Raw genomic sequence first — 115343 nt, forward strand, 5'->3', positions numbered from 1 at the left:
TAGAATTAGATGTTAATCCTAGTGCATATGTTTATCTAGCACCTAATGTAGCAAGTTATGTAGGTGGAGATATTACGGCAGGTGTATTATCTGCAGGAATATGGGCTAGTGAAGAGAATGTATTGTTTATAGATTTAGGTACAAATGGAGAAATTGTATTTGGTAATCAAGATTTTATGATGAGTTGTGCTTGCTCTGCAGGTCCAGCATTTGAGGGCGGTGGAATTAGATGTGGAATGAGGGCTTCTTGTGGAGCTATTGAAAACATTAAGATAAATCCAGTAACTTTTGAACCTAAACTAGGTATTATAGGAGAATGTGATCCTATAGGGATATGTGGATCTGGGATAATAGATTTAATATGCCAAATGATTTTAACTGGTGTTATTGATAGAAGAGGTAAGATACAAAAAGAGTTAAATACACCAAGAATAAGGTTTGATGAGCATGGAATTGGAGAATATGTCTTAGCTTTTAAAGATGAATATGGGTTAGAAAATGATATAACAGTTAATGAAGTAGATATAGATAATTTTATAAGAGCAAAGGGAGCAATATATTCGGGGGCTTCTGTTCTTTTAGAAAGTTTAGGTATGGATTTTTCTGTAATAGATAAAGTATATATAGCAGGAGGTATTGGGAATAGCTTAAATATTGAAAATGCAATAACTATAGGGTTACTTCCTGATGTAGAAAGAGAAAAGTTCCAATACATAGGGAATAGTTCATTAGTAGGTTCTTATTTAGCATTAATAAGTAGAGATGCTAAGAATAAATTAGAAGAAATAGCAAGCCAGATGACTTATGTTGAGTTGAGTGTTTATCCAGGTTATATGGATGAATTTGTATCTGCATGCTTTTTACCACATACCAATATAGAGAATTTTCCTACAGTAAAGGACTTATTAAATGTGTAAAGAATCAAAGTTAGAGGAAAAAATTAAGTATGCTTATAATAAAAAGATTGAGAACTTTGGAAGAGAAATAATATTTTCTTATCCAAATGAGACCTTAGCTATAAGTACTACTGAAAATAAATGTAGTTTAAAATGTGCTCATTGTAATGGTCACTATTTAAATAATATGGTATCGATAGAAGAGTATGAAGATAAGATTAAAAGTAGAAATATAAATAGCTTTCTATTAAGTGGAGGATGCAGTTTTGAAGGAGATGTACCTATAAATAAACATATAAATACATTAAAGACACTAAAAGAAAAGGGATTTAAATTAAATGCACACCTTGGACTCATGGAAGCTAAGGATATAGAATCAGTATGTAAATACATAGATATAGTTTCATTTGATTTAGTTTTTGATAAAAGCACAATAGAAGAAGTATACAAAATCAATAAAAGCAGAGAAGACTATATAAAGGCTTATGAAACTATAAAGAATAGTACAAAAGTTGCTCCACACATATGTATAGGTTTAAAAGGTGGAAAAATAAAAGGAGAGTATGAAATTATAAATTACTTAGCTAAAGACTCTCCTGAAATACTTACTTTTATAGTACTTATACCTACTAAAAATACTGAGTATGAAAATGTAAAACCTCCAAATTTAGAAAGGGTAGCGGATTTACTTTGTGAAGCAAGAATAAAGTTACCTAAAACAATTATAAACCTAGGATGTATGAGACCAAGAGGTAAATATAGACAAGAACTCGATCAAATTGCTTTAGACTGTGGAGTAAACAAAATAGTTTTACCATCTAGATCAGCGAAAAATAAGGCTATTGAAATGAACTTAAAAGTAAAAGAAAGCAAGGAGTGTTGTGTATTATGATTAGGCTATCTATGGGTACAGCTATTGAATTAGGTATACTAAATAAAAAGTGTGATATACCTCCTACTACTGCATATGTGATGATTGGAGATAAATGTAATAATAATTGTGACTTTTGTTCACAGTCTATAGAAAGCAGCACGAGAAGAGATAGGTTATCAAGAATCGTATGGCCTAAATACACAAAAGAGGAAATACTAAATGCTTTAAAAACTTATAAAGGTAGCAACATAAAAAGAATATGTATACAGTCTATGGATAATAAAGATGCACACGATGAAGTAGAAGAATTTATAGACTATATAAAAGATGAAATAAATATACCTATGTCTTTGTCTGCTAAAGTTGAAAATAGTGAAGATGTGGATAAATTTTTTTCTTTAGGAGTAGATAAGATAGGGATAGCTATTGATGCTGCGAATAAAAAGTTGTATGAACAAATTAAAGGTAATAATTATGAAGATAAGATTAAATTTATAGTTGATATGGTTAAAAAATATCCTAAAAAGATAAGTACACATATAATAGTTGGTCTAGGAGAAAGTCATAAGGATATATATGATTTATATAAATATTTGAGAGCAAAAAATGTAACAGTAAGCTTATTTGCTTTCACTCCTATAAAAGGAACAAGAATGGAAAGTATGAGTCAGCCAAGTATAGAGAGTTATAGAAGAGTTCAACTTATGACATATATGATAGATAAAGGATATTTTGATGAATATTTTACTTTTAAAGATGGATATTTAAATAACATTAAATTAGACTATGATATAATAAAAGATATAGAATCTGGATATCCATTTGAAATAAGAGGATGTAAAGATTGTAATAGACCCTATTATAATGAAAGGCCTGGGAGTACAATTTATAATTACTCGAAACCATTAAATATTGAAGAAATTAATTTAGCAAAAATAGAAATTAATTTAAAGTGAATATACCAAAATAATCCAATTTAAATTGACTTTACAATATTTTCAGTGCTATACTTAAATAAAGAATAGTATTTTGAAAATGAAATCATGAAGGTTTCTTTGGTGTATTGTAATGCCCAAAGAAACCTTTTTTTATTAAAAGATATTATATGGAGGGGTTTAATATGTGTGAATCATCAGCATTTGTATTGAAAAATAATGAATTATATAAAGTAATGGAGAATGTAGTTAGTGTAGATCCTCATGAAGGGAAAGTATATCTAACAGATCTGCTTGGAGATCAAAAGATTGTTGATGGGGTAATAAAAGAAATAAGACTTATGGATCATAAGATAATTTTAACAGAAGAGTAAAATAAGTTATAACCAGAAAACAAATAGAACATTATTAAATAGGGGAAAATTTCATTATGATAATAGCAGTTATAGACGGAATGGGTGGCGGAATTGGAGCCCAAATAGTATCTTCACTAAGAGAAGATTTGCCAACATATATAGATATATATGCTTTAGGTACTAACTCAATAGCAACTAGTGCAATGATGAAAGCTCATGCAAATAAAGGGGCAACAGGAGAAAATGCAATAGTAGTTTCATCTAAACGTGCTAATATAATAGTAGCGCCGATATCAGTAACAATTCCTAATTCTATGATGGGAGAAGTTACATTTAAAATTAGTGAAGCTGTAGCAGATAGCGAAGCTCTAAAGATATTGCTACCTATTATGCCTGAAAATATAGAGTTAGTTGGATTAGAAAATAAGCCACTTGCCTTGTTAATAAAGGATACAATAAAAGTTATAAAAAGAGAGTTTAATATAAAATAATTAGGGGGAAATAATATGTTTACTAAAGATAGAGTAAGATTTCATCATGCAGATGACCATGATCATGGTGATTTAGGAGGACATGACCATCATCACCCACATACTCATAGTCATAGCCATGAAGAGGAAAATAAAGATGAAAAAACTTTAAATATTTTATTAGTTCATTGGGTAAACCACAATGAATCTCATGAAGAAGGATTTAGGGAGTGGGTAGAAAAAGCTAGAGCTATTGGTAAAAATGAAACAGCTGATAGTATTGAAAAAGCTATAGAATATTTACAAAAAGCTAATGAAATGTTAATAGAAGCGAAAAAAAGTATGTAAATGATAATTATTGCTTTTTATAAGAGGTGTAAAATCCTCTTATTTTTGTGTTTATATATGTCGAAAAATAAAAAAATATAGAATAAAATAAAAAAATATTGAATAATATATGTTAATATGTATAAACTTAATTTTCTGAAAATATAAAAAGTATATTTACAAATAATGTAATAATTTGTATCATGAAGAGGAAAGGGAATACTGAGATATTTTTAATGTTAACGGGGGAAATTAACATGTTCGGAAAATAGAGTGGTATTAAATTACAATCCGAATATCAATGGATATTGTGGATGTGGGGGAAATTTGTTTTAAAGTTCATGAATATATTCATGAATAATAAAAATTTTAATTATATAATTAATGAAGCCATGAAGGTTTATATAAAAGAGTGTATCTTGCACCCTTTATTAACTTCGTGGTTTTTTATTTAAAAATATATAAATATATAGAGAGGGAGAATGTAAAAATGGTGAGAAGTAAAAGTTTAAGAAGAGCTTTAGTAGTTCTAAGTATAGTAAGTATGTCCTTAATTGCAGTAGGTTGTTCAAATAATTCTAAAGAAAGTGGGAATGGAACACCTGAGTCATCAATAGAAGCAAGTAACTTTGAAGCTGTAGAGTTTGTTTATTCAGATGGAGGAAAAGATTATGATGTAAAAGTTGAATCTCCGAGACAAAAAGCAGTAACATTATCTCAATTTATGACAGAGATGTTGCTAGCATTAGATTTAGGGGATAAAATGGTTGGAACAGCTCTTTTAGATAATCCTATACTTCCTGAATTTGAAGAAGCATATAAGAAAATACCAGAACTTGAAATAGGAGAAGGACATAATATATCTAAGGAAGCTTTTATTGCTACAGATGCTGATTTTGTAAGTGGATGGGATATGTCTATAAATGAACAAACTACAGGATCTGCAGATGAACTTATAGAAAAAGGTATAACTCCATTCTTAGCTAAATCTTATTCTCCAGATGCAACAGTAGAAACAGTATATGAAGATTTTGAATTATTAGGTAAAATATTTGGTGTAGAAGATAAAGCTAAAGATGTTATTGAAAATATGAAGAATGATATAAAATCTATAACTGATAAAGTTGGAGATGTTAAAGATGAAAATAGAGTAAAGGTAATGGTATATGATTCAGGAGAAGATAAAGCTATGGCTGTTGGATCAGGTCTAGCAAACAACTTAATAGAGTTAACAGGCGGAGATAATATATTCAGTGAAGAAGAGCAACCGTATATAAATGCTACATGGGAAAGCGTTGTAGCTGAAAATCCAGAAGTAATAGTAGTGACTGATTACCTTGCAGGTTCTCCAGTACAAGATAAAATAGACTTTCTAAAGAGTCATCCAGCTCTTAAAGATGTAGATGCCATAAAGAATGATAGAATATATGTTGTAGGATTAGCTGACTTATCTCCAGGGGTTAGAAACTCTAAAGTAATAGAAAAAATGTATGGTTACTTCTATGGAGAAAATAAATAATGGATATAAGTTTAGAAAATAAAACAAATCTCTCTAAAAAGAGAGGTTTCTTATTTTGGTCTATAGGACTTAGCATCCTTCTAGTTTTAACTATTATAGCTGCAATAGCAGTTGGTAGTACTTATATAGAACCTGGAGTAGTATATAAGGTACTACTTAATAAATTGTCAAATGGAGCAATATTTGATGTGACTTGGAATACAATGTTTGAAAATATAATATGGGAAATAAGATTACCAAGGGTTATATTAGGAGCTCTTTGTGGAGCTGGTCTTGCCCTTTGTGGTGTGCTTATGCAGTGTGTGACAAAAAATCCAATAGCAGAACCATACATATTAGGAATTTCATCGGGAGCATCATGTGGAGCAGTTGCAGTTATAGTTTTAGGAGGGATTTCAACACTTGGGATAACTAGTATAACAGGTGGAGCATTTTTGGGATCTATATTATCAGGTGTTTTAGTTTTTGCTATAGGAACTCAAATGGGAAGAACAAGTTCAACAACAAGGTTAGTTCTTTCTGGTATGGCAATATCAACAATATTTGGAGCACTTACAAATTTATTAATATATTCAGCTAAAAATTCAAATCAAGCAAAGAATGCATTATTTTGGACAATAGGGAGCTTAGGTGGTGCAAAATGGGATGTGCTATTATTTCCATTTATAGCATTAGTAATAGTTATAGCAGTATCTTTTGCAATGTCTAAATCATTGGATGTATTACTTTTAGGAGATGATAGTGCCGTTATATTAGGCATAAATGTAAAACTAGTAAAATCAATAATAATATTATTAGCAACATTACTTACATCAACTTTAGTTGCAATAACTGGAGCTATAGGATTCATTGGACTTGTAGTACCTCATATATGTAGAACAATAGCTGGAAGTGATCATAAAAAGCTTATTATTCTATCGAGTTTAGTAGGAGCAATATTTTTAATTTTATCTGATGTTGCAGCAAGAGGGTTATTCCCTCCAATAGAAATACCTATAGGAATAATAACATCATTGGTTGGTGGACCATTCTTTTTATATCTTATTTCTGCAAAAAATTATTCTTTTGGAGGAAATGATTAATGCTTAAAGTACAAGTTAAAAATTTAAAATTTAGCATAGATAAAAAAGAAATATTAAATGATATTTCTTTTGATATCCCAAAGGGAGCCTTTATAGGGATTATAGGCCCTAATGGTTCGGGTAAGTCTACATTACTTAAAAATATATACAGACTGTATAAGCCATCAAGCGGAAATATACTTTTAGATAACAAAGAATTATCGAAGATGAAGGATAAAGATTGTGCAAGAGAAATAGCAGTTTTAGCACAGGAAAGTAATTCGCAATTTGATTTTACTGTAGAACAAATAGTAAAAATGGGACGATATCCATATAAGAGTATGTTTGAAGATTATTCTAAAAAAGATTTGCAGATGGTTAGAGATATGTTAAAAAAAGTAGGATTAGATGGTTATAGTGATAGAAGCTTTTCAAACTTATCGGGTGGGGAAAAGCAGAGAACATTAATAGCTAGAGCCTTAGTTCAAGATACAGATTTTTTAATATTAGATGAACCTACTAATCATTTAGATATAGGTTATCAAATACAACTTATGGATTTAGTTAAAAGTCTTAATATAACGACATTATCAGCTATACATGATATGAATATAGCATCGATGTACTGTGATTATTTGATAGTTATGAAAGAAGGGAAAATAATAAACTTTGGAACTGTTGAAGAAGTTATAACATCAGAAATGCTTAAAAGTGTATTTGGGGTAAATGCATATGTAGGTATTAATCCAGTAAATAAAAAATTGCAGATATCATTTATGCATACTCACGAGCATGTTAATGGTATAGGAGTAGATCATATTCATGAAGATGGATTCAGTGGAGTACATAGTCATCATATACATGCTTAAAAGGATAGAACTTACAAAATTATTGAAATCAACCTAGTTATTAGGATATTTTCAATATTATTTTGATAAGTTCTATTATTTTTTAGTATAAGGACATGATATGTAATCATATAGTATACTTTAGATAAGAAATTTTATAGAGGGGGGATATTTTATGAAAGACGGTCATATACATTCACCTTATTGTCCACATGGTAGTAAGGATGCTTTAGAGGGTTATGTAAAAAGGGCTATAGAAATAGGTTTGGATGAAATAACATTTACAGAACATTTACCATTACCAGAAAATTTTAAAGACCCATCTCCAGAAAGTGATAGTGCCATGAGTATAAATCAACTACATAAATATATGAAAGAAGTAAGTAACCTTAAATGTAAGTATAAGGATAAAATAAAAATAAATTTGGGAGTAGAGGTAGATTACTTAGAAGGATATGAAGAAGAAACAAGAGAACTATTAAACAATTATGGAATGTATTTTGATGATTCTATACTATCTGTTCATATATTAAATTTTAATGAAGAATACTATGTTATAGATTATAGCAAAGAAGAGTTTGAAAATATATCAAACCTAATGGGCGGAGTAAGTGATGTATATTATAAATACTATAAAACACTTAAAAAAGCTGTGAGAGCAGATCTAGGAAAATATAAGCCGAAGAGAATAGGTCATTTGAATTTAGTTAGAAAATTTAATAAGGTTTTTCCATATAACTATGATAATAATATTGTTCTAGAAGAATTATTGATGCTTATAAAAGAGAAAGGATATGAACTGGACTATAATGTTTCAGGATTGTTAAAAGAATATTGTAAAGAACCGTATATAAGTGGACACTTATTAGAGTTAGTAAAAAAGTATAAAATTCCAATGGTGTTTGGATCAGATGCACATAGCATAGAGAATATGACTAATTATGATATCGATGAGTATAAATAATAATTATAAAACTTGGAATTAAATTGTAAATTTAATATTGACTTGATTTAAATTATAATATATAATAATAATATATTAAGGAGAAGTACTCAAGTGGCTCAAGAGGATCCCCTGCTAAGGGATTAGGCTGGGTAAACCGGTGCGAGGGTTCGAATCCCTCCTTCTCCGCCAGTAAAGACTATCGATTTCGATAGTCTTTTTTTTATAAATATCTATTGACTCTTGTGTTACACAAGACTTTATAATGTGTAATAGAAAAAATAGGAGAGGAGATAGTTATGATAAATGAATTTTTAAAATACGCTATTCCATCGGCATTTTCTATGTTTATATCAGCATTATATACAATTATAGATGGAATATTTGTAGGTCAAGGCGTTGGAGATGCGGCATTAGCTGCAGTTAATATAGTTTTACCTTTTACAGTAATATTAGTAGGAATGGCTAATATGATGGCAGTAGGAGGAGGATCACTAGTATCAAAAAATATTGGAGCTAAGGAAATAGATAAAGCTGTAAATATATTTAGACAGGTATGTAAATTTCTTTTAATATTAAGTATAGTTATAAGTATTATATGTGTTATTTTTACGAGTCAAATAGTAAAATTATTAGGAGCGACGGAAAATTTACAAGGGTTAGCTGTAGATTATCTTAGATTTTATGCGTTGTTCTCTATACCTAACTTAATAGGTATAGTTCTGAATAGTTTTGTAAGAAATGATCAAAAGCCTAAATTAGCGATGGTTTCTATAATATCAGGAGCGATAACTAATATAATATTAGATTATGTATTTATATTCAAACTTGGATTTGGAATAAAAGGAGCAGCAATAGCTACTGGTCTTGGTCAGATAGTAACAGTGAGTATATTATTACCTCACTTTATAAAAAAATCTGGTTATTTAAGTTTTGGGAAAGTAAAACTACAAATAGAAAGTATAAAAGAATTTTTAAAAATAGGATTCCCATCATTCTTTGCTCAAGCTAGTTTTTCAGTAATTGTTTTGCTTCATAATGTAATAATAACTAAAAATATAGGTGAAATAGGAGTTTCAGCATATAGTATAATAAATTATATTGGTACAAATATATATATGGTATTATTCGGATTAACTCTAGGAGCACAGCCTCTAATAAGCTATAATTATGGAAAAAGAGATGATAAAAAGATGCTAAGTTTTTACAAGATAACTTGCATATCATCTATATTATTTACTTGTATAGCAGTTTCAATTTGTTATATATTTGGAAAAAATTTAATTCAAATATTTACATCAGATAAGGAAATACTAGAATTAGCATATACTGGTTTAAAGTTAGCTAGTTTAAGTTATTTCTTTGTAGGTTTAAACTTAAATACAATAACTTATTATCAAGCAATAGAGATGCCTAAGTATTCAAATTTAATTTGTTTATTTAGATCAATAATATTCTTGCCAGTAGGACTTATATTATTATCGAAGTTATTTGGAGTAAATGGTGTATGGGGAGGAACATTATTTGCAGAGACTATAACATTTACTGCTATAAACTTAATTACTAATATAAAGTTAAATACATTAAAATCTACAAAGAATTCTTATGGAAAAGAAGAATTAAAATCAGCATAAATAAAAATAGGGGTAGTGAAGCTAAAAGTTTCATGCCCCTTTTAAAATTGATAGAATATTATAATATTCAAAGGAGAGGTCTTGTACTATGAAGAAATATTTTACAATTGGAGAAATGTCAAAACTACATAATATTTCAATAGAAACACTTAGACATTACGATAGATTTGGTATACTTAAACCAGAATATATAAATGAAAAAACAGGATATAGATATTATTCAACTAAGAGTTTTATAACCATTTATTTAATTAAACAATGCAAGGCAATAGGGCTGTCTTTAGAAGAGATAAAAGAAATTATAAATGATTATACATCATTAGATTCTGTTTTAAATATAATAAAAAATCAAAAAGAAATTATAGATAAGAAGATAATTGAGCTTAATAGTATAAAAAATAGCATTGAGAATCTTGAGAATAGTATTGAAGAAGCATTGGAAGTTGGTATTAATAAACCATTTATAAAGTTTTACGAAAAAAGGAAGTTAAGAAAATATAATTATACAAGTAGGTATACAGAAGAGTTTGAGATGAAGTTGAGAAAATCTCTAATAGATATAGAAAAAGAATACAATAGTTTTAACTCTAAGATTGCATTTGAAACATCTTATAAAGATTTAATTGATAATAATGAAGTAGTTCATACAAAAACTATGATAGAACTAGATGAAGGTGTATTAGGGGATGATGATACAGTAGTAACTTTGCCAGAGGGAGAGTATATAACTTTTTATTATGATGATAACTTCTATGATATTAAAAAGTATTATAGTGAATTTAAGGAGTATATTAGAAAAAATAACATAGATGTAATTGGCAATTTCTATGAAACTCATGAAATGACAAGGGTAAGTAAAGATGGAGTAGCAAAATCTCTAGCAAAGATTGAAATATTACTCAAATAAAATTGTCAATGTGATGTATATTGTATAAAATTATTTTGAGGGGATGAAAAAATGATAAGTAGTAAGAATAGAGTATTTAACATGTTAAAAAGGGTCCAAACTCTAAAATATCGCTTGGTAGTGGACTCCTTAATAGTAGGTGGAATGGTGGGATTAATTATTGTAATTCATAGATTAATTTTAGCCAAGATATCACCTCTATTTGTAAAATTCTATGAAAAAGGTAGTACTAACCTTGTTTTAATGCCATTAATTTTTATTATGCTTATATCTACGGGATATTTAGTTGGCAAGTGTGTAAAAAAAGAGCCAATGATAAGTGGTAGTGGCATACCTCAAGTAGAAGGTATATTAACTAGAAAATTAAAAATTAGTTGGTTTAGAGTGTTATTTTATAAGTTTGTGGGAGGACTAATTTGTTTATGTGCAGGGTTATCAGTAGGTAGAGAAGGTCCTTCTGTTCAAATGGGAGCCTGTGTAGGTGAAGGTATATCAAAAAAGTTAAAAAATTTAGATAATGAAGAAAAGTATTTAATAACAAGTGGAGCCAGTGCAGGGCTATCTGCAGCTTTTAATGCACCTATATCGGGTGTGATGTTTGCATTAGAAGAAGCTCATAAAAATTTCTCACCATTAGTATTATTATCAGCAATGATAGCGTCTCTTAGTTCAGATTTTGTATCAAAACAATTCTTTGGAATAACACCTTCTTTATATTTTGAAAAAATTCAAGCACTACCATTAAAATATTATTGGTCTCTTATTATTCTAGGTTTAATTATAGGAATAAGTGGTGTTATTTTTAATACAGGAATACTAAAAACTCAAGAAATATTTAAGAAATCAAAACTTAGTACTGAAATAAAATGTATAATTCCTTTTATTATTACAGGTATAGTAGGATTAGCATATCCGATTTTACTAGGCGGGGGACATGATCTTATAATGGCTTTAAAAGGTCAAAATTTTGCATCTACAACGCTATTAACTTTTATAGTGATTAAATTTCTATTTACTTTTATTTGTTTTGGCTCAGGTATTCCAGGAGGTATATTCTTTCCATTGCTTGTATTAGGAGCATTAGTTGGTAACTTAGTAGGTATTATATTAACGACCTATTTAGGAATAAGTGAAGCTTATATTATAAATTTTATCATACTAGCTATGGGAGGACATTTTGCATCTATAGTTAAAGCACCAATAACTTCTCTAATATTAATATCTGAAATGACAGGTTCTTTAGAACATCTATTATCATTAGCTGTAGTGGTGGTAGTTTCACAGTTAACCTCAGATATTTTAAATTCTAGTCCGATTTATGAAAGTTTATTAGATAGACTTTTAGAAAAAAATTCTTATAAGTATGAAGTAAATGAAAGTAAAAAATTATTGTTAGAAGTAGCAGTACATATGGATAGCGAAATTGATGGTAAATATATAAAAGACATATTATGGCCAGAAAAATGTTTAGTAGTTTCAATTTTAAGAGGTAATAAGGAGATAATACCTAGAGGAGATACAGAAATAATTGGAGGAGATTATTTGACAATAATGACAGATGAAAAAATCTATTCCAATATACTAGAGAGTATTGAAATAATTTCAACGAGTAGCTAATATAAGCTTAAAAATATTCATATAATAAAGAATATTTTATTAGTAAATTTGTTGACAAACCGAGTAAGTAAAACTACAATTAAGTTAAGAATTACATATTGAAATAGAAATTAAGATATTTGAAAATATCTATATATAAGTCAGGAGACTTTTGTCCCCTGGCTTTTTCTTATTCTATAATCAATAGTCGACATAAAATTTTAGCTTAATATTTATTCAATATTCTACTTTCCCCAAAAGTAAGAATTAAATCAAATTTTAAGGGTTGTAGTAAGATATTTTAAATTCTTGATACAACCCATTTTTCTTTTTTTGTTTATTCTATTATTCTTATAAGGAGCTTAGCTCTTTTTTCATTAAGAAGTTACATAGATTAAAAATATTATCATCTAAGAAATTAGAATTAAATTTCAAAGGAATTATAGTAGATAAATTGTAAAATAGCACTTCATTTTTATTAGAATCTATACCTTTTTTTATATCGATATTTATAGTCAGAGAGATTTCATCATAAGTTATAGAGTAATTATCTTTATAGATATTTATATGGTTAAGTGTCCCTGAAAAAATATTGTATTTCATTATTAAATTAGTTTTATTTAACTTATATGACATAGGCAATATTTTAAGTTTTATATTATCAGATTCAATGGAGAGCGGATTTAGTTTATCAGCTAACAAATCTTTTATTTTAAATATTTTGGCTAAATAATAAATATCTTCATAATTATGAAGAAGTATTTTATCTTTTAAATCATTATCTTGAGTAGATTCAAACTCTTTGTAAAGCTCTACACTTTCTTTTCCTGATATAGTGTCATTTCTATTAATTCCAATGTATTTTTCTATAGTTTTAAGTTTACAATCTAATAGAGAGAGTTTTTCTTTATATGGCTTTACTAATCTTAAGATATCAATATCATCAGCTTTATCTAAAGAAAAATCTATATTATGTTTTTGAAATCTAGAATTTAAAAAAGGAATATCGAATGTAAAACCATTAAAGGTTATATGTTTATTAAATGAAGAAATTTCATTAATAAAAGCTAGTAGAAGTTCTTTTTCTTCATCTTCATTTAAAGCAAAAAATTGCTTTATTATGGTTTTATTGCATTCATTATAAACAATTCCAATCAATATAACTTTACAGAATTTAGAACTAAGTCCGGTTGTTTCTATATCAAAGACAAAGTGGTTGTCAGGAATATCTATAAAATCATCAGATATATGTGTAATAATCTCCATAAAATTTCTCCTTTTTGGGATTCTATATTATAATAGTTTGGTAATATTATAAAATATTATATAAATATTATAAAGTAATTAAATAATACTTCAAGGTGGTAACTATGATAAATATAGATAGATTAAATGAAAATCAGAAAGATGCAGTAAATCATATAGATGGTCCATGTATGGTTCTAGCAGGACCTGGGTCAGGAAAGACAAGAGTTATAACTTATAGGATTGCAAATATGGTTGTAAATCATAATATAAAGCCAACAAGCATACTTGCAATAAGCTTTACAAAAGCATCTTCTACAGAAATGAAAAATAGGGCAATTTCATTAAGCCAAGATCCTAGAATTCATAAGGTTACATATGGAACATTTCATTCAGTATTCTTTAGAATACTAAGGCATTTTGAAAAATATAATTTAGATAGTATTTTAGATGAAAAATCTAAAAGATTAGCTATAAAGGGAATTTTAAAAAGCTTAAATGTTGAGAATGGAGAAGATGATGAAGTTGTAGGACAACTTATCAATGAAATTTCTTTTGTGAAAAATGAATTAATGGATAAAGGAGATTTTAATTCAGAGGTAGTAAGTAAAGATGAATTTATAAAAGCATACAACTTATATGAGGAGCATAAGAATCAAATTAAAAAAATTGATTTTGATGACATGTTACTTAGAACTTATTATTTACTAAAAAATAATTCTAAAGCTTTAGAAACTGTGAGAAGTGTATATAGATATATTTTAGTAGATGAGTTCCAAGATATAAATAAAGTACAGTTTGAAGTTTTGAAGTTAATTTCAAATCCTTTAAATAATATTTTTGTAGTTGGAGATGAAGACCAAAGTATATATGGATTTAGAGGCGCAAGACCAGATTTTTTATTAGAATTTGAAGAGTACTTCTCAGGTACTACAAAAGTTATGTTGGATATAAATTATAGATCTAAAGGTGAAATCATAGATGTAGCAAATAGATTAATTGAAAAGAACTCTAATAGATACGAAAAAGTGATTAAATGTAGTCAAGGTAATGGTGGAAGTATTAGTTATATAGCACCAAAAGATTCTGAAGAAGAAGCAGTACTTATAGGAAAAGAAATTCTAGAAGAAATAAAAAAAGATTTTGTAGAATACAGTGATTTTGCAGTTATATATAGAACTAATATACAATCAAGAGCATTAGTTGATGTATTTATGGATATGAGAATTCCTTTTGTAGTTAAGGACTCTATAGTAACTATATATGATCATTGGGCAGCTCAAGATATATTAGCATATTTAAGGTTAGGGCTTGATTCTAGTTTAAGTAAAGATTGGGTAAGGATTATAAATAAACCATTTAGATATATATCTAGAGATTGTATTAATAGTATTAAGGATGAAAAAGATTTCGTTAACTCTTTAATAACAAAGTGTAATCTACATCCTAAACAAGTAAAAACTATAAATGATTTAGATATAGATTTAAGTTACCTAAAAACTTTAAATCCTCAAAATGCTATTTCTTATATTAGGACAAGTTTAGAATATGATATGTATATACTAGATTATTGTTCAAATAGAAAAATTAAGTCAAATGGTCTAATTGAAATTTTAAATGAATTAGAAAGCTCGGCAACAAATTTCAAAACTATAAAAGAATATTTAGAACACATAGATAGAGTAAAATCAGAAGTAGTAGGAAATAAAAATAAAGATCAGGGTGATGGGGTAATATTTACAACCATGCACAGTGCTAAAGGATTAGAGTTTAAAAATGTATATATAATAGGTGTTAACGAAGGAACTATACCTCATGAAAAGTCTTATGATTTAGATGATGATAGTAAAAAAGATGAGCAGATTGAAGAGGAAAGAAGACTTATGTATGTAGCAATTACAAGAGCTGAAGATAAACTATGCATAAGCTCACCTCAAAATAAATATGGAAGAAAAGTCTCTGTTTCTACCTTTATAGATGATATAAAGGCCCCTACTAAAGAAGAAATGGATAGTATATCTATAGGAGATACGATTTATCATAAAAGGTTTAAAGAAGGAACTATAGTTGCTAAAGATGGTGACTCTATAAGAGTTAAATTTGCTGATGGAACTAGAATTTTAAATTATAGAGTATGTATACTAAATAATGTAATACATGTATAATGTAGAAAAAGTAATAGATTAAAGTATTTTTAATTTATAAAAAAATAAAAATACATAAAAATATTAAAATAAAATTGACTACTTCTGTATATAACACTACAATTGTATTAACAATTTTAAATTAAAAAATCCTGAGAAAAAGAGAGTAACCTAAGTGGATTTTCAGCGAGCTAGGAAATGGTGTGAGCCTAGTATTGAGATTTAGTGTGAAAAGAGCTTTGGAGGAGATTATCAGAAATAAAGTATGATAATTGGTGTGCCCGCCTTAAGGGATAGAGAGGATAAGTAATACTTATCAAAAAGAGTGGTAACGCGGATATAATTCGTCTCTTAGTCATTATGACTAAGAGACTTTTTTAATTACAGGAAATTTTAATTTTCTGTACCGTTTAACTCAAATTTTGATATGTAGAATTTATCAAAAAGAGTGGTAACGCGGTAATTCGTCTCTTGGCTATTAGCTAAGGGACTTTTTTATTACAAATATTCGCTATATCTTATAACTTGTTGATTATAAAATTAGGTATATTGGAAAAGCGGAACTTTTGAAGATTATATATTTATAAATTAATAGGGGGTTGGATTATGAAGAGAATAAAAAAATTACTAGGGTTAGCATTAACGTTGACTTTATCATTAGGAATGGTGGCTTGTAGTTCTTCTAAAGGAGATGAAAAAGAAGTCGTAGATAAATTACAACAAATAAAAGATTCAGGAAAAATAGTTTTGGCAACTAGTGCAGAGTACTCACCATATGAATTCCATACAATGGTAGATGGAAAAGATACAATAGTTGGATTTGATGTTATGATAGCTCAAGAAATAGCAGATGAAATAGGTGTAGAATTAGAGTTTATAGATATGGATTTTGATGGATTACTAGGGGCACTAAATGCAGAAAAGGCGGATGTGGTATTAGCTTGTATGACTCCGAATCCAGAAAGATTAGAAAGTGCTGATTTCTCAGAATTATACTATACAGATAAAAATGTAGTTATTGTAAAAAAAGGTGAAGAGGATAAAGTTAAATCAGATGTAGATTTAAAAAATATAAAAGTTGGAGTCCAAAGAGGAAGTACTCAAGAATCATTTGTTATTGATGAGTTAGGATGCACAAACTATAAGAGTCTAACTAAAATACCTGACTTAATGTTAGAACTTCAAAATGGAAATATAGATGCAATAGTAACAGGAAAAAATGTGGCAGCTATAAATGTTCAAAATTACATCAATGTAGCTATAGGCAATAGCAACGTAGGAGTAAATTGTGAGGAGAGTGCAGCTGTGGCATTAAAGAAATCTGATAATAATGATTCATTAATAGAGTTAATAAACAATGTTATAAAAAAATTACAAGATGAAGGAAAAACAGATCAATATATGCAAGAAGCTATAAAATTAGCTGATGAACAATAGGCATAAATAAATTAGGGGATGATAATATGGATTTTGGTTTTTTAAGTAAATATATTAGTTTATTTGTTGAAGGTACATCGGTAACAGTAGCAATATCGTTAGTGGCTTTAATATTTGGCTGTATTATAGGTATGTTTATCTGTTTAATGAAGTTATCAACTTTTAAGGCATTAAAAGTAATTGCTACAACTTATATTGAAATATTAAGAGGTACGCCGTTATTTGTACAAATATATATAATTTATTTTGGATTACCTCAAATAGGAATAGATTTCCCAAGTATATTTGGTATATCTAGCGATTTTATATCAGGTGCTTTTGCGTTATCAATTAACTCAGGGGCGTATGTAGCAGAAATTTTAAGATCAGGAATACAGTCGGTTGATAAAGGTCAAATGGAAGCTAGTAGATCTTTAGGATTGGGGTATGCATCAACTATGAGATATGTAATAATACCTCAGGCTATAAAAAATATATTGCCATCTTTAGCAAATGAATTTATAACACTTGTAAAAGAGTCAGCAATAATTTCTGTTATAGGTGTAAGAGAGATAATGTTCACAGCATCGATAGTGAAAAATAAAACTTTTAAACCATTAGAGCCTTTAATCATAGCTGCGATTATATATTTTGTATTAACATTTACACTATCTAAATTAGTAGGGAAATTTGAGAAAAAACTTGCTAAGGCTAATGCATAAAATAATTAGAAGGAAAGTGATAATATGATTACAATAAAAAATTTAAATAAATCATTTGGGGATGTACATGTATTAAAAGGAATAGACTTAGAGATAGATAAAGGTGAAATAATGGCTATAGTTGGGCCAAGTGGTTCAGGAAAAAGTACTCTATTAAGATGTATGAACTTATTAGAAGTCCCAACTGGAGGAGAAATAATATTTGAAGGTAGTAATATAGCTGATAAAAAAGTTAATATAGATGAGATTAGACAAAAAATAGGGATGGTATTTCAAAACTTCAATTTGTTTCCTCACAAAACCGTATTAGAAAATATAACATTAGCTCCAATTCTATTAAAGAAAATGAGCAAGGTAGAGGCAGACAAAAAAGCTGAATACTTATTAGATAGAGTTGGGCTTTTAGATAAAAAAGATGTATACCCAGCCCAATTATCAGGAGGTCAAAAACAAAGAATAGCTATAGCAAGAGCCCTTGCTATGGAGCCTGATATGATATTATTTGACGAACCAACTTCAGCCCTAGATCCTGAGATGGTAAAAGAGGTACTAGATGTTATAAAGGAACTGGCAAAAGAGGGAATGACTATGGCAATAGTAACCCATGAAATGGGATTTGCAAAAGAAGTAGCAGATAGAGTTATATTTGTAGATAGTGGTAAGATATTAGAAGATGACACTCCAGAAGCAGTATTTAACAATCCTACACATCCTAGAACGCAAGAATTTCTAGCTAAAATATTAGCTTAGTATATAGGCACATTAGGTATTTATTAAAAAATTTTAGGGTAGCAGATTAAAAATATATGATTGATTAAATTAATATTACTTTATGGCAATGATAATATAAAATCAATGTTAGGAATGAGTAATTTTATTAATAGATATAAACCAGAATAAATAAACATCCACTTTTCCATAAGATAAATACATTCTATAGGAAATAAGAATATAGTGAAAAAGTGGATGTTTATAATATATAGAAACTAAGTAACTACAGTAAGTATAGTCTCTTACTACATCTAATTTAGTTTTAATATTTTTTAGTAGTAAATTCCTTCCTCGAAATAATCTTTTATTTCATTTAGATTATTTGTTTTTCCAAGAGCAAGTATTAACTTTAGTCTTGCTTTGTGACCTGGTAGGTCTCCTCCAAAGATGCATCCTAGATTTCTTAAGTCTCTTCCCGAACCTAAGTATCCGTAACTGTCGAAAACTCTACCTGAGTGACATCTTGAAACTATTACTACAGGTATATTATTTTCTCTAGCATATTTTACACCGTCATACATTTTAGGAGGGATATTACCTCTACCCATTGCTTCTATTACAATTCCTTTATATCCATTATCTACAGCTAGCTTTATGAATGTTTCGTCCATACCTACAGCTGCTTTAAATAATGCTACATTAGGCTCTACAGTATCTGTATCAATGATTGTTCTTTTAGCTATGTGTTTATATAAAAGAAGTTCATTACAATCTATTACACCTAAAGGTCCTCCAGTAACAGATTGGAAAGTATTTAAAGCTAATGTATCTGTTTTTGTAGCTTCAGACGCAGCTATAACTTCGTTATTTAATACAATTAGAACTCCCTTTCCACGAGCGCTATCTGATATAGCTGTACAAACTGCACCAGATAAGTTGCTTGGTCCATCATATCCAAGCTCAGAGCTACTTCTCATAGCACCTGTAACTATTACAGGTTTATCATTATCTATAGTTAAATCTAAGAAATAGGCAGTTTCTTCTAAACTATCAGTCCCATGTGTAATTACAACACCACAAATATCTTCTCTTTCTAATAAGTTATTTACATAATGTTTTAATTCCATCATTCTTTCAGGTGTCATATGAGGTCCTGGAATTTCATCGAAATTTAAAACTTCAACATCAGCAACTTTATCAATATTAGTTACCATAGACATTATTTGTTCCCCAGATAAAGTAGGTATTGCAGCTCCAACTTTTTCGTCAACAGTCATAGATATAGTTCCACCAGTGAAAACTATAGCAACTTTCTTCTTATTAGTCATAATATTCCACCTCTTTATTTACTAAATTAATATTCTTACTACTAAATATAAATTATAGCAAAAACAATAAAACTAATCTATCATCTTACAAAATAAAAAAGTTCCTTTAATTGTAAAAATAAGCAAAAAAAAAGAGCTGGGGAAGCTCTTTTTTTCTGTTTAAGTTGATTTCCGTTATCACCTTAAACTAATGGATATAAAGTATATCCGTTCAAAAGGGGTATTGGGAATAGAGATTTTAATTAAGGTTATCAGGGGGATAACCATGTATTAATAATAACAATATTCGACAAGAAAATCAATAGTTTTTCAAAAAAAAATATACTTTTTTTGTTAAATCTATGTTAAATATATAATAAATATTTGTAAAAATGCAAAAAAATACCTACTTCATTTTCCGATCAGAAGTAGGTGTTAAATGAATATAAAAGTATTCATTTAAAAGGGGTATTGGGAATAGAGATTTTACTAAGGTTATCAGGGGGATAACCATGTATTAATAATAGCAATCTTCGACAACAAAAGCAATAGTTTTACAAAAAAAGTTAAAAAAAGTTTTCGACAAAGTAGTAAGAGTAGAAAAATATTAAAAAACTTAGGTTTTAGTGGTATAATAAAAAGATGTGAATAAATATAGTAATTGCAAAGATTAGGATAAATTTTATTTAGAGAGTATTTTTGTAATTAATTTATAAATTTGTCAAAACTAAAAGAGGAAGAATATAAAACTTATTAATGAAAGAAAGTTGGTGTAGTATATGGAAATATATTTAGATAACAGTGCTACAACTAAACCGTATCAAGAAGTTGTAGATAAAATGGTTTATGCCCTTACTACTGATTATGCAAATCCTTCTTCATTACATAGAAAAGGTATAGAAGTAGAAAAAAATATAAAAGCAATAAGACAAGATATCGCTAGAACTATAGGTGTGAAAGATAAAGAAATATATTTCACATCAGGTGGAACGGAATCTAATAACGCTATAATAAGAGGCGTTGCTAATTTATATAAAAAAAGAAAGAATCACATAATATCAACTGTAATAGAACATCCATCAGTTTTAAATACTTTAAAGGACTTGGAGGAAGATGGATTTGAAGTTACATATTTAAATGTTGATAAAGAAGGTAAAATTAACATAGAAGAATTAAAAAATTCTATCAAACCAAGTACGAGTTTAATAACCATAATGCATGTAAATAATGAAATAGGGACTATACAACCTATAGAAGAAATAGGAAAGTATTTGAAGACGTTAAAAGAAAAAGTATATTTCCATGTAGATGCAGTTCAATCATATGCTAAGGTAAACTTTAAGCCTTCAAGGTACAATATAGACTTTATGAGTGTTAGTGGACACAAATTACATGGTCCAAAAGGAATAGGATTTATGTATATAAAGGAAAACAACAGATTAAAGCCTATACTTACAGGTGGGGGTCAAGAAATAGGAATAAGATCTGGTACAGAAAATGTTCCTGGTATCTATGGATTAGGTGAAGCAGTAAAAATACTAAATAAAGATCTAAACAAAACTATAGAAAAAGTTGCGAAATTAAAGAATCTATTAAAAGAAGAAATAGTAAAAAATATAGATGATATAAAAATAAATTCACCAGAAGGTGGTGTTTGCCATATATTAAATATTTCATTTAAAGATGTAAGAGGAGAAGTATTACTTCATTACTTAGAGCAAAAAGGAATATATGTATCAACTGGTTCTGCATGTTCATCTAAGAAAAAAGGTAGCCATGTATTAAATGCAATAGGACTTACGTCAAATGAAATAGAAGGTGCAATAAGATTTAGTTTATCAGACTTAAATACAGAAGAAGAAATCATAGAGGTTGTAAAAATTCTAAAAGAATCAGTAAGTGATTTAAGAATGATAATAAGAAGGAGATAATTATTAATAAATTTGAATTATTAATTATAAATTATGAAAACCTATGAAAATAGGCAGAGACATTAAAAATATAACTAAGAGGTGACCAATTTGTATAATATACTAATAGTTAAGTACGGAGAAATAGGTGTAAAAGGAAAGAACAGATACCTATTTGAAAATAAGCTAGTAAAAAACGTTAAGAATATGCTAAAACCTATAGGAAAGTTTGATGTATATAAAGAATACGGAAGAATATACGTTAACCTAGAAGACCATGACTACGAAGAAGTGGCAGAAGAAGTAAGAAAGGTATTTGGTATAGTAGGCGTTTGTCCAGCAATAAGAGCTGAAAAAGACTACGATAAGTTAAAGGAACTAGCACTTCAAGTACTAGAAGAAAAAATAGCATCAGGTGCTAAGACTTTCAAAGTAGAATCGAAAAGAGGAGATAAAGATTTTAAATTTACTTCTCAAGAAATGAGTATAGATATAGCTGGATTCTTAGTATCTAAAGTTCATGATAGAATAGGTGTAGATATAAGAAAGCCAGAAACTAAGATAGTATGTGAGTACAGACAAAATCACGTAATGGTATACAGTGATACAATACCAGGATATGGTGGATTACCACTTGGAACTAATGGTAGAGCAATGTCTCTTTTATCTGGAGGTATAGATTCTCCAGTTGCATCGTGGATGGTTGCTAAAAGAGGTATGGAGATAGAAGCAATACATTTCCATACATATCCATTCACTAGTGAAAAATCACAAGAGAAGGTAAGAGACTTAGCTAGAATATTATCTAAATACTGTGGAAGACTTAGACTTCATAAAGTAAACATATTAGAAATACAAAAAGCTATAGGAATGAATTGTAATGACGAAGAAATGACTATAATATCAAGAAGATTCATGATGAGAATAGCTCAAGCAGTAGCAGAAAGCAGAAGATGTGACGCTTTAGTTACAGGAGAGAGTATAGGACAAGTTGCATCTCAAACTATACAAGGATTAACTTGCACAAATGCATCTGTAACTATGCCAGTGTTTAGACCATTAATAGCTATGGATAAGACGGAAATAATAGATATAGCTCAAAAAATAGGAACTTTTGAAACTTCTATATTACCAGAAGAAGATTGTTGTACAGTTTTCGCACCTAAGAAACCTGTAACTAAACCAAGATTAGAGAGAATAGAGAAATCAGAAGAAAAATTAGATGTAGAAAAGTTAATACAAGATGCTATAGATAACATAGAAGTAGAAGATATAGAATTTTAATAAAAAAAAGAGCTTTTAATTTTAGGCTATGTTATCTTACTTTGTGATAAATAATATAATTTAGTTCACAATTGTTATATAATACGAAATAAGGATAATTTTGATAATATATAGATATATTGAAACTTAATAAGATAAATGTAAATTTGATTGGAAAATTAAAAATGTACAACTACTTGTGCAAAATACACTGCAGTTTAGTCTGCAGTGTATTTTTGTGCCCATTCATTAATTGAAGTTAATATAGGAATAAAGTCTTTTCCCATTTCAGTAAGAGAATACTCTACTTTTGGAGGTACTACAGGGTAAACTTCTCTGTGTATTATGCCATAACTTTCAAGCAAACGAAGATCCTTAGTCAGGTTGGCTTCTGTAACATTTGGAAGTTTTCGCCTAATTTCGCTAAAACGTAATGTACCCTCGGATAATATGTATATGATTATCATTGTCCATTTTCCCTGAATTGCTTTTGATATTCTTGCTAGAGGACAATTATCAGTATCAAACCATAATTTATTCATTGGAATCCTCCTATGCTATCAAAAATGATAGTACCTATTAAATAATATTGTACTTTTTATAAATAAGTATACTATGTATACTTAAGAAAGTAAAAACAAATTTTAAAATATTAGATTGGAGGATAGCTGTATGAGTAATTGTGTAGAATGGATTGAAGATATGCTAGGAGCAATAAAAGAATCACAAAATCCTCAGGTAAGTAGTATGATTGAATTTTGCGGAAAGGCATGTGCTTCACGAAAAAATGCGGAAGAAGGAATGCGCCAGTTGAAAGTTTCAGCTACAAATTGCAATACACGAGCAGACTATGTAGCTCTTCTAAACGAAAATATACCAGTAACAATAAGGGAAGTAGAGGATGGTATTATAATGCATCTTGGAAAAGAAAAGTGTTCGTGTCCAATAGCATCTGAGATTTCAAAAAATGAAGATATGTTGTGTGAATGTACTCGTGGACATGAAAAAGCTGTCTGGAGTAATTTTTTTGGTAAGCCTGTAGACGTAGAGATTGTAGAGAGTTTTCTACGTGGAGGAAATGATTGTGTAATAAAAATACTTGTTTAGATAATAAGTATGCAAAATTAGTTAGACAAAATAGTATGTAGTTGAAAAGGAGAATAATACAATATGGAAACATTAAAAGCAATTTCACTTAGAAAGTCAGTTAGATCATATAAACCAGAACAAATTTCAGATGAAGTATTAGAAATCATTATAAATTCAGCTTTCAAAGCTCCAATAGCGTCTGCTAAATATGACTCATTGCATATTACAGTGATACAAAATACTGAAATAATAAAGAAAATGGTTGTTGAAGCTGCAGAGATGGTATCCAAAATGATAAATAAAAAGCTAGATTGGGATTTTGGGGCTCCAACATTAATTATTGTTTCTTCAACACCTGCAATGATGCCAGGAATTGAATTTGCAAATGCTGCATGTGTACTTGAAAATATGGTTCTTGCAGCTACGGATCAAAAAGTGGATAGTCTTATTTGGGGAGGTCCTACAGGTATAATTAAGCAGGATGCATTGTTAAAAAAATCACTGGGAATTCCAGATGAATTTAGTCCTGTATTATGTGCTTCATTTGGATATGCAACAGATTATGAAGAACCAAAAGAACATACCATCTCTGTAAATAGGGTATAAATGAATAATCAAGAAGTTATATTTTATAGATTTTAAAATACATTAGGATTTAAAACATCTTGTATGTAATAAAATAGTAAATTTTTTGCTAATTAATTAAATGGCAACTAAATTAGGTTATAATTTTATCTAATGTAGTTGCTATTTTTAATATAAGAGCAGATATACTATTATTTAGAATAGTATCTATAAAATAATTATTTAGGAGGAAAGAAATGTTAAATCTTACAAAAGAAATAGTTAAACAGGATTTTGATACACTACCTGAAAATTATAAAACTAAAGATATTGACCGTCTTATATCACATTATGTTAGGTAACATGCTGATGTAAGTAATTTAAGACCCTATATTCTTACAGAGCCTCAGACTCTGCATCGAATTTATTACTATGTTTCATTGAAACAAATTAAAGATGTATATGAGAGAATGGAATTTATTCATCAGAATCTGTACTTTTCAGATTGGTGGCATACAGATCAATTGATCAAGTTTGTCTCAGATATGGATTTTGACACAGCATATGGATATGTAAAAGAATATGTGACTTATGATGATCCATTTGTCAGACGATGGGCATATGTGATGTTTATATCTAAGCTTGGAAGAGGGCATGCACAACAGTTATTTCCGCTGATTTATGACGATGATCAATATTATGTACAGATGACAGAGGCTTGGCTTATTGCAGAACTGGCAGTTTATGAGCCACAGGATGTATTATATTGGATGAAAATTAATGGACTTCGATATGATATTAATGGGAAAGCAATCCAAAAAATATGTGATTCATACAGGATTACTGATAACTGGAAGAGCAGATTTAAAGATTTAAGAGCAGAACTAAAAAATAATATACTCTAGATAGATAAAATCCTTCCGAAGTTTGTACAACGGAAGGATCTTCTTATTAGACTTATTAGATATTAAGATTGTTCAGTAAATTCTCTAATCCAGGATAGGCATATCCAGATTTGATTTCAGTAATCGAATAACTTACATAACTAGCCATGTAAAGAGGTTCTTTTTTCATAAGATCTTCTGCCTCTTCTTTAGAAGTAACCATTACATGAATACCCTTAAATCCATTAAAATCACCAGTGCCTGCAATAAGAAATTTTAAGACCTTATAATAATTTTAATGCTGCTATAGTAAGGTATCACTGTTTTCAGGTAAATCCTTTTTCAATCTGGTAATCACTAATTGATAGTTCATATGGTTACTCCTTATATTTATAATATTTAAGTTTAATTTTTTAACTTATGTGTTTATTATATTTGATACGTTGTCACTTTAAAAGTATGTTATTTTTTAATAGATACTATCAAAAAAGATAGTACCTATTTTTTATAGTACTTTTGTTTTTCTGCAATACTAGTTATATTATATATAAAAAATAAGTTATATTTATAGATTTTAAAGAATAGGAGAATCTAACATATGTCAAATTACAACTTAGTAAACTTAGGTAAATTTACAGACTTAAAAGATAAAGAATCAGTATTTGGGAAAGGAAGACTTTTTACTGGAAAAGGTTTAGGACTTACATCATGTGAAGTTTCTGTAAATGTTATGCCTGATGGTAAAGCCTCTCCTTTTGTATATTCACACAAAAATAACGAAGAGCTTTACGTTATTATTCAAGGTAAAGGAACTTTCTACATTGATGGATAAGAATTACCTGTCCAAGAAGGAAGTATGATTAGAGTTGCTCCAGCTGGTGAACGTGCAATAAAAGCAGATGAGGAATTAGTTTATATTTGTATGAAAGCTGAAGAAAATAGCTTAACTGAAGGTCCAATGTAAGATGGAATTATACTAGACAAAAAAACATCTTGGATGTAATAAAGTAATTAAAGTTTTGTAAAAAAATTAGTGTCTATATGAAACTAAATAGTGTAATCATAATGTATACTAAAATTAATGCACAATTTTAATATATTGCGAATAATTTATAGTAAATTAAATGAATAACCATATCTTAGGATTTAATATATTGAAAATACTAAGATATGGTTATTTTTATGTTATATTTATCACGAAGAAAGCTAACATATCCTAATTTTAAAATTAAAAGCTCTTTTTTATGCCTAAATTTAGTACTAATTACGTAACCGAAATAAATTTAAATTCATATTATATTAATGTAAAAAATATAAAGGGGGTGTATTATATGACAAGAAAAGAATTGAAAACTAAATCTAAACAACAATTAAAAGGTAACTGGTGGACAGCTATAGGAGTTATATTAATCGTTACCGTTATTACAGGATGCTTAAGTTTTTTAAGTACAAAATATGATGATGGTATATGGACTCCTACATTATTATGTATAGTTGCTTTTTTAATTACGGCACCATTAGGATTAGGCCAATCTATATTCTTTTTAAAATTAGCCAAAGATAAAGAGGGTAAATGCTCAGATGTATTTTTAGGATATAAAAATTTCTTAAAAGTTATAGGTGTATCAATTCTAATGGAAATAATTATATGTATAGGTTTTATTATATTGATTATACCAGGTATTATCTTATCTATTATGTATTCTCAAGTGTATTATATATTAGCTGAAAATCCTAGTATAGGAATTGTAGAATGCTTAAAGAAAAGTAGACTAATGATGTGTGGTCAAAAGTGGAATTATTTTGTATTAATGTTAAGCTTTATACTATGGGGAATATTAACAGCCATTACATGTGGAATAGCTGGATTGTATGTAGTACCATACTATGAAGCAACATTTACTAATTTTTACCTAGATATAAAAAATAAAACTGAATTAGTTTAATAACAAAAATAAAAGATCAGCTTATGCTGATCTTTTATTAAATATTTCTACTTCGTATTTAGACATTATATCTATAGCTCTATCTATATCGTCTTGAGTTCCGTCCTCAATATTTTTTAATTCATAATCTAAGCCCATGTTTTCCCACTTATGAACTCCCATAGTATGGTATGGTAATATTTCAAATCTTTCTACATTATTTAAAGTACTAACAAACTCAGCTAATTTCTCTAAGTTTTCTTGATCATCGGTAACACCAGGTACTAATACATGTCTTATCCAAACTGGTATGTTTCTATCGCTTAAGTGTCTAGCTAACTTTAAAGTTTTTTCGATTCCAACACCAGTTAATTCTTTTGCTTTTTCCTCAACCATGTGTTTTATATCTAATAAAACTAAGTCAGTATTTTCTAGTACTGGAGCTATTGTATCTATATTTACAAAACCTGAAGTGTCTAAGCATGTATGGATTTTGTTCTTTTTAGCTTTAGCAAATAATTCAGCTAGGAATTCTGGTTGTAGAGTTGCTTCTCCTCCAGATGCTGTTATACCACCACCAGATGCTCTCATATATGAAGAATATTTAAGTGCTTGTGCTATTATTTGATCTGTAGTATATTCAGTACCACATTTTGTATCCCATGTATCTCTGTTATGACAGTATTTACATCTTAATGGACATCCTTGCATAAATAGTATAAATCTTATTCCTGGTCCGTCTACTGTACCAAATGTTTCTATTGAATGAACTCTTCCTTTTATCATCTTATCCACCTCATAAGTATATTTTAAAAATCATATTAAAATGAATTTATTTTATAATAATGGTTAATATATATTATATATTGTATACAAAATTATTTACAACTAAATTATATGATATTTGTTAAGTAAAGTCTATAATTTATATTTAAATTATTTGTATTGTATTATATTACAATAATACCCATAGTTATGTAGATGAAACATTAAATGTTAAAAAATAATAATTATTAAAATTAAAAAAGAGGGAATAAGTAACAAAATAGAATGAGAACAGTATAAAAAAAAGAGTGCAGGTGGATGAGCCTGCACTCTTTTAGACGTAAGTTTAAAAGTTTAAATATTATTGGATGATTGTAATATTTATTTTGTAATTAGTATAGTTATTTATCAGTTATAAATTAAGCCATTTTTCCGTGGAATGTTCTGTTTATAACGTCTAATTGTTGTTCTCTTGTTAATTTTATGAAGTTAACAGCGTATCCTGAAACTCTTATTGTTAATTGTGGATACTCTTCTGGATGTTCCATAGCATCTTCTAAAGTAGCTCTATCAAATACGTTAACGTTTAAGTGATGAGCTCCATCTGCAAAGTATCCGTCCATCATTGCTGATAGGTTAGTTATTCTTTCGTTCATATCTTTTCCTAAAGCACCTGGTACTATAGAGAAAGTATTAGATATACCATCTTGAGAATGCTCGTATGGTAATTTAGCAACTGAAGCTAATGAAGCTAAAGCTCCGTTAGTATCTCTTCCGTGCATTGGGTTAGCTCCTGGAGCAAATGGTTCTCCAGCTCTTCTTCCATCAGGAGTATTACCAGTCTTCTTACCGTAAACAACGTTTGAAGTTATTGTTAATACAGATTGAGTATGAACAGAATCTCTGTAAGTTTTGTTCTTTCTTATTTTGTTCATCATAGATTCAACTAAGTATACAGCTATTTCATCAGCTCTATCATCGTTGTTTCCGTATTTTGGATAGTCTCCTTCTATTTCGAAGTCAACAGCTACACCTTGTTCGTTTCTTATAGTTTTAACTTTAGCATATTTTATAGCTGATAATGAGTCAGCACAAACTGAAAGTCCTGCTATACCACAAGCCATAGTTCTGAATACATCTCTATCATGTAAAGCCATTTCTAATGCTTCATAAGAGTACTTATCATGCATGTAGTGGATTACGTTTAATGTATTTACATAAAGGTTAGCTAACCAATCTGTAAATGGTTCAAATCTAGCCATAACTTCATCGTAGTCTAAGTATTCAGAAGTTATTGGTTCAAATCTTGGTCCAACTTGAGCTAATGATTTTTCATCAACCCCACCGTTTATTGCGTATAATAATGTCTTAGCTAAGTTAACTCTAGCTCCGAAGAACTGCATTTGCTTACCTATTCTCATTGCAGATACACAACAAGCTATACCGTAGTCATCTCCCCAGTATGGTCTCATTAAATCATCATTTTCGTATTGAACTGAACTTGTATCTATAGATACTTTAGAACAGAAGTCTTTAAATCCTTGAGGGAATTTAGTTGACCATAATACTGTTAAGTTTGGTTCTGGAGATGGTCCAAGAGTATAAAGAGTATTTAAAACTCTGAATGAGTTCTTAGTTACTAATGGTCTACCATCAACACCTATACCACCGATTGATTCAGTTACCCAAGTTGGGTCTCCAGAGAATAAATCATTGTAGTCAGGAGTTCTTAAGAACTTAACCATTCTTAATTTCATAACGAAGTGGTCCATTAATTCTTGAACTTCTTCTTCAGTTATAGTTCCGTTAGCTAAATCTCTTTCGAAGTATATATCTAAGAAAGTAGAAGTTCTACCTATAGACATAGCAGCTCCGTTTTGATCTTTTATAGCACCTAAGTAAGCGAAGTATAACCATTGTACAGCTTCTCTTGAGTTAGTTGCTGGCTTAGATATATCGAATCCGTAAGATTCAGCCATTCTTTTTAAAGCTTCTAAAGCTCTTATTTGCTCAGATATTTCTTCTCTTAATCTTATTACATTTTCATCCATGCAAGAAACTTCTAGAGAATCTTTTTGAGCCATTTTATCTTCTATTAATCTATCAACACCGTAAAGTGCAACTCTTCTGTAGTCTCCTATGATTCTACCTCTTCCGTATGCATCTGGAAGTCCTGTTATTATACCAGATCTTCTAGCAGCTCTCATTTCAGAAGTGTAAGCATCGAATACACCTTGGTTGTGAGTTTTTCTATATTTAGTGAATATTTCGCTTATTTCTGGATCACATTCATATCCGTAAGCTTTACAAGAAGTTTCAACCATTCTTATACCACCGTATGGCATAACAGCTCTTTTTAAAGGAGCGTCAGTTTGGAATCCAACAACTGTTTCTAATTCTTTATCTAAGTATCCTGGAGCATAAGCATCTATTCCAGAAACTGTCTTAGTATCAACATCTAATGTTCCGCCATTGTCTCTTTCTTGTTTGAAAAGAACCATAGCTTTTTCCCATAATTTTTTAGTGTTTTCAGTAGCTCCAGCTAAGAAAGAGTCATCTCCTTCATATGGAGTGTAGTTATCTTGGATGAACCCTCTAACATCTATTTCTTTAGTCCATCTACCAGTTTTAAAGCCTTCCCATGCATTCATAGTCATAGTGAAATCCTCCTTGTTTAAATCAGGTATAAGTTTTTATTATATAAATTTTTATCTAGCTAGATTTTTTTTTAACAATTAGATAATATCATAAAAATAGTATTTTGTATACAAAATTTATAAGTAATTTTGTATTTAAATTTTATAAAAAAATATAAGTTTATTTATCAATTGTATTATTTAGTTCTGTGTTCATATTAATACCCGATATATATACTTTAAAACAGAAAATTGAAAAAAAATTATAATTATTTGGAAAAATTATATCAATAAAAATAGTGTAGATAATTTGAAGATTAAATTAGCATATATGAAATAAAAATGAATAATTATTAAATAGGAGGGGAGGGGATTTTGTGATATCTACAGTAATTCTATTTATAATAGGATTTATACTAATAACTAAGGGTGCAGATATATTTATAAATTGTACAGTTGAAATAGGTAAAAAAACTCACGTTTCAGAGTTAGTATTGGGGGCTACAATAGTTAGCTTTGCTACAACTCTTCCAGAGCTAACAGTATCATTATGCGCATCAATAAATAATCAAACTACAATGAGCTTAGGAAATGCAGTAGGGTCCATAATATGTAATACAGGATTAATATTAGGTCTAGTAGCTTTTATTAGTCCATTTAAAGTAGATAGAAAGATGTTTTTATCAAAATCTACTTTATTATTAATTTCAATTTTGGGACTAGTAATAGTCGGGCTAGATGGTACTGTAAACGAAAAGGATTCTATAGTACTTCTTATTATATTAGCTATATTTATGTACACTAACTATAAAAGTGTTACATCTGAGAAGGTAAGTAAAAGAAGTGTTGTAAATCTGCAAGAAAAGAAAAATATTGATACTAAAGCAGGTGAACTATTAAAAATTATCTGTTTGTTTTTATTGGGTCTAGTAATGATGGTAGTAGGGTCCAGATTATTAGTAGATAATGGCTCAGATATTGCTAAATTTATAGGAATACCTCAGGGTATTATAAGTTTGACAATAATTGCACTGGGGACATCTTTACCTGAATTAGTATCATCATTAACGGCAATAAGAAAGAAGCATCATGCTATATCTGTGGGAAATGTATTGGGTGCAAATATATTAAATATAACATCTGTAATAGCATTATCATCAATACCTAATGATATACCTATATTATCTCAAAATGTAAACATTGATTATCCTTTTATGATAGCTTTAATTCTTATGCTTATACTACCTACGATTAAAAAGAATAAACTTTATAGATTTCAAGGTTTAATGTTATTACTACTTTATGGAGCTTACATAACAACTTTATACTTTATGTATATATCTTAAATTTATTTAAAAATAGTAAAGTATAAGAATTATAAATACATATTTGATTATAAGGTTCCTCAAATTGTGCATAATACATACTAAGAGGTAAAAATACTAATTGCATATTAGCAGAAATAAATATATAATGGATAGGTTAATATTAATTGATTACGGAAAGGATGCAATATATGAATATAACTAAATTTGAAGATTTACCAATTAGCGACAATATAAAAAAAGCAATAGCGGACATGGGGTTTGAGGAGCCATCACCAATACAAGCACAATCAATACCTGTAATATTATCAGGAAAAGATGTAATAGGGCAGGCGCAAACTGGGACGGGAAAAACAGCTGCGTTTAGTATACCTGTATTAGAAACTGTTGATCCAGAAGATAAGAGTTTACAAGCAGTAGTACTTTGTCCTACTAGAGAACTTGCAATTCAAGTTTCAAAAGAAATAAAGAAATTATCTAAGTATATGCACGGAATAAAATCATTACCAGTTTATGGTGGACAACCAATAGATAGACAAATAAAATCATTAAAGGGTGGAGTACAAATAGTAATAGGAACTCCAGGACGTGTAATTGACCATATAAACAGAAAAACATTAAAAATGGATAATGTTAAAATGCTTATATTAGATGAAGCTGATGAAATGTTAGATATGGGATTCAGAGAAGATATCGAAATGATATTAAATAAGACTCCTGAAAATAGACAAACTACATTCTTCTCAGCTACTATGCCAAAGGGAATATTAGATTTAACTAGAAAATATCAAAATGACCCAGAACATATAAAAATAGTAAGAAAAGAAATAACTGTACCAAATATATCTCAATACTATATAGAAACAAGAAATGCTAATAAATTAGAAGTATTATGCAGATTAATAGATGTATATAATCCAAAGTTATCAGTTGTGTTTACTAATACAAAAAGAGGTGCTGATGAGCTAGTAAGTGAATTACAAGCTAGAGGATACTTTGCAGATGCTTTACACGGAGACTTAAAGCAAACTCAAAGAGATATAGTAATGGATAAATTTAGACAAGGTACTATAGACATATTAGTTGCTACTGATGTTGCAGCTAGAGGTATAGATGTAGATGATGTTGAAGCTGTATTCAACTATGATTTACCTCAAGATGAAGAATATTATGTGCACAGAATCGGTAGAACAGGCCGTGCTGGTAGAACAGGAGTATCTTTCAGTTTCGTATTCGGAAAAGAAATGAGAAAGATGAGAGATATAGAAAGATATACTAAGGCTAAGTTAGTTAAGCATAGTATACCATCAGTGGCTGATGTTGAAGAAAAGAAAGTTAGTGCATTCTTTAAGCAAGTTAAAGGAATAATGGATGAAGGTAACCTAACTAAGCAATTACAATGGTTAGAAGGATTCTGTAATGAGTCTGATGTTGAAATAATAGATGTAGCAGCAGCTTTAGTTAAATTAGCTTTAGGTGATGAAGAAAAACAAGAAATAGTAGAAGAGCCATCAAGAGACAGAAATAGAGATAGAAATAGAGATCGTAAAGGTAAAGGTGGAGACACTGGAGCTAAAGAAGGAATGGTTAGACTATTCATAAATGTTGGTAGAAATCAAAGAGTTCAAGCTAAAGATATATTAGGTGCTATAGCTGGTGAAGCTGGAATATCTGGTAAATTAATAGGAACTATAGATATATACGATAAATATACTTTCGTTGAAGTGCCAAAGCAAAATGTTAAAAAGGTATTAGAAAATGTTAAGGATATAAAGATAAAAGGAAATAAAGTTAACATAGAGAAAGCGAATAGAAGAAAGAAGTAGTAAAACAGGAATGTTTTAAATTTGTTTAGTCGCGAAGCGCTCGGGCGTCAATATGAATTGTATAGCATGCAGCTGAAAAAATGCTGCAAATGCTATTGTAATTCCATATTGGCGCCCTTCGCTTTGCGCTTAAACTTAATTTGAAACATTCTATTTTTTATGGGGGAAAGATGAGATATACTTAAAGTTAGTAAAATATTTAGCTTAGGAGGGATTGTAAAGTGAAGATTGTTAGTCAAGGTTGCACCTTAGACTGCTTTGATGCATGTAGATTAAAGGTCCATGTTGAAAATAATAAGGTTATTAAGATTGAAGGTGATAAAGAGCATCCTTTTACGAAGGGATTTATTTGTAATAAAGGTAGAGCTCATTTAGATAGATTGAATCATCCGGATAGAATTTATAATCCTTTACTAAAAATAGATGGAAAATGGGAAGAAATTACTTTTGATAAGGCTATAGAAATAATGGCAGAAAAGCTTAATTTTTATAGAGATAAGTATTCTTCTCAGTCGGTTATGTATTATGAGCAATATGGAAATGGTGGGTTATTGAAATCTATAGGGGATATATTTTTCAATTTCTATGGTGGTGTAAGCAAGCAAAAGGGAGGTCCTTGCTGGAGTGCAGGAATTAAAGCTCAAACTTATGACTTTGGAGATGTTAGAGGTCACTCTTTAGAGGATATGAAAAATAGTAAAAATATATTTATATGGGGAAAAAACCCTGCATATACAACTATACATACTATGCAGATATTACAAAATGCAAAGTTGAATGGATGCAAAGTTATAGTTATAGATCCAATAAAAACTTCAACTGCAAATATAGCTGATTATTATATACAAATAAATCCTGGCACAGATGGAGCGTTAGCAATGGCTATGGCTAAGATTATTATAAAAGATAATCTTTGTGATGAAGACTATATAGATTCTTATGTGATTGGATATGAAGAGTATAAGAATTACCTAGATACTTTAGAATTAGATTATTTATCTAAAGAATGTGGTATTGAGTTAGATACGATTAAAGAATTAGTTAAACTTTATGTCCAAAAATATAGCTCTATTTGGTTAGGTTATGGAATGCAAAAGTATAGAAATGGTGGTAATACAATAAGAGCAATAGATGCTTTAGGAGCAATTACTGGACAAATAGGGTACTCTGGAGGTGGTATTAATTATGCTAATAAAGTGTATCCTTCTATATTAAACACAGATCCTTATTGTAGTTATATTTATGCACAAAATAGAGAGTTTTATGTGCATAAGTTGAGTGAATTTATAGATAATTCTACAAAGTGTACAGTGAATAATGGGGATAACGTTGCCTTAAAGATGGCTGTTATAGTAAAAAGTAATTTATTAAATCAGTTACCTAATCTAAATAAGTTAGAGTCTTCTTTTGATAAGATTGAGTTTAAAGTATGTTTTGATATGTTTATGACAGATACAGCAAGTCGATGTGATTTATTTATACCATGTTCAACAACTCTAGAAAGTGAAGATTTGCTATATAGTTCTATGTGTAATCCTTATATAACTTATAATGAAAAAGCAGTAGAACCAATGAGTAAGTTAATGGATGAATACTATTTCTTTAGAGAGTTAGCTAAAGTTATGAAAATTAATAACTATCCACAGGTATCAAAAAAAGAATATTTAAGTAAAGTTATAGAACCCTTGAAGGTTGTTGATAAATCTATAAACCTAGATAAAATAAAAAATGGATATATTACTATACACAAAAGTATTCCTTGGGAAGATAAGAAGTTTGAAACTACATCAGGTAAATTTGAATTATACTCTAGCAAAGTTAAAAGTTTGGGTATAACACCTATACCAACTTATATTGAACCTAAAAAAATAAGAAAAGGTGAATTTAGATTAATAACAACTCATCATAGAGAAACATTATTTAGTCAACATTATATGGATAAAAAAGGTATTTCTAAAGCATATATTAATGAGAATATGGCAATAATTAGAAAAATAGCCGATAACGAGATTGTAAGCCTTCAATCAGAGAATGGTAAAATAAATGTACAAATAGTAATAGACAATAATGTTAAGGATAATATAGTCCAAATGCATGTTGGATGGTGGAAAAAACATGGTAATCCAAATTTTATCACAAGCAGCAATGTATCAGATTTAGGTGGTCAAGTAACCTATAACGAAACCTTCGTAGACATAATAAAACAAAACTAGTTAAATTTCATTGAAGGATAAAATTTTGACTTAATAGAATTGATTACACGTTATAGTTTTTAATAGTAAGGATATTATAATATCCAATCAACTTAATTTAAGCAACCATGTTTAATTCATTAGTTAAGCAAATTTTATTAGGGGGGAATAATAATGGTAAGATACTCTTTGAATAATAAAAACTTACTAGTTAAGTTTGAAATGACAGAGTTAGATCATCATGTATCAAGAGCTATAAGGGAAGAAATTGATGAAATATTAATGACAAAATCAGTAAAAAATATAATATTTGATTTTAAGAATATTAATTTTATGGATTCTTCGGGAATAGGTGTAATTATAGGTAGATACAAAAAGATCTCTAGCGACAAAGGGACAGTATCAGTGATAAATATAAATCCAAGAGTAAAAAAGGTGTTTGATTTATCAGGAATGAACAAAATAATAAATGTTTGTAGTTCATATGAAGAAGCACTAAGTTCTTTGTAAGGGGGAAAAGTTGATGAGTAATATTATGGAAGTAAAGTTTTCTGCCAAATCTGAAAATGAGAGTTTAGCAAGGGTCATAGCTGCATCTTTTGCAGCAAAGTTAGATCCAACTTTGGACGAGATTGCAGATATAAAAACAGCAGTATCAGAAGCTGTAACTAATGCTATCATACATGGTTACGATGAAGATGAATCAAAATTTGTATATTTAAAATGCAAGATAGAAGGCAATAAAGTAGAAATTATAGTTGAAGATGAAGGACATGGAATAGAAGATGTAGACTTGGCTATGCAACCGTTATATACATCAAAACCAGAGCTAGAGAGATCAGGAATGGGATTTTCTGTTATGGAAAGCTTTATGGATGATGTAAAGGTAAGTTCTATACAAAATAAAGGGACAAAAGTTATTATGCTAAAAAATATAAACTTACCTAAATAAAATCCAAAGAGAATAGAGGTTTTATTATGGGGATAACTGCTAATAAAGAAGAAAAAAAGAAATTGCTAAGCCATGAAGAAACATTAGAGTTAATTGAAAAAGTTCAAAATGGCGATGAAGAAGCCAAGGAAATTTTAATAAAAAATAATTTAGGATTAGTTAGAAGTGTAATAAGTAAATTTTCAAATATAGGTTATGAGAGAGATGATTTATTTCAGTTAGGATCGATAGGACTAATTAAATCTATATATAAATTTGATCCGAAGTTTAATGTAAAATTTTCTACATATGCTGTACCAATGATTTTAGGAGAGATAAAAAGATATCTTAGAGATGATGGTATGGTTAAAGTTTCAAGATCTTTAAAGCAAATAGCTATAAAGGCAAAAACACAAACTGAAGTATTAACCAAAAAGTTAGGGAGAGAGCCATCTATTGAAGAGTTAGCACATGAGCTAGATGTAGAAAAAGAAGATTTAGTAATGGCAATGGAAGCAAATTTCTCTGTCGAGTATCTTCATGGAGTAATTCATGAAGAAGAAGGTTCTCCTATTTGTTTAATAGATAAAATTAGCTTAAAGGGAGAAAATGAAGAAGAAAGAGTAATTGATAATCTATTACTTAAACAAGTATTAGATAAATTAGAAAAAAGAGAAAGACAAATAATTGTATTAAGATATTTTGAAGATAAAACACAAAGCGAAATTGGGGATATATTAAACATATCTCAGGTACAAGTATCTAGAATAGAAAAGAAAGTTCTATCTAAACTAAAATCATATATTAGTTAAAAATATTATAAATATAAGATTGAAAATAAACCTTTAAATAGTTATTTGTATTTAGTGAAATACTAAATAAATAGCTATAGAAAAATAAGGTTTATTTTTTTTTATATAACAAATAATAGAAATAGAGGGAGGTAGCTAATTATGGATGATATTTACTTAATACCTAAGAAGGTTAAACCTTTTAATGTAAATATAAAAAATATATATCTAAAAGATATTTATGCTGTTTACCCTAAGAATAAAGAATCCTTGCTAGATAATATAATACTTCGTAATTATAAAAATAATAATTTAAGGTATGATGTAATACATCTAGGAGAAGTAATAGAGAAAATAAATGAAAAACTTCCTATGGTAAAAATAAACTTTTTAAAGGCTGATGATACAGTAATCTTTTTTGATAGTTGTAAAAAGGATAGAACTAAGTATATAAGAGTAGCCATAGTGTCAATTGTAGTCTTAATGGGGTCTGTAATGGGAATAATGAATTTTCATGCGGATGTAAATATGTATGCATCACAGTATAAAATAGTAGATGTTCTAACAAGAGATGCTAAAAAATATTTGCCATATTTCCAAATTCCATATTCTATAGGAATTGGTGTAGGAGTAGCTTTATTTTTTAATAAATTTATTCCTACATACTCAAAATATGAACCCAGCCCTATGGAATTAAAAATGATTTCTTTAAATAAAGAAATAGAAAATCAGCTAAGAGGAAAAGATCAATAAGATGAATTTATTTTTAGTAATATATGGTGTATCATCGGGAATAATAGTTGGAGCAGGGGTAGTTGCAGTATTAATATTAATAGGTTTAGTTCCTAGAATATCTCATATAACTAATACAAAAGAATTTGTAAACTTATATGAAAGTTTATTAGTTTTAGGTACGTTTTTGGGCAGTATATTATCGCTTCATAATATAGGAATTAGTGGGGGAATAATACTAACTACAATAGCTGGGTTAGCATATGGAGTATTTTTAGGTTTTTTAAGTTCTGGGCTTACAGAAGTAATATATTACATTCCTGTAGTATCAAGGAGATTGAGATTACCAAGTATTTATTTAAAATATATAGTTATATCATTAATTATAGGTAAGGTTATAGGCTCACTCATAGGGTGGGCAATAATTTAAGGAGGTATTGATATGGGAAAAAAAGATGATTATAACAAATATGTAGATCAGGTAAGTCCTAAACCTACTTATGTAAAGAACTATATTCTTGCATTTATAGTAGGTGGAATAATTTGTATGATAGGTCAAGGTATTAATGACTTTTTTATGAAAGTTATAGGATTAGATAAATTAGCAGCATCATCAGCAACATCTATTACATTAATTTTTATAGGGTCCTTTTTAACAGGATTAGGAGTTTATGATTTAATAGGAAAAAGAGCAGGAGCTGGGTCAATAATTCCTATTACAGGGTTTGCAAACTCAATAGTATCACCAGCTATGGAGTTTAAAAGAGAAGGATATGTTCTAGGTGTTGGAGCAAATATGTTTAAAATAGCAGGACCTGTTTTAGTTTACGGGATAGGTTCATCAATATTATTTGGATTTATTTATTATATAGTGAAAATTTTTATATAAGGATGTGAGATAATGAAGAATAAAAGAGTAGGAAGTAGAACTGTAGAGATGCAACATATGCCATCAATTATATCTACAGCTTCTATTGTTGGTCCTAAAGAAGGTAAAGGTCCTCTTAGAGATTGCTTTGATAAAATTTTAGATGACGATTTAGATGGAGAAAAAACTTGGGAATTATCTGAATGTAAAATGATGAAAGATACTATTGAATTAGCTGTAAAGAAATCTGATAAGGGCTTAAAAGAAGTAGACTACCTTATAGGTGGAGATTTAATAAATCAAATATGGCCATTTTCATTTGCTGCTAGAGACTTAGATGTGCCTTTTATAGGTGTATATGGAGCTTGTTCTACTATGGCTCAGAGCATGTGTTTAGGAGCAATGCTAATAGATGGAGGATTTGCTCAAAATGTATTAGCCGGAACTTGTAGTCATTATTGTACAGCTGAGAGACAATTTAGATTTCCTTTAGAGTTAGGAAATCAAAAACCAATGACAGCTCAATGGACAGTAACAGGAGCTGGATGTGTATTATTATCTCAATATGGAGATGGGCCTAAAGTTAAGTATGTGACTATAGGTAAAATTGTAGATAAAGGTATAAAAGATGGAAATAATATGGGGGCAGCAATGGCACCAGCAGCTGTGGATACAATACTAGCTTATTTTAATGACACAAATGATGATCCAAATAGCTTTGATTTAATAGCTACTGGAGATTTAGGAACTGTTGGTAAAACTATAACCTTAGATTTATTAAAGCAAAAAAATCTAGATATATCTAAAGTTTACACTGATTGTGGTTTGGAAATATTTGATTTAAAAGGACAAGATGTTCATTGTGGTGGTAGTGGTTGCGGTTGCTCAGCAGCAGTATTTTCTGGATATATATATGACAAGCTAAAGAAAAAAGAATTTAATAAAGTAATGCTAGTATCAACAGGAGCTATGTTATCGCCAAATAGTACATTGCAAAAGCAAACTATACCTTGCATAGCTAATGCAGTTGTAATAGTAAATGAATAGGAGGGGTTTCTCTTGTTAATGGATTATGTGAAGGTATTTATAGTGGGAGGAATAATCTGTTTAATAGCTCAAATAATGATGGATTATTTTAAACTACAGACACCATATGTAATGGTAACTTATGTAACAACAGGTGTTATATTAACTTTTATAGGATTATATGAACCTTTAGTTGATTTTGGAGGTTCGGGTGCGACAGTACCGATAATAGGATTTGGATACTCTTTAGCAAAAGGAGTAATAAAAGCTATAGGAGAAGATGGATTTCTCGGAATTTTTACAGGAGGTACAATTGCTACAGCAGGAGGTATAGCAGCAGCTATATTTTTTGGGTATAGTATGGCCGTAATATTTAATCCAAAGGCTAAGCCTTGATATATAATAAAAGCGATGAACTAATTAGGTTCATCGCTTTTTTTCTATTCTGTTGGTTCTTCAACCGGTGGAGTAGCTGTTCCACCTCCGCTATTATCAGGTGGAGTAGTTGTTCCGCCTCCACTATTATCAGGTGGAGTAGTTGTTTCGCCTCCACTATTATCAGGTGGAGTAACTGTGCCACCGCCATTGTTACTATTATTGTTACTATTATTGTCACTATTATTGTTGTTGTCGCTATTACTATTATCATTATCTGGTGGATCAGAAGATGTATCATTATTATCTGGAGTTTCTTCTGGAGCCTCTTCTTCTTTAGGTGGCTTAACAACCTGTTGAGAACTAACTCTTCTTGGAGCAGTACCATTTATAAAGGCTGCACTTGAACCAGTTGAAGAAATTCCACCATCTATTAAGTTAATTTTAGCAAAGTATACATTATCTGGTGCAGTAAAGTGTGCCTCAGTTAGATTTGCATGAACTCTTTTCATAACTGTAGACCATAACTTAGCTGCGCTTCCACTACTTCCAACAACTCCTTGACGAGGTATTGTTTTTTGTGTATTAGGGTCTTTTCTACCTGCATCATCACCTATATAAGTAGATGCAACATAGTATGGTGTATATCCTACAAACCATGCATCTAACTTACCATTAGTAGTACCAGTCTTACCAGCAACATCGATTTTACCACCTATAGAAGCAGTTCCACCGATACCTTCTGTTACAACAGCTTTTAGCATATCTGTTATAACGAAAGCTACTTCTGAACTTACAACTCTATTTTCTTGTGGACTAGCTTTCACTAGTAATGTACCATCATAAGTTTTTATAGTACTAAATATAGTAGGTTCTATATAAACTCCTCCGTTGGCAAGAGTACCGTATGCAGAAGCCATTTCTAATGGAGAAACACCATATGTCATACCACCAAGTGTTAAGGCAGGGAAACGTCTATCTCCTTCATTTATATCACCAGTTTTACTATCTTTTAGAGTTGAAATACCAAAGTTCTTTAAGTAATCAAGCATTACATCTACGCATTCTTCATAACTATCGCCTAACATTTCAGCTGTTTTTACTGCTATTGTGTTAGAAGAATAAGCCAATGCTTTACGTAAAGACATGTATCCACTTCCAGCAGTTGTAGTACTTGGATTCCATTTTGCATTTTGACTAAATTCATATCCTCCTCTAGCATCACTTAAAGAATCAGCTTGAGTGATTTCTAAAGTATCTATAGCAGGAGTGTATACTGATAAAGGTTTTATAGTAGAACCAGGTTGTTGTGCAGTAGTGGCTCTGTTTAGAGTCTTTCTTCCTTTTATATGTCTACCACCAACAAGTGCTTTAATCTGACCTGTTCTATAATCAAGTATAACCATTGCAGATTGAGGTTGAACTACACCAGTTCCGTTGTCTCTAGTTTGTGGGAAATTAGAGTTATCTTCATATTCTTCTTCTAATACATCTTGCATACTAGAATCTATAGTAGTTTGTATATGTAAACCACCATTACGGAATAAATTATCTGCCTCATCCCAAGTATGACCTTGATTCATTAAAGCTTTTACAACTTCAGATTCTATAAGGTCTTGAACTGAAGAAACAACAGGATCTTCAACTTTAGGTAATTTAATTTCTATTTTTGCAGCTACAGCCTTATCATGTTCTTCTTGAGTTATATACCCAAGTTCTAACATTTTACCTAAAACCACTTCTTGTCTTGCTTTGGCCTTAGGATTAAGAACAGCTTTTCTAATTATAAGTGTACCTGCTCTAATTTGGTCAGCTGTATCACTATCAATAAGTTTCCATGATACTAACTTTGGAAGCATATTTAAGTCAATATCAGTTGAGTCATCCCAATCATCATCAGCAGTATGTGTGTATAATAATATTTTGTTTTCTAAATCTTCTTTAGTTTCAGTACCATCTAACTTATCAGCATTATAAGCTTTGTAAGCTGATGGATTTTTAGTTGAACCTGCAAGTAGTGCAGCTTCTTCTAGCTCTAAATCTATAGCTTTTTTGCTAAAGTACCCTTGAGCACCAGCTTCTGCTCCAATAAGTCCTCTACCCACAGAAAAGTTATTTAAATATGCTTCTAATATTTCTTCTTTAGATAAAGTTTTACTCATTTCATAAGCATAGTAGATATCTTTTACCTTACGAGGTAAAGTTTGCTCTGAAGATGTTAGCAACATTTTAGAAACCTGCATAGGTATTGTACTACCACCTTGAGTCTTTCCTAATAAAGTTTTAACTGCAGATCTAGCAAGACCTACAATGTCAACACCATTATGCTCATAAAAACGCTCGTCTTCTATAGCTACGATAGCATTTTTTAGATGAGGAGACATGTCATCAAGAGAAACTGGTTCTTTTTTATTAACACTAGGAGCATTAGATAATAAATCTCCATTAGCATAATAAATTTTTGTAGTTTGGTAAGTTTTTTCATCTAATAGCGCTTTTGTAACAGGTTGAACATCTTTAAGAGATGAAAATACCAACCCAGTTCCTACGGCAGCAACAACTACCAATAAAGCTAAAATAAATACTCCTGTTAATCTAAAAAATCTAAATTTATCTTTTTTATTATTTTTCTTTCTAGATTTTGTTCTACTATTATTTTCAGTAGAGGAGTTGTTAGGTTTATTAGTGTTATTAGAGGAACTAACCTTTTTTCTTCTTATCTTATTTTGGTCTTCATTATTGCCATTATTCATAAGTTAAACCTCCTTACTTAATGCAATATTATAACATATAAATCCACACTTTTGTAAAATATAGATAAAAATGAATAGAGTGTCACTTTCTGGATAAATATAATACTACATTTATTATAATATAAAAAAGATTAAAATAGCCTTATACTTACTTATAAATTATATTACTATTTTTAACTAATATTATAAAATTTATGTTATTGCCAAATATTCATTAATTAAAAACAAATACATAAAATATTATGGGGGTGATATTTTGAGTGATTTAAAAAAGACTTCCATAATATTTGCTATATTATTCGTAATTTCTTTTTTTATAGGGAGCTTTTTGTACATAGATAGAACCTTAAGACCAACTATAACGGTTTTAGCCGAAACAAAAGCTTTAGAACTTGCAAATAAATCTATAAATAAATCCGTAGCAGAGGTTGTAAAAGGTCAAATAAATTATAAAGATCTGATGAATGTACAATTAGATTCTGATGGTAAAATAACAATGATACAAGCAAATACTGTAATGATGAATGAAATGGCTTCTAATGTAGCATTAGAAATACAAGATGAGTTAAAAAAAGTTAAATCTACAACTTCTTACATTCCAATAGGAACAGCTTTAGGTAGCCCGATTTTAGCAAAATATGGACCTCAATTAAGAGTATCAATAGAGCCAATAGGAACTGTTTCGGTAGATTTTAAAACTAAATTTGAATCTTCAGGAATAAACCAAACAAGACATATTATATACATAGAAGCAAAGACTAAAGTAAGAGTAGTAATACCACTAACAACATCAACTCAAGAGGTAAATGCTCAAATACCAGTATGTGAAACAATAATAGTAGGTGATGTACCACAAAGCTATGTAAATATACCAGAAACAGGAGTTCAAAGTATAATACCTAACTTAGATAATACAACAAATAAATAAAATATTAATAAATAGCACAAGTAAATACTTATAAAAATGGATGTTTCAAAATTTTATTTGAAACATCCATTTAAAATTAAAAGAAAGCAAGTATATTAAACAAGTAATTTTATTAATTATTCATCATCCAACCTATAAAAACTCCATATCCTAATGTAGGGTCATTTTCTACAGCGTGAGAAACTGCACCTATTATTTTATCTCCTTGAACAATTGGAGTTCCACTCATACCTTGTACGATACCACCTGTTCTAATTAATAAATCTTTGTCTGTTATTCTAATTTTAAATGTTTTCGGACTTGGACTTTTTTGTCTTTCTATACTAATTATTTCTATATCATATTTTTCACATGTGTTTGACTGATTTTGTAAAATTATTTTAGCTTTACCCAAGTGAACCTCATCAAGAGAAGCTACTTTATATTTTTCTAATTTAGAAACATCAAAATTATTTATGTTTCCTTTTATACCAAAGTTAGTATTTTCAGTAAAATTACCAATACTATAGTTACGTCTAGCACTAATAGCTCCAACGTTGCCTTTATAAGATTTTTGAACTTTTATATCAGTAGTAGTTGATATTAATCCATTTTTTATAGGTATTTTTCTTGAATTTCCTACATTTATAGGATGACCAACAGCACCAAATTCATTATTTTCAGGATTAATATAAGTTAAAGTTGCAAATCCTGATATTAAATTATTAAAATTAATCTTCTCTAAAACTTCTTTTTTACAGCTTAAATTTACAATGTTTCCACTTCTATTTACTTCTAACTTTACATTGCAATCGTTTGGTAATGAATACAAAATAGAAGAAAACTCACCGTAATTAGTTATTGATTGACCTTCAACTTTTAATATGGCATCTCCTACTTGAAATGGAGAATTTTCAATTTCATTTCTAACAATAATAGTTTTTAATTCTGCATCTATTTGCAGTACATTACCAATCGGTATTAGATAATCAGCATCTCCTTGTTCAATATTATTTGCATAAATTAAGTTATTTGAGAAAAAATATAAACAAAATAATAAACATGAAAAAATTATAATTTTTGACTTAATCTTTAAATATAGCAAATGTTGTTTTTTTGAATAAAAATTTTTAGATGACATAAAACACCTTCTTTCTGAAGTACTATGATGTTTTTTTACGGTGCTTTAATATTATGGTGTACAGTTATTATTTTTTAATCCTTGGAAAAGAGATTCAATAAAACCGTAGTTTTCAAAAAAAAACAAAGCATAATTTAAAAGTATAGAAATATCAATATTTATTAAAAAAAAAGAAATAATAACACTACAGAAATTTCTAATAGAGTGTTTTTATTTCTTTTTTACTTTCTTTTTAATTATTTTTTTTATTCTAGTCCTATTTTTTTTATTATGTACATTTAGATTTTTATAATCACTAGTCATTGCAACATCTGGAACAGGTGCAACAAAAGTTTCATCTGGAGTATTATTAGAACAACTATTAACTGATGTTATTAAAGCTAATTCATCAGATAGGACCGCAAAAAAAGTAGATAAAATACTTAGGTCGGTGTTATCTAATTCTTCGCCTAATGCAATTGCTAGAGTTGAAGCTAAAACTATGTAATCTACATACCCAAAACAACATAATTTTGAGCTAGTGTTACCAGAATCATTTGAAGTATTAACCGATCCATTTGAGCTATTGCTAACATTATTTGTGTTATTTGAATTTGGATTAGAATTACTATTTTCATTGCGGTACCTTGAACGATTATTATAATTTGAAGGTATTTTTTTAGGCATAGACTTAGAATCACCTCCTAAAATAAAGCTATATAAATATATATGTACATAAATCATATATATATGTATTTAGAAGTTTCGTATATGTTATTTATAAGGTAATAAATATATGTTATTAAAAATAAAAAATATAACTAATGGGGATAATAAAATTTATATTATACAAATCTTTAAATAAAAAGTGGAAGGAGTAGAACAATGAAAAAATATAGGCTAATAATAATGATTATAATTGCCATGGGCATTATTCTTATTGGAACATCTGATCCTTTGACAAGCTTTTATAAAACAACAGGATTAATAAGTAATGGAATAAATGAGGGTAGAAACATAGAAGATAATAATACAAAAAGTGAAGGAAGCCAAAAAAATAAAAATGATAAACAAAATACACAAGGAGATAAAAAAGAAAAAAATACTACAGATGAAAATAGTAAAATTCTAATTTGTATAGACCCAGGACATCAAGCAAAAGGTGATCCTAACTTAGAACCTGTAGCACCAGGTTCACCATATAAAAAAGCAAGGGTATCTTCTGGGACATCGGGTGTAGCTACTAAAAAACCAGAATATGTATTAAATTTAGAAGCATCTATAGTTTTAAAACATATACTAGAAGGTAAAGGATATAGTGTAATTATGACTAGAGAAAGTCATGATGTAAACATAAGTAATAGTGAGAGAGCTACTTTTGCAAATAATAAAAATGCAAATATGGTAGTTAGAATTCATGCTGATAGTTTAGACAATTCTTCAAAAACAGGGGCATCAATTTTAGTACCAGAAGAAGGTGGGAAATATACAGCTTCAATTTATGAAGAAAGTAATAAGTGCGCAGAATTTATAAAAGGTAAAATGAATGAATCAGGAATACAATTAAATGGAATTTTCCAAAGAGGAGATTTAACAGGATTTAACTGGTCTAAGGTTCCAGTAGTTTTAGTGGAAATGGGATTTATGAGTAATTATAGCGAAGATCAGATGATGTCAAACCCGGATTACCAAAGAAAGTTGATGCAAAGTATTGCAGATGGAGTAGAAGAATATTTTAAAACAAAATGACATTAGGTGATATTAATGAGAGATGCTTTAGAGAATGTGTATGCAACTGCCTTATCAAATACCTTTAAAATTGTGGCTCCGATAAAAAGAAATATAATAAAAACAGATTGTGAAGTTCATATATTTATACAAGAAAATGCACTGAATATATTAAAAGTAAATGGATATCAATTAGAATATGAATTTTTCGAAATGTATATGCCTCAGATAAATAAAGGGTTGGTATGGGCAGATCAAGATTTTAAGTGCTATCACCATTTTTATAATCCAAAACTACAAAAAGGTAAATTTGGATATGATGATAATGCTTTAACGGTAGCGAAGAGTTATTATGATAGAAGTATTAAATACTTAAGTATAGGAAATTATGAAAGAGCAATGTTTTACTTTGGAGCAGCATGCCATATTGTACAGGATCTTACAATACCGCAACATGCAAAAGGAAAATTATTAGATAACCATAGACAGTTTGAAGTGTATGTAAAATCAAACTATAAAAAAATGAAAAGATTTAAAACTGAGGATAAACCTATATTATTAAATAGCATAGATAGCTATATAGAATATAATGCTAACCTTGGCTTAAATTTAGACTATATGTATAGGAATATAACGGACTTAACAACAAAGTTTTATTTAACTGCAATAAAAGCGATTACGGTATCTCAAAGGACTACAGCAGGTTGTATGTTAATGTTATACGATGAATTGCATTTTAGCTAAGTATATATTAATAATTTTGTATATAACAACTTTAGGAAAAGTTATATATTAGAAACAGTGAATATCATATATAGTTGGTGACATATAAAATTCCTGATACTTTCAGTTATATAGAAGCTAGCATCAGGAATTTTATATATATTAAATATTAAGTAATAGATTATATGAAAAGGTATTTTATAAAGCTTTAAGTGCAGCTATATTTAAAAGACTCCAAGGTTTATTAAAGTGTGGTTGAAAGAAGAAGTCTGTCATAGCTAACTCTTCTATAGTCATTTCATTTTGAATAACAACTGATAGTGTATTCATAAATTGAGTTAGATCTATTTTAGAAATAATTTGACCTCCAACTACTTTTCTAGTGTCTTTGTCATATACTAATTTTACTTTAGCTTCTTCAAATGAAGGCATAAATTCCGGTCTATAGTTATCTGTAGCAGTTACAGACTCAACATTTAAGTTAGTTGTGTTTTTTGCAACTTCTTCAGTAAGGCCTGTAGAAGCAATACATAAATCATAAATTTTTATTCCAGAAGTACCTTGGGTACCCATGTATTTTAAAGTGGGATGGACTAAATTCTTAGCAACTAAAGTACCCATTCTGACTGCATTTGTAGCTAATGGAATATATCTATTTTCTTTTGCTGGATTAAATCTTACAACGCAACAATCCCCTGCAGCAAAAACATCTTTTTCACTTGTTCTCATATACTCATCTATTATAATTGCTCCATTTGGCAAAGTATCTAATTTTCCTTTTACTAAATTAGTATTAGGCGCAAACCCAATACATAAAACAACTAAATCAGCTTTAAATTCACCTTTGTCTGTTATAACCTTAGATACCTTATTATCTCCCTCAAATTTTTGAACTTTTTGGCCTAAAACTAGATTAACGCCTCTTTTAGTGAATTCAGCTTCAGCCATATCTGTAAAATCTTTATCTAGGTATTTTGCCATTATTCTATCTTCTGCATCTATAAGAGTAACATTCTTACTTTTCATTTCAAAAGCTTCTGCAAGTTCAACGCCTATATAACCGGCACCTATTACTACAACATTTTTAGCATTTTTAGATTTTTCTATAATAGTTTTGGCATGATCATAATTTTTGCAAAGAACTATATTTTCTAAATTTCCACCTTCAAATTTAGGAACTATAGGCCAAGAACCTAGTGTCAGTACTAGTTTATCATAAGTATCTTCTAAAGTTTTTCCAGTTGTTAGATTTTTTACAGAAATCTTTTTATTATTAAAATCTATATCTAAAACTTCATGTTTCATATTAGTTATTACTCCCTGTGAAGCTAGATTTTCAGGTGAATTGTAGAATAGTTTTTCTGGGTTTGTAACTACATCCCCAATACTTAAAGCTATTCCACAAGATAGGAAAGATACATTATCGTTTTTTTCATAGATAGTTATTTGACTATCAGGATAAAGCTCTTTTAAATTTACAACAGCAGCAGTTCCAGCATGAGTACAACCTATAACAACAATTTTCATAAGAATTTACCTCCATTAAAATTTAATATTTATAGTAACGTATGAATGATTTTATTGACAAAAAATTAACATTATATTTATACCAATTTTGTTAATTTTAAAACAAATCTTATAAAGTTTTATTATTTTATTTTTCTTAATACTACAATTGTTTATTCATTAATTCCTAATAATAGAATACCTAAAGTTAAGAAATATTTTTAAATAATGATAAATTTTTCTATGGATATTTCATACTCTTGATTTAAGTAAAAAAAGAATATATTATAGTATAGGATGAATTTATGAAAAATAACAATTAATGAAGAGGTGGACAATGCTAGTAGTAGAGAACGTAAGTCATGGTTTCGGAGCTAGAACTATACTAGAGAATGTTTCTTTCAGATTAAAGAAAGGTGAACATATTGCTTTAGTTGGGGCAAATGGAGAAGGAAAATCAAGCTTTTTAAATATAATAACAAAGAAATTAATGCCTGATGCAGGTAATATAAAGTGGTCTTCAAGAGCAACAGTTGGATACTTAGACCAACATTCAGTACTTGCAAAAGGAAATTCTATAAGAGATATATTAAGAGATGCTTTTAAGCCTATGTTCGATTTAGAACAAGAAATGATAGGTATGTATGATAAAATGGGAGAAGCTGATGAAGATCAAATGACTAAGCTTCTAGAAGATACTGCAGAAATACAAACAATACTTGAAAATAGTGGTTTTTATATGATAGATGCTAAAATACAAGAAGTGGCTAATGGATTAGGTCTTGGAGATATAGGATTAGATAGAGATGTAACTGATCTTAGTGGAGGTCAAAGAACAAAAGTACTTTTAACTAAGTTATTACTTGAAAATCCTACAATATTAATATTAGATGAGCCTACTAACTACTTAGATGAAGAGCATATAGTATGGTTAACTAGATACTTACAAGAATACGAAAATAGTTTCATATTAGTATCTCATGATATACCATTTATAAATGATACATGTAATGTAATTTACCACTTAGAAAATGGTGAATTAAATAGATACAAAGGTAACTATGATGAATTCGTTAGATTAAATGAAATAAAGAAACGTCAAGAAGAAAGTGCATACGAAAGACAAGTTGAAGAAAGAAAGAAACTTGAAGATTTCGTTGCTAGAAATAAAGCAAGAGTTGCTACTCGTGGAATGGCAAACAGTAGACAAAAAATACTTGATAAGATGGAAATCTTAGAAAGACCAAAGGAGAAGATAAAGCCTACATTCCAATTTAGAGAAGCTAGAGCGGCTAGTAGGTATATATTCAAAACTAAAGACTTAGTATTAGGATATAATGAGCCATTAACTAAGCCTCTTAATTTTGAATTAGAAAGAAATAAAAAAGTTGCATTAAAAGGTATGAATGGTATAGGTAAGTCTACTTTATTAAAGACTTTACTTGGAATAATAAAGCCTTTTGATGGAGAAGTTGAATTAGGAGATTATTTAGAAGTAGGATACTTTGAGCAAGAAAGCTCTAAAGATAACTACAAAACTCCAATGGATGATGTTTGGGCAGAATTCCCAGGTCTTACAAACTTTGAAGTTAGACAAGCACTTTCTAAGTGTGGATTATCAAATGAGCATATAACAAGTCAAGTTAGAGTTTTAAGTGGAGGAGAAGCTGCTAAAGTTAGATTATGTAAGATAATGTTAAAAGACATAAACTTACTAGTACTAGATGAGCCTACAAACCACTTAGATGTTGAAGCTAAAGATGAATTAAAGAAAGCTATAAAAGAGTTTAAGGGTACAGTGGTACTAGTATCACATGAACCTAAATTCTATATGGATATAGTAGACGACGTTTGGAATATTGAGGATTTTACTACTAAGATAGTTTAGGATATTGTGAAGCTTCGGTATGTGAATGAAATAAAATTTATTTGTATGAAACTTTTTTTGTTTATTGACATATAATTATATTTTAAGTTAATATATTACAGATAGATGAGGGAGTAGTTGGCACGCTTTTTAGTGTGTAGTAAGGTCAACATACTGGTGGAATTATCCATCTGGCTTTATTTTGAATAATGAGACTTATCTGCAGATATGGGAATACTATGTCTGTAGATGGGTCTTTTTTTATATATAAGAAATTATAATTTAAATATTGAAGAAGGAGATATAGTAATGAGTTTATTGGAATTATTTATTTTAGCGGTAGGCTTATCAATGGATGCTTTTGCCGTAGCTGTGTGCAAGGGTTTATCTATGAGAGAAGTTAGTATTAAGAAAGCAGGGATTGTGGGTCTTTATTTTGGAGGATTTCAGGCTGGGATGCCTTTAATAGGATATTTTTTAGGATTACAATTTAAAGATTATATAATGAGTGTTGATCATTGGATAGCATTTATACTTTTAAGCTTTTTAGGTATTAAAATGATACAAGAAGCACTTAGTAAAGAAGACGATGAAGATGAAAAACAAGATGAAAATGAAATGTTAAGTTTTAAAAATATGAGTGTATTAGCTATTGCAACTAGTATAGATGCCCTAGCAGTAGGAATTACATTGGCATTTTTACAGGTTGATATAGTTCCGGCTGTATCTTTTATAGGAATAATTACATTTGTTTTATCAATTATTGGAGTTAAAATAGGTAATGTATTTGGTATAAAATATAAATCTAAAGCAGAGTTTGTAGGTGGAATAATACTTATATTTATGGGTGTGAAAATTTTACTAGAGCATTTAGGAATTATAGGGTAATATTCTTATATTAATGTAGTTGTCATATTGTAAATATATTATAAGAGCCATAAGTTGTGATAAATATGAAACTATCACTCTTATGGCTTTTATAATGTCATACTATTAAAACACCTTTATAGTTTAGAGTAGTATTCAACAACTAAAATATCATTTATTTCAATTGGAACTTCATTTCTTTCAGGTATTTTCGTTAAAGTACCTGAGAATGAATCTACATCTTTACTTAAGTATGCAAATTGGCTAAGGGCATTACTTAAGAAACTTTCTTTAAACAGTATATTGTTACGAGATTTTTCTCTAAGTGATATAACTTGTCCTACAGAAACTCCATAAGAAGGTATATCTACTTTTTTTCCATCTACTAATATGTGACCATGAACTACCATTTGACGAGCTTGTCTTATAGAACTAGCTAGTCCTAATCTGTAAACTAAGTTATCTAATCTACACTCTAACATTTGGATTAATGCTGTACCTGTAGATTCTTTAGATTTTGTCGCCTTTTTTACGTAATTAGAAAATTGTTTTTCTAAAACACCATAGTAAGCTTTTAATCTTTGCTTTTCAAGTAACTGAGTTCCATAAGGTGATAACTTTTTGTCAGCTCTTGAAGTTCCTTTTGTAGCTCTGTCCATTGCTTTTGGATGACCACATACGTTTAATCCTAATCTCCTACATTGTTTAAATCTAGGTCCCATCATTTTTGCCATAATTATCTTCTCCTTAAAAATTAAAATTGCCGCGATAATTTTTAAGCCAATATAATTATAACATATAAGAATATTTGATGCAAATGAAATTCATTATCAAAACAAAAAAAGACCACGCGTCCATTCGTGGTCTTTTAGAAGAAGTTAGTGTAATTTACACATATAATTAGTGTAAAGAAATTCATGGCTATATGAACAATGTAAATACGCTTTAAAATATTTTAGTATTAATAAATGTGTAATCGGATACGTTACAATAAATATGACAGAGAATATTTTATAAAAAGTATTAATTACTAAGTACTTAATAAAGCAGTATTAGATTGTATATTATTAATCCCAATCCCTTGGTAATAATTTTAAGCCTAAATATAATATAGCATATATAAAAATAAAATGCAAATGAAATTCATTATCAATTTTTTATAATATAAATAATCATAAAAAAGTAAAAATATGTATAAAAATGTACTACAATTAAATTAATATTAGTAAAAGGGGAATAAAATGAAAGAGATAATAGAAATATTAATTGGGATAGGATGTGTATTTTTAGTTGGATTTTTAATTTCTTCATATAGTAATATGGTTAGATTAAAAAATTTAAAGAAAAAAATAATTGAAGGTTATGCTCAACAAATAGATATTGACGAAGTTGATATAAAAATGAATAGAGTATCTAGTTATTATGAAAATAAGTGTAATGCTAAGATTATAGATAACTCAAATATTGTAGATGACATAACTTGGAATGATCTTAATATGGACGAAGTATTTAAAAAAATTAATAATACTCAAAGTACAGTTGGACAAGAAAAACTATATGATATGTTAAGACGTAGTTTATATGATGATAATTTGAAAAATAGAGATAGGATAATATCTTATTTTAAAGAAAATGAAAGTGATAGATTTAACTTACAGTATATTTTAGGGAAATTAGGATATAGCAAAGAAGCCTATACATCTAACTGCTTATTTAATGAAGATTTTAATGGAAAAAATAAATTATTAAAATATAAAATATTATCAAAATTACCCATTATAAATTTGATATTAGTATTTTTTAACAAATTTTTTGTATTACCTATGATAGGATTTGCTTGTCTGAACATATACATAAGTTTAAATGAAAGAAGAAAAAATTATAGCACAGAAGGATTTACATATCTAATAAAAGTTATAAATATTGCGAGGAAAATAAAATCACTAAATATAAATGTAATAAACGAGAATTTAGATGATATAAGTGAGGATTTAAAGAGAGTTAAAAAAATAAGACGAAAAAGTATAGGTAGTGATCCAAATTCACTAATATCGGAGATAAATATTTTAAGTGAATATACAAATATGCTTTTCTTATCAGAATTAATTACATATGAAAAAATTAAGAAAACTATTATAGAAAATAAAGATTATTTAATTAATATATATGAATTTGTAGGCAGTATAGATGCCTTAATTGCTGTAGCATCTTTTAGAGATAGTTTAGATTATTTTACTAAGCCAGTTTTGAATGAAAGTATAAATAAAGGTGAGAAACATTTAATGTTTAAAGAGATGTATCATCCTTTAATTAAGAATCCAGTAGCTAATTCTGGGAGTTTTGATAAGAGTGCTTTAATAACAGGGTCTAATGCTTCGGGTAAGTCGACTTTTATAAAAACTATTGCTATAAATGCTATTCTAGCACAAAGTATATATACTTGTTGTGCTAAAGAATATTTATCATCTTACTTTAAGATATATACATCAATGGCTTTAAAAGATAGTGTATTAAGTAATGAAAGTTATTATATAGTAGAAATCAAATCATTAAAACGGATTTTAGATAATGTAGACGATAGAATTCCATCTTTATGTTTTGTAGATGAAATACTACGAGGAACAAATACTGTTGAACGTATAGCATCATCTAGCGAGGTTTTAAAAACTCTTAGTGAAGATAATTGTATCTGCTTTGCAGCTACACATGATATAGAATTAACCTACTTACTAGAAAATAGATTTAATAATTATCACTTTGAGGAAAATATTACAGATAATGATATTAGGTTTGATTACAAACTTTATAAAGGTAGGGCTGAGAGTAGAAATGCTATAAAGTTACTAAGCTTTATGGGGTATAGTGACAATATAGTGAAAAGAGCACAAGAAAGGGCAGAAAAATTCGTTTGTACAGGAAAATGGCAATAAAGGTAGGGAAAAAGATGAAAAAAACAATGAATTTAATTTTTTGTATTTTTTTTAGTTTATTAATAATAGGTTCAAGTACAATGATAACCGTTGGATTTAAGCAATTATACTATTTTGATATAAACTACTTAAATATATCAGAACAAAATAATTTAACAAAAGAAGAGATAAAGATTAATTACGATTATATGATAGACTATAACTTAAATAAGATTTCAGGAGAATTTGATCTACCAACGATAAAATCATCTCCAGAAGGAAAAGTACATTTTGAAGAAGTAAAAGAGATTATACAAAATGTAATCAAGCTACTGATAGTATCTTTAATAATAACTATAATAGGAATAATTGCTAATTTGAAAAATAATAATATAGAATTCTTAAATATAACATCAAAATTAGTAATAATACTACCAATTTTAGTATCAATACCAATGTTAATAAATTTTGATAAGACATTTGTTGCATTTCATGAGTTAATGTTTGATAATGACTACTGGATCTTTGATCCTTCAAAAGATCCAGTAATAAATATACTTCCTCAAGAATTCTTTTTTCATGCAGGATTATTTATAGTAATGTTAATATTACTAAGTAGTGTTATTTTACATATTATATACAAGCGTTACAATAATAAAAGATAAGTATACATACTTAATAAGAACATACTATGTTAATAAATTGAATATAATAAATCAATATAAAAATAAATTAATAATTGATTAAAAAACTTTTAAAATAATATAGATTTCTAATAATAAATATAATTTGAAAAAGATTTAATTAATCTTTTTTTGAAGCAATCTTCATAATGTCTTTATATCTGCTCATAATATAATCAAAATTTCTAGGATTATGAGGAAGAAGGCATTTACTACAATCTTTAAATCCATTTTCATTATATTTAAAGTTACCACCGCAATCTTCTCCTAAAGCATATAAAGGGCAGTAACAAAATAGGCAGTTAAACTCTTCAGGTTTATTCGTTTTATGACATGGAAAATACTCACATTTTTTATGATTAAAGAATTTATAATTTTCACTCATAGTATACCTCCAGGTTTTAAATGTCTATAATATAAGATACATAATTTATTGAAATTATCCGCAATATAATTATACTAAAGTTTTATAATAATATAGTAAAAATTTACATCAATGGTATAATAATAAGGAATTTAATTCACAATCACAGATTAAAGAGGTGTTCAGATGCAAGAAAAAAAAGAAAGAGCTTTACTTGTTGGACTTAATATAACGTCCACATCAAGAAGAATAGATGATATAGATATAAACGAATCAATGGAAGAATTAAAAGAGTTAACAAAGGCTGCAGGAGCAGAAGTTGTAGGAAGTATAACTCAAAATAGGCAATCAAGAGATGCAGCATATTATATAGGTAAAGGTAAGGTTGAGGAGCTTAAAGCTTATTGTGAATCATTAGATGCCTCTATGGTAATTTTTAATGATGAATTATCGGGAGCACATATAAGAAATATAGAGGAAATAGTAGGGATTAAAGTTATAGATAGAACTACTTTAATACTAGATATATTTGCACAAAGAGCCTTAAGTAAAGAAGGGAAACTTCAAGTTGAGCTTGCTCAGTTAAAATATAGATTACCTAGACTTTATGGTATGGGTGGAGAAATGAGTAGAACTGGTGCTGGTATAGGAACAAGAGGACCAGGAGAGCAAAAACTGGAAGTAGATAAAAGACATATTTTAAACAAAGCAGCAGATATAAGAAGAGAACTTAGAGAGGTTAAAAAGAACAGAGAAACTCAAAGAGTACAACGTTTAAAATCAAATATACCAATAGTTGCACTTGTTGGGTACACAAATGCAGGAAAATCTACGTTACTGAACGAATTAATAAAGACACATAAAGATTATGATGTAGAGAAAGAAGTTATGGCAAAAGATATGCTATTTGCAACTTTAGATGTAACTTTAAGAAAAGCATTACTACCAAATAAAAAAGAGTTTTTAGTTGTAGATACTGTTGGATTTGTCAGTAAACTTCCCCATGATTTAGTAGAAGCTTTCAAAGCTACCTTAGAAGAAGTTCAATATGCAGACTTAATTTTACATGTAATTGATGCTACTAATAGTAGTTATGAGTTACAAAAGAAAACTACTGAATCTGTACTTAAGGAATTAGGGGCTGATGATAAGCATACAATACTTGTTTATAATAAAATTGATAGATTAGAATTAGATATTTATCCTAAGAATACAGATGATGTAATTTATATATCTGCTAAAAAAGGAATAAATATGGAAAAATTATTGTATATGATAGAAGATGCATTAATGAAGAATACTTACTCTGTAACTCTTCTATTACCTTATGATAAAGGACATATTTTCAGTAAAATTAAAGACAAATATAATGTAGAAAACTTTGAATATGGGGAAATTGGAATAACACTTGATGTAAATTTAGAAGAAGAAGATTATAATATATATAAAGAGTATATATTAGAGAAGTAGGTAATAATATGAATATAAGTTGGGATAATATAGACCAATTGGAAGATTATTTCATAACCTATCTTCTTTATAAAGAATCCAAAACAGTATCTCAAATTAGTAAGATTAGAAATATTTCAACAACAGAGGTAAATGACCATCTAATAAGAGCAAAATTAGAAATAAAAGCAATGCTTAAAGATGAATTAGAATCATCTAAAGATATTTTAGATAAATTTCTAGAATTAAATAAAGAAAAAAGAATTGCTTTTATGGAAAGTTTACATGAAGAAAGGATGGTTGACTTTAAGAGAAGACTTTATAAGAGAATACTAATTGAAAGAAATGCTGAAGATTTAATGATTCTTATTTGGGCAACAGGTGAGCTTAAGGATGATAGATTTTTAAAATTATTACATCCATTAACAAGCCATAGACATTCTGATGTAAGAAGGATAACATATTCAGCACTTCGAAAAATTGAATCACCAAAAAGTAGAGAAGTTTTACAAAGAGGTTTATACGACACCAACGCACAGACTAGGCAATACTGTGCAAAGGCACTTTCAAAAATAGGAAATGAAACAAGTTTAAAGATGCTAAGACAATTAAAGAATAAAAAGCAATTTGAAAAAGACTATGTGTTGAGAGCTTATGATGAAGCTATTGATACGTTAGAAAAAGGTGATTAGCACAAAGTTATGTATCCATTAAAGTGTATCGATAGATGAGAACCAAAAAATAGTTAAAATAACTAGGAGGGTTTAATATGATAGTAAGACGCTGTGCTGGTGGAGTTGTATTTTATGCTAATAAGGTACTTTTATTAAAAAATGATAGAGATGAATGGACATTACCAAAAGGAAAAATTCATGATGGTGAATTAGCTCAAGAGAGCGCAATCCACAGAGTAAAAGAAGAAACAGGAATAAACGCTACTACATTACAGGTTGCAGGAGATACTATGTATGAATTCTTCTCAAGAAGCAGACAACAGCAAGTTTGCAATGCCATATCTTGGTATGTTATGGAGGCTCAAAATACAGAATACATAATAAAGGGTGATTTCAAAGATGGGGGATTCTATAAAGTAAAAGAAGCTCTTGAATTGTTAACTCATAATAAGGAAAAGTCATTAGTTGAAATATCATATAAAAAGTATAAAGAAATTAAGAAAAATAGTTGTGATGGAAGTAATGTTGCCGTAAACTATAAATAAATGTAACTTAAAAAAAGAAAGGGTTAATGCCCTTTCTTTTTTAAGCAATAGATGAGCATAGGCTAAGTGAAATTAAAGCAAAAGATATAGGAGGAATTAATGAGTAGTTATAAGACTTTACATGATTTTGGTAGTGACGAAATTATAATAGAAAAATCAACTTTTATTGGTTATGCTAAACCTATAAAAACTGAAGAAGAAGCTGTTGAATTCGTAAATGAAATAAAGAAAAAACATAAGGATGCAACTCATAATGTATGGGCTTATACCGTTGGTCCAACTATGAATATTCAAAGATATAGTGATGATGGAGAACCGCAAGGTACTGCTGGAATACCGACTTTAGAGGTTATAAAAAAAGAAGATTTAAGAGATGTAGTAGTTGTTGTTACTAGATATTTTGGCGGAATAAAATTAGGTGCTGGCGGATTAGTTAGAGCATATACAAAGGGTGCTAAAGTAGGACTTGAAGCTGCTAAGATAATTGAAAAGGTAATGTATAAGGAAGTAAAGATAAAGATAGATTATAATCAACTAGGTAAAGTTCAAAATGAAATTATGAATTTAGGATATTTTATAAAAGATACTATATATGAAGATAACGTTGAGATAATAGTTTATAGTAAGCTTGAAGAGGTTGAAGCTTTAACTTCTAGAATGATAGATATAACTAGCGCTACAGTAGGAATAGTATTGGGAGATGAGTTTTATTTATCGGAACAAAATGGAGAGATTATTTTATAATATTGATGAATATAAATAAGCAGTGCTCTTTATTAAAAGAGACTGCTTATTTTTTTAGTTAACTGTGAGTTAATAAAAGTAAACTAATGCTTAACTAAGGTTCCATTGTGACTATATTTAAATGAATATATAATCAATATATAAGGTCTTATAAAATAAAATGAAGTTAAATAGGAGGCAATTATGGAATTACCTATTGGTAAAGTTATATATAAATTAAGAAAAGAAAAAGGAATAACACAAGAGAGTTTAGCTAATGCGGTAGGTGTATCTGTAGCAGCAGTATCAAAATGGGAGAGTAAAAACTCATATCCGGATATTACTATATTACCTTCAATAGCTAGGTTTTTTAATACTAGTATAGATAATCTTTTAAATTATGAGATTGAAATCTCTAATGAAGAAGTTATGAAAATAAATTTAGAATGTGCAAGATTGTTTGAAACAGATAGCGTAGAAAATGCTATGAAGACTTGTGAAGAGTATATAAGACAATATCCAAATAATTTATTCTTGAAATTTAGAATAGGATCTCTTTATATGATGTCTTTAGCTAGTGCATCTAGTGAAAAGGAGGCACAGATAATACTTAATAAAGCTATAGAATTATTGGAACAGTCAATGAATAGTAAAGAGCAGGAAATAATGGAAACATCGAAATATACATTAAGCTCTTTATATACTATGAATGAAGAGTATGACAAGGCAGAAGAAATCTTACTAAGCTTGCCAAAAGTTACAGCTGATAGAGATGACATGTTAGTTGGATTATATATTAATCAAGGAAAGTATGATGAGGCAAAAAAAATCTTAAGAAACTTAACGTATAAGAGAATAAGTAATATAAAAATGTCTTTGGATAGTTATGTAAGCTTATCTATGAAGGATAATAATATTTCAAATGCTAAGGAAATATTAAACATTCAAAGTGAGTTATTAAGAATTTTTAATTTAGAAGATATATATGCAATTGGTACAAGTCTAATGTCTTCAGAAGTATACTCAAAAGAAAAAAATATAGAAAAAACGTTAGAACATATAGAAAAAATAATAGATAGCGTAAATCATAATCACAACCTTGAGGGACATTTATTATTTGATGGAATTGAATTATTTGAAGGAGTACATTCAAAGTCATATGTTGTAGCTAATTTAAAGAGAGTAATTAGTGAAGATAGATATGACTTTATAAAGAATGATAAGAGATATAAAGATATAATTCTTAAATTAGAAAGTATGATTTAGGATAAGTAAAGGTATACATGATAGAAGATGAGATTTTAAATCATGTATACCTTTATATTATTTTTTCTTCTTACAATTTCCTTTAGGTTCTTTGATACCTTTTCTAACTTCGTATGCACCAACTAGTAATAAGAATCCTCCAAAAATTTTTCTTAATAAATCAGAAGAAAGATAATTAGCCACAAAAGAGCCAAAGATTGCTCCTATAACGCCAAATAAAGCGATTGGTAGAACTAATTTAAATACAACTTTTTTATTTTTTATATGTATAAGAAGTGCAAAGATAGTCATTGGTATAGATGAAAGTAAATTAACGCTTTGTGCTATCTTAGGGTCAATAGACGCAAATAGTACTAAGGCAGGGATTAAAATTGTACCGCCCCCCATACCCATTCCACCTATTATCCCAGCAAAGAATCCTATTATTGCGATTAACATTAAAACACCATCCTTAAAGCAGCAATTATCATAATTACTCCAAATGAAATTCTAAGGAATCTACCTGTAACTTTGCATAATAATTTTGCGCCAATAATACCACCGATAATACTTCCAATGGCAGCCTGTATAGTTAATGTTATGTCATAAGTACCTTTTGAAATATAAATAACAGAACTTGCAGAAGATAAAAATATTATTATCGCAAGAGCTGTTGCATGAGATTTATGTTCTTCAACATCTAGAATATTATTTAAAATAGGTACTAAAAGAGTTCCTCCTCCTGAACCAAAAATACCATTTACAAATCCTGTGAATATACCGATTATAGTATTTTTTATATTAAAGTCAAAATGCTTATTTTTTATAATTATCACCTTCTTTAATTTGTATTTTGCACAGAATTATTGAATTATATTTATATATAAGGAAAACTTAATATAAAGTATATAAATATAATAGTTTACACTGCCACATAATACCAAAAGAATAAAAATTATATGATATAATGAATTTATATAAATTCTAGGGAGGAAAAAAATAATATGCAAGCAAGTTTAAAAACAGATATAGAAATAAAAATAGAAAAAACTGTTGAGTGGCTTAGAGAAAAAGTAAAGGAAGCTAATTGTAAAGGGCTAGTAGTTGGAGTTTCTGGAGGAATAGATTCTGCAGTAGTTTGTAACCTTATAAAAAGAGCTTTTCCAGAAAATTCAGTAGGGGTAATAATGGAGATAAATAGCAATCCAAAGGATAAGGAAGATGCTTTAAAAGTTATAAATGGGTGTGGAATAAAACATATAGAACTAGACTTAACAAAGCAACAAGAGGAAATATTAAATAAAGTATTCAATCAATTACAAAATAAAGAAATATACAATGAAAATAATAAACAAATATCGGATGCAAATTTAAGAGCAAGAGTTAGAATGAGCACACTTTATACTGTAGCAAACAATTTAAATTACTTAGTAGTAGGAACAGATAATGCAGCTGAAGTTTATACAGGATACTTCACAAAGTATGGAGATGGTGGAGTGGATTTACTTCCAATTGCAAATATAACTAAAGCAGAAGTTTATGAATGGGCTAAAGTACTTGGAGTACATGAAGATGTAATAAATAGAGCACCATCAGCAGGTTTATGGGAAGGACAGACTGATGAAAATGAAATGGGAACTACATATAATATGATAGATGCAGTAGTAGAAGGTAGATTAGAAGTAGTGCCTCAAAAAGATAGAGAAATAATAGAAAGATTACATAGAATAAGTGCTCATAAAAGAGCAGTGGCACCAGCACCACCTAAGTTCTAATTTACTAAAAGAACTATTTGTGCTAAAATTTATTAGTAAATTAAATTTTAATTTATTAAATTTATAAATATATGGGTATATGAAATACTTATACTCGTGAATTAATAAAACACTATTATACGTATTAAGGAGTGGAATTATGGGACGTATAGGAAACATAATCAACAGAAAAGGTAAGCAAGACGCTAAAAGAGCGAAAATATTTACTAAACATGCTAGAGCAATAGCTGTTGCAGCTAAAGAAGGTGGACCAGATCCAGAATACAATGCAGCATTAAAAACTGCTATAGAAAAAGCTAAGGCTGATAATATGCCAAATGATAACTTAGAAAGAGCTATAGCAAAAGGTGCAGGCGGTGGAGCTAATGAAAACTTTGAAACTATAGTTTATGAAGGATACGGACCAGGAGGAGTTGCAGTTATAGTTGAAACATTAACTGATAACAAAAATAGAACAGCTGGTAATGTAAGATATTACTTCGATAAAAATGGAGGTAACTTAGGAACTAGTGGTTGTGTATCATTCATGTTTGATAATAAAGGACAAATATTAATAGAAGCTAATGATGATGTTACTGAAGATGAGTTAATGGAAATAGCTTTAGAAGCTGGAGCAGAAGATTTTATAGCTGAAGAAGACGGATATGAAGTAGTAACTGCGCCAGAAGATTTTGCAGCAGTTAGAGATGAATTAGCAGCTAAAGGATATGAATTCATATCTGCACAAGTTAAGCTAATACCTCAAACTACTACTGAATTAACTGATGAAACTCAATTAAAGAACATGAACAAATTAGTTGATATGTTAGAAGATGATGACGATGTTCAAAATGTATATCATAACTGGGAAATAGCTGAATAGTTTTTAAAATTAAGTTATATCAATAATTTGAAGATTTTATAATTGAATATATTTATATGTTAAGATAAATAAAAACACCTCTGACTATGATGTATAGATTAAATCTATATTGATTAGTTGGAGGTGTTTTGCTGATTAAAAATACAAATCAGTATATTAAATTAATTCTATATTTTCAAACAATTTGTCGGAAAATGTTTACTTTGAAAGAAAATCGTTATATAATTAATACTAAGATAACTAACTATATAAAATTTTAGAGGAGAAGGTGACATCATGGAATTAGTAGGAATCTTAATTATAATCGTAGGATTTGCTTTAAAGCTGGATACAATAGCAGTTGTAGTGACAGCTGGTGTTGCAACAGGACTAGTAGCAGACATGAGTATTGTAGAGATACTTAATACTTTAGGAGAAGCGTTTATAACTAATAGAACAACTTGCTTATTCATGCTTACTATACCAATAATAGGTTTATGTGAAAGATATGGATTAAAGGCTAAAGCAATAATGATTATTAAGAAGGCGAACGGTTTATCAACAGGTATCCTTTTAAGTGGATACACATTTATAAGAGAAGCTACAATAGCTATGGGGGTTACTCTTGGAGGACATCCGCAATTTGTTAGACCTCTTGTAAGTCCAATGGCTGAAGGTGCAGCTGTTGCGAAATATGGAGAATTAGATGAAAAAGATTTAGATAAAATAAGAGCTCAGGCAGCAGCATCTGATAATATAGGTAACTTCTGTGCTCAAAATTTATTCTTAGCTAATGCAGGGATATTGTTGATAGTATCAACGTTAGAATCTCAAGGAATAATAGTTGATCCACTTCAGCTTAATAAGGCTGCTATACCTGTAGCTATTATATCGCTTATTATATGGGTAATACAAAATATATTATTTGATAAAAAGTTAAATAAGAAATATGCTTCTAGAAATAGCAATGTAGGAGGTGCAAAGTAATATGGATATGGCACAACTTTCAAACAGTTTATTAGAGCTATTTTACATAATATTAGGATTATACATGGGAATAACAATGGTATTCACATTAAAAGATAAAAATCACAAAACTAGAATAGGAACAGCAGTATTCTGGGGAATATTGTCGGTAACATTTATATTTGGAAAACTAATACCAAATACAATAGTAGGTATATTAGTAGTTGTTATAGCAGTATTATCAGCAACTAAGCAAATAAATGTAGGAACATTAAAACAATTAGATGAAACATTTGCGAACTTAAAAGCAGAAAAATTAGGTTTGAAAATATTTATACCTTCATTACTTATAGCTATAGTAGCTATGCTTATAGCTCAATTTACTGAACTTTCTGGAACAGTAGCAATAGGTATATCTTCAACTGTATCATTGGTAATAACTTTTGTAATAACTAAAGCTAAGCCGATAGAATTTCTTGAAGATAGTAACAGAATGTACCAAGCCATGGGATCATTCACAATACTTCCTCAATTACTAGCATCTTTAGGAGTATTATTTACTGTAGCTGGTGTAGGAGATAAAATATCATCTATAATATCAGGTGTTATACCACAAGGAAATATATTAATAGGCGTTATAGCATACTGTGTAGGTATGGCATTATTTACAGCAATTATGGGTAATGCATTTGCGGCATTTTCTGTTATAACTGTTGGTGTTGGTATACCATTTGTCTTTGCTCAAGGTGGAGATCCAGTAGTATGTTCAATGCTTGCATTAACAGCTGGATACTGTGGAACATTTTTAACGCCAATGGCTGCAAACTTTAACGTATTACCAGCAGCCTTATTAGAACTTAAAGATAAAAATGCAGTAATAAAAGCACAAGCTCCTTTAGCTTTAATTTTATTAGTAGTACATATAATTCTTATGTACACTTTAGGATTTTAATTATAAATATAGGTAATTCTTTATAGGAGGAAAGACAATGAAGATTTTATTAACAGGATTTGACCCATTTGGAGGAGAACCAGTAAATCCAGCTGAAGAGGCTGTAAAGATGGTAAGTAATAATATAAATGGAGCTGAAGTTATAAAGATAACTATACCTACAGTTCAAACTAAATCAGTTAAAGCAATTGAGGATGCTATAAAAACTCATAATCCAGATATAGTAATATCTGTAGGACAAGCTGGAGGTAGATTTGATATAACTCCAGAAAGAGTTGCTATAAATATAGATGATTTTAGAATAAAAGATAATGAAGGAAATCAACCAACAGATGAAATAATACAAGAAGATGGTCAAGCTGCATATTTTACGAATTTACCAGTAAAAGCAATGATAAAGCACATGAATGATAACAATATACCAGCAACTTTATCTAATACAGCAGGTACGTTTGTATGTAATCATGTAATGTACGGGATATTATATATGATAGATAAAAAGTATCCTAACATAAAAGGTGGTTTTATACATATACCTTATATGACTTCTCAAGTTATGGATAAGAAAAATACACCATATATGTCTTTAAATGAAATAGTTAGGGGATTAGAGCTTGCAATAGAAGCCTGTACTTTATACAACGAAGATATAAAAACTATAGGTGGAGAAATTTGCTAATGAGAAATATTAATATTTTTGTTTATGGAAGTTTAAGAGAAGGATTCTTCAACTATAATAAATATTTAGAAGGTAAAGTATCTAATAAAAAAGAAGCTAAGCTTGAAAATATGAAATTACATCATATGCCTTATAAGGGGTATCCAGCAATAACTCATGGTAATGATACAATATTAGGTGAAATAATGGTCATAAATGAAGATGATTATGAAGAAACTGTAAAAGCTATGGATGAAATGGAAGGGTTTATAAGTGAAAATAATCCTGACAATGAATACCATAAGGTAATTTTAGATGTAGAAGACATTACAACTAATAAAAAAGAAAAGTGTTTTGTGTATTTCTATAACAAAGATAAAGATAAAGAGTTTGATAGTAAATCAATATATATTTCAAATGGTGATTGGAAAAAATATATGCTTACAAAGTAAATTAAAAAGAAAGCTACTCTAGTAATTAGAGTAGCTTCTTTATTTATAAAGTACAATAAAGCAGAGTATACATATGAGTTAAATATAAAGTTTTGAAGTAAAGAGCGAATAAATTGATGTTCATAACGAAATAATATTACTAAATTATTTAAGGAGGTACATATTTTGTTTAAACATGATAAGAATTTATTTCATAAAGTAAGTGTTGAAAAGCCAAATCCTCAATATGCAGTCCTAATGCAAGAACAACTTGGAGGAGCAAATGGAGAACTTAAAGCAGCTATGCAATACTTATCACAAAGTTTTAGAGTTAAAGATCCTGAAATAAAAGATTTATTTTTAGATATAGCAGCAGAAGAATTAAGTCATATGGAAATGGTAGCTCAAACTATAAATCTTTTAAATGGACATGATGTAGATTACAAAGCAATTGATGTAGGCGAACTAGAAGCACAAGTTTTATCTGGGTTAGCACCAGATTTAAAAAACTCATCAGGTGTACCTTGGACAGCTGACTATGTAAGTGTAACAGGAGATTTAGTTGCAGACTTACTATCAAATATAGCATCAGAACAAAGAGCAAAAGTTGTTTATGAATATTTATATAGACAAATTGAAGATAAACATGTTAGAGAAACTATAGATTTCTTACTTAATAGAGAAGAGGCACACAATGCTTTATTTAGAGATGCACTAAATAAAGTAAAAGATACTGGATCAAATAAAGATTTTGGAGTTACAGAAGACTCTAAGTTATACTTTGACTTATCTTCACCTGGACCTAATAATCATGACGGAAAAATCAATATAACACCTCCATCATTTGAAGACCCTATAAAAAAATAAATCTATAAGCTATGAAAATAAAAAGTACCTCAGAGCATTATTATAATTCTAAGGTACTTTTATTTATATAATCTAAGCTAATGTTTTAAATTCATATCCATTATCTTTATAATATTTTATTATTTTAGGTAAAGCTTTGGCAGTTTCTTCTTTTCCGTAAGTATCGTGCATTAATAAAACTACCATTTCCTTACCTTCAGATGTTTTTATAGCTTCCTCAGCTAGTTGATCAGCATTTTTCTTTCTACCTTCAGCATCTTTATTTAATGCATTCCAGTCGATTGAAGCCATGTTATTTTCTTCTAAATAAGAATCTAAAGCGTCCATACCTCTCCAAGACATATGACCACCTGGACATCTAATTACCCTTGTTGAGAAATATTTACCAAGAGTATCTTTTAATAAATCATCAGTCTTTTTAAAATCAGCTAAAAATGCATCTAAGTCTAATGTTCTATTTGGGTATAACTTTTTATAGTCATGAGACCAAGAGTGATTAGCAATAGCATGTCCATTATTTAATTCTTCTTTTAATAAATCTTTTGCTTTTTCTCCGCCTCTTTCAATATTTTCTCCTGTTACGAAGAAAGTAGCTTTAACATCATTTTCTTTTAATATTCTTAAAACCTCAGGTGTTACAGTAGTAGAAGTACCATCATCGAAAGTTAAGAATACAATTTTTTCGCCGTTATTAGAGTAGTCAAATGAAGCTAATTTTTCTGCGACCTTAACAGCATCATATGAATATTTTTTTGCGTCGTTTCTTACTCCGACCATATATTTCTTCTTCTCTTCTTCTTCTTTACGTTTTTTTTCAGCTAAGGCTTTAGCCTCTTCTTCTTTACGCTTTTCTTCTAATTTTATTGCTTGCTGTTCTTTGAAAAATTGAGTAGTAGCAGAAACTACTTTTACTCCACCAAATACAATTACACAAGCCATTAGAACTGTTAAAGCTTTTTTAGATCCACTAGATTTTTTCTTTTTCGGACTAAAAATATTATTATTCTTCATAATGTTCCCCCTCGTATATTAATTTGTCGAATCCTTATACTTATATTATATACTGTGTATATCAAATGGTCTATTGTGTAAATACTTACAGTTTTGTAACTAGGAGTAAAGGGGTAGATTTAATTAGAATATATTATTTAATTATTAGCTAAATCAAAATCTGTATTAACTAACTTATTAAAAATATTTTTACTATAAGTGTGTAAAAATTGCATCATTGGTCCTATTGTAAAGATTATTATTATACTCCCAAGACCTACAGGGCCGCCAAGTAATAAAGCAATTATAAGTCCACTAGATTCAGATACAATTTTACCTGCCATTAGAGATAAATTAAGCTTAGACTTTATTGCAAGCATAAAATAGTCTAATGGAGTATTAGGTAATTCAGAAACTAGGTATATAGAAATACCTAAGCTTATAACTGGTAATGAAATCATAAATAATATAAATTGCATTATAGAAGTATTTGGGCTTATTCCATTAAAAATTATAAATCCTAAGTCTACGAAAAGTCCTAAAACTAAAGATGTTATTATAGGTGTGATTTTTGGAAACTCTTTATTTAGAATTCCACCTATAATTAAGTTTAGAACAGCTACAATATTCATACAAATTCCAACTGATAATTTAAGATGGTAACTTACACCTATATTTACAGCATCCCAAGGGCCTGCACCAAAGTTAGAAATAGCATTTAATGCTATACCAAGGCCCATAATAGAAAGGCCAACTATGTAAAATAAAATTCTTACTATGTTTTTTCTTTTATCAAAAAAAGCAGTCATTATTATACCTCCTGAAATCTAAATTTATGAAATTCATGATATCATGCCTCAATAAAATAATCAATAGTTTAAAGGTATAAGCATATGCTTAATAGATATACAAAAGAAGTGTTTCAATATGTTGTTTCTACATATTTTATGCTATACAATTATAGTGATATTAAAATAGGGGGGATAAGGAATGTATATTTGTATTGATGATGATTTACCAGGTTGGTTAAAATTCGATTTAAGAAAAGAAGATGGAATATGTAAATGTAAAAAGAATTTTAATATAATTCATGAAGAAATGGTAAAAACAAGATTAAAGAGAGATGAAGAATATGAAAATTCAAATACATTTATATTTGAAGATATAACTTATTATGTAAAATGTAGTGAATGTAATAAATTGTATAAAATACAGGTTAAATATGAAGGTAATAAGAAAGATGATTATACTGATATATTAAATATAAAAGAAATTACTCCAGAATACATAATACTTAATATTAAGAATAGAGAAGAAAAGGAAGAAGTTCTTTATAATATGGGATATAAAGATTTATTAGTGCAGGTATATAAATTTATTGATAATGAAGATAGAAGAGAAATTAAGTATAAGGTTACTAATAATACATATATGCTGTAAATAATAATTAAATATATAATTAGAAAAAGTGCTTATTTAAATAAATAAGCACTTTTTCTTTGTAAAAATTATTTATGCTATAAGTTTATTTACATTTAAAACTAGAACAGTAAGTTTCAGAATAAAGATTAGCTCTACCAACACTTGAAGTTATGCCTATATCATTTAAAGCACATATGTTTCCTGCATTATAAGTACAAGTTTTTACATTGCAACCTATTATGTTGCAAGGCCCATCATCATTTGTGTTGTTAGTTAATGTACTATATGTAGATTCATCTAAAAATGAGCTGCAACAAGTATGATTACTAGTACGAGCTTTCTTACCGTTTACTGAAATTTTATTTGCGTAGCATATTCCACTGTCATTGTGAGAACAGTTAATTACATTACATCCAATTCTTGCCATTGTATTACCTCCTAACAATATATTAATCATTAAGAAGTATTTCCAATTTAATCAAAAATTATATCATTTAAAGTAAAATAGCAATCCTATATTTTGAATTAGTCTTACTAACACAAAATAATAGGAAGCTATAAAAGTATTTATAAGGAATAAAAATTTCTAATTGTTAGATTGGAATAATAAGTTAAAGATATCATCTTTCATAAGGGCTTTTGCAACTAATGTAGAAGATGATGGATAAGATCTTATAGGAGACCAAATTTTAAATAATTCTTTTTCATAATCTAAAATAGTTAATTTTTCATGATTTAAAACCCTACTAGAAAATTCTTCTGTGAAATCTCTTATTCGTATAAAATCATCTAGTTTAAGATCATAAAAAATAGATGCTCTATGTTGAGGCTGTTTTAGAAGTAGTATATTTTGTTTAAATTCAATAAACTCCATCTTATCATATATTAATCTCATATATGGTGAATCCAAAAAAACACCTCCCTAATAAATAAACATTTAATGATACCTTATAATATGTATATTTATATTTAAATGAGACAAATATATATGTATATAATATTACTAATTTTTCCATAAATGTATAGAAACGTATGAAATGGACAAAATTATTTAGTAAGAAGGAGGTCAATAAAATGTTTGAAGAAAAAAAATCATTTCCTTGGAAAATACCAGCTTTAGTATTAGTTTGTGTATTGGTATTAAGTGGTGGAATTTATATAGGTATAAAATCAAGAAATACTGATGCAAAACCTAATAATGCGACACAAACAAACGTATCTGATGGCAAAACTAAAGCAGCTGAGGCCTTTGGCCTAAATGAAAATTGTGAAGTATGGTTACATAAGACTTATGATGATGAAAGTGATTCAAAATCGTCTCCAGTAATGATCGGAACTGTCCCAAAGGAACTATTAGATAAATCTGAAGAAGAAATAATTGCTTATTTTAAAGACAAATACCCAAATAGAGAAGTACAGAGTATAAATAAATATGAAATAGTTTTAACTGAAGTAGAGGACTCTACTGTAGATTTAAGTAAAGCTAATAAATATTCAGTTGAAAGTAATAGTGGATATGTAGGAATTTATAAATATGATAGTGAAGGTAAAAAAACATTAGTAGAAGAAACTGAAATAGAAGTTGACTCTTTACCTATAACTGTGCAAGATGAACTTCAACAAGGTATTACAGTAAGTTCACAAGATGAAGCATATTTAAAATTAGAAGATATGGATAGTTAATATAAGAGATTTCTTAAAGAAATAAAATTTATGATATCTAATTTAGAAAGTGCAAAATCTAAATTCATTAATATACAGAAAGTTAGTTTGTATGTGTATATGAGTTTAGATTTTGCACTTTCTTTTAAAGATGATAAATTAATATTAAGATAATCTCTTATTTTAATTTGTACATAAAAAGAATTAGAGTATGAATTATCTAAGTAATTAGTTATAAAATCTAAGTTATGTTATAATAAATAAGAACATCAGTTTTATAATTAATAAGATTAGGAGGAGTCTATTTTATAATTAATAAGATTAGGAGGAGTCTATTTTATAATGATAATATTAGGGATAGATCCAGGAATAGCAATAGTAGGTTATGGAATAATAGAATATAAAAATAATAAATTTAGGGTTATAGATTACGGTGCAGTAACAACACCTGCTGGAATGGAAACATTAAAGCGATTAGAGCTTGTTTATAAAGGAATTAATCTTCTTATAAAGAAGTACGATATAGATGAGGTTGGAATAGAAGAACTATTCTTCAATAAAAATGTAAAAACAGCAATAACAGTAGCTCAAGCAAGAGGAGTTACTATGCTTGCATGTGCTCATAATGGGAAACCTGTATATGAGTATACACCACTACAAGTAAAACAAGGTGTAGTTGGATATGGGAGAGCACAAAAAGCGCAGGTTCAGCAAATGGTAACTTCATTTTTAAATTTAAAAGAAGTACCTAAGCCTGATGACGTAGCGGATGCATTAGCAGTTGCAATATGTCATGCTCATGCAAATAAATTGGAAAAAACATTAAAGAACATAGGGGGACAATATGTATAGTTATATAAAAGGAACAATAGAAGAACTTTATTTAGATCACATAGTAATAGATAATAATAATATTGGATATAGAATAAATGTATCGTCAAATACATTAAAAGATTTACAATTAGGAAATATGGCTAAAATATATACTAAGCTAATTGTAAGAGAAGATGATATGAGCTTATGTGGATTTTCAACTAAAGAAGAACTAGAGATGTTTGAATTATTGACATCTGTATCTAAAATAGGTCCAAAGGTGGGCTTAGGAATCTTATCTTTTGCATCTCCAAGACAATTAGGAGCTTACATTGTAAGTGAAGATATAGCTAAGATGTCAAAAGCTCCAGGAGTAGGAAAGAAAACAGCAGAAAGAATAATACTAGAGTTAAAAGATAAAATAGATAAGCAAAACATTGAATTTGAACCAACTCTACTATCACAAACACCAGTAGCAGTATCGCAAGATGAAGCAGTAGATGCACTTATAGCACTAGGATATTCAACAGCAGAAGCAAAAGAAGCAGTAGATAAGTGTAAAAAAACAGGATTAAATACAGAAGATATAATAAAGAAGTCTTTATCATACTTAATGAGTCAAAGCTTAAGATAATAAATTAAGAAATTAAAATAGAACTATTAATATATACTTATAACAAAAAATTGAGGTCGAAACCATAGGCCTAGTGGCCAATAACAATAATCCCAAAACTAAAAACGAAAATAAATCACATAAATTATATGCTATCGTTTAAGAATTTGTAGTAGGGGGACCTCAAAATTTATTTGAGATATGCCAAGGAATGGATGGGAATATTAGTGTTTATAGCTATTCCCATAGGTGAATCCAGAGAAAGAAAGGGGAAAACAATGTTTGATTTTGAAGATGAAGACAGGATAATTACATCGACAATGCAGCATGAAGATGTTGATATAGAAAATAGTTTAAGACCAAAATCGCTATCAGATTACTTAGGTCAGGAAAAAGCAAAAGAGCAGCTTTCTATATTTATAGAAGCAGCAAAAAGTAGAAATGAACCTTTAGACCATGTTCTTTTATATGGACCACCAGGACTAGGTAAGACTACTTTATCAAGTATAATTGCCAATGAGATGGGGGTTAATTTAAGGATTACTTCTGGGCCAGCCATAGAAAGGGCTGGAGATTTAGCAGCAATACTTACAAATCTAAATGAAAATGATGTACTATTTATAGATGAAATACATCGTATTAATAGAAGTGTAGAAGAAGTTTTATATCCTGCTATGGAAGATTATTGTTTGGATATAATTATAGGTAAAGGTCCTTCTGCAAGAAGTATAAGACTTGATTTACCTAAATTTACTTTAATAGGAGCTACAACTAGAGCTGGTATGCTTACTAACCCATTAAGAGATAGATTTGGGGTTATATGTAAGCTTGACTATTACACTATAGATGAGTTGGCTCAGATTGTTATTAGATCAGCAGCTATTCTAGGCGCAGAAATACAGATTGGTGGAGCTACAGAAATTGCTAGACGCTCTAGAGGAACACCTAGAATTGCTAATAGATTACTAAAAAGAGTAAGAGACTATGCTCAAGTTAGGGCAGATGGAAATATAACTGATGAAGTAGCTCATAAGGCATTAGAACTTTTAGGTGTTGATAGCTTAGGTCTTGATTATGTTGATGAAAAACTTCTTAGAACTATAATTGAAAAGTTTAGAGGAGGGCCTGTAGGTCTTGATACTTTAGCAGCATCTATTGGAGAAGATAGAAATACTATAGAGGATGTATATGAACCTTATTTACTTCAATTAGGGTTTATAAATAGAGGTCCTAGAGGTCGAATAGCAATGCCTTTAGCTTATGAGCATCTAAATATAGAAATGCCAAAAAAGTAATTTTAATAGAAAAAAAAATGAAATTTTGATATTATTATAAATAGTATAATTTTTTTGAAAGGAAGTTTAACATTGAAGACAAGTGATTTTTACTTCGACTTACCAGAGGAGCTAATAGCTCAAGTTCCTATACTTGATAGATCTAGTTCTAAGTTAATGGTATTAGATAAAGAAACTGGAAATATTGAGCATAAAATATTTAAAAATGTAATAGAATATTTAAATCCAGGTGATTGTTTAGTTTTAAATGACACTAGAGTTATACCTGCTAGACTAATAGGTGAAAAGGTAGATACTGGAGGAAAGATAGAATTTCTATTATTAAAAAGACATGAAGATGACACATGGGAATCTTTAGTTAAGCCAGGAAAGAGAGCTAAAATTGGAACTAAGTTTTCTTTCGGAGAAGGTAAATTAATAGGTGAAGTAGTTGGTATGGGACCAGAAGGTTCTAGAATTATAAAATTCCATTATGAGGGAATTTTCGAAGAAGTTTTAGATGAGTTAGGAAATATGCCACTTCCACCATATATAACTGAAAGATTAGAAGAAAGAGAAAGATACCAAACTGTGTATTCTAAACACAATGGTTCAGCAGCAGCACCAACTGCAGGTCTTCATTTTACTGAAGAATTATTAAAACAAATTAAAGATAAGGGTGTAGATATAGCATTTGTTACTTTACACGTAGGTTTAGGAACATTTAGACCTGTAAAGGTAGATGATGTATTAGCACATGAAATGCACTCTGAGTACTATGTTGTTACAAAAGAAGCTGCCGATAAAATTAATAAGGCTAAAGAAAATGGCAATAAAGTAATTTGTGTAGGAACAACTAGTTCAAGAACAGTAGAGTCAGTTGCTACTGATGATAATAGAGTACAAGAAGGTAGTGGCTGGACAAATATATTTATATACCCAGGTTATAAGTTTAAGGTAGTTGATAAGCTAATAACTAACTTCCATTTACCAGAATCTACATTAATAATGCTAGTTAGTGCATTAGCAGGAAAAGAAAATGTATTAAATGCATATAACATTGCAGTAGAGGAAAAGTATAGATTTTTCAGTTTTGGAGATGCCATGATTATAAAATAGGGGGAAAAAATGAAAAATAATATAGATAAGAGCAACTTGTCATTAAGAATAGCATATGTATTTGAATCTATTTTGGCTATGGTTGTATTACTTGCAGTATTTTTAGGAACTATAGATGTGTTGAGAATGATATGGGATGCATATATAGTAGATTTTCAAAATCCTGTAGAGTATACACAGTTAAATAGTCTATTAGGACAGATATTACTTTTAGTTATAGGGGTTGAGCTAGTAGTAATGCTATCTCTTCATTTACCAGGTGCTTTATTAGAAGTGCTTTTATATGCAATAGCTAGAAAGTTACTTTTACTTCCAAAGACAGCTGGGATGGGAGATTTACTTTTAGGGATAATATCAATAGCGGGACTATTTGCTATTAGAAAGTACCTATTAACAAATGATAACAGTACAATGAACGTCACCAGCATACATTATGAAGATTGTGAAGAAGGAGAAGACTGTAAAGATTGTGAAGCTTGTAGAGAAAGACTTGCTAAACAAAAAAATGATGAATCTAAATTTAAAGAAGGTTTGGATTTAGAAAATATAGAAAAATTATAGGATTCTTTCTTCTTATATTTTATATAAAGACTAAATATTAAGGAGAGACAGAATGAGCGCAATAAGATACGAACTTATAAAAACTTGTAAGCAAAGTGGAGCAAGACTTGGTAGACTTCATACTCCACACGGTGTAATAGAAACACCAATATTTATGCCTGTTGGAACTCAAGCAACAGTAAAATCTATGACACCAGAAGAATTAAAAGAAATAGGATCTCAAATAATACTAAGTAATACTTACCACTTATATATGAGACCAGGTCACGAGCTAGTAAAGGAAGCTGGTGGTCTTCACAAATTTATGAACTGGGATAAGCCAATTCTTACAGATAGTGGTGGGTTCCAAGTATTCAGCTTAGGGCCACTTAGAAAAATAACTGAAGAAGGAGTTCACTTTAGATCTCATATAGATGGATCAAAGCACTTTATAAGTCCAGAGAAAGCTATGGAAATACAAAATGCTTTAGGTTCAGATATAATGATGGCATTTGATGAATGTGCACCATATCCAGCTGATAGAGATTACGTAAAGAAATCTTTAGAAAGAACTACTAGATGGTTACACAGATGTAAAGAAGCTCATAAAAATACAGAAAATCAAGCATTATTTGGAATAATACAAGGTGGTATGTATAAAGATTTAAGAGAGCAATCTGCTAAGGAAATATTAGCTATAGATTTACCAGGATATGCTATAGGTGGACTTAGTGTTGGAGAACCTAAACATTTAATGTACGAAGTATTAGAATACACTACTCCATTAATGCCAGTTGATAAGCCAAGATATTTAATGGGTGTTGGTTCACCTGATGATTTAGTTGAAGGTGTAATAAGAGGAGTAGATATGTTTGACTGTGTACTTCCTACTCGTATAGCTAGAAATGGTACAGCTATGACTAGCCAAGGTAAGGTTGTAGTAAGAAATGCTAAATATGCTAGAGACTTTACTCCACTTGATCCAGAGTGTGATTGTTACTGCTGTAAAAACTACACTAGAGCTTATATAAGACATTTAGTTAAAGCTAATGAAATATTAGCATCTAGACTTATAACTACACATAACTTACACTTCCTATTAAAATTAATGGAGCAAGTAAGACAGGCAATAAGAGAAGATAGATTGCTAGACTTCAGAGCCGAATTTTTCCAAAAATATGGCTATGAAATATAATAATTTTAATATATAATGTTTATTATATTTTAAAAATTTAATATAAAGGAGATGAAGTAACATGCAAAGTTGGATAACTGTGATATTAATGTATGCAGCAATATTCGCTGTATTCTATTTCTTATTTATAAGACCTCAAAAGAAGAAAGAAAATGCTTTAAAGGAAATGAGAAATAACCTAAATGTTGGTGATAAAGTAACTACTATAGGTGGTATAATAGCTAATGTAGCTAAAGTTGAAGAAGATTCTGTTGTATTAGAAATAGGACCAAACAGAACTAAAGTTCCATTTGAAAAATGGGCTATAGGAACTGTTGAATCAAAAACAGAACAAGCTTAATAATTAGTAATTTTTAAACCTTCCCTTGAATATATATTTTTCGAGGGGAGGTTTTTTTATGGAAAAAACTAATCATGTTTTAAAAGGGCTAGGGTACTCTTACATATTAACTTTAGCAATATTATTAATATATAATTTAGTATTAACTTTTACATCTGTATCCGGAAACACTATTGCTATGGTTACTTCTATTATAACTACTGCATCTGCTGCTTTTGGCGGATTTTATGCATCAAAGCATATAAAGGAAAAGGGCCTTATATATGGATTGATAGTTGGTCTATTGTACATAGTGTGTCTTATAGTAATAGTTTACTTAGCTCAGGAAAAATTTACTTTTGAGGCTGACATGCTATATAAAATATTCTTAACAACTTTAGCTGGAGGCATAGGTGGTGTATTAGGAGTTAACTTCAAATAAATACCACAAAAGGTATAAATTATGATATAATCAATAAAGATTTATAAAATAGGAGGTAATTTAAGATGGAAAAGAAACATGTAAAAACTTTATCTCAAGCTACTTTAAAAAACAGTGCTGCTAAAGGTGGATGTGGAGAATGTCAAACATCTTGTCAATCAGCTTGTAAAACTTCTTGTACAGTAGCTAACCAAGAGTGCGAAAGATAGTTAATGATAAGATAGGATAAGAATATGAGGAAGGGAGTTGTCTTGGGTGGTTTTTATCATCTGTGATTACTTCCTTTTTTTATAGATAGCTTAGAGTTATATGGACATAAGATTCATTTTGTTATTTTTTCTAAAATGTGGGTAATAAGGGAATGTTATTGCCTAGATTTTACATAAGATATATAATAAATATTGGTGTTTAGTACCGGTATAGGCAAAATATGTTGATTTTATAGATTAAGATAGTTTTGACAATTGAGTGTGGACAGGATTTACATATAGATTGGAGAAGCGAAAGCGAATTTTTATAGGAGGAGTTTTTGTAATGAGTATGATACATAAGTTTTCAATGAACGGATACAATATAGTTCTTGATGTCAATGGTGGAGCAGTTCATGTATTAGATGATGTTGCTTATAGAGTTTTAGATTTTTATAAAGAAAAGTCTAAGGAAGAAATAGTTGAAGCTTTAAAGGATGAATATAGCACTGATCAGGTATTAGAGGCTTGTGATGAAATAGCTAACTTAGAAGAAGAAGGTCTTTTATATACTGAAGAAGTATATAGTACTCATCCAAGTTTTGTAGATAGAAAGAAAGTTGTTAAAGCAATGTGTTTACATGTTGCTCATGATTGTAACTTAAAATGTAAATACTGCTTTGCTGCACAAGGAGATTTCGGTGGAAGTAAGGAATTAATGAGCTTTGAAGTTGGTAAAAAGGCAATAGATTATTTAATAGCAAACTCTGGAAATAGAAGAAACCTTGAAATAGACTTCTTCGGTGGAGAGCCATTAATGAACTTTGATGTAGTTAAACAATTAGTTGAGTACGGAAGAAGTGTAGAGAAGGAACATGGTAAAAATATAAGATTTACAATAACTACAAATGGTATATTACTAGATGATGAAAAAATAAAATACATAAATGAAAATATGCATAATGCAGTTTTAAGTTTAGATGGTAGAAAAAATGTAAATGATAATATGAGACCTACTTTAAATGATAAAGGAAGTCATGATATTATTTTACCTAAGTTTAAAAAGCTTGTAGATGAAAGACCAAAAGATAAGTATTATTATATAAGAGGAACATTTACAAGAGAGAATTTAGATTTTGCTGAGGATGTTATGTATTTTGCAGAACAAGGATTTAAATTAACTTCTATAGAGCCAGTTGTTGATGATGAATCTAATCCATATGCTTTAAGAGAAGAAGATTTACCAAAAGTATTTGAAGAATATGAAAAACTAGCTGTTAAATATGCTGACATGCAAGTTGAAGGTGATGATTTTAAATTCTTCCACTTTATAGTAGATTTAAATCAAGGTCCTTGTGTAATAAAAAGAATAACTGGATGTGGTGCAGGTAATGAATACTTAGCAATAACTCCAGAAGGAGATATATATCCTTGTCATCAATTCGTTGGAAATGATGAGTATAAGTTAGCTAACATAATGGATGAAGAAGTAGTTCTTCCATTAGATATAACTAATAAGTTTAGAAATGCTCACGTTTACAGTAAAGAAGAATGTAAGAAGTGTTGGAACAAATTCTACTGCTCAGGTGGCTGTCATGCAAATGCAATGAACTTTAATGGTGATGTTATGAAACCATACGAGCTTGGATGTGAAATGCAAAAGAAACGTACTGAATGTTCAATAATGATACAAGCCAAAAAAATGTTAGAAGGGAAGTAAAATCTATGATAAAAGGGTTTAAAGGAATTGAACCTAAGATAGACGAATCTGTATTTGTAGCACAAAGTGCTGATATAATAGGAGAAGTAATTATAGAGAAGAACGCTAGCATATGGTACAACGTGGTTATTAGAGGTGATGAACAACCGATAACCATTGGAGAAAATACAAATATCCAAGATGGGTCTGTTGTACACACTGGATGGGATGTTCCTACTGAAATTGGAAATAATGTAACTGTAGGACATAAAGCTTTAATACATGGATGTAAAATTGGAGATAATACTTTAATAGGTATGGGATCTATAGTTTTAGATGGTGCAGAGGTTGGAGAATTTACTTTACTTGGTGCAGGAAGCTTAGTTCCTCCAGGTAAAAAAATACCTTCAGGGGTACTTGCTATGGGATCACCTGCTAAGGTAATTAGAGAACTTTCAGATACAGAGAAAGAAAGTATTAAAAAATCTGCACTAGACTATATAGAAAGTGCGAACAATCATAAATAAATTTAAGGGGCTGTCTTAAATACAGATGAGATAAGATCGGGGCTGGAAGAATAATAATTTTCTATCCATGTAGCTAAAAGATGCTGCAAATGGCTATAAAATTACTATTTCTCCCTTGCCCCGATATATTATCTAATGTATTTAAGAACATGCCCTTTTTAAATTTATTGGATTTAGTGAATAAATAAATTGTAAAAGTGGGAATTGTATTATATAAATATTGTATAGAGGTGCATAATGTTAAAGAGTACGGGTAACTTTAGGAGTGGTAGTTGTGAAGATAAGTTATAAGAATATTAAACGATATAGAGAGATACTACATATACTTATAAAATATGGATTTAGTTTTGCAGTGGAAAAATTAAATATGGAACAAGTTGCTTATAAAATTCCTATAACTAGGCCAAATGAAGAACTAAAACATATGTCTACAGGGGAAAGAATAAGGAAGGCTTTTGAAGAGCTAGGTCCTACATATGTAAAACTAGGTCAAATATTAAGTACGAGAAGCGATATATTTGATCAGGACGTAATTGATGAGTTAAGTAACCTTAGGGATAATGTAGAAGAATTTAGTACAGATATAGCTAGAGCTATTTTTACTACTGAAACGGGGTTAGAAATAGATGAGGTTTTCAAGGAATTTAATAATAAACCTATTGCAGCTGCATCTATTGGACAAGTTTATGAAGCTAAACTTTATTCTGGGGAAGATGTAATTGTAAAAATACAAAGACCAAATATAGAACAAACTATAAAGTCAGATTTAGAGATACTTCAAAGTGGGGCAAGTATACTAAATGACATTGCTAAAGACAATGAAACAAATTTTGAAAATATATTAGAAGAATTTAAAATTCAATTATTGAGAGAGTTGGATTACAATTTTGAAGCTATAAATGCCATAAAGTTTTATGAGATATTTAGAGATAGTGAAGATGTATATATACCAAAGATTTATAGCGAATATACTACTAAGAGAGTTTTAGTAATGGAAAGAATTATAGGTGTAAAGCTAAGTGATATAAGTACGATAAAGTCATTTGGATGGGATACTGAAAAAATAAGTGAAATTGGAGTAAAATCACTATTTAAACAAGTTTTTGAATATGGATTTTTCCATGCTGATCCTCACCCGGGAAATATTTTTGTATTAAATAGTAATTGTATATCGTATATTGACTTTGGTATGGTGGGAATTGTTGATAAAAAGACATTTAGCACGTTAAATAGAATGGTATTAGCAGCTGTAGAAAAAAATGCTGATAAGATTATATATTTACTGGAAGAAATGGGAATAACAAATCAATCTATAGATAAAGAATCCCTTAGATTGGATTTATTATATTTACTTCATTATTATTATGACATTCCATTAGAAAAAATAAGCCTAACTAATATATTTAATGAAATATTTAGGTTTTTTAGAAAGTATAATATTACAATGCCAACGGAGCTTACAACATTAGCCAAAACAATAATAACCCTAGAAGGAACAGCTAGAGAGTTAAATCCAAACTTTACGGTATATTCTATAGGACAGGAGTTTATAAATTATTATTATAGTAATATATTTAATTCAAAATATATATTTGAAAGATCAAAGAATTCAGTAGAGGAGATTTATTTTGATTTAAAGAATATCCCAAAACAGTTAAGAGTTATTCTTAAAAATATAGAAAAAAATAATATTAAAATTCACATAGATGATATAAAAGCACCTAAATTAGAGGAGCAATTAAGTGATCTTACTACTAATATATCTTTAAGTTTAGTTTTAGCATCTTTGGTAGTAGGTTCATCTTTAATAATTGCATCACCTAATATAGAACAAAATATATGGATAAGGTACCTTGCAATAGCCGGTTTCTCGGTTTCATTTTTAGTAGGTCTTGTACTGGTAATAACTATATTTAAAACTAAATATAAGCGGAAGTAGAGGTGAGTAATTTGATTTTTAATAAAAAATGGACCCTAAAATATAAAGGGGAAGTAGAAAAAGATGAGTTAAGTGATAAAATAAAGATTTCTCCGGAAATTAGTCAAATTTTAAAAAATAGAGGAATAAAAGATGAAAGAGATTCAGAGATATTTATGAATCCATCTTTAGATTACTTAAGAGATCCATTTTTAATGAAAGACATGGATAAAGCTGTAGATAGAATAAAGAAAGCTATAGATAATAATGAGAGTATATTTATATACGGAGATTATGATGTAGATGGAGTTTCTTCAACTTCTATTCTTTGTTTGTACTTTGATTCAATTAATTATCCAGTAAGTTATTATATACCAAATAGGTTAGAAGAAGGATATGGAATTAATGAAGAAGCTATAAGAAAAATTAATGATCAAGGTTGTAAGTTAATTATAAGTGTAGACTGTGGTATAACTTCAGTAAAGGAAGTTGAATTAGCAAATGAATTAGGAATAGATGTAATAATAACAGATCATCATGAGTGTCAAAGTGAAATTCCAAATGCATATGCAGTAGTAAACCCAAAACAAGAAGATTGTAACTATCCATTTGATATGCTGTGTGGATGTGGAGTTGCATTTAAATTAATACAAGCATTAACCCCTGAAGATGTATTTAAAACTACTATGTATAATTATTTAGAAATAGCTACTCTAGCTACAATTTGTGATATTGTTCCCTTGGTAGATGAGAATAGAATAATAGTAAAAAATGGTTTAAAACTAATGAAAGAAGGGAAAAATTTAGGATTAAGAGAGCTTACTAAAATATGTGGAGTAGATACCGAAAAAATAGGTTCTTCACATATAGGATTTGCTATAGGTCCTAGAATCAATGCTTCTGGAAGATTAGGATATTCATATTTAGGAGTTCAGCTTTTTACAACTAAAGATGAACATGAAGCACATGAAATAGCAAGAATGCTAGAAGAAAAAAATAATGAAAGACAGATGATAGAAGCAAAAATGTACCATGAGGCTGAGGAAATAATAAAGTCTAATGAAAGATACGAAAATGATAAGGTACTAGTAATAGCAAATGAAGGTTGGCAACATGGGATTATAGGAATCGTTGCATCAAAGCTTACAGAAAAATATTATAAGCCAACAATACTTCTTACAGTAGAAGATGGTGAAGCTACGGGTTCAGCTAGATCTATAAAAGGATTTAGTATATTTGAAGCTCTTATGAAATGTAAGGATTTATTAAATAAGTTTGGTGGACATGACCAAGCAGCAGGACTTGGGCTAGATGCAGATAAAGTAGATATACTTAGAGATGAGGTTAATAAAATTGCAGATTACAACTTAACTTCAGAAGACATGATTGAGAATATCAATGTTGAATTTGAATTAGCTGAAGATAAGGTTAGCTTAGATTTAGTAGATGAATTACATAAATTAGAACCTTTTGGTCTTAGTAATCCAAGCCCGAGGTTTATTATGAGAAATTTAGTTTTAGATGATATATTTACTTTAGGTAAAAATAAACAACATTTAAAGCTTAATGTCTATAATGAAAATACTTATGAGTGTATTGGTTTTAATATGGCTCACTTAAAGGAAAACTTTAATCCTGGGGATAAGGTAGATATATTATTTCAATTAGATGAAAATAATTATATGGGAAATAGAACCGTTCAGTTTTTACTTAAGGATATGAGATTAGCTCATCCTAAAAATGCTATGAAGGATAAACTTTCTTTAAAATTATTTTCAAAAGTAGTTCCAAATAATAAAAATAACTTGTATACTATTAATTCTGGTGATGAAAACTTAATAAGCACAAATGTAAATGGGCAACATATAATAGAAGGTAGTAAAGAGATTAATATATTTGATTATCTAGTCGAAAATACATTAGTAATAGCAAATACAGTAAATGGTTTTTATAGAGCGATATCGGATATTTCTCTCTTAGAGGATGATTTTGATGTCAATTATCGAGAAAATACTGTAAATTCAGCTAAACTACAACTTATATTTTCACCAAATATTGATAAAATAGACGTAAAAAGATATAATAATATTATTCTTTATGATTATTTATATAATAGTAAAGAATATTCGTATCTGAGTGAAAATACTAATCCACATTGTAATATAATTAAATATTATAGTGAAATGGACCAGTTATATTTAAGGAACACAATTAATAACATCATTCCAGAGAGAGAAGAGTTTATAGTCGTATATAAGTTAGCTCTAGTAAATAAAGCTTTTGAATTTGATATGTTAGACATAAAAAAAATATTTAATATTATGCCGATAAAATTATTTGCAATATTAAATGTATTCAAAGAATTATCACTATTAGATTTTAATTTAGATTACAACCAAAATAGAATATCTATAAACTTATTAGAAAAGCCAAATAAAAAATTAAATCTAGATGAGAGTGTTATACTTAAAAATCTAAAAGATTTAAGAGAAGAATATGCAAAGAGCTATTAGGAGGTATTCCAAAATGGATTTAAAAAAAGTAGTAAGAGAAATTGATGATTTTCCAATCCCAGGAATAAGTTTCAAAGATATAACAACATTATTACAAGATGGTAAAGCGTTTAAGTACTCTATAGATGCTATAATAGAAGATTTAAAGGATAAAAATGTAGATGTAATAGTAGGACCAGAAGCAAGAGGATTCTTAATGGGAACACCAGTTGCTTATGGTTTAGGTATAGGATTCGTTCCAGTTAGAAAACCAGGAAAATTACCTTCAGAAGTTGAAAGTTATGACTATGGTTTAGAATATGGAAAAGACACTTTAGAAATACATAAAGATGCTATAAAACCAGGTCAAAGAGTAGCAATAGTTGATGATTTATTAGCTACAGGAGGAACTATGGGAGCTGCAGCTAAACTTATAGAAAAGTTAGGCGGAGAAGTAGTGTCAATGCAGTTTTTAATAGAATTAGAAGAATTAAATGGTAGAGATAAATTACCTCAATACCATATAAACTCTCTAATAAAATACTAAGACTTTTACAATAGTTGGTATATAACCAACTATTTTCATATATATTAAATTTCATACTTAAAATAGGTGGTATTATGCATGATAAACAGCTACAAGAATTAGTTGAACAAATAAAAAAATATGCTCCAAATGCTAATGTGGAGCTAGTGGAAAAAGCTTATTACTTTGGGAAGAAAGCTCATGAAGGGCAATTTAGAAAATCTGGGGAACCTTACTTTATACATCCAATAGCAGTAGCGCATATTTTGGCCTCAATGGAATTAGATATAGAAACAATAACGGCAGGACTTTTACATGATGTAGTAGAAGATACTGAATATACTTATGAAGATATAGAAAAAGAGTTTGGTAAAGAAGTTGCAGATTTAGTTGATGGAGTAACAAAACTAGGTCAAATAAAATACCAGTCAAAAGAAGAAACACAAGCAGAGAATTTAAGAAAAATGTTTCTTGCTATGGCAAAAGATATAAGAGTAATTCTTATAAAGTTAGCTGATAGACTTCATAATATGAGAACATTAAAATACATGTCTCCTGAAAAAGCGAAATCAAAAGCTAAAGAAACATTAGAAATTTACGGTGGTATAGCTAATAGATTAGGGATATCTAAAATTAAGTTAGAATTAGAAGATTTAGCTTTAAGATATACTGATCCAGAAGGATACTATGATTTAGTTGATAAAGTAGCTATAAAGAGAAGTCAAAGAGAAGCTTATATAGAACAAATAGTTGAATTACTAAGTAAAAAAATAGATGAAGTAAATATACATTGTGATGTATACGGTAGACCTAAGCATTTTTACAGTATTTATAGAAAAATGAAAGATAAGCATAAAAGCTTTGAAGAGATATTTGATTTAACTGCTGTAAGAATAATCGTTGATACAGTGAAAGATTGTTATGCTGTTCTTGGACTTGTTCATACATTATGGAAACCAATGCCAGGACGTTTTAAAGATTATATTGCGATGCCAAAACCTAATATGTATCAATCACTTCATACTACAGTAATAGGTCCTAATGGGGAACCTGTTGAAATTCAAATAAGAACTGTAGAGATGCATACAATAGCAGAATGTGGTATTGCTGCTCACTGGAAATACAAAGAAGGAAAAACTAACGTAAAAGAAGATACAGTACAAGAGAAACTTCAATGGTTAAGACAAATGATGGAGTGGGAAAAAGATCTAAAAGACCCACATGAATTCTTAGATGCTTTAAAAGAAGATGTATTCAATAGCCAAGTTTATGTATTTACTCCAAAAGGTGATGTAGTAGAGATGCCTGCAGGGGCTACACCTATAGATTTTGCATACAGAGTGCATACAAATGTAGGTAATAAATGTGTAGGTGCAAAAATAGATGGGAAAATAGTTCCAATAGATTATAAGCTTCAAAATGGTAATATAGTTGAAATATTGACTTCATCAAATTCTAATGGACCAAGTAGGGACTGGCTAAATATTGTTAAGACTCCAAATGCAAAAAGTAGAATAAGACAATGGTTTAAGAAAGAAAGAAGAGAAGAAAATATTGAGAGAGGTTTAGAACTTTTAGAAAAGGAATTTAAAAAATATGGATTACCTTTAAAAGACTCAGCCCTTGAAAAATACATGCTTCAAATAGCTAAAAAGCTTAATCAGCCAAGTGTGGAGGATTTAGTTGCAACTATTGGATATGGTGGAATAATGGTATCTCAAGTTGTTCCTAAACTTAGAGATTATTATATAAAAGAAATTAAGAAACAACAAAAAGATAATGCTAAATCAAAAGAAGAAGAGTTTGAAAAGCATAATCTAAGTGATGCTGAATATAAGAAAAAGAGAAAGAAAAACAACTGTCAAGGTGTTATAGTTGAAGGATTAGATAATATATTAATAAGGTTTGCTAAATGTTGTAATCCACTTCCTGGTGATGAAATTATAGGCTATATAACTAAAGGAAGAGGAGTAGCAATTCATAGAAAAGACTGTGTAAATGCTCAACAAGAAGGTGAATTATTTAAAAATAGATTAATAAATGTAGCGTGGGCTGATTCTGAAAGAGGTAAATTTGAAGGTGAAATCCAAATTAAAGCAGCAGATAGAAAAGGTATAATAAATGATATAACTCATATGGTAGCTGTAGATAAAGCTGGACTTAACGGGATAAATGCTAGAAAAGGAAAAGAAGAGGTTGTTAATATAAATTTATTAATCGAAGTTAATAACATAAATGAATTAAAAGAATTAATGAGAAAAATAAAAGCAATCCCAGGTGTTGAAGAAATATATAGAGTAAAAAATTAGGAGGAACGAAATGAGAGCAGTAGTACAAAGAGTATCTTCTTCTAAGGTAACTGTAGAAGGTCAGGTTACAGGAGAAATAAATAAAGGTTTACTTGTTTTATTAGGGGTAACTCATGAAGATACATCTAAAGATGTAGACTATATTATAGATAAAACTTTAAACTTAAGAATTTTCGAAGATGAAAATGAAAAAATGAATTTATCTCTAAAAGATATAGGAGGAGAACTTTTAGTAGTTTCTCAATTTACTTTATATGGTGATTGTAGAAAAGGTAGAAGACCTAGTTTTTCTACAGCAGCTAGACCAGAACATGCAACTCCTTTATATGAGGAATTTATAGAAAGAGTAAAAGCAGAAGGGATAAATGTTGGAACTGGACAGTTCGGAGCTCATATGATGGTTGACTTAACTAATGATGGACCAGTGACTATATTATTAGATTCAAGTAAATCGTTCTAGGGGGAAAATAAAATGATAATAGAAACAATAGAAGATAGATTTATGGGTGAAAACACATATTTATTAGGTGATGAAAAAAGTAATAAATGTGCAATAATAGACCCAGGAGCAAGTCTTATAGATATATTATCAGCAGTAAGAAATAGAAAATTTACTGTTGAGTATATAATATTAACTCATGGCCATGCAGACCATATAGCAAATGTAAATAAGTTAAAAGCTGAAACAAATGCAAAAATAGTGGCTCATGAAAATGAAGAGGAACTTTTGATAGACAGAAAGAAAAACTTAAGTGTTAGGTTCCCATGTGGCCCTCAAGAGTTTGATGCTGATGTCTATGTTAAAGATAAAGATAGATTAGAATTAGGAGAACTTAGACTTACATTTATTCATACACCAGGGCATACACCAGGTGGAATGTGTATAAAAGTAGGTGATCATATGTTTACAGGAGATACTCTATTTGCTGGAAGTATAGGAAGAACAGATTTCTATGGCGGAGATTTCAAGCAAATGACTAAATCTCTTAATAAACTAAAAAACTATAACGGAAATACAATAATCTATCCAGGTCACGGACCAAGTTCTACAATTGAGATAGAGAAGCTTACTAATCCATACATGGGGTAGTTTAGGTAATAGGGTGGTTGAATATAAGTTTTGACCATCTGTGACCTTCTTCTCTATAACACATAATATGAAATTAGAAGTTTCGTGGTAAAAAAGAGAAGGAGAAGACGTTATGTTAGGTGTAATTTTAAAGGGTCATGATTATAAGTATGAAGTGGCTGAACTGATAAAGTTATTTACTACTCAATTTAAGTTCGTTGATAATAAAGATGTAGGAATGATGTTAGAAAATAGTGTTGTTTTTTATAATGATAAGGTATTTTCTAAGACTGTTTACCTTGAAAATTATCAGGTTATTTATGATTCCCTTGATCATAGAAATATAGAAGGTTTATCAGAACAGGAGATTAAGAAGGTTACTAAGGAAACAATTAAGAGAAGCATGTATAATGTTTTAATGAAGAAGTTTAATTCTTATGTTCCTTGGGGAATACTTACAGGTATAAGGCCTGTGAAGATAGTGCACACTCTCCTTGATAAAAACTTAAGTGAAGAAGATATTAGAGAAAATCTAAAAACTAATTATTTAATTAGTGATGAAAAAATAGATTTAGCTTTAAATATTGCAAAAAGGGAAAGAAAATTTATTTACCCTATAGATGAAAATAAGATTTCTTTATATGTAAGTATTCCATTTTGTCCAACAAGATGTTATTACTGTTCATTCCCTGCAAATCCTTTAAAACAATTTGGACATTTAAAGAAAAATTATCTTGAAAAGTTAATAATAGAGATAAAAGGACTAGCAAAATTACTTCAAGAAACTAATAAAGAAATAGAAACTTTATATATTGGTGGTGGAACGCCTACTACTTTAGATGCAGATGAAATGGACATATTAATAAAGGCTTTATTTAAAGAATTAGATTTAAGTAAGATAAAAGAGTTTACAGTAGAAGCTGGAAGACCAGATACTATAAATAGAGAAATACTAGAATGTTTAAAGAAAAACAATGTTACTAGAATAAGTATAAATCCTCAAACTATGAACCAAGAAACTTTAGATAAAATAGGACGTGGTCATAGTGTTGAAGAAATAAAAGAAGCTTTTAACTTAGCTAGAGAAATAGGATTTGATAACATAAATATGGACTTAATCCTAGGTCTTGAAGGTGAAAATGTTGAGATGGTAAGAAATACTTTAGAAGAAATTAAAAAACTATCTCCAGAAAGTTTAACTGTTCACACTTTAGCAATAAAAAGAGCATCTAAGTTAAAAGAAAAGATGGACGAGTATGTACTTACTCAATATGAAGAGATGGTCAAGATGATTGATTTATCAATGGAATATGCAAAAGAAATGAATCTTAATCCATATTATATGTATCGTCAAAAGCAAATGCTTGGAAATCTTGAAAATATAGGTTATGCTAAGGAAGGATACGAATGCATCTACAATATGCAAATAATGGAAGAAAAACAAAGCAACTATGCATTAGGAGCTGGTTCTATATCTAAGTTTGTATATGTTGATGAGGATCGAATTGAAAGAGTAGAAAACGTGAAGAACGTTGAGCAATACATAGATAGAGTAGAAGAAATGATTGATAGAAAGAAAGAGGAGGTTCTAAAGAATGCTAACTAAAGCACCTAGAGGAACAAAAGACATAACTCCAAAAGAGTCATACAAATGGAATTATGTAGAAAACAAATTTAGAGAAATATGTGGATTATACGGATATGAGGAAATGAGAACTCCAATATTCGAACATACAGAATTATTTAAAAGAAGCGTTGGAGACACTACTGATATAGTTCAAAAAGAAATGTACTCATTCCAAGATAAGGGGGAAAGGGATATAACTTTAAAGCCAGAAGGAACTGCTGGTGTAATAAGAGCATTTATAGAAAATAAATTATATTCTGATGCTCAGCCAACAAAGTTATTCTATATAACACCTTGTTTTAGATATGAAAGACCACAAGCAGGTAGACAAAGACAATTCCACCAATTTGGAGTTGAAGCAATAGGTAGCGATAACCCTTCTTTAGATGCAGAGGTAATATCTTTAGCTATACAATTCTTCAATGAAGTAGGACTTAAAGATTTAGCAGTTAGTATAAACTCAGTTGGATGTCCAACTTGTAGAGCAGAGTACAATGCTAAATTAAAAGAATACTTAGATGCAAAATCAGATGTATTATGTGCTACTTGCTTAGATAGAAAAGATAAAAATCCTATGAGAGTTATAGATTGTAAAAATCCAACTTGCCAAGAGAATTTACAAGATGTACCTTTTATGATTGACCATATATGTGATGATTGTAAAGATCATTTTGAAAAATTACAAAAATACTTAACAGAAATGGATGTTAACTTTATAGTTGATAAAACAATAGTTAGAGGTCTTGACTACTACAAAAAAACTGCATTTGAAATAATATCTAATGATATAGGATCTCAAAGTACAGTTTGTGGTGGAGGAAGATACGATGGACTAGTTGAACAAATAGGTGGGCCAAAGGGAACAAGTGGTATAGGATTTGGTCTAGGTGTTGAAAGATTATTATTAACTATGGAAAACAACAATATAGAAATAGAAAACCCACAATCAACAGATATATACATAGTAACAATAGGTGATGAAGCTAAAACTAAGAGCTTCAAGCTATTAAAAGACTTAAGATACAATCACATTAGTGCTGACAGTGATCACTTAGATAGAAGTGTAAAAGCACAATTTAAATACTCAGATAAAATAAACGCTAAATTCACAATAGTAATAGGTGAAGATGAACTAGCAAATGACAGTGCAACGCTAAAAAATATGAAAACATCAGAACAAATAACTGTTAAATTAAGTGAATTAGTAGAAGAATTAAAAAATAGATTATAAATTTTTTATAACAACTAAATATAATTAATACGAAATAATGCTAATATGAATAGCGTTATATTGATTAAATTTAAAATAAACTTTATACTAAGTAAAGTAAACAAATAACAACCATAACAAAAATATAACATAACAAACAATACGCGCATCAAAAATTATAATATAGGTTTTCCTATATTAACAATTAAAGGAGGACTATAAGTGGAGACTTTAAATGGATTAAAGAGAACTCACTATTGTGGTGACTTAAGAGCTACAAACATAGATGAAGAAGTTGTACTTATGGGATGGGTACAAAAGAAAAGAAACTTAGGTGGATTAGTATTCGTAGATCTAAGAGATAGAAGTGGATTATGTCAAATAATATTTGATACTGATGTAGATGCTGAAGCATTCGCAAAAGCAGAAAAATTAGGTTCTGAATATGTAATAGCTGTAACTGGTAAAGTAAGTGAAAGATCTTCTAAGAACCCTAACTTACCGACTGGTGATATAGAAATAGTTGCAACAAGCTTAAAAGTATTAAATAAATCAGAAACTCCTCCTATCTATATAAAAGATGACGACAATGTTTCTGAAGAATTAAAATTAAAATATAGATACTTAGATTTAAGAAAGCCATCTATGCAACAAAAGTTAATGACAAGAAGTAGAATAGCTAACATAGTAAGAAACTACTTAAGTTCAAATAACTTCTTTGAAATAGAAACTCCTTTCTTAATAAAACCAACTCCAGAAGGAGCTAGAGATTACTTAGTACCAAGTAGAGTTAACCCTGGTAAATTCTATGCGTTACCACAATCTCCACAATTATTTAAACAATTATTAATGGTAAGTGGAATGGATAGATACTTCCAAATAGTTAAGTGTTTCAGAGATGAAGACTTAAGAGCTGATAGACAACCTGAGTTCACTCAAATAGACTGTGAAATGTCATTTGTTGAGCAATCAGATGTTATGGAAATAATGGAAAAGATGGTTCAAGTACTATTCAAAGAAATATTAAACGTAGATGTAGAGCTACCACTTCCAGTTATGACTTATGCAGAGGCTATGGAAAGATATGGTTCTGATAAGCCAGATACTAGATTTGGATATGAGTTAACTAATATATCTGACATAGTAAAAGATTGTGGATTTGGAGTATTTGCTAATGCTACAAAGCCTGGTTTTAGTGTTAGAGGTATAAATGTTGAAGGTAAAGCTGAAGAATTTACTAAAAAGCAAATAGGTAAATTAGAAGATCATGCTAAAACTTATAAGGCTAAAGGTCTTGCTTGGATGAAAGTTGGCGCTAATAAAGAAGTAACTTCTCCAATAGCTAAGTTCTTCTCAGAAGAAGAATTAACAAATATATTAGATAGAATGAATGCTAAAGAAGGAGACTTATTACTATTTGTAGCTGATAAAGATACAGTAGTATTTGATGCTCTAGGTCAAGTTAGACTAGAAGTTGCTAGAAGATTAGACCTATTAGATAATAGCGTTTATAAAATGTTATGGGTAACAGAGTTCCCATTATTCGAAGAAGATGAAGAAACAGGAAGATTTATAGCTAAACACCATCCATTCACATCACCAATGGATGAAGATATAGATAAACTTGACGGAGATGATAAAGCTTCTTTAAGAGCTAAAGCTTACGATATAGTAATCAATGGTTACGAAGTAGGTGGAGGAAGTGTTAGAATATTCAATTCTGATGTTCAAAAGAAAATGTTCGCTGCACTTGGAATGGATGAAGAAGAATCTCAAGAGAAGTTTGGATTCTTATTAGATGCATTCAAGTACGGAACTCCTCCTCATGCAGGTATAGCTTTCGGTCTTGATAGACTTACAATGATACTTACTGGAACTACTAACATCAAAGATGTTATAGCATTCCCTAAAAATCAAAGTGCTGTTTGTCCAATGACAAATGCTCCAGCTGTTGCTGATACAGCTCAACTAGAAGAATTAAATATAGAAGTTAATATAGAAGAGTAGTAAAAAAGTGCTTAGATAAAAGTTCTGGATATTCGAACACCTTCGCTTGGCGTATCTGGTTAACTTTTATTAAGGCACTTTTTTAGTTTTAGAAGTGAAGTTTAATGATATTAACTAATAGTTATTAAGTACTATGAATAATAAAAGAAAATACTATATATAGTATTTAGTAAGAAGATAAACAACAATATATTGCGTAATATATCATTTTTAATAAAAAAATTTAAAAGTTTTTTTATTAACAAATTAGTATTTGCAAGGGGTACAAGTCACCATAGAAATGGGGGCTTTTTTTTGTGCGTAAAATTAGATTTTTTCTTTTATTTTGGGGTAATAAATTGAAGTAATAAAAAATGATTTTAATAAGTTTTAAATGGATTTGATTATAATCAATTAAATAAAGGTGGGATACATAGACATGAATTGGATAGAACTTAATAATCAGGTTATTGTTAGAGATAATTATGGAAAATATCAATTAGATAAAGATAAAGAAGCTTTAGAAGCATACCTTGAATATTCTATTAAGAAAAGAATGAAGGCATTTAGTACGATTAAGGAAAAAATAGATTATTTAGTAAAAAATAATTATTATTCAGAAGAAGTAATAAAACAGTACAGTGATGTTTATATAGAAAAACTTTATAGATTTATAAAGAGTCAAGACTTTAAATTTCAGTCTTATATGAGTGCTAGCAAGTTCTTTGAAAATTATGCGTTAAAAAGCAATGATGGAAAAGAAATATTAGAAAGCTATGAGGATAAGATATTAATTGTATCTTTAGCACTTTCTAATGGCGATGAAGACTTTGCTATGAACCTTGCTGAAAAGTTAATAAAGCAAGAATTTCAACCAGCAACACCAACATTTTTAAATGCTGGAAGGGCTAGAGCTGGTGAGATGGTAAGTTGTTTTTTAATTTCTATTGAAGATAGTTGTGAGGGGATTTCTTATGCAGTTGCTTCAGCTAATCACTTATCTAAAATTGGTGGAGGAGTTGCATTAAATTTAAGTAGACTAAGAGCTAGTGGTGAAGCTATAAAAGACATAGAAGGAGCAGCTGGAGGTGTTGTGGGAGTTGCTAAGATGTTAGAACAATCATTTAGCTACTTTAATCAAATGGGTGCTAGACAAGGTGCAGGTGCTGTATACTTAAATGTTCTTCATCCTGATTTTGAACTTTTAATGGATACTAAGAAGATAAATGCAGATGAAAAAATAAGACTTACTAATTTATCAATAGGAGCAATTATACCTGATAAGTTTATGGAATTGGCAGAGAAAAATGAAGTAGCTTATGCATTTTATCCTAATTCGGTTTATAAAAAGTATGGTGTTCATCTTGATGATATAGATATGAACGAATGGTATGACAAATTAGCTAATGACGAAGATATAAAGAAGAAAGAAATAAATCCAAGACAATATCTAACTAGAATAGCACAAACTCAACAAGAAAGTGGTTATCCTTATGTTATGTTTATTGATACTGCAAATAAAGAACATGTTCTAAAGGACAAGGGTATTATAAAGATGTCTAATTTATGTTGCGAAATATTCCAATATCAAACTCCATCAGATATACAAGGATATGGAAACAATAATAATTGGGGACAAGATATAAGTTGTAATTTAGGGTCTTTAAATATTGCTAATGTAATGAAAAATAAAGATATAGAAAATGTAGTAGATGTTGCTATAAGAAGTTTAAGTATAGTTTCAGACAAAACAAATATTAAAGAGGTTCCAACTGTGGCTAATGGGAATAATGCATCTCATGCAGTGGGATTAGGAGCTATGAATTTACATGGATATCTTATGAAAGAAAATATTATTTATACATCAGAAGAAGCAATAGATTTTGCTAATGTTTTCTTTGCAGCAATAAGATATTATGCAATAAAATCATCTATGAATTTAAGTATAGAAAAAGGTAAAACCTTCGAAGGTTTTGAAATGTCTGAATATGCAAAAGGAAGAAATAGTGATGTTTTAGGTAAGTATTATGAAGAAGAATTTTTACCTAAGAGTGATAAGGTGAAAAAACTATTTGAGGGAATTTATATTCCTACAAAGGATGATTGGACAAACTTGTTAGATGAAGTTAAAGAAAAGGGTCTATATAATGCATACTTAATGGCTATTGCACCAACTCAAAGTATAAGTTATGTTCAGAATTCAACGTCTAGTATAATGCCAATTACAGAACCTATTGAAATTAGGACTTATGGAGATTCAACTACTATATACCCAATGCCATTCTTAACTAATGAAAATTTACTATGGTATCAATCTGCATATAGAATAGATATGTTTAAAGTTATTGATATGGTAGCAACTGTACAAAATCATGTGGACCAAGGAATATCAACTACGCTATTTGTAACAGATGATAAGACGACTAGGGATATAGCTAGATACTATATTTATGCATATAAAAAAGGACTGAAAAGTTTATACTACACAAGAACTAAGATGATAAGAGAAACAGACAATGAATGCTTATCATGTTCAGTATAAGATAAAAATAAATGTAATTAAGAGTTTAAATACGCAATTAATTATGAAGGGATGATAGTTATGACATTTGTACACAAAGCAGTAAACTGGAATGTAGAAGATGATGATTTTACACAGACTTTTTGGAATCAAAATGTTAAGCAATTTTGGTTACCTGAAGAAATATCTATATCAAAAGATTTAAAATGTTGGTCTGAATTAGATGAAAATCAAAAAAAGTTATATAAAAGAGTTTTAGCAGGATTAACTTTATTAGATACAAAGCAAGGTAATAACGGTATTCCGTCTATGATGAGTTTGACGGATAACTTACAAAGAAAAGCTGTACTATCTTTTATGGGAACTATGGAGGAAATTCATGCCAAAAGCTACTCATCAATATTTACAACATTACTTTCAAAGGTTGAAATAGAAGAGCTTTTTACGTGGATAGAGACAGAGCCAACATTACAAAGAAAAGCAGAGTTGATATTAAAACAATATGAGAATACCAATGATAAAAAAAGTCTATATTTATCAATGGTTACAAGTGTATTCCTTGAAAGCTTTTTATTTTATAGCGGATTTTTCTATCCTTTATATCTAGCAGGACAAGGTAAGATGGTAGCAAGTGGAGAGATTATATCTTTAATTTTAAGAGATGAGTCTTTACATGGAAAATATATTGGATTATTAGCACAAGAGATATTCAATGAATTTTCAAATTCAGATAAGCTATTACTTACTAAAAGATTATATGTTATTTTAAATGACCTTATGGAAAATGAGATAGATTACACAAGATTAATTTATAAAGAAAGTAAATTAGAAGAAGAAGTTATTAACTTCTTAAAATATAATGCAAATCAAGCTCTAGAAAATCTAGGTTTTGATAAATTCTATGATGTAGATCCTGTTAATCCTATAGTTTTAAATGGATTAAGTGTTGAAACTAAAACGCATGATTTCTTTTCTACTAAGGGGAATGGATATCAAAAAGGAGTCTATGAAGAACTAGAAGATAGTGACTTTATATTTAATTAGCAAAGTAGGGTATGTTTAGAATATGGTTATTTTAAGCATACCTTATTTTTAGATAATAATAGATTAAATTAACGATATAAAATAATAACTTGAATATGTTATGTGAAATGATGTAAATTATATATAAAGAAAATTATATACAGGATGATATTATAAAGGAGATTTTATGGAGTTACATATTGGGGTTTGCGATGATATTTCACTACAAAGAAGAATTCTCATAGAATTTGTGACGAAATACTTAGATGAAAGAGGAATATCATTTAAAATATATGAATTTTCATCTGGAGAAGATTTAGTTTCAAATTATCCAGAACAACTAGATATTTTATTTTTAGATGTACTAATGAATGATATGACAGGAATGGATACATCAAGGAAAATAAGAGAATTTGATAGTAAAGTGGAAATATTATTTGTTACTTCTTCTAATGGTTATGTACATGAAGGATATGAAGTAAGAGCATATCGATATTTAATGAAACCTATATCTTATGAGATTATAGAAAAGCATTTAAGTGAATGTATTGATAACTTTTTAAGTAAAAATAATAGTAACATAATTCTTAATACTAAAAATACTTTAATTAAGATTAATTTAGATTCAGTAATATATATTGAAACAGACAGAAGAGATTTAATTATTCATGAAGAAGATAAATCTTATAGAGTTAAGATGTCTATGAAAAATATGGAAATGGTTTTACAAGGAAAGGGATTTTATAGATGCCATACTAGTTATATAGTTAACTTAAGAATGGTTGAATCATTAAATAAAAATACTATTTATATAAAAGGAAAAGAAATACCTATAAGTAAATATGCTATTAAAAAGTTTAAAGTAGAGCTAATTAATTACTTAGGTGCTATTGTTTGTTAAAAAATAAAGATAAATATTAAAAAATGACTAAGTTTGCATAGTTAATGACCAGTTTTGCATAAGATATTGAATGAAATCTGAGATGATGTTAATTTAATATAAAACAGCTTTTGGGAGGATATAATGGCAAACGTATGGTCTGAAGGAATCACATCTTATTTTTTCAGTGATGAATTAACTAATTATAATAATAAATTTAATGATATAAACGTATCTAAAATAAATAAAAATAAAAAAAACTTGATTGGGATATTAATAATTTTAGTATCAGGATCGTTATTAGGTAAAATAATTCATTCTATTGTTTTTTTAAACTTCTATGTTATTTTGGGAACTTTAACTAATATAACAAGAAAGTGTAAATCTAAATTAGATTATATGAAACCAGCATTTATTTTTCTGGCAACTGTTTTATTATCAGAAGTTATAGATATAGAGTTTTATAAAAGCTTAATATTATTTTATACAGGCATTAGTATTGTTGGTATAAATATATTAGAACCTATTTATAATAAAAAAATAATAGATGATAATCTTTTAAAAAATAAAAGTAATTTAATTTTAAAGATATTTTCATTAATAGTAGTTATATTAGGAACGGCTTTTTTATACATGGCTAACTTACTTGAGTATATATTATATGTCAGTAATCCAATATTCAGTATTTATATAATAATGATTATATCTATAATAAAAGAAAATATTATATTAGACTAAGAGCAGCTACAAGCTGCTTTTTTTGCGTACTAAGAAAATACAATATATAAAAACTATGGATAAATAATTAAATTAAATAATATCAATATATTAATAATAAGTATAATATAAATTAATAAAAGTAATATATATTTGACATTTATTTAAATATATATTAATATACAGCTGAGGTGATAAAATGGCAAAGAACCTAAAAATAAAAATAGCAAGAGCAGAAAAAGATATGACACAAAAAGCTTTAGCAGAATCGGTAGGGGTAAGTAGACAAACTATGAATGCCATTGAGAAGGGAGATTATAACCCTACGATTAAACTATGTGTAGCAATATGCAAGGTACTTGGAAAAACTTTAGATGAATTATTCTGGGAAGAATAAAGGACATTTAGGAGGGTTAATATGAGGCTTAATATAATTAAAAATAAAGCAATTGATGAAATGCAAGAAAGGTTAATGGGAAGAGCAGGGATAATTTGTGTTGAAATAACAATTTTATACTTAATAATAGAATGTATATATAAATATATAACTACTAAAGACATTTTAAATTGTACTTGGGAAATTGGATTAATTTTAATAATTGCTGTTGTCTTTAGAGTAATTACTAGAAATGATAAAGAAATGAATTTACCAAAATCAATATTAGGTAAAAGATTGCCAACAGAGCAAACTAAAGGTGCAAAGATGAAAAGGGTTTTTGCTTATTTATGTGATTCGATGATATTTACAACTGTGCAAGTTATTTTTACATACATACTAGATTCAGAAAGTCTAACTTACATTCTTATTGAAGCAATTATGCTATTTACAATTTCTTTTGTTATAGATTATAAAATGGGCGAAAAAAGATGTAGAAGTTATGAAGAGTGGGAAAGTTATTTAGATGAAGAAGAATAAAAATTTTAAGATAAAATTATACATATAATATAAAAATATAAGAGATTATATTGTAAATTAATAATGTAATATGGAGAAAAGTCAATATTAGTACATTTAATAGAAGAAATAGTTAAATTGACAAACATTATTTCTGATGATACCCTCTTACTTGAAAGTAGGATTTTTAAATTAAGCCATGAAAATTTTAGTGTTAATATTACACTTAAATTTTCATGGTTTTTAGTATATAAATGGGGGTATTTATGAGAGATTACACAGAATATAGGGGAAGCATTTTTGATAATGAAAAGAAACTTTGGAATAAAGGATCAACTTCAAATTTAGATTTTAGTTACTTAGATATGGGTGTATATAAAGCTGAAATTATAAAAAATCTTATATTAAAAAATGTCACAATGAAAAATGAATTAAAGATTTTAAATATAGGGATGCAAAATGTTCTTTTTTCTAAGATTATGGCAGATGAAGGGCATGAAGTTACACTTATAAAACCAAATTCTAAGGATATTGATGAGGCTAAAGAAAAACTAAATAATTGTAAGGGTAAAGTTGATTTTAGAATAATGGATAAAAATGCATTGGACTTTGAAGATAAAACTTTTGACCTTATTATTTCTAGTAGAATAACCTGGGAACTGCAAAGTCCTGATGCTGCTTTTAGAGAATGGAAGAGAGTTTTAAAAGATGATGGTACTTTAGTGTATTTTGATTCAAGTTGGGATTTAGATTTATCTGGTGAAGGTAGACCTAGTTTAGATAGAGAAATATTAAAGCGATGCGGATTTTCATATATAGAAGTTGATAAAAATATATATAAGAAGGTGTGGAATGATAAAGAACTAATTCCATTTAAGCCTAAGTCTATATTTATGATAGTTGCAAAATAATAGGAAAAGTTAATAGTATTCATAAGAATATTCAATGAATAATTGTTACTCTAATAACAATAAAATGGAAAAATATATGATATAATTTATAAAACTATAATAAAGGAAGACTACAGAAAAAGGAGTATATCATGGAGCATTTAAAAAATATGTTATTAGAGGAAATAGATAGCTTTAGAGAGCTAGGACATAGGTTTGAAAATAAGGAAGTATCATCAGCAGACTTCAAGGCTACTTCTGGGGGAATGGGAGTATACGCACATCGTGGAGGGGAAGAGTTTATGATAAGGCTTAGAATTCCATCGGGTATACTAAATACAGAAGAATTAAAATTAGTATATAATTTAGCCAAGGATAAAAATCTTGATAGTGTTCATACAACAACTCGTCAGGCTATACAACTTCATGGATTAAGTATAGATGAGATTTGTGATGTTATGAAAGAAGCTATGAATAATGGAATATATACTAGAGGTGGAGGAGGAAACTTCCCTAGAAACGTATCAATATCACCATTATCAGGTGTAGATAAAGAAGAAGTTTTTGATGTTACGCCTTATGCACAAGCTGTAAATAATCATTTTATGAATAAAATAACTACTTATAAATTGCCTAGAAAATTAAAGGTATCCTTCTCTAGTAGTGATAAAGATACTGGAAATGCAGGTATTGCAGATTTAGGATTTATGGCTACTAAAAAAGATGGCAAAGATTATTTTAAAGTTTATTTAACTGGTGGTCTTGGAAAAAATGCAGCAAAAGCTATAGAGTTTGATGAATTAATAGAAACTAAGGATGTATTGTATCATGTTGAAGCCATAACGAATTTCTTTATGGCAGAAGGGGATTATTTAAATAAAAATAAAGCTCGTTCTAGATATATAACTGCTAGAATGGGTGAAGAATCAGCATTAGAGTGTTATAAAAAACACCTAGCTGAAGTTAAAGTGAAAAATAATTTAGATTTAGAGGTTACTCCAAAAGAGTATAATAAATCTGGAGTAAAGATAAATTTAAATAATAATAGATTAATAGAGCAAAAGCAAGAAGGGTTATATACAGTGTACTTCCATCCGATTGGAGGAATATTGAAGTTAGATACATTAAAGCTTATCTTAGATAGAATAGAAAATGTAGAAGATGTAGAAATAAGACTTTCTATGAGTGAAGGAATGTATATAAGAAATTTAAATGGAGATGAAGCTAAGGATTTATTAGAGATAACTAAAAATCTTGGTGGTGAAACTAAATTAGAGCAAAGCTCTGCTTGTATAGGAGTTCCTATATGTCAAATAGGTATTGCAAAGAGTCAATCTTTATTAGATGAGATATTATCATATTTTAATGAAAAAGGATTTAATAAGGATGTGTTACCATCACTTCGTATATCAGGGTGTAATAATTCATGTGGGACTCATCAAATAGGGTTACTTGGTTTTGCTGGAAAGAAAAAAAGAATTAATGATGTAGTTACAGAGGCATTTGAGATTCATATGAATGGTAAGCTTGGTAAAGATGATGCAAAGCTTGGTAGTGCAGTAGGTGATATAGCTAGAGATGATATTCCTAAGTTTTTATATGAATTAGCTGTGAAGGTGGATGCATTAGGAATTACTTATGATGAATTTATTGTAAATCAAACTTCCGATTTCAATGAAATTATAAATAAGTATTTAGTTTAATTAGGATAATTAATTGTTAAGGTAATATGAAGATTAATTTAATCTTCATATTACCTTTTTTACTGTGAAAAGCACTTATAGAAAATCCTAACTGAAATTTATCTTATTTAAGTAATATTATATTACAAAAAAGTGTAATAAATAATTACATATATGGAAAAAAGTGTTATAATCATAAGAGAACAGTAAAAGGAAGTGGAAAAATGTTGAACTCATCTTTGGCATACGTAATACTAAGAGTAATACCAGAAAGCACAATTTTAATGTTATCTAGTTTTATACTGCTAGATTTAAAATTAGATAAACTTAAGGTTTTAAAATATGGATTTTTTCATGGAATTATCGTTACTTTAATAAGAACTTTGCCTATAAATTTTGGTGTTCATAGTTTATTATCTATGATAGCTTTAGGATTAATTCTTTTCAAAGTATCAGGGAAAAATTTTATGGAAGTAGTGATAGCTCCTTGTAATATATGGATAGCTTTAGCACTAAGTGAGGGGATATATTACTTTATAGCTACAAAAATAATAAATATTAATCCTGAAATATTAACTAATTATCAAACTATTAGTGGAGCAGTTTCAACGTTACCATCTTTAGCTATATTAGTTATGATAATTATGATAATAAAATCTATGAAAAAAAGAATGATGAAAAGTTTTTAAAAGGAGATTAGCATGAGCTTTGTAGAAAAACTATCTTCAAGTATTGCTCAAGGTTTAGGGAATAGACTTGATAAAAATGATGAAGAAATAGCTGTTTTAAACTATGGTTTATTTTTTATAATACATACGACAACAGCATTGATAGCCACTTTATTAGTTGGAATAGTATTGAATGTACTACTTGAAATAATGATAATATCCATAGTAGCGTCATCGTTAAAAAGGTATTCAGGAGGTGTACATTCTAGTACACCAAATAGATGCACTTTATCTGGATTGATTTTATCAACATCATTGGCATTTTGCACAAAATATGTATCTGAAACTTTTGATTACAATAGATTACTATTTTTTATAGTTATTATATTAGTATTATCAATATATATTTTTTATAATAAATGCCCAGTGCCATCTAAAAATAAACCTTTAAAAAATGAAAAAACAAGGATGAAGCTTAGAAAGAAATCCTTACAATTATTAAGTTTCTATATTGTTTTAAGTGTGATTTTGTTAATAATTTATAATATTAATAAAATTTATCTAGTAAAAACAATACTAATATCTGTAACATTAGGGGTTGCACTACAAACATTTTCAATATCTAAGCTAGGAGATATAGGTATTAATATTTTTGAAAAAATATTTGATATTGTTAATTTAAAATAGTAAAAAAATATTTAAAATTTTAAATATTTTATAATAAATTTAAATGGAGGTAAAGTCATGAACTTTTTATTCGATTCAATAGCTGAAATGATTTCAAACTTAGCATCAGGAGTGTCTACATATTGTTCACTTATATTTTTTGAGCCAGAAATGCCAAAATCTTTAAGAGAAGAGTAATATGAATAAAAGCCATAAGGTGTTTATTTCCTTATGGCTTTTATTGAGTAGAATGTTATAATATATTTAGGTGATATGACATGGAAAATTCTAAGCAAGTGTACGATAAAAATAAAAGGCAAGAATATGATAATAAAAGATATGAAAATGTATTTAAATTGATAATTATCTTGAAAATAATGTATATAGTGCTAGCATTAATATCAACATTTAGCACTATAAAATCAACTTCGTTTCAAGTTAAAGATAATATATATATGATAAGTGCTATTGCATGTATAATTGCGATTATGATGAATTATTATTTATCATGGTCTTCAAATTATAGTAAAGATAGGGTATATGAAAAGTCTAAAACTAGAGATTATATTGAAAGTTTTGTACTTATGATTATATTTGTTTTAGTGATATCAGCTACTGGACTTCAGACTAGCGACTATAAAATCCTTAGTATTTTAGCAGTAATAATAGGTGCGATACAATTTGGACAAAAATATAGTGTTGGTGTATCTATTTGTTATTCTTCAATTATAATGGCAATAGATCTTTTATTTAATAAACCGTCAGCTGAGGCATCTGTTATTTATTTAGAAAAAGATATAGTATTAACTGCTGTATTATTCATAATATCAATTGTACTTGGTATGTATGTAGATACTGAAAGACAATACTTTAAAGAATTAAAGAAAGTTGCTAATATGGATGAACTAACAGGAATCCATAATCATAGGTATTTTCAAGATGCTTTAACTAGGTTAATTGAAGAATGTAATGATAACACAGAAGTATCACTATTATTTATGGATATAGATTATTTCAAGCATTATAATGACACACATGGTCATCAAGCAGGGGATTTACTATTAAGAGAAGTTGGGGATATATTAAAGGCATGTATTAGAAATGGGGATATAGTATCTAGGTATGGTGGAGAAGAATTTGCAGTAATCCTTCCGAATACAGGCCAACAACATGCTATTAGAGTAGGTGAAAGAATAAGAAAGAAAATTGAAGAATCTTATTTTAAAGGTCAAGAATCACAACCAAATAAAAATTTAACTATGTCTATAGGTGTATCGACATATCCTAAGGTAGCAAATAGTAAATACGATCTTATTAGTACTGCGGACCATGCTCTTTACAAAGCCAAAGCATTTAATAGGAATAGGGTAGAACATTATCATAGTATATTAGACGAGCTATATGAAAATAATCAGGTTAATAAAGAAGTTCTTGATAATTTAAAAAAATTAATGAGAATGATTAATCAAAAAGATAAGTATACTTATGGTCATGTAGAAAGAGTAGTTAAATATTGTAAATATTTTGGAGGATATTTGAGGTTAAGTCCAAAAGAACAGATAGACTTACAAATAGGAGCTTACTTACATGATATTGGTAAGTTTGATATATCTAAAGAAGTATTAAATAAAAGAAACAATTTGAATTCTGAAGAATTTGAAGCATTTAAAAGTCATTCTATGAATGGGGAAATTATTATTAAGGAGATAGAGTGTTTAAAGCCATTTATTCCTATGGTTAAATATCATCATGAAAGGTATGATGGTAAGGGGTATCCAGAAGGATTAAAGGCAGAAGAAATACCATATTTAGCGAGAGTTTTAGCTATAGTAGATAGTTTTGATTCCATGATATCTACTGAAACGTATATAAGTGAAAAAGTTAAAGATTCGGCAATAGCCAGTTTACTAGCTGACTCAGGTAAGGCATTTGATCCTCAATTGGTGGAATTATTCGTAGAGATGCTAAATAAAAATGGAAAAATAGTATAAAACCTTAAAGTATTATATTGCTTTGAGGTTTTTTTTGCAGTATAATTAATAATGAGAATTATTATTAATTATACTGCAAAAGGGGATGATACTGTGACTTTAGTAGTAGTAGGCGGAAATGAAAGAATGAAAAAGGATTACATATCACTAGCTAAAGAGAAAGGTTATAAAGCCAAAGTGTTTTTGAATATGTCTTCTAAAGTTAAAAAATGTGTAGGAGATCCGGACGCGATAGTTATATTTACATCAGTAGTATCACATAAGATGGTTATATCGGTAGAAGAACAAGCTAAAAAGAGGAATATTCCTATAATAAGACATAAAAATAATAGTAAAGCAGCTTTTACTCAGTGCTTAGAAATGGTAGATGAGTGTACTGGGAACTGTAGAGAATGTAATAAGAATAAATTAAATTCAAAAAACTAATATATAAAAATATAGACCTAATGTCTTGTAATAGATATTAGGTCTATATTTTTATAGAAATGAAATTATAATTTTCTTGAAAACAAATAAGATATAGTTTACAATTTAAGTCTAGAGATATGTAAAAATTTGTAAAAAAATGTATTTTATTAAAGGGGATTATATGAAACTTAGATATTTAACTCTGATAATGATTATTATAAACATGGTTTCTATTAATCCTTATGCAGAAAATATAGGACAAGATGAAATTATAAAAGTCGGCATATATGAATATAGGCCTTATAGCTATATCGGAAAAGATGGTGAAGTAAAAGGATATTATTCTGAATTATTAAATTTGCTACAAAAACAAGGAAACTTTAAATATGAGTATGTGGTATGTGATTTTAGTGATGGACTAAACCAGCTTGAAGATGGAGAAATAGATATAATGTTGGGCTTAACTATTACTCCTGATAGAAAAGAAAAAATTTTATTTAATAAAAATAGGATTGCTATAGAAAAGCATGGTATTTATACTGATAAAGATATCCAATATGGTGACTTAGAAAAGTTTAACGGATTGAGAATTGGTTTAGTAGAAGAAAGTGTTAGTAGTGAATGGTTATTGAATTATTTTGAATTTAAGAATATAGATGTAGAGCCTATATTTGATAAGAAGTTTCATAACTTAGATGATTTACTAAAAGAAGGTAAGGTAGATTTGATAATGGCTGATGCTGGAATTGACACAGGTTACAATTTAGTATATGGATTTACATCAGATCAAGTTTACATAGGTGCAAATAAAAATAAAGCTTATATAATAGATTATTTGGATGAATTAATAGGAAAAAATTTACAAAAGGATAATAATCCTATAGTAGAATTACAGAATAAATATTTTAATCCCGTAGATAAATATGAATATATAAGATATATAGCAATGTCTATTATGTTAATTATTACATTTGGAATGGTATGTATATTTATAATAATGCCTAAAATTAAATTGAAAAGTATTAAAAGTAAAGTAAGAAATAGAATGAATAATAATAATTACTTTTTACATTATCAACCTATATACAATCCAAAGAATAATAGTATTGTAGGGTTTGAAGCTTTAATAAGACTTAAAGGTAAGAATGGAGATATTATACCACCCTATAGATTTATTTCTGAAATAGAAGATAATAATATGTTAGTTGAATTATCTATATGGATATTAAATAAAATTACTAGTGATTATCAAATTATTAATAGCTATGAAAATATAAATAATAACATATATATATCTATGAATGTATCATTAAATGAAATAGAAGATGAAGAATTTGTTGATAAAGCTATAGATATATTATTAAAATCAAATATAGAAAGTAAAAGAATATGTCTTGAAATAACTGAAAGAGTCAAGATGGAAAATTTAGAGAGATTAAATAAATCTATTAAAAGACTAAAAGATGCAGGATTTAAGATAGCAATTGATGATTTTGGTGTAGAATATTCTAATTTAGATGTATTAAAGAAGTTAGATTTTGATGTTATAAAGTTGGATAAGTATTTTATAGATGATGTATGTGATTGTAATATAAAAGAAGAGATTATAATGTTTATGTCTAAAATAGCGAAGAGAAATGGTAAAGCATTAATTATAGAAGGTGTAGAAGATAAATCTCAAAATGAATTGATTAAAAGTATATACAATGAAAGATTATATGTACAAGGATATTTATATAACAAGCCAATGCCTATAGAGCAAATAAAGTTAATATAATAAAAATAAAAGCACTAATGGAAAAATGATTTAGTGCTTTTTATAATACCAACTATTAAACTTGAGCAACTGATGTAGTCATTGGCGACATGAATTTCTTTGCCTAGCAGTGGACTAAGTGAAGTGAATTTTTACTTTGAGCAAAATAGATTTACAAAAATATGATATAATAAAATATAATCACTTAATAAGGAGTGGACAATATGGAAAAAAAACTGCAACAGTCTAATGATAAAGATGCTCTTATAAAAAGACTTAAAAGGATAGAAGGACAAGTAAAAGGGATACAGAAAATGGTGGAAGAAGAAAGATATTGTGTAGATATACTAGTACAAATATCAGCCATAAGATCTGCTATAAATAAAGTAGGTTCAATTATACTTGAAAATCACATAAAGGGATGTGTTACAGAAAGTATAAAACATGATGACATGGAAGTAACAGAACAAACAATACAAGAACTTATGGATACAATAAGTAAGTTTACGAAATAGGGGGAAGAAAGATGAATCAACAGGGGTATATAATAGAGATTGTTGATGAAAAAACAGCTAAACTAAAAATGCAAAGACATTCAGCTTGTGCATCTTGTGGAAAATGCCAAACATTATCTTCTGAAACTAAGGAGATATTAGTAGAGGTTGATAATACAATTGGTGCAAATATAGGCGACCATGTAGAAGTGAATATGGATAATATGAATGTATTAAAGGCAACTGCTCTTGCATATATAGTGCCATTAGTTTTTTTAATGTTAGGAACTATGTCAAGTTACTTTGTATTAGATAAGTTAATAGAAATACAAGGTGTAGGGGTGGAAGTAATAAGCGGATTAATTGGAATTTTAATGATGTTAATTTCATATGTAATTTTAAAAAGAAATGATAATAAATTCCGTGAGAGTAGAAAATTTATACCTGTTATTACAAATATCTTAGATAAATAAATATACATAGTATCTATAATAGTGAAAATAAAAAATCTACTATTTCAGTTTTAACTGATATAGTAGATTTTTTTTGAAATTATTTATAAAATTCGAAATAGTTAAGTTTAAATTAAGTTTAAAGGGAAATCTAAGAGTAACTATTAAATGTAAATAGTTTTTACAATCATAAGGAGGTATTTTATATGTATAGTAAAAGAAAAATAGTTTTTATGTCAGTAGTTGCTCTTGTAGTTCTTACAATTGGTATATTTAAAGAAGGGGTTTATGGTAAGAATAGTTTAAATCAAGCTAATAATGATATAATCACTACTTATGTATCAGCGGAAAATGCTAGTTCAACTCAGGCTAGCATAACACAACAACCAGAACATAGACACAGAGGAAAAGAAAAATTTGAATCAACTTTAAAGGAGCTTCAAGAATCTGGAGTGTTAACAGAAGCTGATGTGAAAAAAATTGAAGCATATCAAAAATCTCAAATGGAAGCTAGAAAAGCTGAGATGAAACAAAAAAGAAATGAAGAGATAAATAATATGGTTAAAGAAAATATAATAACTGCTGAGAAGGCAGAAAAGCTAAAAGAAGCATTAGATAAAAACTTTGAGAAGTAGGGGTTTAGATAGGGAGGATGTTATATATGAATTAACATCCCCTTTGAACTCATAAAAAGGTTGAGAAACCCAATATGGTATCTCAACCTTTTTAACTGTCTTTTTTATTTATGTTAAAAGGACCGTGTATTAATTCTAATTTCTTTAATAATCTTCTTCTATTTAAAATATTATAAGTATTAGTAATAGAAGTTACTACTAAAATACCAAGGGCGATTGCTGCACTAATAGATAATGTATCGACACCTTTTGAAAAACCTAATTCAAATTCTTTTTGAACCATATAAAGCATTGTATTATAAATTCCTACCCCAGGAGCAAGAGGTAATATACCTGGTATAGTAAATACTGTAGCAGGATTTTTTAATTTTCTTGCTAAAACTTCGCCTAAAAAGGCAACAAATCCTGCAGCAAAGAATGTTGAAATGACAGCATTATCATTCCATTTAAATAGGAATATATACAGTAGCCATCCTAAACCTCCGATTATTCCAGATGGAATTAGAGAAACTTTTGGTGCACTAAAGTATACAGCAAATCCAACCGTAGCCAAAAATGCAAATGTAAAATTTAAATAAATTGGTAAATCGACCATTATAATCTACCTCCTACTCTAAACCAAAACTCAAGAACGAATCCGACCCCGGCTGCTATTGATATAAAAATAATAGTGGCATCAAAGAATCTAACAACACCAGACATTAAGTCTCCTGCAATTAGATCACGAACACCTTTAATAAATGGAACCCCTGGTAGTAAAGGCATTATAGAACCAACTATAAGCATTTTAGGAGTAGATAAGAATCCCATCTCTGTAAGTATAACTCCAGAACCAGCCATTAAAATTGATGCAACTAAACAACAAAAGCTTGGTATATAGCTGATTTTTATTAATTGATCATAAACAAATTGTGCAACCATTGATACCATAAATGTTAATATAAAATCAAATGGAGAATTTCCACCGACTAAGTAAGCGAATGATGCAGATCCTATTCCCGTAAACATATAATTAATCCATGTTGGATAAGCTTTAAAAGATGCAATTTGCTTTAATCTATCCATAGATTCTTTAACAGTCATATTTGGATTTTTTACAAAATCTCTAGAAAAATCATTTATCAATGCAATTCTCCCTAGATTTATTGCCCTACGATTAATAGTTTTCATAAAGCTATATCCATCAAATCTATCATCTGAGATAATTACCACTGTAGGAGTAGTAAAGACATTTACATGGTTAAAACCTCTAGATTTACAAATTCTTTTGATTGTATCTTCAACTCTATAAGTTTCTGCTCCATTAGATAACATAAGCTCTCCTATGAATAAAGCAAGTCTTAGAATATTTTTTTTATATTCAGGTTCTTCTACTTGAAACATTGTACACCTCCAGAACTTCTTTTATAACAAAGAAGATTATACCAAATATTTATAATAAAGATATGTTTTTACAAAAATTTAACTATAAATATATTTAATAATAAGCATAGCTTTTTTATAGTTTTAGCTTTTATGATATTTTCATAATAAAATATATAAAAAATATATAAAAAATATTTTACTTACATATTTTTGAATGTAACATGAGATAAGACAAAACCATATAATACTAATATCTTAAATGTAAAGGGGATTTTAGTATATGGTTTTGACAGGAGCTCATTATATTTACATTTTATTTATGCTAGCCATCCTGATTATAATGATTATGAAAAAGGATGTAATAGTACCATGTATATTAGGTATATTCTGCCTAGGATTATTTTACACTCAAAGTATACCTCAAGCAACGAATGCAGTATTCAATGCTCTTATAGTTTCTTTAAATGAACTTGCACCAGTAATTCTTATTATATCCGTAATGGTTGCATTATCTAAAGCCCTAGAAGACAATAATGCTATTAACTATATGATAAAACCTTTTTCTAAGATTATAAAAACTCCAACAACAGCATTCTTTGTAGTTGGGATTGTAATGTTCTTATTATCATGGTTCTTCTGGCCAACACCAGCAGTTGCATTAGTAGGAGCAATATTCTTACCAGTAGCTATGGAAGTAGGATTACCTGCAATAGGTGTTGCTATGGCCCTTAATTTATTTGGTCATGGTTTAGCTTTGTCAACAGACTTTGTTATTCAAGGTGCACCAGCAATAACAGGTGGGGCAGCAGGAATAGAAGCTGCTCAAGTTATAAGTGAAGGTATGCCACTATTTTGGGTAATGGGGATAGTTACTATAGCAGCAGCTTTTTATTATCTAAGAAGAGACCTGAAAAAAGGTATGTTTAAAGAAGAGTTAAAGCAAGTTGAACATGTAGAAATAAAATCTTTTAACAAAAAAGCTAAAATAGCTACTTTATTAGTGTTAATAGGTTTTGCATTAGATATAGCTGCTATGTACGCTTTAAATTTAAAAGGTGGAGATGCAACAGCACTATTAGGTGGAACAGCACTTCTTTTAATTGTAATTATTAATGCTATGAATCATAAAAAAGATTGTTTAGACTCAGTTTGTAAGAATGTTATAGATGGATTTGTATTTGGGATAAAAATATTTGGAGCAATAATCCCAATAGCAGCTTTCTTCTATATGGGTGAAGTAGCACCAATAACTTCTGTACTAGGAGAAGTATTACCAGCTGGATCTCAAGGATTATTATCTGATATGGGTATAGCATTATCTCAAGCAGTACCATTAAATAAACTAGCAGTAGCAAGTATACAAACTGTAGTAGGTGCAATTACAGGACTTGATGGTTCTGGATTCTCAGGAATATCATTGGTAGGTTCATTGGCATCTGTATTTGGAACAGCTGTAAATGCAAGTGTTGGAGCACTTTGTGCTTTAGGTCAAATTGCTGGAATATGGGTTGGTGGAGGATGTTTAGTTCCTTGGGGATTAATATCAGCTGCAGCGATTTGTGGAGTTAGCCCAGTAGATTTAGCAAAAAGAAACTTTAAGCCAATAATGATTGGATTTGTTGTGACGACAATAGTTGCAGTGTTCATTATTTAATTTACAAAATATAAGGAAAAATCTTAAATTTCTAATTGGCTTGATAAATTCCTCCTATTTTCCTATAATGTAGACATATTATAAAATCAATAATTATAAATATAGAAAAAATGAAAATGGGAGGAAGTATGAATAATAAGAGATTGAGAGCTTTATTAGGTGCTGGAGTATTAACAGCAGCTATGGCATTTACAAATATAGCTGATGCAGCGACTAAGTATGCAATGACAACAGCAAATTTAAACTTTAGAACTGGTCCTAGTACAAGTAATAAAATAATAACTACAATAAAGAAAAATACTAAGGTTGAAGTAGTTTCATATGATGGCAAGTGGGCAAAAATAAAATATAACAATCAATTAGGGTATTCTAGCAAAGATTATCTTTCGGAAGTTAGTTCAAGTAGTGGATCAACATCAACAACGAAGAAAACTGGAACAGTAACAACTGATGTATTAAATATAAGAAGCGGAGCAGGAACATCATATTCAAAAATAGGAACATTAAAAAAGGGTGCTACAGTAAAAATTCTTCAAACAAGTAAAGGATGGCACAAGATAGAATTATCAGGTTCAAAAACAGGATGGGTAAGTGCAGACTACATAAAAATAACTACGAGTTCTAACTCAGGAAGTACATCAGGCGGAAGTTCAAGTAGTGGATCAACATCAACAACAAAGAAAACTGGAACAGTAACAACTGATGTATTAAATATAAGAAGTGGAGCAGGAACATCATATTCAAAAATAGGAACATTAAAAAAGGGTGCTACAGTAAAAATTCTTCAAACAAGTAAAGGATGGCACAAGATAGAATTATCAGGTTCAAAAACAGGATGGGTAAGTGCAGACTACATAAAAATAACTACAAGTTCTAACTCAGGAAGTACGTCAGGCGGAAGTTCAAGTAGTGGATCAACATCAACAACGAAGAAAACTGGAACAGTAACAACTGATGTATTAAATATAAGAAGTGGAGCAGGAACATCATATTCAAAAATAGGAACATTAAAAAAAGGTGATACAGTAAAAATCCTTCAAACAAGTAATGGATGGCACAAGATAGAATTATCAAGTTCAAAAACAGGATGGGTAAGTGCAGACTACATAAAAATAACTACAAGTTCTAACTCAGGAAGTACATCAGGCGGAGATTCAAGTAGTGGGTCAAATAATAATGGAAGTGGATCAAATAACAATACAAGTGGTGGAAATACTGAGAATGATTCTAATGATAACTCTACTGAAGAATCTAATGAAATAGGAATAGTAACAACAGATGTATTAAATGTAAGAAGTGGAGCTGGTGTATCTTATTCTGTTGTAACACAAATAACTAAAAATACTAAAGTAACAATATTAAGTAGTAACGATGGTTGGTATAAGATAAAACTATCTGATGGAACTACTGGTTGGGTTAGTGCAAGCTACATAAAAATTGATAATGGATCTAGTACAACTCAACAGCCATTACCGATACCAACATCAACGCCAACCTATGTAGATGCACCAGTTAATACAGAAGTAATGAATTCTGAATATGATAAGTATCAAAATATGCTAACAATGAAAAAAGATGTAAGTGAAGGTCTAAAATCATTATCTATAAAATCTAACGAAGATTTTGATGTAGAGTACAGCATATATGGAAGTGGTAGTTGGAAAACTGCATCTAATGGAGCAGCATTATCGAGCTCAACTATAGAAGGAGTAAAAATAAATTTAAAAAATGCCCCATCTAATTATCATATATTCTATAGAGTAAAGGTAGCAAACCAAGGTTGGCAAAATTGGGTTAAAGATGGAGATATATCAGGAGAAATAAAAGTAAATAAAGCAATATCAGATATAGAAATAAGAGTTGTAGTATCAGATAGTGTAAATCATATGGTAAAAGAAACTATTGCAGTTGACTTAGGGCACAATGTAGCTAGACCAGTATTAAGAGGAGCTGTAAATGGAATATATGATGAAGACTATTTAATAAGAGAAGTTGGTAAAAAAGTTGTGTATAAGTTAAGAAGCTTAGGATACAACGTTGTTGAAACAAAACCAACAGGATCTTACTCACAATCAGATGAGTTAAAATTAAGAGCACAGGCTGCAAATGCAAATGAGGTAGATAAGTTTGTATCTATACATTTCAATAGTGGAGATAAAGGAGCAAATGGAACTGAAGTTTATTACTCAACAGTAGCAGGTTCAAAGTCATTAGCAACAAATGTAACTAACAACATAGCTAACTCATTTAGCTTCAAAAACAGAGGTGCAAAAGATGGAAGTCATTTATATGTACTTAAAAATACTCAAATGCCAGCAATATTAGTAGAAGGATGCTTCTTAGACCAAATAGATATGGATAAATTCATATCTAAAGGAAGTCAGGCATATCAAATAATGGCAGATAACATAGTAAATGGAATAATTAAATAATAGATTAATATTTCTATAATTAAAATAGGGCTATCTATATTCAGTATTATTTGATCTGAATTAAAGATAACCCTATTTTTTTATTTATAGTTTTCTGCTCTTACTTGGAAATATGATTGAGGATGGTCGCATACTGGACATACTTTTGGAGCTTTTTTACCATAATGTATATGGCCACAGTTTTGACAATGCCAAGCAACTTCCTCTGATTTTTCAAATATAACTTCATTTTCTAAGTTTTCAAGAAGTTTAAGATATCTTTCTTCATGTTCTTTTTCAATTTCGCCAACAGCTTTAAATAAGTAAGCTATTTTAGTGAAACCTTCTTCTTCTGCTTCTTTCGCGAAAGTTGCATACATATCTGTCCACTCATAGTTTTCACCAGAAGCGGCATCTTTTAAGTTTTCTGGAGTAGATGGTATACCATCATGAAGTAGTTTGAACCATATTTTAGCATGTTCTTTTTCATTATTAGCAGTTTCTTCGAAAATAGCTGCTATTTGATTGTATCCTTCTTTTTTTGCTTTTGAGGCATAGTAAGTATATTTAGTTCTTGCTTGAGACTCTCCTGCAAATGCAGCTAATAAATTCTTTTCAGTTTTACTTCCTTTTAGTTCCATAATATCCCTCCAAGATTAAGATTACCTAAGGTGATTATAATTATTAGTGTCTAATATTAATCTTATACTAAAAAAAGGAATATGTTAA

At 28.9% G+C, this 115343-nt stretch carries 115 protein-coding genes, 1 tRNA gene and 1 other annotated feature (1 of these 117 only partly in view); of the genes, 96 read left to right on the top strand and 20 right to left on the bottom strand.

Going from position 1 to position 115343, the window contains the following annotated elements:
- The 14 genes from acsV to H8923_RS12070 all read left to right on the top strand — a co-directional run.
- Window positions 1-917 carry the final stretch of a corrinoid activation/regeneration protein AcsV gene (acsV, locus tag H8923_RS12005; RefSeq protein ID WP_153971893.1) on the top strand. The gene continues 1012 nt to the left of window position 1, outside the view, so only the last 917 of its 1929 coding nucleotides appear in the window; its start codon lies off the left edge, out of view; the stop codon is at window positions 915-917.
- Entirely contained in the window at window positions 910-1788 is an 879-nt protein-coding gene (locus tag H8923_RS12010; protein WP_153971892.1) for a radical SAM protein, read from the top strand. The genes acsV and H8923_RS12010 overlap by 8 nt, the downstream gene beginning before the upstream one ends.
- Window positions 1785-2726 (top strand): radical SAM protein, encoded by a 942-nt coding sequence (locus H8923_RS12015; protein ID WP_153971891.1) that lies wholly within the window; start codon window positions 1785-1787, stop codon window positions 2724-2726. Before H8923_RS12010 ends, H8923_RS12015 begins: the two co-directional genes overlap by 4 nt.
- A 164-nt stretch (window positions 2727-2890) precedes the next feature.
- Window positions 2891-3079 (top strand): CooT family nickel-binding protein, encoded by a 189-nt coding sequence (locus tag H8923_RS12020; RefSeq protein WP_153971890.1) that lies wholly within the window; start codon window positions 2891-2893, stop codon window positions 3077-3079.
- Between the two features lie 56 nt (window positions 3080-3135).
- Entirely contained in the window at window positions 3136-3552 is a 417-nt protein-coding gene (locus H8923_RS12025; RefSeq protein ID WP_153971889.1) for a DUF3842 family protein, read from the top strand.
- A 15-nt stretch (window positions 3553-3567) separates the two neighbouring features.
- The gene (locus H8923_RS12030; protein ID WP_153971888.1) at window positions 3568-3879 is read left to right on the top strand and encodes a zinc transporter; all 312 of its coding nucleotides are present in this window, start codon (window positions 3568-3570) and stop codon (window positions 3877-3879) included.
- Between the two features lie 469 nt (window positions 3880-4348).
- Window positions 4349-5377: an ABC transporter substrate-binding protein gene (locus H8923_RS12035; RefSeq protein WP_153971887.1), complete on the top strand. Its 1029-nt coding sequence runs from the start codon at window positions 4349-4351 to the stop codon at window positions 5375-5377.
- Window positions 5377-6459, top strand: a complete 1083-nt coding sequence (locus H8923_RS12040; RefSeq protein ID WP_153971886.1) for a FecCD family ABC transporter permease — start codon at window positions 5377-5379, stop codon at window positions 6457-6459. The genes H8923_RS12035 and H8923_RS12040 overlap by 1 nt, the downstream gene beginning before the upstream one ends.
- Window positions 6459-7307 (top strand): ABC transporter ATP-binding protein, encoded by an 849-nt coding sequence (locus tag H8923_RS12045; RefSeq protein ID WP_153971885.1) that lies wholly within the window; start codon window positions 6459-6461, stop codon window positions 7305-7307. The genes H8923_RS12040 and H8923_RS12045 overlap by 1 nt, the downstream gene beginning before the upstream one ends.
- A gap of 154 nt (window positions 7308-7461) precedes the next feature.
- Entirely contained in the window at window positions 7462-8250 is a 789-nt protein-coding gene (gene hisJ, locus H8923_RS12050) for a histidinol-phosphatase HisJ (RefSeq protein WP_153971884.1), read from the top strand.
- A gap of 79 nt (window positions 8251-8329) precedes the next feature.
- Window positions 8330-8421, top strand: a tRNA-Ser gene (locus tag H8923_RS12055).
- Between the two features lie 107 nt (window positions 8422-8528).
- Entirely contained in the window at window positions 8529-9863 is a 1335-nt protein-coding gene (locus H8923_RS12060) for an MATE family efflux transporter (protein WP_153971883.1), read from the top strand.
- An 88-nt stretch (window positions 9864-9951) separates the two neighbouring features.
- Window positions 9952-10770: a MerR family transcriptional regulator gene (locus H8923_RS12065; RefSeq protein WP_153971882.1), complete on the top strand. Its 819-nt coding sequence runs from the start codon at window positions 9952-9954 to the stop codon at window positions 10768-10770.
- A gap of 51 nt (window positions 10771-10821) precedes the next feature.
- Complete coding sequence (locus H8923_RS12070) at window positions 10822-12387, top strand: ClC family H(+)/Cl(-) exchange transporter (RefSeq protein WP_153971881.1); 1566 nt, start codon at window positions 10822-10824, stop codon at window positions 12385-12387.
- A 330-nt stretch (window positions 12388-12717) separates the two neighbouring features.
- Here the strand turns inward: H8923_RS12070 and H8923_RS12075 are convergent, their stop codons facing one another.
- Window positions 12718-13632, bottom strand: coding sequence for a ribonuclease H-like domain-containing protein (locus H8923_RS12075; protein ID WP_153971880.1), 915 nt, complete (start codon window positions 13630-13632; stop codon window positions 12718-12720).
- Window positions 13633-13736: 104 nt separating this feature from the next.
- On the opposite strand from H8923_RS12075, the gene H8923_RS12080 reads away from it, so the two are divergent.
- The 4 genes from H8923_RS12080 (at window position 13737) to H8923_RS12095 (ending at window position 18643) form a co-directional block, all read left to right on the top strand.
- Complete coding sequence (locus tag H8923_RS12080; RefSeq protein WP_153971879.1) at window positions 13737-15776, top strand: ATP-dependent helicase; 2040 nt, start codon at window positions 13737-13739, stop codon at window positions 15774-15776.
- A gap of 124 nt (window positions 15777-15900) precedes the next feature.
- Window positions 15901-16110 (top strand) — a binding site (T-box leader).
- Between the two features lie 251 nt (window positions 16111-16361).
- Window positions 16362-17192, top strand: coding sequence for a transporter substrate-binding domain-containing protein (locus tag H8923_RS12085; protein WP_153971878.1), 831 nt, complete (start codon window positions 16362-16364; stop codon window positions 17190-17192).
- A gap of 26 nt (window positions 17193-17218) precedes the next feature.
- Window positions 17219-17893, top strand: coding sequence for an amino acid ABC transporter permease (locus H8923_RS12090; protein ID WP_153971877.1), 675 nt, complete (start codon window positions 17219-17221; stop codon window positions 17891-17893).
- Window positions 17894-17917: 24 nt separating this feature from the next.
- Window positions 17918-18643: an amino acid ABC transporter ATP-binding protein gene (locus H8923_RS12095; RefSeq protein WP_153971876.1), complete on the top strand. Its 726-nt coding sequence runs from the start codon at window positions 17918-17920 to the stop codon at window positions 18641-18643.
- 293 nt (window positions 18644-18936) lie between these two features.
- Here the strand turns inward: H8923_RS12095 and H8923_RS12100 are convergent, their stop codons facing one another.
- The gene (locus H8923_RS12100; protein WP_153971875.1) at window positions 18937-19932 is read right to left on the bottom strand and encodes an asparaginase; all 996 of its coding nucleotides are present in this window, start codon (window positions 19930-19932) and stop codon (window positions 18937-18939) included.
- Window positions 19933-20690: 758 nt separating this feature from the next.
- On the opposite strand from H8923_RS12100, the gene H8923_RS12105 reads away from it, so the two are divergent.
- Both H8923_RS12105 and thiI read left to right on the top strand, forming a co-directional pair.
- A complete protein-coding gene (locus H8923_RS12105; protein WP_153971874.1) occupies window positions 20691-21842 on the top strand; it encodes a cysteine desulfurase family protein in 1152 nt (383 codons plus the stop codon).
- Window positions 21843-21932: 90 nt separating this feature from the next.
- Window positions 21933-23105, top strand: a complete 1173-nt coding sequence (gene thiI, locus H8923_RS12110; protein WP_153971873.1) for a tRNA uracil 4-sulfurtransferase ThiI — start codon at window positions 21933-21935, stop codon at window positions 23103-23105.
- 197 nt (window positions 23106-23302) lie between these two features.
- Here thiI and H8923_RS12115 read toward each other — a convergent pair whose 3' ends face one another.
- Entirely contained in the window at window positions 23303-23626 is a 324-nt protein-coding gene (locus tag H8923_RS12115; protein ID WP_153971872.1) for a winged helix-turn-helix transcriptional regulator, read from the bottom strand.
- Between the two features lie 130 nt (window positions 23627-23756).
- Here H8923_RS12115 and H8923_RS12120 point away from each other — a divergent pair, with 130 nt between their 5' ends.
- The 5 genes from H8923_RS12120 (at window position 23757) to H8923_RS12140 (ending at window position 27567) form a co-directional block, all read left to right on the top strand.
- Window positions 23757-24191, top strand: coding sequence for a DUF6144 family protein (locus H8923_RS12120; RefSeq protein WP_153971871.1), 435 nt, complete (start codon window positions 23757-23759; stop codon window positions 24189-24191).
- Window positions 24192-24254: 63 nt separating this feature from the next.
- The gene (locus tag H8923_RS12125) at window positions 24255-24779 is read left to right on the top strand and encodes a nitroreductase family protein (RefSeq protein WP_153971870.1); all 525 of its coding nucleotides are present in this window, start codon (window positions 24255-24257) and stop codon (window positions 24777-24779) included.
- A gap of 503 nt (window positions 24780-25282) precedes the next feature.
- A complete protein-coding gene (locus H8923_RS12130; RefSeq protein ID WP_187127935.1) occupies window positions 25283-25642 on the top strand; it encodes a DNA alkylation repair protein in 360 nt (119 codons plus the stop codon).
- Window positions 25643-26219: 577 nt separating this feature from the next.
- Window positions 26220-26453, top strand: coding sequence for a cupin domain-containing protein (locus H8923_RS17185; protein WP_207707763.1), 234 nt, complete (start codon window positions 26220-26222; stop codon window positions 26451-26453).
- 499 nt (window positions 26454-26952) lie between these two features.
- Entirely contained in the window at window positions 26953-27567 is a 615-nt protein-coding gene (locus H8923_RS12140; protein ID WP_172976728.1) for a DUF975 family protein, read from the top strand.
- A gap of 21 nt (window positions 27568-27588) precedes the next feature.
- Here the strand turns inward: H8923_RS12140 and pflA are convergent, their stop codons facing one another.
- Both pflA and pflB read right to left on the bottom strand, forming a co-directional pair.
- Complete coding sequence (pflA, locus tag H8923_RS12145; protein WP_153971866.1) at window positions 27589-28332, bottom strand: pyruvate formate-lyase-activating protein; 744 nt, start codon at window positions 28330-28332, stop codon at window positions 27589-27591.
- A 398-nt stretch (window positions 28333-28730) separates the two neighbouring features.
- Window positions 28731-30962, bottom strand: coding sequence for a formate C-acetyltransferase (gene pflB / locus H8923_RS12150; RefSeq protein ID WP_153971988.1), 2232 nt, complete (start codon window positions 30960-30962; stop codon window positions 28731-28733).
- A gap of 362 nt (window positions 30963-31324) precedes the next feature.
- Between pflB and H8923_RS12155 the strand changes: the two genes are divergently transcribed.
- The 11 genes from H8923_RS12155 to spoVAE all read left to right on the top strand — a co-directional run bounded on the left by H8923_RS12155 (window position 31325) and on the right by spoVAE (window position 41034).
- A complete protein-coding gene (locus tag H8923_RS12155) occupies window positions 31325-32293 on the top strand; it encodes a calcium/sodium antiporter (RefSeq protein ID WP_187127936.1) in 969 nt (322 codons plus the stop codon).
- 170 nt (window positions 32294-32463) lie between these two features.
- Window positions 32464-34098, top strand: coding sequence for a DEAD/DEAH box helicase (locus H8923_RS12160; RefSeq protein WP_153971865.1), 1635 nt, complete (start codon window positions 32464-32466; stop codon window positions 34096-34098).
- Window positions 34099-34319: 221 nt separating this feature from the next.
- Window positions 34320-36311, top strand: coding sequence for a molybdopterin-dependent oxidoreductase (locus H8923_RS12165; RefSeq protein WP_187127937.1), 1992 nt, complete (start codon window positions 34320-34322; stop codon window positions 36309-36311).
- 153 nt (window positions 36312-36464) lie between these two features.
- Window positions 36465-36800, top strand: a complete 336-nt coding sequence (gene spoIIAA, locus H8923_RS12170; protein WP_153971864.1) for an anti-sigma F factor antagonist — start codon at window positions 36465-36467, stop codon at window positions 36798-36800.
- A gap of 13 nt (window positions 36801-36813) precedes the next feature.
- Window positions 36814-37242, top strand: a complete 429-nt coding sequence (gene spoIIAB / locus H8923_RS12175; RefSeq protein WP_153971863.1) for an anti-sigma F factor — start codon at window positions 36814-36816, stop codon at window positions 37240-37242.
- Between the two features lie 26 nt (window positions 37243-37268).
- Complete coding sequence (gene sigF / locus H8923_RS12180; protein WP_153971862.1) at window positions 37269-38033, top strand: RNA polymerase sporulation sigma factor SigF; 765 nt, start codon at window positions 37269-37271, stop codon at window positions 38031-38033.
- Between the two features lie 141 nt (window positions 38034-38174).
- Window positions 38175-38765, top strand: coding sequence for a stage V sporulation protein AA (locus H8923_RS12185; RefSeq protein ID WP_153971861.1), 591 nt, complete (start codon window positions 38175-38177; stop codon window positions 38763-38765).
- A 1-nt stretch (window position 38766) separates the two neighbouring features.
- Window positions 38767-39174 carry a stage V sporulation protein AB gene (locus H8923_RS12190; RefSeq protein ID WP_153971860.1) on the top strand — a complete coding sequence of 136 codons (408 nt, stop codon included), beginning with the start codon at window positions 38767-38769 and terminating at the stop codon, window positions 39172-39174.
- 12 nt (window positions 39175-39186) lie between these two features.
- Window positions 39187-39633, top strand: a complete 447-nt coding sequence (spoVAC, locus tag H8923_RS12195; protein WP_153971859.1) for a stage V sporulation protein AC — start codon at window positions 39187-39189, stop codon at window positions 39631-39633.
- 12 nt (window positions 39634-39645) lie between these two features.
- Window positions 39646-40659, top strand: coding sequence for a stage V sporulation protein AD (spoVAD, locus tag H8923_RS12200; protein ID WP_153971858.1), 1014 nt, complete (start codon window positions 39646-39648; stop codon window positions 40657-40659).
- A gap of 12 nt (window positions 40660-40671) precedes the next feature.
- A complete protein-coding gene (spoVAE, locus tag H8923_RS12205) occupies window positions 40672-41034 on the top strand; it encodes a stage V sporulation protein AE (RefSeq protein ID WP_147539886.1) in 363 nt (120 codons plus the stop codon).
- A gap of 44 nt (window positions 41035-41078) precedes the next feature.
- Here the strand turns inward: spoVAE and H8923_RS12210 are convergent, their stop codons facing one another.
- Window positions 41079-43766, bottom strand: coding sequence for a transglycosylase domain-containing protein (locus H8923_RS12210; protein ID WP_153971857.1), 2688 nt, complete (start codon window positions 43764-43766; stop codon window positions 41079-41081).
- Between the two features lie 256 nt (window positions 43767-44022).
- Here H8923_RS12210 and yunB point away from each other — a divergent pair, with 256 nt between their 5' ends.
- Complete coding sequence (yunB, locus tag H8923_RS12215) at window positions 44023-44694, top strand: sporulation protein YunB (RefSeq protein ID WP_153971856.1); 672 nt, start codon at window positions 44023-44025, stop codon at window positions 44692-44694.
- Window positions 44695-44806: 112 nt separating this feature from the next.
- Here yunB and H8923_RS12220 read toward each other — a convergent pair whose 3' ends face one another.
- Both H8923_RS12220 and H8923_RS12225 read right to left on the bottom strand, forming a co-directional pair.
- Entirely contained in the window at window positions 44807-45814 is a 1008-nt protein-coding gene (locus H8923_RS12220; protein WP_153971855.1) for a SpoIVB peptidase S55 domain-containing protein, read from the bottom strand.
- A gap of 210 nt (window positions 45815-46024) precedes the next feature.
- Window positions 46025-46480: a hypothetical protein gene (locus H8923_RS12225; RefSeq protein WP_153971854.1), complete on the bottom strand. Its 456-nt coding sequence runs from the start codon at window positions 46478-46480 to the stop codon at window positions 46025-46027.
- A 198-nt stretch (window positions 46481-46678) separates the two neighbouring features.
- Between H8923_RS12225 and H8923_RS12230 the strand changes: the two genes are divergently transcribed.
- Window positions 46679-47542: an N-acetylmuramoyl-L-alanine amidase family protein gene (locus H8923_RS12230; RefSeq protein WP_153971853.1), complete on the top strand. Its 864-nt coding sequence runs from the start codon at window positions 46679-46681 to the stop codon at window positions 47540-47542.
- A gap of 15 nt (window positions 47543-47557) precedes the next feature.
- The gene (locus tag H8923_RS12235; RefSeq protein ID WP_172976727.1) at window positions 47558-48265 is read left to right on the top strand and encodes a zinc dependent phospholipase C family protein; all 708 of its coding nucleotides are present in this window, start codon (window positions 47558-47560) and stop codon (window positions 48263-48265) included.
- Window positions 48266-48442: 177 nt separating this feature from the next.
- Here the strand turns inward: H8923_RS12235 and H8923_RS12240 are convergent, their stop codons facing one another.
- Window positions 48443-49771, bottom strand: coding sequence for an FAD-dependent oxidoreductase (locus H8923_RS12240; RefSeq protein ID WP_153971851.1), 1329 nt, complete (start codon window positions 49769-49771; stop codon window positions 48443-48445).
- 316 nt (window positions 49772-50087) lie between these two features.
- On the opposite strand from H8923_RS12240, the gene H8923_RS12245 reads away from it, so the two are divergent.
- Both H8923_RS12245 and H8923_RS12250 read left to right on the top strand, forming a co-directional pair.
- Window positions 50088-51638 (top strand): ABC-F family ATP-binding cassette domain-containing protein, encoded by a 1551-nt coding sequence (locus H8923_RS12245; RefSeq protein ID WP_153971850.1) that lies wholly within the window; start codon window positions 50088-50090, stop codon window positions 51636-51638.
- 288 nt (window positions 51639-51926) lie between these two features.
- Entirely contained in the window at window positions 51927-52505 is a 579-nt protein-coding gene (locus H8923_RS12250) for a manganese efflux pump MntP (RefSeq protein WP_153971849.1), read from the top strand.
- A gap of 116 nt (window positions 52506-52621) precedes the next feature.
- On the opposite strand, the gene rpsD is transcribed toward H8923_RS12250, so the two are convergent.
- Complete coding sequence (gene rpsD / locus H8923_RS12255; protein WP_147539876.1) at window positions 52622-53218, bottom strand: 30S ribosomal protein S4; 597 nt, start codon at window positions 53216-53218, stop codon at window positions 52622-52624.
- A gap of 507 nt (window positions 53219-53725) precedes the next feature.
- Here rpsD and H8923_RS12260 point away from each other — a divergent pair.
- Window positions 53726-55414, top strand: coding sequence for a MutS-related protein (locus H8923_RS12260; RefSeq protein WP_153971848.1), 1689 nt, complete (start codon window positions 53726-53728; stop codon window positions 55412-55414).
- A 14-nt stretch (window positions 55415-55428) separates the two neighbouring features.
- Window positions 55429-56058, top strand: a complete 630-nt coding sequence (locus H8923_RS12265; RefSeq protein ID WP_147539874.1) for a TIGR01906 family membrane protein — start codon at window positions 55429-55431, stop codon at window positions 56056-56058.
- A 139-nt stretch (window positions 56059-56197) separates the two neighbouring features.
- On the opposite strand, the gene H8923_RS12270 is transcribed toward H8923_RS12265, so the two are convergent.
- Window positions 56198-56461: a cysteine-rich small domain-containing protein gene (locus H8923_RS12270; protein WP_147539873.1), complete on the bottom strand. Its 264-nt coding sequence runs from the start codon at window positions 56459-56461 to the stop codon at window positions 56198-56200.
- A gap of 165 nt (window positions 56462-56626) precedes the next feature.
- Between H8923_RS12270 and hflX the strand changes: the two genes are divergently transcribed.
- From hflX to H8923_RS12295, 5 genes are all read left to right on the top strand, one after another.
- A complete protein-coding gene (gene hflX, locus H8923_RS12275) occupies window positions 56627-57910 on the top strand; it encodes a GTPase HflX (protein WP_153971847.1) in 1284 nt (427 codons plus the stop codon).
- A gap of 8 nt (window positions 57911-57918) precedes the next feature.
- Entirely contained in the window at window positions 57919-58581 is a 663-nt protein-coding gene (locus H8923_RS12280; RefSeq protein ID WP_147539871.1) for a HEAT repeat domain-containing protein, read from the top strand.
- Between the two features lie 77 nt (window positions 58582-58658).
- Window positions 58659-59108 carry an NUDIX hydrolase gene (locus H8923_RS12285; protein ID WP_147539870.1) on the top strand — a complete coding sequence of 150 codons (450 nt, stop codon included), beginning with the start codon at window positions 58659-58661 and terminating at the stop codon, window positions 59106-59108.
- A 99-nt stretch (window positions 59109-59207) separates the two neighbouring features.
- Window positions 59208-59852 (top strand): YigZ family protein, encoded by a 645-nt coding sequence (locus tag H8923_RS12290; protein WP_153971846.1) that lies wholly within the window; start codon window positions 59208-59210, stop codon window positions 59850-59852.
- 183 nt (window positions 59853-60035) lie between these two features.
- On the top strand, window positions 60036-61097 hold the full coding sequence (locus H8923_RS12295) for a helix-turn-helix domain-containing protein (protein ID WP_153971845.1): 1062 nt from the start codon (window positions 60036-60038) through the stop codon (window positions 61095-61097).
- Window positions 61098-61154: 57 nt separating this feature from the next.
- Here H8923_RS12295 and H8923_RS12300 read toward each other — a convergent pair whose 3' ends face one another.
- A complete protein-coding gene (locus H8923_RS12300; RefSeq protein ID WP_147539866.1) occupies window positions 61155-61535 on the bottom strand; it encodes a sulfite exporter TauE/SafE family protein in 381 nt (126 codons plus the stop codon).
- Window positions 61535-61912 (bottom strand): sulfite exporter TauE/SafE family protein, encoded by a 378-nt coding sequence (locus H8923_RS12305; RefSeq protein ID WP_147539865.1) that lies wholly within the window; start codon window positions 61910-61912, stop codon window positions 61535-61537. The genes H8923_RS12300 and H8923_RS12305 overlap by 1 nt, the downstream gene beginning before the upstream one ends.
- Window positions 61913-62080: 168 nt before the next feature.
- On the opposite strand from H8923_RS12305, the gene nadE reads away from it, so the two are divergent.
- The 7 genes from nadE (at window position 62081) to H8923_RS12340 (ending at window position 67566) form a co-directional block, all read left to right on the top strand.
- Window positions 62081-62851 (top strand): NAD(+) synthase, encoded by a 771-nt coding sequence (gene nadE, locus H8923_RS12310; protein ID WP_147539864.1) that lies wholly within the window; start codon window positions 62081-62083, stop codon window positions 62849-62851.
- A 139-nt stretch (window positions 62852-62990) separates the two neighbouring features.
- Window positions 62991-63713, top strand: coding sequence for a YebC/PmpR family DNA-binding transcriptional regulator (locus H8923_RS12315; protein ID WP_122639209.1), 723 nt, complete (start codon window positions 62991-62993; stop codon window positions 63711-63713).
- Window positions 63714-63989: 276 nt separating this feature from the next.
- Complete coding sequence (locus H8923_RS12320; RefSeq protein WP_153971844.1) at window positions 63990-64679, top strand: DUF969 domain-containing protein; 690 nt, start codon at window positions 63990-63992, stop codon at window positions 64677-64679.
- Window position 64680: 1 nt separating this feature from the next.
- The gene (locus tag H8923_RS12325; protein WP_153971843.1) at window positions 64681-65610 is read left to right on the top strand and encodes a DUF979 domain-containing protein; all 930 of its coding nucleotides are present in this window, start codon (window positions 64681-64683) and stop codon (window positions 65608-65610) included.
- Window positions 65611-65647: 37 nt separating this feature from the next.
- Complete coding sequence (pcp, locus tag H8923_RS12330; protein WP_147539861.1) at window positions 65648-66289, top strand: pyroglutamyl-peptidase I; 642 nt, start codon at window positions 65648-65650, stop codon at window positions 66287-66289.
- Window positions 66289-66720 carry a gamma-glutamylcyclotransferase family protein gene (locus H8923_RS12335; RefSeq protein WP_153971842.1) on the top strand — a complete coding sequence of 144 codons (432 nt, stop codon included), beginning with the start codon at window positions 66289-66291 and terminating at the stop codon, window positions 66718-66720. Before pcp ends, H8923_RS12335 begins: the two co-directional genes overlap by 1 nt.
- 165 nt (window positions 66721-66885) lie before the next feature.
- Window positions 66886-67566, top strand: coding sequence for a manganese catalase family protein (locus H8923_RS12340; RefSeq protein ID WP_153971841.1), 681 nt, complete (start codon window positions 66886-66888; stop codon window positions 67564-67566).
- Window positions 67567-67638: 72 nt separating this feature from the next.
- Here H8923_RS12340 and H8923_RS12345 read toward each other — a convergent pair whose 3' ends face one another.
- Window positions 67639-68577, bottom strand: coding sequence for a polysaccharide deacetylase family protein (locus H8923_RS12345; protein ID WP_153971840.1), 939 nt, complete (start codon window positions 68575-68577; stop codon window positions 67639-67641).
- A gap of 137 nt (window positions 68578-68714) precedes the next feature.
- Window positions 68715-69365 carry a YczE/YyaS/YitT family protein gene (locus H8923_RS12350; protein WP_153971839.1) on the bottom strand — a complete coding sequence of 217 codons (651 nt, stop codon included), beginning with the start codon at window positions 69363-69365 and terminating at the stop codon, window positions 68715-68717.
- Window positions 69366-69546: 181 nt separating this feature from the next.
- Here H8923_RS12350 and H8923_RS12355 point away from each other — a divergent pair, with 181 nt between their 5' ends.
- Complete coding sequence (locus H8923_RS12355) at window positions 69547-69996, top strand: hypothetical protein (RefSeq protein WP_153971838.1); 450 nt, start codon at window positions 69547-69549, stop codon at window positions 69994-69996.
- A gap of 85 nt (window positions 69997-70081) precedes the next feature.
- Here the strand turns inward: H8923_RS12355 and H8923_RS12360 are convergent, their stop codons facing one another.
- Window positions 70082-70405: a DUF1540 domain-containing protein gene (locus H8923_RS12360; RefSeq protein WP_153971837.1), complete on the bottom strand. Its 324-nt coding sequence runs from the start codon at window positions 70403-70405 to the stop codon at window positions 70082-70084.
- 159 nt (window positions 70406-70564) lie between these two features.
- Window positions 70565-70888, bottom strand: a complete 324-nt coding sequence (locus H8923_RS12365) for a hypothetical protein (RefSeq protein WP_153971836.1) — start codon at window positions 70886-70888, stop codon at window positions 70565-70567.
- Between the two features lie 164 nt (window positions 70889-71052).
- Between H8923_RS12365 and H8923_RS12370 the strand changes: the two genes are divergently transcribed.
- From H8923_RS12370 to H8923_RS12555, 38 genes are all read left to right on the top strand, one after another.
- The gene (locus H8923_RS12370; protein WP_172976726.1) at window positions 71053-71661 is read left to right on the top strand and encodes a BofC C-terminal domain-containing protein; all 609 of its coding nucleotides are present in this window, start codon (window positions 71053-71055) and stop codon (window positions 71659-71661) included.
- A 321-nt stretch (window positions 71662-71982) separates the two neighbouring features.
- Complete coding sequence (gene ruvC / locus H8923_RS12375) at window positions 71983-72492, top strand: crossover junction endodeoxyribonuclease RuvC (protein WP_153971834.1); 510 nt, start codon at window positions 71983-71985, stop codon at window positions 72490-72492.
- Window positions 72485-73087 (top strand): Holliday junction branch migration protein RuvA, encoded by a 603-nt coding sequence (gene ruvA, locus H8923_RS12380; protein WP_153971833.1) that lies wholly within the window; start codon window positions 72485-72487, stop codon window positions 73085-73087. The genes ruvC and ruvA overlap by 8 nt, the downstream gene beginning before the upstream one ends.
- A 257-nt stretch (window positions 73088-73344) precedes the next feature.
- Window positions 73345-74361, top strand: coding sequence for a Holliday junction branch migration DNA helicase RuvB (ruvB, locus tag H8923_RS12385; RefSeq protein ID WP_153971987.1), 1017 nt, complete (start codon window positions 73345-73347; stop codon window positions 74359-74361).
- Window positions 74362-74433: 72 nt separating this feature from the next.
- Window positions 74434-75459 carry a tRNA preQ1(34) S-adenosylmethionine ribosyltransferase-isomerase QueA gene (queA, locus tag H8923_RS12390; RefSeq protein ID WP_153971832.1) on the top strand — a complete coding sequence of 342 codons (1026 nt, stop codon included), beginning with the start codon at window positions 74434-74436 and terminating at the stop codon, window positions 75457-75459.
- A gap of 9 nt (window positions 75460-75468) precedes the next feature.
- The gene (locus tag H8923_RS12395; RefSeq protein WP_147539848.1) at window positions 75469-76020 is read left to right on the top strand and encodes a phosphate-starvation-inducible PsiE family protein; all 552 of its coding nucleotides are present in this window, start codon (window positions 75469-75471) and stop codon (window positions 76018-76020) included.
- A 52-nt stretch (window positions 76021-76072) separates the two neighbouring features.
- Complete coding sequence (tgt, locus tag H8923_RS12400) at window positions 76073-77194, top strand: tRNA guanosine(34) transglycosylase Tgt (RefSeq protein WP_147539847.1); 1122 nt, start codon at window positions 76073-76075, stop codon at window positions 77192-77194.
- 61 nt (window positions 77195-77255) lie between these two features.
- Window positions 77256-77534, top strand: a complete 279-nt coding sequence (yajC, locus tag H8923_RS12405) for a preprotein translocase subunit YajC (RefSeq protein WP_153971831.1) — start codon at window positions 77256-77258, stop codon at window positions 77532-77534.
- A 58-nt stretch (window positions 77535-77592) separates the two neighbouring features.
- Window positions 77593-77955, top strand: coding sequence for a TIGR04086 family membrane protein (locus tag H8923_RS12410; protein ID WP_147539845.1), 363 nt, complete (start codon window positions 77593-77595; stop codon window positions 77953-77955).
- A 65-nt stretch (window positions 77956-78020) separates the two neighbouring features.
- Window positions 78021-78164: a six-cysteine ranthipeptide SCIFF gene (scfA, locus tag H8923_RS12415; RefSeq protein WP_094368636.1), complete on the top strand. Its 144-nt coding sequence runs from the start codon at window positions 78021-78023 to the stop codon at window positions 78162-78164.
- Window positions 78165-78489: 325 nt separating this feature from the next.
- Complete coding sequence (scfB, locus tag H8923_RS12420) at window positions 78490-79863, top strand: thioether cross-link-forming SCIFF peptide maturase (protein WP_153971830.1); 1374 nt, start codon at window positions 78490-78492, stop codon at window positions 79861-79863.
- A 5-nt stretch (window positions 79864-79868) separates the two neighbouring features.
- On the top strand, window positions 79869-80369 hold the full coding sequence (locus tag H8923_RS12425) for a gamma carbonic anhydrase family protein (RefSeq protein ID WP_153971829.1): 501 nt from the start codon (window positions 79869-79871) through the stop codon (window positions 80367-80369).
- 274 nt (window positions 80370-80643) lie between these two features.
- A complete protein-coding gene (locus H8923_RS12430; protein WP_187127938.1) occupies window positions 80644-82308 on the top strand; it encodes an ABC1 kinase family protein in 1665 nt (554 codons plus the stop codon).
- Window positions 82309-82319: 11 nt separating this feature from the next.
- Window positions 82320-84800: a single-stranded-DNA-specific exonuclease RecJ gene (gene recJ / locus H8923_RS12435; protein ID WP_153971986.1), complete on the top strand. Its 2481-nt coding sequence runs from the start codon at window positions 82320-82322 to the stop codon at window positions 84798-84800.
- 13 nt (window positions 84801-84813) lie between these two features.
- Window positions 84814-85326: an adenine phosphoribosyltransferase gene (locus tag H8923_RS12440; RefSeq protein WP_153971828.1), complete on the top strand. Its 513-nt coding sequence runs from the start codon at window positions 84814-84816 to the stop codon at window positions 85324-85326.
- A gap of 74 nt (window positions 85327-85400) precedes the next feature.
- Window positions 85401-87614 carry a RelA/SpoT family protein gene (locus tag H8923_RS12445; protein ID WP_153971827.1) on the top strand — a complete coding sequence of 738 codons (2214 nt, stop codon included), beginning with the start codon at window positions 85401-85403 and terminating at the stop codon, window positions 87612-87614.
- A 10-nt stretch (window positions 87615-87624) separates the two neighbouring features.
- Window positions 87625-88074: a D-aminoacyl-tRNA deacylase gene (dtd, locus tag H8923_RS12450; RefSeq protein WP_153971826.1), complete on the top strand. Its 450-nt coding sequence runs from the start codon at window positions 87625-87627 to the stop codon at window positions 88072-88074.
- A gap of 12 nt (window positions 88075-88086) precedes the next feature.
- The gene (locus H8923_RS12455) at window positions 88087-88704 is read left to right on the top strand and encodes an MBL fold metallo-hydrolase (RefSeq protein WP_153971825.1); all 618 of its coding nucleotides are present in this window, start codon (window positions 88087-88089) and stop codon (window positions 88702-88704) included.
- A gap of 112 nt (window positions 88705-88816) precedes the next feature.
- Window positions 88817-90289, top strand: a complete 1473-nt coding sequence (hemZ, locus tag H8923_RS12460) for a coproporphyrinogen dehydrogenase HemZ (RefSeq protein ID WP_153971824.1) — start codon at window positions 88817-88819, stop codon at window positions 90287-90289.
- Window positions 90279-91541, top strand: a complete 1263-nt coding sequence (hisS, locus tag H8923_RS12465; RefSeq protein WP_153971823.1) for a histidine--tRNA ligase — start codon at window positions 90279-90281, stop codon at window positions 91539-91541. The genes hemZ and hisS overlap by 11 nt, the downstream gene beginning before the upstream one ends.
- 201 nt (window positions 91542-91742) lie before the next feature.
- A complete protein-coding gene (aspS, locus tag H8923_RS12470) occupies window positions 91743-93527 on the top strand; it encodes an aspartate--tRNA ligase (protein WP_187127939.1) in 1785 nt (594 codons plus the stop codon).
- A 418-nt stretch (window positions 93528-93945) separates the two neighbouring features.
- A complete protein-coding gene (nrdE, locus tag H8923_RS12475) occupies window positions 93946-96048 on the top strand; it encodes a class 1b ribonucleoside-diphosphate reductase subunit alpha (protein ID WP_153971822.1) in 2103 nt (700 codons plus the stop codon).
- 60 nt (window positions 96049-96108) lie between these two features.
- On the top strand, window positions 96109-97071 hold the full coding sequence (gene nrdF, locus H8923_RS12480; protein WP_153971821.1) for a class 1b ribonucleoside-diphosphate reductase subunit beta: 963 nt from the start codon (window positions 96109-96111) through the stop codon (window positions 97069-97071).
- Window positions 97072-97237: 166 nt separating this feature from the next.
- Window positions 97238-97951 (top strand): LytR/AlgR family response regulator transcription factor, encoded by a 714-nt coding sequence (locus H8923_RS12485; protein WP_153971820.1) that lies wholly within the window; start codon window positions 97238-97240, stop codon window positions 97949-97951.
- Window positions 97952-98074: 123 nt separating this feature from the next.
- On the top strand, window positions 98075-98668 hold the full coding sequence (locus H8923_RS12490) for a hypothetical protein (protein ID WP_153971819.1): 594 nt from the start codon (window positions 98075-98077) through the stop codon (window positions 98666-98668).
- Between the two features lie 178 nt (window positions 98669-98846).
- Window positions 98847-99044: a helix-turn-helix transcriptional regulator gene (locus tag H8923_RS12495; protein ID WP_153971818.1), complete on the top strand. Its 198-nt coding sequence runs from the start codon at window positions 98847-98849 to the stop codon at window positions 99042-99044.
- A 21-nt stretch (window positions 99045-99065) separates the two neighbouring features.
- On the top strand, window positions 99066-99563 hold the full coding sequence (locus H8923_RS12500; RefSeq protein ID WP_153971817.1) for a hypothetical protein: 498 nt from the start codon (window positions 99066-99068) through the stop codon (window positions 99561-99563).
- Between the two features lie 245 nt (window positions 99564-99808).
- A complete protein-coding gene (locus tag H8923_RS12505) occupies window positions 99809-100453 on the top strand; it encodes a class I SAM-dependent methyltransferase (RefSeq protein ID WP_172976725.1) in 645 nt (214 codons plus the stop codon).
- 131 nt (window positions 100454-100584) lie between these two features.
- Window positions 100585-102135: a nitrite/sulfite reductase gene (locus H8923_RS12510; RefSeq protein ID WP_153971815.1), complete on the top strand. Its 1551-nt coding sequence runs from the start codon at window positions 100585-100587 to the stop codon at window positions 102133-102135.
- Window positions 102136-102338: 203 nt separating this feature from the next.
- Entirely contained in the window at window positions 102339-102803 is a 465-nt protein-coding gene (locus H8923_RS12515) for a hypothetical protein (RefSeq protein WP_153971814.1), read from the top strand.
- Window positions 102804-102815: 12 nt separating this feature from the next.
- Window positions 102816-103469: an accessory gene regulator ArgB-like protein gene (locus tag H8923_RS12520; protein ID WP_153971813.1), complete on the top strand. Its 654-nt coding sequence runs from the start codon at window positions 102816-102818 to the stop codon at window positions 103467-103469.
- A 57-nt stretch (window positions 103470-103526) separates the two neighbouring features.
- Window positions 103527-103646, top strand: a complete 120-nt coding sequence (locus tag H8923_RS12525) for a cyclic lactone autoinducer peptide (RefSeq protein ID WP_147542362.1) — start codon at window positions 103527-103529, stop codon at window positions 103644-103646.
- 80 nt (window positions 103647-103726) lie between these two features.
- Window positions 103727-105439 (top strand): bifunctional diguanylate cyclase/phosphohydrolase, encoded by a 1713-nt coding sequence (locus tag H8923_RS12530; protein WP_153971812.1) that lies wholly within the window; start codon window positions 103727-103729, stop codon window positions 105437-105439.
- A gap of 93 nt (window positions 105440-105532) precedes the next feature.
- A complete protein-coding gene (locus H8923_RS12535; RefSeq protein ID WP_187127940.1) occupies window positions 105533-105865 on the top strand; it encodes a DUF2325 domain-containing protein in 333 nt (110 codons plus the stop codon).
- Between the two features lie 163 nt (window positions 105866-106028).
- Window positions 106029-107624, top strand: a complete 1596-nt coding sequence (locus H8923_RS12540; RefSeq protein ID WP_172976724.1) for an EAL domain-containing protein — start codon at window positions 106029-106031, stop codon at window positions 107622-107624.
- Window positions 107625-107827: 203 nt separating this feature from the next.
- On the top strand, window positions 107828-108118 hold the full coding sequence (locus H8923_RS12545) for a metal-sensitive transcriptional regulator (RefSeq protein WP_153971809.1): 291 nt from the start codon (window positions 107828-107830) through the stop codon (window positions 108116-108118).
- An 11-nt stretch (window positions 108119-108129) separates the two neighbouring features.
- Window positions 108130-108570 (top strand): SoxR reducing system RseC family protein, encoded by a 441-nt coding sequence (locus tag H8923_RS12550; RefSeq protein ID WP_153971808.1) that lies wholly within the window; start codon window positions 108130-108132, stop codon window positions 108568-108570.
- A 185-nt stretch (window positions 108571-108755) separates the two neighbouring features.
- Window positions 108756-109184, top strand: coding sequence for a hypothetical protein (locus H8923_RS12555; RefSeq protein ID WP_153971807.1), 429 nt, complete (start codon window positions 108756-108758; stop codon window positions 109182-109184).
- A gap of 91 nt (window positions 109185-109275) precedes the next feature.
- On the opposite strand, the gene H8923_RS12560 is transcribed toward H8923_RS12555, so the two are convergent.
- A complete protein-coding gene (locus H8923_RS12560; RefSeq protein WP_153971806.1) occupies window positions 109276-109779 on the bottom strand; it encodes a threonine/serine exporter family protein in 504 nt (167 codons plus the stop codon).
- On the bottom strand, window positions 109779-110567 hold the full coding sequence (locus H8923_RS12565; RefSeq protein ID WP_153971805.1) for a threonine/serine exporter family protein: 789 nt from the start codon (window positions 110565-110567) through the stop codon (window positions 109779-109781). The genes H8923_RS12560 and H8923_RS12565 overlap by 1 nt, the downstream gene beginning before the upstream one ends.
- Window positions 110568-110829: 262 nt before the next feature.
- Here H8923_RS12565 and H8923_RS12570 point away from each other — a divergent pair, with 262 nt between their 5' ends.
- Window positions 110830-112203 carry a hypothetical protein gene (locus tag H8923_RS12570; protein ID WP_153971804.1) on the top strand — a complete coding sequence of 458 codons (1374 nt, stop codon included), beginning with the start codon at window positions 110830-110832 and terminating at the stop codon, window positions 112201-112203.
- A 128-nt stretch (window positions 112204-112331) separates the two neighbouring features.
- Window positions 112332-114635, top strand: a complete 2304-nt coding sequence (locus H8923_RS12575) for an SH3 domain-containing protein (RefSeq protein ID WP_187127941.1) — start codon at window positions 112332-112334, stop codon at window positions 114633-114635.
- An 80-nt stretch (window positions 114636-114715) separates the two neighbouring features.
- Here H8923_RS12575 and rbr read toward each other — a convergent pair whose 3' ends face one another.
- Window positions 114716-115255: a rubrerythrin gene (gene rbr / locus H8923_RS12580; protein ID WP_153973189.1), complete on the bottom strand. Its 540-nt coding sequence runs from the start codon at window positions 115253-115255 to the stop codon at window positions 114716-114718.
- Window positions 115256-115343: the final 88 nt, after the last annotated feature.

The sequence above is a fragment of the Romboutsia faecis genome (assembly GCF_014323405.1).
Taxonomy (GTDB): domain Bacteria; phylum Bacillota; class Clostridia; order Peptostreptococcales; family Peptostreptococcaceae; genus Romboutsia_E; species Romboutsia_E faecis.

Coding starts and splice junctions, on each gene's coding strand:
- H8923_RS12010 (WP_153971892.1), top strand. CDS start 910: ATGTGTAAAGAATCAAAGTTAGAGGAAAAAATTAAGTATGCTTATAAT.
- H8923_RS12015 (WP_153971891.1), top strand. CDS start 1,785: ATGATTAGGCTATCTATGGGTACAGCTATTGAATTAGGTATACTAAAT.
- H8923_RS12020 (WP_153971890.1), top strand. CDS start 2,891: ATGTGTGAATCATCAGCATTTGTATTGAAAAATAATGAATTATATAAA.
- H8923_RS12025 (WP_153971889.1), top strand. CDS start 3,136: ATGATAATAGCAGTTATAGACGGAATGGGTGGCGGAATTGGAGCCCAA.
- H8923_RS12030 (WP_153971888.1), top strand. CDS start 3,568: ATGTTTACTAAAGATAGAGTAAGATTTCATCATGCAGATGACCATGAT.
- H8923_RS12035 (WP_153971887.1), top strand. CDS start 4,349: ATGGTGAGAAGTAAAAGTTTAAGAAGAGCTTTAGTAGTTCTAAGTATA.
- H8923_RS12040 (WP_153971886.1), top strand. CDS start 5,377: ATGGATATAAGTTTAGAAAATAAAACAAATCTCTCTAAAAAGAGAGGT.
- H8923_RS12045 (WP_153971885.1), top strand. CDS start 6,459: ATGCTTAAAGTACAAGTTAAAAATTTAAAATTTAGCATAGATAAAAAA.
- hisJ (WP_153971884.1), top strand. CDS start 7,462: ATGAAAGACGGTCATATACATTCACCTTATTGTCCACATGGTAGTAAG.
- H8923_RS12060 (WP_153971883.1), top strand. CDS start 8,529: ATGATAAATGAATTTTTAAAATACGCTATTCCATCGGCATTTTCTATG.
- H8923_RS12065 (WP_153971882.1), top strand. CDS start 9,952: ATGAAGAAATATTTTACAATTGGAGAAATGTCAAAACTACATAATATT.
- H8923_RS12070 (WP_153971881.1), top strand. CDS start 10,822: ATGATAAGTAGTAAGAATAGAGTATTTAACATGTTAAAAAGGGTCCAA.
- H8923_RS12075 (WP_153971880.1), bottom strand. CDS start 13,632: ATGGAGATTATTACACATATATCTGATGATTTTATAGATATTCCTGAC.
- H8923_RS12080 (WP_153971879.1), top strand. CDS start 13,737: ATGATAAATATAGATAGATTAAATGAAAATCAGAAAGATGCAGTAAAT.
- H8923_RS12085 (WP_153971878.1), top strand. CDS start 16,362: ATGAAGAGAATAAAAAAATTACTAGGGTTAGCATTAACGTTGACTTTA.
- H8923_RS12090 (WP_153971877.1), top strand. CDS start 17,219: ATGGATTTTGGTTTTTTAAGTAAATATATTAGTTTATTTGTTGAAGGT.
- H8923_RS12095 (WP_153971876.1), top strand. CDS start 17,918: ATGATTACAATAAAAAATTTAAATAAATCATTTGGGGATGTACATGTA.
- H8923_RS12100 (WP_153971875.1), bottom strand. CDS start 19,932: ATGACTAATAAGAAGAAAGTTGCTATAGTTTTCACTGGTGGAACTATA.
- H8923_RS12105 (WP_153971874.1), top strand. CDS start 20,691: ATGGAAATATATTTAGATAACAGTGCTACAACTAAACCGTATCAAGAA.
- H8923_RS12115 (WP_153971872.1), bottom strand. CDS start 23,626: ATGAATAAATTATGGTTTGATACTGATAATTGTCCTCTAGCAAGAATA.
- H8923_RS12120 (WP_153971871.1), top strand. CDS start 23,757: ATGAGTAATTGTGTAGAATGGATTGAAGATATGCTAGGAGCAATAAAA.
- H8923_RS12125 (WP_153971870.1), top strand. CDS start 24,255: ATGGAAACATTAAAAGCAATTTCACTTAGAAAGTCAGTTAGATCATAT.
- H8923_RS12130 (WP_187127935.1), top strand. CDS start 25,283: ATGGATTTTGACACAGCATATGGATATGTAAAAGAATATGTGACTTAT.
- H8923_RS17185 (WP_207707763.1), top strand. CDS start 26,220: ATGTCAAATTACAACTTAGTAAACTTAGGTAAATTTACAGACTTAAAA.
- H8923_RS12140 (WP_172976728.1), top strand. CDS start 26,953: ATGACAAGAAAAGAATTGAAAACTAAATCTAAACAACAATTAAAAGGT.
- pflA (WP_153971866.1), bottom strand. CDS start 28,332: ATGATAAAAGGAAGAGTTCATTCAATAGAAACATTTGGTACAGTAGAC.
- pflB (WP_153971988.1), bottom strand. CDS start 30,962: ATGAATGCATGGGAAGGCTTTAAAACTGGTAGATGGACTAAAGAAATA.
- H8923_RS12160 (WP_153971865.1), top strand. CDS start 32,464: ATGAATATAACTAAATTTGAAGATTTACCAATTAGCGACAATATAAAA.
- spoIIAA (WP_153971864.1), top strand. CDS start 36,465: ATGGTAAGATACTCTTTGAATAATAAAAACTTACTAGTTAAGTTTGAA.
- spoIIAB (WP_153971863.1), top strand. CDS start 36,814: ATGAGTAATATTATGGAAGTAAAGTTTTCTGCCAAATCTGAAAATGAG.
- sigF (WP_153971862.1), top strand. CDS start 37,269: ATGGGGATAACTGCTAATAAAGAAGAAAAAAAGAAATTGCTAAGCCAT.
- H8923_RS12185 (WP_153971861.1), top strand. CDS start 38,175: ATGGATGATATTTACTTAATACCTAAGAAGGTTAAACCTTTTAATGTA.
- H8923_RS12190 (WP_153971860.1), top strand. CDS start 38,767: ATGAATTTATTTTTAGTAATATATGGTGTATCATCGGGAATAATAGTT.
- spoVAC (WP_153971859.1), top strand. CDS start 39,187: ATGGGAAAAAAAGATGATTATAACAAATATGTAGATCAGGTAAGTCCT.
- spoVAD (WP_153971858.1), top strand. CDS start 39,646: ATGAAGAATAAAAGAGTAGGAAGTAGAACTGTAGAGATGCAACATATG.
- H8923_RS12210 (WP_153971857.1), bottom strand. CDS start 43,766: ATGAATAATGGCAATAATGAAGACCAAAATAAGATAAGAAGAAAAAAG.
- H8923_RS12220 (WP_153971855.1), bottom strand. CDS start 45,814: ATGTCATCTAAAAATTTTTATTCAAAAAAACAACATTTGCTATATTTA.
- H8923_RS12225 (WP_153971854.1), bottom strand. CDS start 46,480: ATGCCTAAAAAAATACCTTCAAATTATAATAATCGTTCAAGGTACCGC.
- H8923_RS12230 (WP_153971853.1), top strand. CDS start 46,679: ATGAAAAAATATAGGCTAATAATAATGATTATAATTGCCATGGGCATT.
- H8923_RS12235 (WP_172976727.1), top strand. CDS start 47,558: ATGAGAGATGCTTTAGAGAATGTGTATGCAACTGCCTTATCAAATACC.
- H8923_RS12240 (WP_153971851.1), bottom strand. CDS start 49,771: ATGAAAATTGTTGTTATAGGTTGTACTCATGCTGGAACTGCTGCTGTT.
- H8923_RS12245 (WP_153971850.1), top strand. CDS start 50,088: ATGCTAGTAGTAGAGAACGTAAGTCATGGTTTCGGAGCTAGAACTATA.
- H8923_RS12250 (WP_153971849.1), top strand. CDS start 51,927: ATGAGTTTATTGGAATTATTTATTTTAGCGGTAGGCTTATCAATGGAT.
- rpsD (WP_147539876.1), bottom strand. CDS start 53,218: ATGGCAAAAATGATGGGACCTAGATTTAAACAATGTAGGAGATTAGGA.
- H8923_RS12260 (WP_153971848.1), top strand. CDS start 53,726: ATGAAAGAGATAATAGAAATATTAATTGGGATAGGATGTGTATTTTTA.
- H8923_RS12265 (WP_147539874.1), top strand. CDS start 55,429: ATGAAAAAAACAATGAATTTAATTTTTTGTATTTTTTTTAGTTTATTA.
- H8923_RS12270 (WP_147539873.1), bottom strand. CDS start 56,461: ATGAGTGAAAATTATAAATTCTTTAATCATAAAAAATGTGAGTATTTT.
- hflX (WP_153971847.1), top strand. CDS start 56,627: ATGCAAGAAAAAAAAGAAAGAGCTTTACTTGTTGGACTTAATATAACG.
- H8923_RS12280 (WP_147539871.1), top strand. CDS start 57,919: ATGAATATAAGTTGGGATAATATAGACCAATTGGAAGATTATTTCATA.
- H8923_RS12285 (WP_147539870.1), top strand. CDS start 58,659: ATGATAGTAAGACGCTGTGCTGGTGGAGTTGTATTTTATGCTAATAAG.
- H8923_RS12290 (WP_153971846.1), top strand. CDS start 59,208: ATGAGTAGTTATAAGACTTTACATGATTTTGGTAGTGACGAAATTATA.
- H8923_RS12295 (WP_153971845.1), top strand. CDS start 60,036: ATGGAATTACCTATTGGTAAAGTTATATATAAATTAAGAAAAGAAAAA.
- H8923_RS12300 (WP_147539866.1), bottom strand. CDS start 61,535: ATGTTAATCGCAATAATAGGATTCTTTGCTGGGATAATAGGTGGAATG.
- nadE (WP_147539864.1), top strand. CDS start 62,081: ATGCAAGCAAGTTTAAAAACAGATATAGAAATAAAAATAGAAAAAACT.
- H8923_RS12315 (WP_122639209.1), top strand. CDS start 62,991: ATGGGACGTATAGGAAACATAATCAACAGAAAAGGTAAGCAAGACGCT.
- H8923_RS12320 (WP_153971844.1), top strand. CDS start 63,990: ATGGAATTAGTAGGAATCTTAATTATAATCGTAGGATTTGCTTTAAAG.
- H8923_RS12325 (WP_153971843.1), top strand. CDS start 64,681: ATGGATATGGCACAACTTTCAAACAGTTTATTAGAGCTATTTTACATA.
- pcp (WP_147539861.1), top strand. CDS start 65,648: ATGAAGATTTTATTAACAGGATTTGACCCATTTGGAGGAGAACCAGTA.
- H8923_RS12335 (WP_153971842.1), top strand. CDS start 66,289: ATGAGAAATATTAATATTTTTGTTTATGGAAGTTTAAGAGAAGGATTC.
- H8923_RS12345 (WP_153971840.1), bottom strand. CDS start 68,577: ATGAAGAATAATAATATTTTTAGTCCGAAAAAGAAAAAATCTAGTGGA.
- H8923_RS12350 (WP_153971839.1), bottom strand. CDS start 69,365: ATGACTGCTTTTTTTGATAAAAGAAAAAACATAGTAAGAATTTTATTT.
- H8923_RS12355 (WP_153971838.1), top strand. CDS start 69,547: ATGTATATTTGTATTGATGATGATTTACCAGGTTGGTTAAAATTCGAT.
- H8923_RS12360 (WP_153971837.1), bottom strand. CDS start 70,405: ATGGCAAGAATTGGATGTAATGTAATTAACTGTTCTCACAATGACAGT.
- H8923_RS12370 (WP_172976726.1), top strand. CDS start 71,053: ATGTTTGAAGAAAAAAAATCATTTCCTTGGAAAATACCAGCTTTAGTA.
- ruvC (WP_153971834.1), top strand. CDS start 71,983: ATGATAATATTAGGGATAGATCCAGGAATAGCAATAGTAGGTTATGGA.
- ruvA (WP_153971833.1), top strand. CDS start 72,485: ATGTATAGTTATATAAAAGGAACAATAGAAGAACTTTATTTAGATCAC.
- ruvB (WP_153971987.1), top strand. CDS start 73,345: ATGTTTGATTTTGAAGATGAAGACAGGATAATTACATCGACAATGCAG.
- H8923_RS12395 (WP_147539848.1), top strand. CDS start 75,469: ATGAAAAATAATATAGATAAGAGCAACTTGTCATTAAGAATAGCATAT.
- tgt (WP_147539847.1), top strand. CDS start 76,073: ATGAGCGCAATAAGATACGAACTTATAAAAACTTGTAAGCAAAGTGGA.
- yajC (WP_153971831.1), top strand. CDS start 77,256: ATGCAAAGTTGGATAACTGTGATATTAATGTATGCAGCAATATTCGCT.
- H8923_RS12410 (WP_147539845.1), top strand. CDS start 77,593: ATGGAAAAAACTAATCATGTTTTAAAAGGGCTAGGGTACTCTTACATA.
- scfA (WP_094368636.1), top strand. CDS start 78,021: ATGGAAAAGAAACATGTAAAAACTTTATCTCAAGCTACTTTAAAAAAC.
- scfB (WP_153971830.1), top strand. CDS start 78,490: ATGAGTATGATACATAAGTTTTCAATGAACGGATACAATATAGTTCTT.
- H8923_RS12425 (WP_153971829.1), top strand. CDS start 79,869: ATGATAAAAGGGTTTAAAGGAATTGAACCTAAGATAGACGAATCTGTA.
- H8923_RS12440 (WP_153971828.1), top strand. CDS start 84,814: ATGGATTTAAAAAAAGTAGTAAGAGAAATTGATGATTTTCCAATCCCA.
- H8923_RS12445 (WP_153971827.1), top strand. CDS start 85,401: ATGCATGATAAACAGCTACAAGAATTAGTTGAACAAATAAAAAAATAT.
- dtd (WP_153971826.1), top strand. CDS start 87,625: ATGAGAGCAGTAGTACAAAGAGTATCTTCTTCTAAGGTAACTGTAGAA.
- H8923_RS12455 (WP_153971825.1), top strand. CDS start 88,087: ATGATAATAGAAACAATAGAAGATAGATTTATGGGTGAAAACACATAT.
- hemZ (WP_153971824.1), top strand. CDS start 88,817: ATGTTAGGTGTAATTTTAAAGGGTCATGATTATAAGTATGAAGTGGCT.
- hisS (WP_153971823.1), top strand. CDS start 90,279: ATGCTAACTAAAGCACCTAGAGGAACAAAAGACATAACTCCAAAAGAG.
- nrdE (WP_153971822.1), top strand. CDS start 93,946: ATGAATTGGATAGAACTTAATAATCAGGTTATTGTTAGAGATAATTAT.
- nrdF (WP_153971821.1), top strand. CDS start 96,109: ATGACATTTGTACACAAAGCAGTAAACTGGAATGTAGAAGATGATGAT.
- H8923_RS12485 (WP_153971820.1), top strand. CDS start 97,238: ATGGAGTTACATATTGGGGTTTGCGATGATATTTCACTACAAAGAAGA.
- H8923_RS12490 (WP_153971819.1), top strand. CDS start 98,075: ATGGCAAACGTATGGTCTGAAGGAATCACATCTTATTTTTTCAGTGAT.
- H8923_RS12495 (WP_153971818.1), top strand. CDS start 98,847: ATGGCAAAGAACCTAAAAATAAAAATAGCAAGAGCAGAAAAAGATATG.
- H8923_RS12500 (WP_153971817.1), top strand. CDS start 99,066: ATGAGGCTTAATATAATTAAAAATAAAGCAATTGATGAAATGCAAGAA.
- H8923_RS12505 (WP_172976725.1), top strand. CDS start 99,809: ATGAGAGATTACACAGAATATAGGGGAAGCATTTTTGATAATGAAAAG.
- H8923_RS12510 (WP_153971815.1), top strand. CDS start 100,585: ATGGAGCATTTAAAAAATATGTTATTAGAGGAAATAGATAGCTTTAGA.
- H8923_RS12515 (WP_153971814.1), top strand. CDS start 102,339: ATGTTGAACTCATCTTTGGCATACGTAATACTAAGAGTAATACCAGAA.
- H8923_RS12520 (WP_153971813.1), top strand. CDS start 102,816: ATGAGCTTTGTAGAAAAACTATCTTCAAGTATTGCTCAAGGTTTAGGG.
- H8923_RS12525 (WP_147542362.1), top strand. CDS start 103,527: ATGAACTTTTTATTCGATTCAATAGCTGAAATGATTTCAAACTTAGCA.
- H8923_RS12530 (WP_153971812.1), top strand. CDS start 103,727: ATGGAAAATTCTAAGCAAGTGTACGATAAAAATAAAAGGCAAGAATAT.
- H8923_RS12540 (WP_172976724.1), top strand. CDS start 106,029: ATGAAACTTAGATATTTAACTCTGATAATGATTATTATAAACATGGTT.
- H8923_RS12545 (WP_153971809.1), top strand. CDS start 107,828: ATGGAAAAAAAACTGCAACAGTCTAATGATAAAGATGCTCTTATAAAA.
- H8923_RS12550 (WP_153971808.1), top strand. CDS start 108,130: ATGAATCAACAGGGGTATATAATAGAGATTGTTGATGAAAAAACAGCT.
- H8923_RS12555 (WP_153971807.1), top strand. CDS start 108,756: ATGTATAGTAAAAGAAAAATAGTTTTTATGTCAGTAGTTGCTCTTGTA.
- H8923_RS12560 (WP_153971806.1), bottom strand. CDS start 109,779: ATGGTCGATTTACCAATTTATTTAAATTTTACATTTGCATTTTTGGCT.
- H8923_RS12565 (WP_153971805.1), bottom strand. CDS start 110,567: ATGTTTCAAGTAGAAGAACCTGAATATAAAAAAAATATTCTAAGACTT.
- H8923_RS12570 (WP_153971804.1), top strand. CDS start 110,830: ATGGTTTTGACAGGAGCTCATTATATTTACATTTTATTTATGCTAGCC.
- H8923_RS12575 (WP_187127941.1), top strand. CDS start 112,332: ATGAATAATAAGAGATTGAGAGCTTTATTAGGTGCTGGAGTATTAACA.
- rbr (WP_153973189.1), bottom strand. CDS start 115,255: ATGGAACTAAAAGGAAGTAAAACTGAAAAGAATTTATTAGCTGCATTT.